This is a genomic window from Streptomyces spiralis, from assembly GCF_014654675.1.
GTDB lineage: Bacteria > Actinomycetota > Actinomycetes > Streptomycetales > Streptomycetaceae > Streptomyces > Streptomyces spiralis.
The window spans coordinates 55,272-170,614 of sequence record NZ_BNBC01000008.1 but is presented as its reverse complement, the minus strand read 5'-3'; the positions used below and the strand labels follow the sequence as shown (position 1 = coordinate 170,614).

Sequence of the window (115,343 nt, the reverse complement as noted above, 5' to 3'; positions counted from 1 at the left end):
CGAAAGGTGCGGTTGCGAGCCTGTACGGAGAAGCGGCGGAAAGCTGCGGCGACGTCGTCTGCGGTCTCGTTGTACGAAGGCTCCGCGAACGCCTCGGCGTAAATCCGTTTGAACGCGTCCTCGGCCTGCACTGCGGCCGACCCATCCATGCGCGCTATCTCGATGATTCCTTGCTTCGTCATGTAGTTCCGCCTCGAACGGTCACGCAAATACGTTCGCCGCGCACTCGCGGCCGTGAAGCTCCCGGAGCTCACCCACCAAGGGCAGTGAGACGGAGCTGGGCCAGTATGGGCAGACGGTTGAGGAAGGTACAGACGTCGGTCACTCGGCTGATCGTGGGCAAGACGCAGCCGGCGCCCGGACGGCCTCGCTCAGCTCCACACACCAGGCGTCGTCCGGCAAGGCGTAGTGGCACTGGACGGCGTAGTGACGGCCTCCATGAAAGCGCAGCTCTGGCATGTCCGCAGGCTGCCACAGCTGCCACGTCGGAGTCTCGCGCGTATCCGCTATTGGCCCTGCACCGAAGTCGCACCCCGCCCGCCGACCCCGGTTCAGGAGACCGCCATCACGCCGCTCCGGCGCCCGGTCCACCGCGCCGCACCACCAGTCCGCGCCACACGGCTCCTCGGTGCTCTCCTGGCCACAGCCCGGACCGGGTGCAGGTGCGGGCGAGTGGCCGGAGCTGCGGGGACGGCGGCCGTCGAAGACCGTGTCGGACCGGACCGCGGTGCGACTGCGGGTCGAGCTCAGCGCGGCCTTGCCCGGCCCACGGGAAGCTCTCGCGCTCCGTGTCCACCGAACGGTGGACACGGAGTTCAACCCGTTGCCTCTGTCTGCCAACCGCCCTGCCCAGCAAGGCTGTCGGGCATGAAACCACTCACTGTACGCATGGCGCGTTGGAGCGCCCGGCACCCCTGGCGGGCCATCGTCGGCTGGCTCGTGTTCGTGGTGCTGTGCCTGGGGATCGGCAGTGCCGTCGGTACCCACAGCGCGACGACAGCCGACTACCGGGTCGGCGAGGCCGGGCGGGCGGAGACGATGGCCGCCGAGGGGCACCTGGAGCGCAGGTCCACCGAGCAGGTGCTGATCTCCTCCCGGTCGGGCCCGCTCGACCACAGCGCGGCCGAGGCCGCCGCGAGAGACCTCACGGCCCGGATGCGGGGGCTGCCCGAGGTGGCGGGCGTGGCCGACCCGCTGCTGTCCGGGGACCGCCGGATCCTCATGGTCGAGGTGGCCCTGAGGGGCGAGGAGCGGGACGCCAAGGACAAGGTCGGCGCGCTGGTCGAGCAGACCCGGGCCGTCGGGACGGCGTATCCGGAGCTGCTGCTGGAGGAGACCGGCAGTCCCTCCATCAGCAAGGGCGTCGACCAGCAGCGCGGCGACGACCTGGCGCTCTCGGAGGAGATCACGCTTCCCATCACCCTGATCACCCTGTTGGTCGTGTTCGGGTCCGTGACCATGGCGGGAGTGCCCCTGCTGCTCGCGCTGTCGTCGATCGCGGCGGCCGTCGGACTGTCGATGGTGGCGTCCCACCTCTCCCCTGACGCCGGGGTCGGTACGAACGTCATCCTCATGATCGGCCTCGCGGTCGGCGTCGACTACACGCTCTTCTACCTCAAGCGGGAGCGGGAGGAGCGGGCCCGCTCGGGCGGCCGGCTGAGTCCCGAGGCGCTGGTGGAGCTCGCCGCGGCGACCTCGGGCCGGGCGGTCGTGGTGTCCGGACTCGCGGTTGTGGCCTCCACCGCCACGCTGTACCTGGCCGCCGATGTCATCTTCTCCTCGCTTGCCACCGGCACGATCGTGGTCGTCCTGGTCGCGGTGGCAAGTTCCCTGACGGCGCTGCCCGCGCTTCTGGTCAAGCTCGGCCAGAGGCAGGAGCGCAGGGTGCGGCGCCGCGCCGAGCGCGGGAAGCCGGCGCGGCGGGTGCGGAACGACGGTGGTGGCCGCGTGTGGGCCGCTCTGCTGCGACCCGCGAGTCGGCATCCTCTGACCACTCTGTGCGTCTCCGTGCTCGCCCTGCTCGCGCTCGTCACCCCTCTGGCCGGGCTGAAGATCACGGAGATGAGCCGGGACACGCACTCCCGCGACATCCCCGCCATGCGCGTGTACGACCGGCTCAACGCGGCGTTCCCGGACCACAGGGTCACGCACCAGGTCGTCGTACGGGCCGACGCCGCGCGCGCCGGTGAGGTCACCAGCGCCCTCCACGAGCTGGCCCGGCGTGCCGGCGACGACCCGCTGTTCGCCGGCGCCTCGCGCATCCGGACCTCCGCCGACCGGCGGATCAGCACGCTCGAACTGAAGGTGCCGTACCTGGGCAACTCCGACCAGGCGTACGACTCCCTCGACCACCTGCGGAAGGACTACCTGCCCGCGACCGTGGGCCGGGTCCCCGGGACGGAGTTCGGAGTGAGCGGGGACGTCGCCCGGTACGCCGACTATCCCGCCCACCAGAACAGCAAACTCCCCTGGGTGCTGGGGGCGTTGCTGCTGGTCACCTTCGCGATGACCACGTACGCGTTCCGCTCGGTGGTGCTGGGGCTGATCGGTGTCGGGTTGAACCTGCTGTCCGCGGCGGCGGCGCTCGGGCTGCTCGTCCTGGTCTTCCAAGGGTCCTGGGCGGAGGGGTTGTTGGACTTCCACTCCACGGGGTCGATCGGATCGCGCGTGCCGCTGTTCCTCTTCGTGATCCTCTTCGGGCTCTCCATGGACTACCAGGTGTTCGTGGTGAGCCGGATCCGTGAGGCCGTGCTCGCGGGGGTGCCGACGCGGCAGGCCGTACTCGACGGAATCCGACGGTCGGCGAGCGTGGTGACGAGCGCGGCGGTGGTGATGACCACCGTCTTCGTGAGCTTCGTCTTCCTGCACATCATCGAGATGAAGCAGATCGGCTTCGTCCTCGCCGCGGCCGTGCTGCTCGACGCGTTCATCGTCCGCATCATGATCCTGCCGTCGGCGATGCTGCTGCTCGGGGATGCGAGCTGGTGGCCCGGGCGAGCAGCGGTGCGCGCGGCAGCGGCCTCGGCCGAAACGTCCGACGGGCGGCCGATGATCGACGTACGTTGATGGTCATGACTGCTCTGACCGCTGCCTCGGCCGACGCCTTCTGGGCCACTTCACTGCGCCGGTGGAACACAGTGTGCTGGGTGTTGTTCGGTGCGATGGCCGTCGGGCTGGTGACGACGGCTCCGCCCGGCGGGAGCAAGTACAAGGCGCTCGCGCTGCTCAGCTGCGTGGTGCTGTGCTACGCCGTGCTCGACCGCTTCCCTCGGAATCCCGTCGTACGTCCACAGGTGTACCTGTCCGTGCTCGTCCTCGCGCTCGGTGGGCTGGCGTATCTGGGCAGCAGCTATGCGGCGCTGTTCATGGTGACGCTGCCGCACTACTGGATGTTCGGGCACACTCCCAGGGCCTCGATGGGGTTTCTCGGGCTCGCAACCGGCGCCACGGTGGCCGGCAGCCTGGTTCGGCAGGGGTGGTCGGCGGAGTTCTTCGGCGAGACGCTGGTGTCCACGCTGATCGTGGTCGCGGTGGGCGTACTGATCGGCCTGTGGGCGCACTCGGTCGTTGCGCAGAGCAGCGAACGGGCCCGGCTCATCGAGGAGTTGGAGCGCACACAGGCGCGTCTTTCCGAGGCGCACCAGCGCCAGGGCGCGGCGGACGAACGGGAACGCATCGCGCGGGACATCCATGACACGCTCGCGCAGGGCTTCGCGTCGATCATCGTCCTCGCGGAGGCGGCCCGGGCGGGGATGTCCGAGGATCCGGCACGCAGTGTCCAGCAGCTGCGGTCGATCGAATCCACCGCCCGGGAGAACCTCGCCGAGGCCCGTGAGCTGGTCGCCTCGGCCGGGCAGCCGGGCCCGGGCCGCGAGGAGTCCGGTTCGGTGGCCCAGACGCTGCGCCGCACGCTGGACCGCTTCGCGGAGGACACCGAGCTCACCGTGGACGCCGACCTGTCAGACCTCGACTGCGACCAGCACACCCGGATCGCGCTGCTGCGCTGCACCCAGGAGTCCCTGGCCAACGTGCGCAAGCACGCGCGAGCGTCCACGGTCGGCGTGGTGCTGGTCCGGCGGCCGTACGGGGTAGAGCTGGAGATCACCGACGACGGAGCCGGATTCGTTGTGGATGAGTCGACGGGTTTCGGGCTCGACGGCATGCGCAAACGGCTGGCGGAACTGGGCGGGAGGCTAACGGTGACGAGTTCGGTGGGCGACGGGACGCGCGTCCTCGCGGTGATCCCCATGGCGGATGAGGTGGAGGCATGAGCGAGGGGGCTGTGCGCATCGTCGTGGTGGACGATCACACCGTGATGCGCGCCGGGGTCGTCGCTCTGCTCGCCGACGAGGACAGTATCGAGATCATCGGTGAGGCGGAGGACGGGCGTGCGGCGCTGGACCTCGTGGAGCGGTACGACCCCGACGTGGCCCTTGTCGATCTGCGGATGCCCGTGCTGGACGGGGTGGCGACGACGACCGAGATCGTCGCCAGGCATCCACGCACCCGTGTCCTGATCCTGACGACGTACGACACGGATGCGGAGATCGAACGCGGGGTGGAAGCCGGTGCCATCGGCTACCTGCTCAAGGACACCACCCGAGAACAGCTCGTCGACGCCGTCCACGCGGCGGCACGCGGTGAGACGGTGCTCGCTCCCCGGGTCGCCGCGAAGCTGGTGGCGCGGATGCGCCGGCCGGCCCAGGAACCGCTGACCGACCGCGAGACCGACGTCCTCAACGCGGTGGCCGACGGTCTCACCAACGCCGAGATCGGCAGACGCCTCGTCATCGGCGAAGCGACGGTGAAGACACACCTGCTACGTCTGTTCGCCAAGCTCGATGTGAACGACCGGACGAGGGCGGTGGTGGTGGCCATGGAGAGGGGGCTCCTGCGGCGACCCTAGGGGGTGTCTCGTCGATCAGGCCGGATCAGGGAGCGGCGGCTGGTGGTGGGGGTACCTCCCACGCCGTTCAGGCAGTGGGGGAGCATCGCAAGGCGGAGGAGGGAGTCGGTGCGGAGCATCGGCGACCGACGACAATCAGCGTTCGTCACCATTGCCCCCGTCCCCCCACGGACGGGCATATCCGAAGCGTGCCCGGGACTCGTCGAGGCGGTTGCCGTCGAGGGCGGCTTCGCGGATGCGGGACTCGGCGCCCGCAGACACAAGCGCACAGAGGTTAAAAGACAAGCTGAGTGCCTGTTCCTGAGCCGGTGATGACAGCGCAGTGACTGCAACTCCTCATCATCGATGTTCACGTACAGTGCTTGGGCAGCTGGTGGACACTCGTGTATATGACGGAAACGAGGTCGCATTCCGATGCACGTGGCGGTCGAGGGTCCCGGTATGTCGGAAGACGCGCGTTTGGCCGGCTACAGCGCTGTCTCCACGTCCCTCGCCCTGCGCAGTGATCGCCAGCTGGGCGAGCTTGTGGACGCCGCCGTGCCGCTTGGCTCCGGTATCGGCGGGAGGTCCGCGCTCCTGGAGGTCGGTGGGAAGCCGGTCTTCGTGAAGCGGGTGCCGCTCACGGACATGGAGCTTCTTCCTGAGCATCTACGGTCCACGGCCAACCTGTTCGAGCTTCCCACCTTCTGCCAGTACGGCGTTGGTGGGCCAGGCCCGGTCGGGCCCAGTTTCGGGGCGTGGCGGGAGCTCGCCGTCCACACCATGACGACGAACTGGGTTCTCGGAAGGCAGTACCAGGGGTTTCCGTTGATGTACCACTGGCGGGTGCTGCCGGAGACGTCCGGGCTTTCCGGGGAACTCCCGGACGTGGAGCGGGCCGTGGACTATTGGGGAGGAGGTCCGGAGGTACGCCGTCGTATCGAGGCCCTTCAGCAGTCCTCTGCGAGCCTGGCGCTTTTCCTGGAGTACATTCCCCAGACGCTCCACGAGTGGCTCACCGAGCAGGTACAGGCTGGCGATGGGTCCGCCGACCGGGCCTGTTCCCTGGTGGAAGGCGAGCTGGAGGCCGGCACGTCCTTCATGAACGCTCGCGGGCTGCTGCACTTCGACGCCCATTTTCAGAACATCCTGACCGACGGCCGACGCCTGTACTTCGCCGACTACGGGCTCTCCCTCTCCTCCCGATTCGATCTGTCACCGTCCGAGACCAGCTTCTTCGAGCTGCACAGGACCTACGATCGCTGCTACACGCGCAGCTGGTTGGTGAACTGGCTGATCACGCATCTCTACGGCTACAAGTACGAGCGGGAAGAACGCTGCGCACTCATTCGGGCATGCGCGGACGGGAAGGACCCGCTGGGCGGACCGCAAGAGGCCAGGGCGATCCTCTCCCGCCATGCACCGCTCGCCGCAGTGATGACGGACTTCTACGGCAAGGTCCAGGATGAGAGCAGGCAGACCCCGTACCCGTCGGAGGCGCTCCGCCGCGCCCTCGATGAGGACAGGGTGCATCGCAGCTGAGCAGGAACTCAGCGGTGTGGCTCCCGGCGGCTGTCCTTGCTTCGTACGGTGGCTGCATGGGCAGGGACGGGGCACCCCGGCTGAAGCTGACCGTGATCACGGATGACGCTTCCGGGTCGCGGTTGTGCCGGGGGTACGGCGATCCGCTGATGCCGCCGGCGAAGTCGACGGCGGTGTTCTGCGAGGACGCCTGCCGCTCGCGGCACTGGCGGCGGATCCGGCGGGCAAGGGCTCGTACCGAGGCGGTGAAGGCCGGCGTGTCCGCGGCAACCCGGTATGACAAGCTCGCCTGCCGTTACGAGGCCACCGTCCTGGTCTCGATGCTCGACGACTGGCTGCGCTCGGTTCTCGGTTGACGACTTCTGGTGTCCTCAGGTGGGGTTTCCGCACGGACGACGACAGGTCCTGCAATAGGCGCATGAGGAGCGGTTACGGGGCCGAGACCGAGGACGGCCGTCGTCTGGTGGGCCCGGACGAGCAGGCGCTGACGGGCCTCATCGACGGCCTCGGGCAGGGCCCGTTCGTCGTGCTCGGTCCGGACGATCCGGGCCAGAGGTGGTGGGTCTCGGTCACCCGAACCTGGGACGGTTTCCTGTTCGAGCGCGGCGCCCTGAACACCGGCCTGGTCGAGAAGACGCCCAGCCGACCATGGCCGGCCGGGATCGCTGCGGGCCTGCCGGCCTGGGTCAGCAATCGGTAGTCACTCGCCGGTCGGGGAGGACAGATCGACGCCGCGGGCCGTTGCCAGGGCCTGGAGCTTTTCGGCCGCGTCGGTCTCGATGCACACGCACGCTCACAGCCGGTCTGCTTCCTGGCGCAGGAGGTAGTAGCTGGTGCTGTCGGTCAGCTCCTGGCCGTCGCTGTCCAGGAAGATCCACCGCAGGCCGACCAGCACGAGGGCCTGGGACAGGTGCTTCTCTTCGAGGACCTCGTAGTCGACTGCTCCGAGCCCCAGCTTCTGGTAGAGCGGGTACGACTGCTCCAGGCCCTGGACCATGTCCTCGCGCGAGTCCAGCACGCCGGAGAATCGGTCGTCCACCATGGTCCCGGGGAGTGACCGCAGTTCAGCGGCGCTCTGTGCGTCGAAGTTGGTGAGCGAGGCTGCGTACTGGGTGAGGTAGTCGCTGATCTGTTCGGAGGAGACGGTCATGCTTCGAGGCTAGGACACCGTCTGCGCGTTGCTCGTTGGCGCGCAACCGGTATTCGATGTTCGACGAAACCGAGAGCTTGACCTTGCTGCCTTCGGAGTCTCCGATGTCGTTCGCGCCGTCGCCGCTCTGGTCGTTGCGGCCGGGCGTGTGTGGATCGTCCCGCTGTGACCTCTGCGACCGTTGCGCTGGTCGCTCGATGCGCGGCACGTCCGCCGGTGCTGCTGGACCACGGCATGCAGCGCGCCGGGCAGATCGACCACCTCGACGTACGTCGCGGCGCTGGGCGCGGCAGGGATGTTCCAGCCCGAGGACGGCGGCTTGGGGGTGTCGGGCCACAACTCAAACCAGACCGTCTTGCGGTCCTCGCCGACCAGGACACCATGGCTGGACGTCAGCTGCTTTGTCGGCTCCGGTGATCTCCAGGATGCGCTGCAACCGGTTCTCCTCGAGCCGTTGCTGCCGGTGCCGGCCCGCCGGACCCCGAGCGGCGGCCGCCCGGAGGCACATCCCGACGCGAGATCGTCGACGTCCCGCGCTTCATCGTCGACGCCGGCGTCCGGTTGGCGGCCCTGGCGTCGTGCCGTCGCGACAGGTGGCCAGCGTGGTGTGCCCGACGATCGCCACGGCGGGCAGCCGGTACTGGTGCACGCGCTGCACGAGCCGGGTGCGGACGGCGAACTCGGTGTGCGTGGCGTTCCCTGGCAAGTCTTTGTGTTCGGTGCCGCCGTGTCAGTTTCAGGGTGTTCGGGCCGCGGCGGTGTCGCGCAGGAGTCCGGCGAAGGTCAGGGCGGCGGGGGTGAGCGGGTGGTCGGCCATGCGAACCAGGAGGATGCGCCGGATGGGGGCCGGCGGCTGGAGGGGCAGGACGTGGACGCCGGGTCGGATGCCCTCCAGGGCCAGGGTGGGGGCGAGCGCGACGCCGATGCCGGCGGCAACCATGGCCTGGGCTTCCTGGTAGTCGTGGGCCTCGTAGGCGATGTGGGGCTCGAAGCCGACGGCGTGGCAGCCGCGGACGAGGGCTTCGGCCACCGGGTGATGGTCGGCGCGGGTGATCCAGGGGTCGTGTGCGCAGTCGGCGAGCGAGGCGGCGTCGCGGCCGGCGAGTGGATGGTGGTCGCTGACGAGCAGGGCCGGGGGGTCGTCGAGGAGTGGGGTGACGACGATGTCCTCCCGGTCGATTCGGCTCCAGTCGTAGTCCCACATCAGCGACATCTCGATCTCCCGGTTCTCCAGCATCGTCCAGAGTCCGGCGATGCGGGCGCTGCGGACGGTCAGCCGTACGTCGGGGTGGGCGTCCCGGAAGGCGATCACGGCCTGCGGGAGGAGCGAGGCGCCGACCGTGGGGAAGGTGCCGATGCGCAGTGTGCCGGCGCGCAGGCCGGCGTAGTCGGAGAGTTCGTTTTCCGCGGCCCGCAGTTCGCGTTCGATCCGTTGCCCTCGTTCGGCCAGCGCCCGTCCGGCGTCGGTGAGGGTGACGCCCCGGGCGTGGCGTTCCAGCAGGGGCTGGCCTGCCTCCGTTTCCAGGCGGCTGATCTGCTGCGATACCGCTGACGGGGTGTAGTTGAGGGCGCGGGCTGTCGCGGTGACCGAGCCGCGCCGGGCGACCTCCGTGAACAGCAGGATGCGCCGGACGTCGAGCATGCCGCCACCTCCAGCGTTCACTTCATCTTAATAGCCATACAGATTTGCGAGATTGTACTTCACGCTGCCGTAACCCACCGTGGAGGACACCACGCACGGCGAGACCGTCGGTGGGCTTCCCCTTCCATGGCTGTGAGGAGTCGGTTGTGCTGCGTCTGCAGGGCGAGATGATCCGCGGAGGAACCAGCAAGTGCTGGATCTTCGACCACCGCGACGTGGCCGCCACGGGCGTGGACGTCGATGCCCTCCTGCTCGCCGCCTTCAACGCCGCCGACCCCCGTCAGATCGACGGCGTGGGCGGCGCCTCCTCCACCACCTCCAAGGCCGCCGTCGTACAGGCGTCGACCCAACCCGGTGTGGATGTCGAGTACGCCTTCGCACAGATCGGGATCGGCGACGAGCGCGTGGAGTGGACCAGCAACTGCGGCAACTGCGCCACCGCCGTGGCCCTGTACGCCGTCCACCACCATCTCGTGCCGATCGCGTCGGACACAACCACCGTCCGCATGCTCAACGTCAACACCGGGGCCCGCCTCACCGGCACCATCCCCACCCCCGCGGGCGTGGCCCCGGAGGAGGGCACGGCCGTGGTGCCGGGTACCTCGGCGCCGGGCGTGCCGGTCCTGCTCGGGTTTCAGGACCCGGCGGGCTCGACGACCGGCCGCGCACTGCCGACCGGCCGGGCACTGGACGAGCTGACCGGCCCGGACGGCCTGGTCGAGGCATCCCTGGTGGACGCCGGCGCGCCGGCCGCGCTGTTCGAGGCCAAGGCGTTCGGCCTCGACGGCACGGAATCCCTCACCGGGTTCGCCACCGCAGTGCCCGCGCTGACACTCCTGCGCCGCCAGGCAGCGCTGGCCATGGGCCTGGTCCGCGAGGGCGATCCGGTCAGCCACGCGGTACCGAAAGTGGGCATCGTCGCCCGACCCGCGCTCTATCGCACCACACAGGGCGTACTCGTCAGCCAGGACGAGTACGACCTGGCCGTGCGCATGGTCTCCATGCACGCCCCGCACCCGGCGATCGGCCTGACCTCCGCCGTGGCCCTGGCCACGGCCGCCGCCACCCCCGGCACCCTCGCCCACCGCGTCGCCCGGCAGACCACCGACGGCACGCTGCGCCTGGGCACCCCCGCCGGCGTGGTCACCACCCAAGCCGTCCCCGCACCGGACGGCGCGTCCCCCACGGTGCTGCTGCACCGCGCCGCCCGGCGTATCGCCCGAGCCGAACTCCTCGTTCCCGTCCTGGAAGGACGCCCCGCATGAGCCGCAACGACGCCGCCCCGGGAACCGTCACCGCACCACCGGGCCGCATCCGCCGGATGCTGTCCCACCTGTACGTCCAGTGCCTGATCGCCGTCCTCCTCGGCGCCGCCGTGGGCGGGCTGTGGCCGTCCGTCGGCGCTGATCTGAAGCCGCTCGGCGACGGCTTCATCGCGCTGGTGAAGATGTTCATCGCGCCGATCATCTTCTGCACGGTCGTCCACGGCATCGCCTCCATGGGCAACGCCCGCGCGGTCGGCCGCGTGAGCCTGAAGGCTCTGGTCTACTTCGAGGTGCTGACCACCGTGGCCATGGTGGTCGGCCTGGTCGTCGTCAACGTCGTCAGGCCGGGCAGCGGTCTGCACATCGACCTCTCGACCCTGTCCGCCAAGGGCCTGCCGCCGGAGGCGACCACGGCCCACGAGGGTTTCGCCGAGTTCTTCCTCGCCATCATCCCGGCCACCCTGGTCAGCGCCCTGACCGGCAACGAGATCCTGCCGGTGCTGCTGGTGTCGGTGCTGTTCGGCTTCGGCCTGCACGCCAGCGGAGAGGCCGGCCTGGGCATCGCCCGGAGCGTCGAGAAGTTCTCCACGGTTCTGTTCACGCTCATCCGCTGGATCATGCGGCTGGCCCCCATCGGCGCGTTCGGCTCGATGGCCTTCACCATCGGCCACTACGGCCTGGGCACGCTGCGCCACCTGGCCCTGCTGGTCGGTTCGTTCTGGCTGACCGCCCTCTTCTTCGTCCTGGTCGTCCTCGGGACCGTGATGCGCCTGAACGGACTGCGGATGCTGCCCTTCTTGCGCTACATCAAGGAAGAGCTGCTGATCGTCCTGGGCACCTCCTCCACCGAGCCCGTCCTGCCGCGCATGATGGCCAAGCTTCAGCACGCGGGCGCCTCGAAACCGGTCGTCGGCATCACGCTGCCCGCCGGGTACTCCTTCAACCTCGACGGCACCGCCATCTACCTGACCATGGGCTCGGTCTTCATCGCCCAGGCCCTCGGTGTCGACCTCAGCCTCACCCAGCAGCTGGCCATGCTCGCCGTCATGCTGCTCACCTCCAAGGGTGCCGCAGGCGTCACCGGCTCCGGTTTCATCGCTCTGGCCGCCACTCTCAGCGCCGTCCCGCACGTCCCGGTCGCCGCCCTCGCGCTGATCTTCGGCGTCGACCGGTTCATGTCCGAAGCCCGCGCCCTGACCAGCCTGGTCGGCAACGGCGTCGCCACCCTGGCCGTCGCCCGCTGGGAGGGCGAGCTCGACGAGGACCGCGCCAAGGCCGTCCTGCGCGGAGAGATCCCCTACACCCCTGCCCCCGCTCCTGCCGCAGCGCCGGCCGGGTCCGGTCCGAAGGAGACGCCCGCACCAACCCGCGACCCCGTTCCCGCCGCTAGCTGACGTCGCAGGGGCGGGCCGGCCCGGAGCAGACGCTCCGGGCCGGCCCGCCCCTGTCTCAACAGGACGTCGTACTCGCCGCCCGGCCTGATCAGGAACGTCTGGCCCTCCGGTACGCCCAGTCTTCCAAGAGCCGGGGTGGTGCCCCCTCGGGTGGGACATCGCCTGGCAGCGCTGCTTCCGGCTAGCCCAGGCGCATGTGAGGGTCGGCGGGACGCTGCCAGCGACCGCGGGCGACCGCACCGGCAACCCCCGCGGGCCCCAGCGCTACAGCCGCCACCTGCGCCGAGTGCTCTACCTCTCCGCGCAGACCAGCATCATTCGCGACGGCCCCAACCGGGCTACTACCTCACGAAACGGGCCCAGGGCCACAAGCACATCCCCGCCGTCATCGCCCTCGCCCGCCGCCGCGTCGACGTTCTCCGGGCCCAGTCCCGCGACAACCGCCCCTGGCGTCCCATACCCCGAGCACCGCCCCGCGGCCAGATCCATGGCAACCACTGGCCACGGCTTACGTGTAGAGGGCCTCCAAATCAGGTTCTCAGCTCCTGGGGGTCGAACGGGACATGCGGATCGCCGAGACGAGGAAGAAGATGCCGCCGAGCGTGGCGTAGCCGGCGAGGGCGGTCAGCGAGGGGTCGTCCCGTGTGGCGCTTCGGATGAAGGTCGCGCCGGCGAGGACGGAGATGCCGCCGCTGAGGATCATGGCCCACTGGCCGCCCATCGGCCGACGCGCTACGCCTACGAGGAGCTGGATGAGGCCGGAGACGATCGCCCACGCGCCCCAGACGCGCAGCACGTCGGCGATTCCCGAGGTGCCGGCAACCGCGATGCCGACGGCGGCGAGCACGCTGGCGGCCATGTTGGCGTACAGGCCCTTGACCGGCCCGGCGGCGCGCGCCGACCTGGCGTCGACGACGGCCGCGGCCACGTCGAAGGCGGGATAGAGGAACAGCAGCAGTTTGGCCCCGGCGGTGAGCTCAGAGCCGGACACCAGCAGGAGCGCGGCCCACACGGCGGCGAAGACGAAGCGGATGACGTACAGCCGGCGCAGGGCGGGCTTGGCGCCGATGGGCTCGGCGGAGGCAGTGGATGCCATGGGCTTCTCCAGTGACTGTGGGATAGAGAGAACGCTCTCTCTTGTTTGCAGCCTGGCACACCTTTTTCGCGAAAACAAGAGAGATCGTTCTACCTGCTACAATGGGTGATATGGCAAAGACGGAAGCCGGCACAGGCACCGGCAGGCGGGTCTCCGAAGCCCGGGAACGGCTCCTGAGAACCGCGGGGCAGCTCTTCTACGCGGAGGGCATCCACACGGTGGGCGTCGACCGTCTGGTCGCCGAGTCGAAGGTCACCAACGCCACCTTCTACCGCCACTTCCGCAGCAAGGAAGACCTTGCCGTCGCCTACATCGGAAGCGTCGACCAGGCGATCCGCACCCAGATCGGCTCCCTGATGGCCGCGGACGTGCCGACCGATGGCATCCTGCGGGGCATCGGTGCGTCCCTGGTCGAGCAGATCCGCTCGCCCGGTTACCGCGGATGCGCCTTCCTCAACGCGGCGGCGGAATTCCCCGATCCCGATCACCCGGTCCACCGTGCCGTCGTGCAGCACCGCGAATGGTTCCTGCAGACGATCACCGGACTGTTCGCCGAGATCGCGGCCGCACAGGCCGAGCACGCCGGGCGGCACTTCGTCATGCTCCGCGACGGCGCGATGAGCGCCGGCTACCTCGGCGACCCCGTCCTGGCCGGCGAGACCTTGCTGCGCGGCATCGAAGGACTGCTGCGGATCCACACCGCCCGTGGTCTCGACGAGCGCGCCGCCTCCGCACCCGGCCAGGGCTCCTCGTCGGCCACGACGGTCTCCGGCATCGAGTGCTCGCCGCCCAGCGCGTAACCGCGGTCGGGGCGTGGTCTACTGCCGGAGTGAAGGCGCGCAGGAATCCCAGGGCTGCGGTGCGGACCGCAGGGGCCAGTTGCGCGGGCTCAACACGAAGCGGACCCCCGGTCGCGCCTTTCGTCACTTCCGGAGCCCCGTTTCGTCGGCACCGGGATCAGATGCTCTCCGAGCATGGACCCGCGAGCCTGGAGGTGAGCAGTCCGTCGGCCAAGGGTGTCGCCATCATGCGGGTACTACGGGCTGAACTCGATGTCGACCTGACGAGCGCCGCGGCCGTGGCGCGTCGCATGGTGAACGGTGACTACTCAGGAACGCTTCCGGAGATGGAGCACCTGGCTCGCAAGCTGAGAGAGTCTGGCATCACTGCTGTAGAAGGGCAGCGAGCAACTCGTCACGCGTCGTGCTCTGAGCCGAGTCCAGGACTCGGCCGTGACACCGAATCGGGCCGGCTCCCGCGCTGTTGCAAACGACCAGCCATCATTCGGGGCACCGCTCACGCGGACGAGCATGCCACAGCCGTCCCTCGCTTGCTTGGCCACCGACATCGTGAGTTCAACCTGAGTAGGCGCACAGACGCCGACGCCTGGTAGATCAAGCGGCCGCGGCGGGAACAGCCGGTCCGGCCGCCACTGTTGCATCGACCGAGGGACCGGCGCCGCACGGGCGGGGAACACGGAGACCACGAGGTCGTCCGCTCCGACAGGATCCGGACCCCCGGGATCGCGGTACGCCCGCCGCGCACTCGAACCAAGACGTATTTCTGCAGGAGGACTGCTTCATGGCCGACCGGCCCTTGACGCTCATGGCAGTGCACGCTCACCCCGACGACGAGGCCACCGGTACCGGAGGGATCCTCGCGCGGTACGCGGCGGAAGGCATCCGCACGGTTCTCGTGACGTGTACCGACGGCGGTTGCGGTGACGGACCGGGGGGTGTCAAGCCGGGCGATCCCGGGCACGATCCGGCGGCCGTCGCCTTGATGCGCCGTCAAGAACTCAAGGCGAGCTGTGACGTCCTGAAGGTCAGCGATCTGGAGATGCTCGACTATGCCGACTCCGGGATGATGGGCTGGCCGAGCAACGACGCCCCCGAATCCTTCTGGCAGACCCCCGTGGAGGAAGGCGCCACCCGACTCGCGGAACTCATGCGGCAGTACCGGCCCGATGTGGTCGTCACTTACGACGCGAATGGTTTCTACGGCCACCCCGACCACATCCAGGCCCACCGCATCACGATGGCGGCGCTGGAGATGACCGCACTGACACCGAAGGTGTACTGGACGACGATGCCCCGCTCGATGATGCAGCGGTTCGGTGAGATCATGCGCGAGTTTCATGAGGACATGCCGGAGCCGGATCCTGCCGAAACCGCCGCGATGGCCGAGATCGGCCTCCCCGACGATGAAATCACCACGTGGGTGGACACCACCGCATTCAGCGGTCAGAAGTTCGACGCGCTGGCCGCGCACGCCAGTCAGGGCGAGAACATCTTCTTCCTCAAGATGGGCAAGAAGAGGTTCGGCGAGTTGATGGGCATGGAGACCTTCGTACGTGTTCAGGACGCCACCGGCGCCGCCGTACCCGAGAACGATCTCTTCGCCGGACTGCGCTGATCCGCCCGTCCGGCTGGGGCCCGGGAAAGCCCATCGGCGGCACGGCGCGATAGGGCAGGTCACACACCCGGAGTCTTGTCCACCAGCGGCCGGTCCGTAGAACCGGCCGCTCAGGATCCGTGCACGCGGGCACACTTTCGAAGAACTCGTGGAGACGCGGCGCGTCGAGCCCTCGCTCGGCCCGTCGTCAACACGCTGCCCCACCCCTCGTCGGTGAGGATGATGCGGGCGCCGGGCATACTGCCGTACTCCCCCACCGTCGGTGGCGCGTTGCGGCATCCACTTGAAGTGTGGGGTTCTGGTCGCGAAGGGGGCCTCGTCATCGACCCCGGCCGGGCGGCAGCGGACGCGGTCATCCGTCCATTTCGGCCCGGTGCGAAACAGCGGCCACATCGGCTGAGGGCGGGCGGTGTCAGCAGCCGTCGACGAACGTGACCGTCTCGTCGAGCAGCGCCCGGCCCGTACGGACGTGATCGACCGTGACGTCCTCGAACCCGATCGACATGCCGCAGAAGAGCATGAGCTCGGCCGGGGGTGACAGTACCTCCGCGACGCTCCTGTGAAACTTCGCCCATGCCATCTGCGGGCAACTGTGCAGCCCTTCGGCGCGCAGCAGCAGCATGACGGTCTGCAGATACATGCCGACATCCGCCCACTGGGGCGCGCCCAGGTCGCGGTCGATGTAGCAGAACAGGGCGGCGGGCGCGCCGAAGCAGTCCCAGTTCGCGGACGCGGCCCGCTGGCGTGCCTCCAGGTCCTCACGCGCGATGCCGAGTGCGCCGTAACGCTGCGCGCCGAAGGCAGCTCGGCGCTCGCGGTAGGGCGACTTCAGCGTGGTCGGGTACTGCTCGTACTCCGGCTCGTCCCACGGGTCGCCCGCGGCCAGGCGCTCGCCGGCGCGCTTCTTGATCTCGGCCAGCGGCCGGCCGGTCAGCACGTAGGCGCGCCACGGCTGGATGTTCGATCCGGACGGCGACCAGGCCGCGGCGGACAGGACACGCTCCAGCGTCTCCCTCGGGACCTGCCGGTCGGTGAACCTGCGTACCGCCCGTCGGCTCCTGACCGCCTCGTAGACGTCCATGATCGCTTGCCTTCCCAGCTGCTCGACGCACTCACTTCCACTACAAGCGAGATAGTATCACTCGATACTATTTCATGTAAGACTACTGCCGAACACGAATCCCCAGCCCCTCGGCGCCCACGCCTGGGGCAATGCAACCTTGGAGAAAGCCCATGGCGACGCTGCTGCACATCGACTCGTCCCTGTTCCCCGGCGAGGCGTCCTCGTCCCGTTCGGTCACGGCCGCCTTCCGCAAGAGCTGGGAGGAGCAGCACCCTGAGGGCACGGTGATCTACCGCGACCTCGCCGCCGCCCCTGTCCCGCACATCACCGCCGACGCCTGGTCCGCCGGTTACGCCGCCCCGTCCGAGCGCACCCCGGAGCAGTCAGCCGCGTTCGCCGCGCGCGTGAAGCTCATCGAGGAGCTGGAGCAGGCGAACGCCGTCCTGATCGGCGCCCCCATGTACAACTTCTCGATCCCGTCGACGCTGAAGGCGTGGCTGGACAGCGTGCTTCTGCTCGGCCGCACCGCGGGCGAGACCCCCTCCGCCAAGGGCAACGCCTGACTCCAGGACGTCACACGCCACCCTCGCCGAGCGTGCCCTCCGTGGGCGATGACGATTGCTCCGCGCCTGCGGCCGGCAGCCCGGCCCCGGGAGCGGTGGTGCGTGTGACCTGCCGGCGAGCCGCGCATCGACACGACCGCGATGCGTACGAGGGCGAAGAACACGCCGTCGGCCAGGAATGCGGCGCGGTAGCCGTGCGGACTACTCGGTCCGCATCGGCGACGCAGCCCTGACCGTCGCCCGCAGGCAGGGTCGGCGTGTGGCGAGGATGGCCCAACGCTCAAGGCCAGATTGCCGCGACAGCCGCGTGCGACCAAGCCCGCCCAGCCGGCAGGCAGGCGGGCAACCGGCGGGCTTATTCCTTGTCGTCCGCTCGATAGGCGAACCGGGTCAGCAGATCCTTCAGCTTCTCGGGCTCGCCGGGCCCCAGTTCGGCAATGAGACGCTCGGCCAGCGGCTCCGCCGCCACATGGGCCGCATCGAAAAGCTCGAGCCCCTGAGTCCGCCGTGATCACGCCGGCCATCCGGAGATCATTTCAGTTGCCGACATCCCTGCCCACGACGATCCTGGGCTACGAGCAAGCAAGGGGGTCAAGGTGGGACTGATGCTCTTTCCAGGCGACAACGACGTGGGGAGCCCGGACATCTCCTGGTCCTACACCGGTTTCAGCATGTTCAGGAAGTGGTTGGCCCAGGCCGAGGGGTTCACGCTCGCCGAGATGGACGGCTTCGGCGGAGACCGCCAATGGTGCAGCGTCTCCACTACGCTGGCGCCACTGCTCAACCATCCGGACGACGACGGCCCCGACCTCGCACCCGCTCAATGCGCGGCCATGTTGCCCCGGCTGACAGCGATTCTCGACCGACGTCAGCCTGACGACAGCGACCCCGTCCTGCGACGGCGCATCGAAGACGTCAGTCAGTTGATCACCGTCCTGCGGTTCTGCGTGGACAAGGACGTTGAGCTCATCTTCGGCTGACCACGGGAGCGCGGAGCGACCCGCCGTTGAGGGATGGCCCGTGGTTACGAGACAGTCTTCAGTGGGGACCTCGACCTCCTCATCGCGTCGTTGCGTAAGGATGTTTCCTGACGTCGGGTTTCGCGAGGTGAGCTGTCCGAGGCATGACCGCAAAGACGCATCCGACGGTGCGCAGGCGCCGCGTCAGGCGGTGGCAGACTCTGGGGCGATGCGCGCCGCTGCGGCCGCCGCGTGGCGCTTGACCTCCATATGCCCACCTGCCGAAGCGCCGGACGGCTCGCCTTCGGACGACTGCAGGGGCGGTCGCTGCGGCGCGGCGCCGATGCGACCCGGCTCGCCCAGCGATCAACGGCCCCTTCGTCGCCGTCGACCTGCTGCGCCTGGCCGGCACCGACAGCCCGGCAGTTCCACGCCGTGAGGGCATCGTGGTGCCACTCCAGCACCTTGAGGACGTCGGACACCGCACCGTTCACATCCAGCGGGGCCGGTCGTGCACGCACACGCCGGCCGGCCCTCCCCCGGCCGGTGGTCTGCCGGGCGGCCCCTGCCCAGGGCGCAGAGTGCGGGGGCCGCCCGGGCCTCACGGTCCTGTCACAGCGCAAGGCACTACGACGCTAAAATCCCCGCGCCCGATCGCGCCCGCCGAGCGCCCCGCCCGGGTGAAGAAGACCACCCCGTTCGCCCCGATCCTGCGACTCCCAGCAGCGTGCCGGCGATCGGTCCCTCTCTACTCCGCCGAGTCCTCCCAGTGGAAGGAAGCGAGGGCTGAGTCCTGCCCGAGCGCTCGCTGCCTCCCCGATTCGGGGGCGTCATCCTCCTGCCGGCGGCGGGTCAGGTGTCCGAGGGCGACGAGCGCACCGAGCAGCAGGCCGACCAGGCAGACCGTGCCGACCGCGAGCAGGGCGAGGCCGAGCAGACCGTATCCGGTCAGGGTCGCCACGAGGCCCACCGGGTTCATGCATCCACATGCCAGCATGACGACACGGTCCCGGCCGGCGGCACGGCCATGTCGGCATGTGGCCGATCGGTGTTCCGGATGTGCTCATGTCGCAACACGGTTCGCCCGGACGCGTATTCAGGAGGGCCCGGTGCGGACGGCCGTCGCGGACAGAGTGGTGTAGGTCATCGTGAAGCGTCCGCCCAGGGAGTCGATGGCGCTCCCGACCGCGCCCAGTATCTCGGCCAGCTGATCGGGGCGGAGCCGGGTGAGGCCACCGGTGGTGGGCAGCAGGTCCAGCCACTGATCGCGCGTGTAGGACCGCTCCCAGTCGAATCGCCACTGCTCGACATCACTGAACTGTCCGGTCTCCCGGATCTTGTCCGCGCACTTCGCGTAGACCGTCTGATAGGCGTCGAGCGGCCGACGGGCCGGCCCGCCGTTGAACGGGGAGTCCGGTACCACCCTCCGGAAGGCGGCGGCGAACGGGTCAGCCACTTCGGCAGGCGGCTCGTACACGTGCCCGAAGATCGCCAGCCGCCCGCCCGGACGCAGCACCTGTGCCGCCTTCACGGCTCCCGCGACCGGATCCACCCAGTGCCACGACTGCGCGGCGACGACCGTGTCGAACGTCCGGCCCTCCGGCTGCCAGGTTTCGAAGGTCGCCGTCTCGACCCGCAGGCCACGGGCTCTGGCGAAGTCGGCCATGCGCGCGTCGGGCTCGACGCCGAGCACGGCGCAGCCCGCGGCCTGGAACTGGCGGGCCGCGATGCCGGTGCCGCAGCCGACGTCGAGGACGTCGGACCCGGGGCTCCCGGCGACGATCCGCGTCACCAGAGCATCGGGGTAGCCGGGCCGGGCCCGGTCGTAGCGGTGGGCGTCCACTCCGAACGACTCGGCCATCCGGCGGGCTTCGTGCGGCTGCGCAGGGGACGCTTCTCGCGGTGATGTGGGCATGCGCCCACCTTAGTGGGCAAGCGCCCACTGGACAATGGATACGATGCCGGGGCGACGCACGAGAGGATCTGCGAGTGCCGACTGGGGTGCACCTGCGCGATGCGCGACAGCAGCTGTTCGACGCCGCCGAGCGCGTGCTTCTGCGCGCCGGGCCGAGCGGGCTGACCAGCCGGGCCGTCACCGACGAGGCAGGCTGCGCCAAGGGCGTCCTGCACCGGCACTTCAGCGACTTCGACGCCTTCCTCGCGGAGCTCGTGCTCGACCGGGCCGCGCGGCTCGAGGCGCAGGCGAGCGCGTTGCGCGGGTCCGTCGGCACCGGCACGGTGGCCGGCAACCTCACCAGCGCGCTGACCACCCTGTTCGGCCCGGTTCCCGTGGCGATCATTCCGCTGATCACCTTCAGGGACGAGCTGCGCGCACGGCTGCGGCAGGCCCGGCCCGGCGGCGGCATCGCGATCCTCGCCGAGGCCACCACCGCGATCTCCGCCTATCTGGCCGACGAGCGTGCACGGGGCCGCATCGCGGCCGACGCCGACATCGACGCGCTCACCCTCTCCCTCGTCGGTGGCGGGCATCTCCTGTTCGCGGACCGCGACCCCGGCCCGCCGACCACGGCAGTCGTCGACAGGTTCGTGACATCGGTCGTCGCCGACGCCGTGCACCGACGACCCGACCAGGACGCGGGACGGCCGGCCGGCGGCCGCGTCTGAGCCCGAGTGCCGCCGGAGCACCGCCGGGGCCATTCGGATGCGTTGCGGTCGCGCCTGCCGGACGCCGCCCACACGCTGGAGCCGGATGTGAACGGTCCGTCGCGCCCGGTGTGCGGCGGCAGGCTCATGGAGGACTGTGTGACTGCCCCGTCGCCCGCCACCGACGCGCCGCCGGCCCGGTACGACGACCTGCGCGCACTGGTGTTCAACTGCACCTTGAAGCGCTCACCGGAGACGAGCAACACCCAGGGGCTGATCCACCGCTGCACCACCATCATGGAGGCCCAAGGAGTGCAGGTCGACGTGGTGCGGGCGGTGGACCACGACATCGCCACCGGTGTGTGGCCCGACATGACGGAGCACGGCTGGGCGTCGGACGCCTGGCCCGAGTTGTACCGGCAGGTCCTGGCGGCGGACATCCTCGTGCTGGCCGGCCCGATCTGGCTGGGCGACAACAGCTCCGTGATGAAGCGGGTGATCGAACGCCTCTACGCCTGTTCCAGCCTGCTCAACGAAGCCGGGCAGTACGCCTATTACGGCCGCGTCGGCGGCTGTCTGATCACCGGCAACGAGGACGGGGTCAAGCACTGTGCCATGAACGTCCTCTACAGCCTTCAGCACCTGGGATACACCATCCCTCCCCAGGCGGACGCCGGATGGATCGGCGAGGCGGGCCCCGGTCCGTCGTATCTCGACCCCGGCTCGGGCGGGCCGGAGAACGACTTCACCAACCGCAACACCACCTTCATGACCTGGAACCTGCTCCACGTGGCCCGGGCGCTGAAGGACCTCGGCGGCATCCCCGCCCACGGCAACCAGCGAACGGCCTGGGACGCCGGCTGCCGCCACGACTACGAGAACCCCGAGCACCGCTAGATCTCAGGCCTCGGCCACCGCCACAGGCACGGGCACACTCAGGACCCGGCCACGGGCACCGACCTCAGACCCCGGCCACGGGCACGACCTCAGGCCTCGGCCACGGGGACGACCTCGCGCCGCGGACCTCCGAGGGCGACCTTCAGCGCGCCCGTCTCGGCGGCGTGGGCGAAGACGTCGTACGCCTCCTCGATGCGCTCCAAGGGGAAGGTGTGGGTGATCAGTTGGGAGGCGGGCAGCCGGCCGGCGGCGGCCATCTTCAGCAGCGTGGGCGTGGTGCGGGTGTCGACCAGGCCGGTGGTGATGGTCACGTTCTTGATCCACAGCTCTTCCAGGTGCAGGGTCGCGGGACTGCCGTGCACCCCGGCGTTGGCCACATGACCGCCGGGCCGCACCATGCGCGTGCACAGCTCGAAGGTCTCCGGCACACCCACCGCCTCCACGACGACGTCCGCACCGAACCCTCCGGTGAGGTCGGCGACCAGTTGCTCGGGCTCTTCGCGGGCGTCGGCCACGGCCTCGGCGCCCAGCTTCCGCGCGGCCTCCAGACGCGCCGGGGCCAGGTCCACGGCGATGACGCGCTCGGGTGAGAACAGCCGTGCGGTGGCGATGACCGCGAGACCGACGGGGCCGGCCCCGACCACGACGACCGTGTCCCCGGGCCGTACCCGTCCGTTGAGCACGCCGACCTCGTAGGCGGTGGGGAAGATGTCGGCCAGCAGCACCGCGTCCTCGTTGGTGACCGCGGCGGGCAGCACGTGCACCGACAGGTCGGCGAACGGCACCCGGACGAACTCCGCCTGTGTGCCGTCGACGCGATGGCCGAGGATCCAGCCCCCGCCGCCCAGGCACTGGCTGTACATGCCCTCCCGGCAGAAGCGGCACCGGCCGCAGGTGCTGATGCAGGACACCAGCACCCGGTCCCCCGGCTGTACGGTGCGCACGTCGGCGCCCACCTCGACGATCTCGCCGACGGCCTCGTGCCCCAGCACCGTGCCGGGACGCACCTCCGGCACGTCGCCCTTGAGGATGTGCAGGTCCGTGCCGCAGATCGTGACGGTGTCGACGCGCACGACGGCATCGGTCGGGTCCTGGACGTCCGGGTCGGGAACCTCCTCCCAGGCGGCCTGCCCCGGTCCGTGGAAGACGTAGCCCTTCATACCGATCACCAGCCTTCTGTCATCGGGCCTTGTCGCCGGGTTCCCCCGCCGGGCGGGTTGCCGACGCGGGTCCGTGTCATCGGTGTGCGGTCCGTCGGCGCGGGCATCCGGTCGGGGTTCAGCGCCCGGGCCATCCGGAACCTCCGGAACCCTGCCGTAGGACGTCCAGCCGGCGCCGGTACTCGTCCTCGTCGATCTCCCCGCGGGCGAAGCGTTCGGCCAGCAGTTGTTCGGGGACGGGGCGTCCGGTGCCGCCTTGCGCCCGCGACTGTCCGGTGCCGCGGTTCAGTGCGCGGAAGAGCAGCACCACGACGACGATCAGCAGCACCCAGAAGAGCAGCATCCCCAGGCTCATGGCGAACCAGCCCCAACCGGGCGCGCCGTGCGGAAACCAGAACATCCTCACCACCCACTTTCCGGCGCACTCCCACCGCACCGGCGCCCAGTTGCCACCTCGTGCGGCAGGAGACCGCACTGCCACGGTCGCACCGCCCACGGGGCCGCGCGAGTGGCCACCGCGGATCGAACGGAGGGACGCTGGAAGGAGGCGACCGAGGTGGTCCGGCAGCTGGTCCCGATCGCCGAGAGGGCCGTGAGCAAACCGGCTGACCAGCGCAAGGGAGGCAACTCATGAAGGTCGGAGTGCTGACCGGCGGCGGTGACTGTCCCGGCCTCAACGCCGTGATCCGCAGTGTCGTCCGCAAAGGCGTCCAGGAATACGCCTTCGACTTCGCCGGGGTGCGGGACGGCTGGCTGGGCCTGGTCCAGAACGCCGTCGTGCCGCTGGACATCCCCAGTGTGCGCGGGATCCTCCCCCGCGGCGGGACCATCCTCGGCTCCTCCCGCACCAACCCGTTCAAACACGAGGACGGGATGCGACGCGTACGGGACACCCTGGCCGCGCACGACGTCGACGCGCTGGTGGTGATCGGCGGTGAGGACACGCTCGGCGTGGCGACGGAGCTGAACGCGCAGGGAGTCCCTCTGGTCGGCGTACCGAAGACCATCGACAACGACGTCTCCGGCACGGACTACACCTTCGGCTTCGACACCGCCGTGGGTATCGCGACCGAGGCCATCGACCGTCTGCACACCACCGCCGAATCGCACATGCGCACCCTGGTGGTGGAGGTGATGGGGCGGCACTCGGGGTGGATCGCCCTGCACGCCGGCATCGCGGGCGGCGCCAACGTGATCCTCATCCCGGAGCGGCCGTTCGACCTGGACCAGGTCTGTGAACAGGTCAGGAGCCGATTCAAGATCAACTACGCGCCGATCGTCGTGGTCGCCGAGGGTGCCGTCCCCAAGGAGGGGCAGATGGTCCTCAAGGACCAGTCGCTGGACGAGTTCGGGCATGTGCGGCTGTCCGGCATCGGCGAGTGGCTGGCCCGGCAGATCTCGGACCGCACCGGGAAGGAGGCCAGGACCACGGTTCTGGGCCACATCCAGCGCGGCGGCACACCGAGCGCCTTCGACCGATGGCTGGCCACGCGTTACGGGTTGCACGCCATCGAGGCGGTCAAGGACGGTGACTTCGGCGTCATGGTCGCCCTGCGAGGCACCCGGATCGTCCGCATCCCCCTGGCCGAGGCCACCGCGAAGGCCAAAGTGGTCGATCCGTCGCTGTACGACGAGTTCGAGGTGTTCTTCGGCTGACGCGGCCCACGCGCGGCCCCCGCGCGGCACCCGTCCGCGAGGTGCACCGCTCGGCCGTCATCCGGCATGCGGTACGACCGCCACCGGGCAGCGGGCGTGGTCCAGCACGGCGTGCGTGATCGGGCCCAGCCGGCCCTCGGCCGCCCGCGCCCGCGGGTCGGTGCGACGGCCGACGACGAGCAGGGCCGCGCCCTGGGACGCGTTGAGGAGCGCTTCCGCCGGATGGAGCAGCAGGACATCGGTGTGGACCGCGACGTGCGGGTACTTCTCGCGCCAGGGGCGCAGCGCGTCGGAGAGCCGCAGGACCTCCTGGTCCTCCCAGGTGGCGCGGTCCTCCTCGGTCACCACCAGGGTCTGCGCGGAGACGGCCTCGGCGGGAAGCGCCCATGCCTGGACCACCCGCAGGCCCGCTCCGCGCGCCCCGGCGGCCGAGAACGCGAAGTCCGCCACCTCGCCGACCGGGTGGTGCGCGTCGAACCCCGTCACGACCTGGTCCGCGCCCTGTGCCGCCGGTGGCCTTTCCTCTTCCCCGAAGGCTCCGGGCTGTTCGGGCACCAGCACGACAGGGCAGGGGGCCGCCGCCGCCACCCGCAGCGCGACCCGGCCGACCGCCAGACCGTCGAACCCGCCCGTCCCGCGCGTCCCGACGACGAGGAGCCCGGCATCGCGGGCCGCGGCGAGGAGGGCCACGGCCGGGTCGTCATCGGTCTGCTCGCACAGCACCTCCACGTCCGGACAGCGATCGCCGAGGTCGGCGGCCGCCCGCTGGAGCGTCCGCTCACCCAGCTGATGCAGCCGGTCCGCGGCCGGGGCGGGCACGGCAGGGCCGGGAAGCGGCGGGGAAGCATGCAGCAGGCGGAGCGGAACACCGCGCGACGCGGCCTCCCGCGCCGCCCAGCCGGCGGCCGCCAGACTGTGTTCGGACCCGTCGACACCCGCCAGCACGGGGTGACTCATCACGTCCTCCTTCGCCCTGCCGGAACCTCGGCCTCCTCCCGGCCGGGACCTGGCCGGCCACACGCCCGCTCCCCTTCTGTCCCCACTGTCCGGCCGTCGCCCTGTCCGCGCTGTCCGGCCGTCGTCCTCGGCCTCACCGGTCGGCGGCTGTGATGCGGCGCCCTGTCAGACGGGTGAGAGGCACTTTCACCCAGAGCAGGCGCGAGCCGCCCGCCCATGGTTCGGAGTAGGCCCGTTCGTCCAGCCGGCGGACCATGTCAGGGTCGTCGACGACCTCGGCACGGCCCACCGCGAGCACGCTCCAGCCCTGGCTCATCTCCTCGTCGAGATGGTCGACCTCGAAGGCGACGTCGGAGCCGACGGCTTTGGCGGGGGCGGAGCCGGGCGTGCTGCGGAAGTAGAGGGCCTCGCCCAGCACGTCGTAGTTGACGGGGAACGCGACGGGCCCGACCGGGCCGGTGAACGCGATACGCCCCACTCCGTGCGTGGACAGCAGCGCCCGGCACTCGTCCCGGCTCAGATCCGTCAGCCGGGGGTGCCGCAGCGCGCGTCCCTGTCCCGGCGGGAACTCCTGGTCGCCGCCCCGCAGCGCGAGGAGCGTGGTGCCGAGCGCGTCGGCCAGGCGCAGGATGGTCGTGATGCCCGGCTCCGACGGGTGCTGTTCGAGATAGGCGAGGTAGTGCGGAGACATCCGGGCTCGGCCGGCCGTCTCCTCCAGGCTGAGCCCCTGACGCCGGCGGGCCGCCGCCAGACGTCGTCCGAAGTCCCCCGGCTTCCCCGCCATGCCGACGGCGGGGTCCGCGGGGATGGGCCCACGGGTCGTGGCCCCTTCCCGGCCCGGGCGCCGGACGTCGCCTTCGTGGCCCATGTCCCGGACGCCTGCTTCGTGGCCGGCGTGCTGGACGTGCGCGTCCGGTCCGGGAAAGACCAGCGAGATCTCGCCCGTGTCCGACCAGCGCACGTCGTACGGCGGTGTGCCGTCGTCGTGGTGCAGGCCGACGATCTCGCCGTCGCGCCGGGTGACCCCGGTGACCGGGCTTTCCACGACCAGTCGATCGCCTAGGTGAGCGTGCATGGTCATGCCTTCCCTCAGGAGTCCGTCTCCCAGGATCACCCGCGCCCGTCGCCCGCACCAACGGACCCGAATCACCAGGCCCCGGACCACCGGGGTACTGCCGTGGCCGTCAGCGGCCGATGGCGGCGAGGGCGGCGGCGTACTGCTCGTCGGTGACCGGCTCCAGCCAGGTGGTGCCGTCGCCGTCGCCGGCACCGACGACCATGGCGATGTGGGCCATGAGGTTGGTGTCGGTGGCGCCGTGCCAGTGCTCCTCGCCGGCCGGGCACCTGACGGTCTCGCCGGCGCTCACGCGCACGACGTTGCCGTCGCGGGTGCCGACCAGGCCGACACCGTCGGTGATGTGCAGGACCTGGCCGAGGGCGTGGGAGTGCCAGTGGGTGCGGGCGCCGGGGGTGAAGCGCACCAGAGCCGCGGCCAGGCGGGCCGGCTCGGTGGGAACCGAGATCAGGTTGAGGTGGACGTCGCCGGTGAAGCGTTCCGCCGGGGCCTTGAGGGTGGGGGTGTCGGTGAGGTGTTCCACGTCTGAGATTCCTTGATCGAACTTGTGCGGCGGGTGCGGTACAGGGGTGGCGGTAGGGCTCGGGGGGGATTGCCGGGGTGGCGGTAGGGCTCGGGGGGCGGTGGTGCCGGGGTGGCGGTCGTGCCCGTCAGGCGCCGCTCTCGTCGGCGATCTGCTTCAGCCGGGTGATCGCGGTCATCGCGTTGGGCCAGCCCGCGTAGAAGGCCAGGTGCGTGATCGCCTCGGACAGCTCCTCGACGGTCAGCCCGTTGTCCAGGGCCACCCCGAGGTGGTAGCCGAGCTGCTCGCCGCGGTACAGGGCGGCCAGCGCGCTCACGGTCACCAGACTCCGGTCGCGAGGTGACAGCCCGGGCCGCTGCCAGACATCACCGAAGAGAACCTCGTCGGTGACCTCGACGAGCTTGGGCGCGATCCCGGCCAGCTCCCGGGGTGCGGACTGCTTGGGCATACGAACGACTCCTTGGTCACAGGTCACATCGGGGTGGGCCGCCACGACCACTGTGCGGCGGGGGCGGTCTTCCGGCAGCCGTCGCAGCGCGTGTCCCGGTCGCCCCGGGGGCATCGGCGGCTGCCGGTATCGAGGTAATCGCAGGTCGATGTGGTGGAGAAGGGTCTGCCGTGCCAGGTACCGACAGGACCCCCCAGAGGTGGACCGTCCGGCCTAGCCTGGAAGCCGTGACCACGCAGAGCGACATTCGCGCATTCCTGGCCTCACGGCGTGCCAAGATCACCCCGCGGCAGGCGGGTCTGCCCGCCTACGGCGGCAACCGGCGCGTACCGGGCCTGCGCCGTGAGGAAGTCGCCCTGCTCGCCGGTGTGAGCATCGACTACTACGTCCGCCTGGAACGCGGCCATCTCGCCGGCGCCTCCGAGGAGGTCCTCGACGCGGTCGCGAAAGCCCTCCAGCTCGACGACGCCGAACGCGCCCACCTTCACGACCTGGCCCGCGCCGCCGCCAAGCGCCCGGTCCGCCGTACCGGACGCGTCCGCGGACCGCTCCCGGACAGCGTGCTGCGCGTTCTGGGTTCCATGACCGACTCCCCGGCCTTCATCCGCAACGGCCGCCTGGACATCCTGGCCACCAACACCCTCGGCCGCGCGCTGTACGACCCCCTGTTCCCCGACGGCACCGCTCAGACGGTCAACATCGCCCGCTCGCAGTTCCTCATGCCGGACGGCCGCGACTTCTTCCCCGACTGGGAGGAGTCCGTGAACACCACGGTCTCCCTGCTGCGCACCGAGGCCGGCCGGGCCCCGCACGACACCGAACTGACCGGACTGATCGGCGAACTCGTCACCCGCAGCGAGGAGTTCCGCATCGCCTGGGCCCGGCACAACGTGCGTCTGCACCACACCGGCCGCAAGTCCTTCCGGCACCCCGCCGTCGGTGTCCTCACCCTCGACTTCGACGCCATGGAGCTGCCCGCCCGGCCCGGCCTGACCCTGACCGCCTACAGCGCCGCCCCCGGCACACCCGACCACGACGCCCTGCGGCTCCTCGCCGCCTGGGCCGCGACCGAGGGCACCCGGCCCACCGGCAGTCCCACCGCGGCCGGCCGCGGCAAGTGACACCCGTAAGGACACCCCTCATGCGGGGGTTTCCACGCGATATTGGCCCCCGCGTGGTCCGCCGTCCCGGGACCGGCGGACCAACGCCTCGGTGGGCGCTGCCGCGGGGTAAACGGAACCTAACCCTCCGCCCGCCGGAACGGAAGCCCCGTAGATGTGTGGCGCAGGTCATATCGGTCGGCCGGGTCGGCGATGAGGAGGTTCCTCGATCTTTCGCCTTTAGGTCAAGATCTGACCCCTTTCGCGGCTAACGTCTTCCTCACCAGAGGAACCCACTCTCGGAAGGCGACGACGATGACCGAGACCACGCCCGTCCACGAGCCCGCCACCCACGACCTCGGCGAGGCAGAGCCCCTCACCGGCGAGCGGGCCGACCTGCTGGAGACGCTGGCCAAGCACCGGCACTTCCTGCGTCTGACCACCCGCGATCTCGACGACGAGCAGGCCGGGCGCCGGACCACCGCCAGTGAGCTGTGTCTGGGCGGCCTGATCAAGCATGTCGCCGCGGTCGAACGGAACTGGGCACGATTCATCGTGGAGGGCCCCTCGGCGATGGGCGACTTCACCACCATGACCGAGGCCGACTGGGCCCGGCGGGTCGACGAGTTCCGGATGCTGCCCGGCGAGACGCTGGCCGGCGTGCTCGAGGACTACGCCGAGGTGGCCGGCCGGACCGATGAACTGGTCCGCACCCTGCCCGACCTGAACGCCGCGCAGCCGCTGCCCAAGGCCCCGTGGTTCGAGCCGGACGCGCAGTGGTCGGCCCGCCGGGTGCTGATGCACATCATCGCGGAGACCGCGCAGCACGCCGGCCACGCCGACATCATCCGCGAGTCCCTGGACGGCGCCAAGAGCATGGGGTGACGTCCACTCCCCGCCCGAAGCGCGGCCCGGACGGGCGCTGGGTGCCGAGGCCGCCGGCCCGTCACCCCGGCGTGAAGCGTACGGGCGTCCCGGCGCAGGCCTGCGCGGCCCGGGCGAGGGCGGTTTCCACGACCACTCCGATCACCGGGTAGCCGCCTGTCGTCGGGTGGTCGTGGAGGAACACCACGGGGCGCCCGTCCGGGGGCACCTGAACCGCGCCGAGGACCATGCCCTCGCTGGGCAGTTCGCCCGCCGACCGGCGTTCCAGCGCCGGGCCTTCGGTGCGCAGACCGATGCGGTTGCTGTGCGGGGACACACGGTAGGTCGCCGACGTGAGGGTGCGCAGCGCCGCCGGGGTGAACCAGTCGGCACGGGGGCCGGGCCGGAGCGGCAGGACCAGTGCGGCGGGCGGCGCGGGCCAGGGGGCGGCGAAGGGGAGCGCCGGCTGCCGGGCGGGGGCGCCCAGCGGGAGTACGTCCCCGTCGCGCACGGGCGCCGGACCGAGTCCGGAGAGCAGGTCCGTCGAACGGCTGCCGAGGACCGGCTCGGTGGCGATGCCCCCGGCGACCGCCACGTACGAGCGCACCCCGGCGGTCGCCGTACCCACGTTCAGCACCGCGTCCGCGGGCACCCGTACCGGCGCGCCCCAGGCCACCGGACGGCCGTCGACGGTCACCGGGCAGGGCGCACCGCCGACCACGACGGTGACGCCCCGGTCGGGCCGCAGGGCGCAGCCGGTCAGGGTGGTTTCCAGGACGGCGGCGCCGGGGTCGTTGCCGAGCAGCCGGTTGGCGAGGGTCATCGCGGGCGCGTCCAGGGAGCCGGAGCGGGGGACGCCCAGGTGGGCGTGCCCGTGGCGGCCGGAGTCCTGGACCGTGGTGAGGGCGCCGGAGCGTACGACGGTGAGTTTGGCGCTCATGTCGCACCGCCCTCGGGGACGAACCGCACGCGTGTTCCCGGTGTGAGAAGGGCCGGTTCGTCGCGGGTGAGGTCCCACAGCGGTGCAGGGTCCGGCATGGTGCCGATGAGCTGCCAGCCGCCGGGGGTCGCGCGGGGGTACACCGCGCTGTAGGGACCCGCGAGCGCCACCGCTCCGGCCGGGACCCGGGTCCGGGGTGTGTCGCGGCGCGGGACGTGCAGGTGCGGGGGCAGTCCGGTGAGGTAGCCGAAGCCGGGTGCGAAACCGCAGAAGGCGACCCGGTAGGTGTACGAGGAGTGCGTGGCGGCGACCTCATCGGGGCCGATCCCCCACAGGGCGGCCACTCCGGCCAGGTCCGGGCCGTCGTAGCGCACGTGTATCTCCACCACTCCCCCGTCGTCGGCGGCGCGCGGCGGCACGTCCCAGTCGGCGAGTCGGCGGGCCAGTTCCCCGGGGTCGGGCACGCCGTCCAGCAGGACGGTGCGCGCCCCCGGCACGATCTCGGCGACCGGCGGCAGGGTCCCCGCGGCGCGGCGCCGCAGCAGTTCGGCGTGGAAGGCCGCGGTGCGCTCGGCGTCGGGGAGTTGGACGAGCAGCGCGTGCCGCCCGGCGGGCCGCACCTGAAGCAACCGACCTTCCGTCATGCGAAGGCCCCCACGCCGACCCCGGCCGTCCGGAGCGCCTCGCGCACGCGGGCCGCGATCCGGGCCGCGCCGGGGGTGTCGCCGTGCAGGCACAGCGAGCGGGCGGCGACCTCGACGGTCGTACCGTCCACGGCCTCGACCGAGCCCTTCACCGCGACCTCCAGCGCGCGCCGGACGACCGTGTCGCCGTCGCTGATCACGGAGTTCGCCTCACGGCGTGGCACGAGGGTGCCGTGCGGGGTGTAGGCGCGGTCGGCGAAGGCCTCCGGCACGCCGGTGAGTCCCGCCTCCTCGGCGGCGGCGAGCAGGTGCGATCCGGGCAGGCCGAGCACGGGCAGCCGTCCGCCCGCCAGTTGGACGCCTGCCACCACGGCGGCGGCCTGCTCGGCGTCGTGGACGGTGCGGTTGTAGAGCGCGCCGTGCGGTTTGACGTAGGCGACCTCGGCACCGGCGGCCTCGGCGAAGACCCGCAACGCCCCGATCTGGTACGCGGTCTCGGCCGCCAGTTCGTCGCCGGGTACGTCCATGGCGCGTCGCCCGAAGCCGGCCAGGTCACGGTAGGACACCTGTGCTCCGATCCGTACGCCCCGCTCGGCGGCCAGGTCGCAGACGCGGCGCATCACGGAGGGGTCGCCCGCGTGGAAGCCGCAGGCGACGTTGGCGCTGGTGACCACGGAGAGCAGGGCGTCGTCGTCGGTGAGGCTCCAGCGGCCGAAGCCCTCTCCGAGGTCTGCGTTGAGGTCGATCACGACCAGAACGTAGACGATTGTTGAACGATCCGACAAGGGGTCGATTCCGTGTTCCGTGCCACCGTCGCGAACTCACCCCTTGTTCGATCATTCGACGATCCCCGCGGCGGCCCTCGACCCGCGAGAGGAATCACCCACGGCCGCACAGGATCTTCGTGGCTTCTGACGAGATCGGCGAGGCGTTCGAGGGCTTCAAGTCCCTGCCGTTGGCGCGCTACTCCGAAGTACCCGGCCCGGCTTCCTGGCCATGGTCGGGGACGTACGCGGCAAGGCGGTGCTCGACCTGGCCTCCGGCACCGGGTTCTACAGCAGGGAGTCCAAGCGGCGCGTAGCCGCGGACGTGCTCGGCGCCGACATCTCCGGCGAGATGGTCGCCGTCGCACGGGAGTTGGAGGAGCGCGAGCCGCCGGGGGTGCGGTACGAGGTGGGCGATGTGGCGGAACTGCGGCCTCTCGAAAGGCGCTTCGACATCGCCACGGCCGTCCAGCTGCTCAACTACGCGGAGGACGCCGCCGCAATGGAGCGGATGTGCCGCAACGTGCACCGGAGCCTGGTGCCCGGCGCCGAGTTCTTCGTGCTCACCCAGACGCCCGACCACCGCTTCGACGGACCGTCACTGGACAAGTACGGATTTCGCTGCGAGCCGATCGGCGAGGAGGCCGGGACCGGACCGCGGGTCCGGGTCACGGCGCTGCTCGACCCGCCGATCGAGTTCGTCACCACCTGCCCGCGCCGCGAGGTCTACGAACGGTGTCTGCGGGCGGCCGGATTCGGCGAGGTGACCTGGATCCCCCTCCCGGTGTTCGACGCCGGCGTGCGTGCGTTCGGCGCGGAGTTCTGGGCTGGCCTCCTCGCCGACCCTCCGCTGGAGATGCTGCGCTGCCGCGCCTGACGCCCGCCCGGGCGCCCCGGTGGCCACACAGCACGCCGGGACGAGGGCGCCGGGGCCGCCGGGGCGTCCGCGCGCTGATCGTGGGGCAGCGCGCTGATCGTGGGGCCGCGCAGGCCCATGGTGCCGGCCATGCTGCGCCCGGCCGGAACGCCCGCTGACCGCATGTCAAGCAGCGACTCGCCGTCAGTTGCCGATGCCCCGACCGTCGCGAAGGGTGAGAGGGCGTCAGAAGATCACCTCTAAGGGCTAATTGTCATTCAATCTGCCAGGTCAGCCACGAGTTTGATCGGCAGTCAGTTCTTCCGCAGGGCCCTTCGGGTACCCCGATCGGCCCTCGTAGCCAGGGCTCCGGATGCGCCCGATATGACAGGTATGGGTGGCGTTAGTACGTTCAGTCTCGCGTCGGCTGCACAGCCGATCCCTCTCTCTGAGTTGAGACAGGAGAAGCGACATGATCATGACCCGCTCCCACGCCATCACCGCGGCCGTCGCCGCTGCGGCGGCCCTGGCCGCGACCGGCATCACCTACGCCGCGGCCGCCCCCGCGCCCCAGGCCGCCCCCGCCGCCGTCCAGCAGATCCCCGTCCAGGCCCCCATGGGCGGCGAGGGCGGAAACAACAACAACAGCAAGGGCAACGAGGGCAACAACAACCACGAGGAGCACGGCGAGCGCGGCGGCAACCACCACCGCGACTACGGGTGGATCCACATCAACGAGCGGTCCTACTCCGCCCACCCGGACGGCTGCATCACCGTGGTCAGCGGCCTGGGCTCCAACAGCCTCAACATCCGCAACGACAGCCGCAGGACCGTCGAGGTCTTCCGCGGGGTCACCTGCGACAACGGCGCCCCCATCGCCACCGTCGGCCCGCACAGCGAGAGCAACGGCGTGCACCCCGACTGCGTCAAGGACGGCCTGAAGGTCAAGGACGGCATCGTGGCCAGCTTCCGGGTCGTGCAGCGCCACAAGGGCGACCGGGGCGACTACTGAGGCCCGCCCCGCCACGTCCGTCCCGCGGAACCCCGGCCCGCCGTAATCGGGCCGGGGCCCCGCGACAGGGCACATGGCACAGAACCCCGGCCTGCCGTAATCGGGCCGGGGTTCTCGTCTGCGCCTCGGCCCGGAAGGCAACCCTGCTCGGGAATGCCCGGACCCGGCCGACGCCCGACGTTCTCGCGCCCGCAACGCCATCCTAGGGCCGGACAGCGGGCCCGGCGCGCCCGCTTCGGCCGTTTTCCCCACTCGTCGGCTCACCCACCCGGCGACTTCTGCTGGAACACGCCCCGTTGGTGCTTGACACCGGCGATCGCCACCGTCCCCCCACCGGCCACGGACCACGCCCGAACGGGTGAGGTGAGCGACGGCCCGGTCACCGGCGGCTGAGGACGCCGCTGCCCAGGGCGACGGCGGCGCGGACGCGCATCGGCCCGTCTCCCCTTCGGGAGAGCAGCACCACCTCGGTGACCTCGGCGGACAGCGTGCCCAGCCGGGCGGTGCACTCGGCGGCGAGCTGCCTGGGCTGCGGGGTCCGGCCCAGGGACAGGTGCGGGGTGAACTCGGCGAAGCGGCCCGCGCAGCGCGGGAACCGCTCGACCAGGCTCTGGTAGAGGTGGGCCCACGGCGCCATGCCCGCCGCGGCCGGGTCGAGCCAGACGGTGGCGTACGCCCGGTGGCGGAACCAGCGCACCCCGGCCAGCCGCGCGGCGAACGGCGAGATCTCCGCAACGGCGGCGGACAGCAGCGGGGCCGCCCGCCCGAACTCCTCCTCGGGCACGAATCCGAACAGCACGTTGACGTGGGGCGGCCACCGTCGCACCTGCGGGTCGTGCTCCCAGCGGATGTCCTGGATGGGCGGCCACAGCTCCGGCGGCGGGAGCCATGCCACCGCCGTCCGCGGCGTCGGCGCGACGTCCAGGGTGGCCGCACCGGTCTGCGTTCCCATGCCGTCGTCCCTCGCCGCCGACATCCCTCAGGACCGCCTAGAGGAGGACCAGGTCCGCGACGTCGCGGTAGCGCAGCACGACGCCCACCCCGTCGGCCAGGGGCGTGTCGTCGTCGGGCGGCAGCACGACCAGTTCGGCTCCGGTGCGCAGGGCGGCGTGCAGCAGTGCCGTGTCGGCCGGCTCCTCTCGCAACCCGATCGCCCCGAACACCTCCAGCTCCGCTGCCGACAAGGCGATCTGGTTCGGCTCCGTGGCCGTCCAGAGCCGCTCGGGCAGTGCCGTGGGCGGGCGGACCAGCACGGCTTGGGCCTGGCCTCGCTGCAAGGCGCTGACGACGGCTCCGGTGCCCTCCGACCTCGTGGGATGCCGGGCCCGCTGGGTGTGGAAGACGTCCATGTGACGCCGGTCGGCCTTGCTCAGACGCCCGTGCAGCACATCGGCCACGTGTTCTTCGACGAGAGCGCGGCCGTCGTCGCCCCGGATCCCGGTGTCCGGATCGTCCTCGACCACCGTCAGGCTGTTCTGGAGGTCGATGGGCAGCCGGTTGACGAGGACGCCGGACAGCCATGCGTCACCGGTGTCCCGGCGCAGCACGACGGTCTCGGCCTGGTTCCGGTCGGCCAGGTCCGCCAGCTCGGCGGCGTAGCGGCGGGCCGCGTGCTGCCACTCCTCCAGCGGCACCAGATGCGTCGTGCGCTGTCCAGGGGTGGTCCTGCTCGTGGGCCACCGGCCGGTCTCGTAGGCGATCAGGGCCTGGTCCACCGGGCCCTGCCCGTTCTCCTGGCTGGTGCTGCGGGGCTGGACGGTGCGGGTGAGGGCGACGGCGAGGTACGCGATGTCCGGCGCGTGCTGGAGGGCGAGGGGCATGGCGTCGGGCAGGCCGCCGTACCGGGCGGTGTCCCGTGCGGGCGGTTCGGGCAGTTCGTCGGTGAGGGCGATGTGCCCGCGGGTGGCGAAGAGGGCCTGTCCGTGCGGGCCGGGAAGATCGCGGTCCGTTCCGACCACGGCCTCCAGCGCGGCGACGGTGGCCGGGTCGGCGCCCTGGGCGCGCAGGGCGTCGCGCTGGTGCCGCCAGCGCAGGCCGATGGCCCGGTCGGGGTCGTCGATGTCCCGGGAGGTGTCCAGATAGGCGCTGGCCCAGGGACCGGGTTCATTGGCCAGTGGATGCAGGAACGACAGTTTCATGTCGCACCACCGTCGGTCGACTCTCCGTCCGTCGCCGTATGACACCCGTGCGGGTACCCGGCGCGCAACCGCCCACCCACCCCGCAGCCGGGCGAAACGGCTGCTCGGGGACCGTTTCGGGTGCGGTGCGGCGGGAACCCGGCGGGGACTTAGCGGAAGGGGAGACGCCGTGCCCGACATCCACCCGGCCCGCATCAGAGAACAGGCGCTGCCCCTGACGGACGAGGCGTCCCTGGACCCGCTGATGGAGCGCATCGGCGACGCCCGCTACGTGCTGCTGGGCGAGGCGTCCCACGGCACCGCCGACTACTACCAGGTGCGTGACGTGCTGACGCGCCGGCTCATCGAGGAGAAGGACTTCTCCTTCGTCGCGGTCGAGGGCGACTGGCCGGACTGCCAGGCGGTGCACCGCTCCGTGGTCGCCGCGCCGGGCGCGCCCGAGGATCCCGTCGAGGTGCTGGAGGGCTTCGGGCGCTGGCCGACATGGATGTGGGGCAACACCGACGTGGCCGCCTTCACCCGGTGGCTGCGCCGCCACAACGAACAACGGCCGCCGGGACGGCGCGTCGGCTTCTTCGGGCTGGATGTGTACAGCCTGTGGGAGTCCCTGGACGCCGTGCTCACGCATCTGCGCGAGCACGACCCCGACCGGGTGGAACACGCCCTGGAGGCCTACCGCTGCTTCGAGCCGTACACCGAGGATCCGCAGTCCTACGCGCTGGCCACCCGCTATGTGCCCGAGGGGTGTGAGCCGCAGGTCGTCTCCCTGCTGACGGAGCTGCGGCAGCGGGCCGCGCGGGCGGTCACCGCGGACAGCTCGCTCACGGAGTTCGCCGCCCGGCAGAACGCCGAGGTGCTGGCCGGTGCCGAGCGCTACTACCGGGCCATGCTCGACAGTGGGCCGGAGTCCTGGAACATCCGCGACCACCACATGGCCGACACCCTGGACCGGCTCATGGAGCACCACGGCCCCGACGCCAAGGCGGTGGTGTGGGCGCACAACACCCACATCGGCGACGCCCGCGCCACGGACATGGCCGACACCGGCCTGGTCAACGTCGGTCAGCTGATGCGCGAACGCCATATGGGCAGGGGCGTGGTGCTGGTCGGCTTCGGCTCGCACTCCGGGACCGTGATCGCCGCGGACACGTGGGGTGGTGTGCCCAGGATCATGGAGGTGCCCCCGGCGCACGCCGGAAGCCTGGAGGATCTGCTGCACCGGGCGCTGCCCGGCGGGCGGATGCTGTTCGTCTTCCCGCATGTGCAGTTCCAGCGGCCGCCGGACGGCGGCCGGCGCGAGTGGTTCCATCAAGAGCACGGGCACCGCGCGATCGGCGTGGTCTACCGGCCGCAGTTCGAGCAGGTGGGCAACTACGTCCCCACCGTGCTGGCCCAGCGCTACGACGCCTTCTGCTACCTCGACCGCACCCACGCGCTCACGCCGCTGCACCCGGTGGCCGCCGAGAGCCGGGAGGAGCAGACCTGGCCCGTGGGCGTGTGAAGCCGGATCCCGGGAGGCCCGGGCATCCGGCGGAGCACCCGATTCCACAGTCCGCAGCTCGCAGTCCGTATTCCTCATTCCATTCCACATTCCGCATTCCGCAGGCAGACCGGAAGGGAAGATCCATGCCCCCCTCTACCCGCCCACCCGACTTCGAGCACGCCATCCACAGCGCGAACATCTGGCTCAAAGCGGTGTCGGAGGCCCTGGGAACGGAGGACCGCCACCTCGCCCACCGGGTCCTGCGCGCCTGGCTGCACACATTCCGCGACCGGCTCACCGTCGACGTGGCCGCCCACTTCGCCGCCCAGCTCCCCGAGTTGCTGCGAGGCGGCTACTACGACGGCTGGGATCCCAGCGTCGTACCGGTCAAGTACGGCCGCGAGGGCTACGTGGAACGCTTCGCGCAGGAGGCCAAGATCTCCGCCGAGGACGTCGCCCGGTTCGCTCCCGCGATCACCACGGTCGTACGCAATCATGCCTCGCCCGGTCACCTGGAATCGGCGCTGGAGCAAGTCCCGCATGACATCCGCGCGTTGCTGCTCCAGCCGGCCTGATCCAAACGAAAAGCCCTGGCCGCAGCGGCTCGGTCTCAGCGCGCGCAGCCGACGTCCAGCACCTCGATCACGTCGCCCTGGATCGTGTAGACCAGCCAGCACCACTCGCCGAACGCCGCGGCCAGCTCCGGTGCCTGGGTCTCGGTGTCCTGGGCGACGGCGTCGATGAGCGTGATGATCTCCTCGTGCGCCACGTCCGGCACGTCGAAGATCACGTCGGCGGCCCGTTGGATCAGTTCCACTTGCATGACGGCCCCCGCGAGCAGGAACAGCGTGGTCGGCGAAGAGCGGACCCGCCACCCGGCCCGATGACCGGACGGCTTCCTTTCACGACCACCATAAATCCGCCGTCCGCCCCTGAGGAGACCCCGGCGTGCGGGCGTGGGATCGAGCCGGTTCCCCGGCAGAGGCGAGGCCGGCGGGCAGCGAGGTGCGGGACCAGAACTCAGGTTGGACACTGACGTCAGAGCAGTGGCTGTTGGTGCACGAGACCAGGGCGCGATGACCATGAACCACGGCACGACACACTCCTCCTCCGACGGTGCGGACGTCGTCTACACGGATTCCGTGTTCGGCGCGCCGTGCTGGGTGAGCCTGACCAGTCGCGACCTCACCGCCACGCAGGACTTCTACAGTGCCGTCCTGGGCTGGCAGTGGCGCGGCGCCAGACTGGGCGACCGTTTCCGGACCGCGCTGGTGGACGGGGTGCCCGTCGCGGGAATCGCCGGGGTGGCCAGCATGTGGCAGATGGCCGTGGCCTGGACGCCGTACTTCGCCGTGAGCGACGCGGACGTGGCCGTGGCCCGCGTCCGGGAGCGCGGCGCGACCGCGGCCGTGGGGCCCATCTCCCTCCCTCCGGGAAGGGCGGCGCTGCTCGCGGACCGCGACGGGGCGGCGTTCGGGGTCTGGCAGGGAAAACTCGTCACCGAGTGGGAGGCATGGCGGCAGGCGGCGTTGACGTTCATCAGCCTGCACACCCGTGACGCCTTCGAAGCCGCCATCTTCTACGGCGAGATCCTCGACTGGGCATCGGGCCTGCCCGGCTGCTGCGAGGTCGAGTACGCGCGGGACCAGGTGCTGCTGCGCAGCCAGGGCGACGTCGTGGCGCGCATCGAGTCGGGGGCGGTGGACATGCCGCCCGACCCCTCGGTCCGGCCGCACTGGCAGGTCCACTTCACGGTGGCCGACGTGGAACCGTGCATCCGGGCCGCGGAGAAGCACGGCGGCAGCATCCTGGAGGAGGGCGAGCAGGAGGCCGTGCTGCGCGATCCGGACGGCGCCCAGTTCACGGTGGCCTCGCGTCGGCAACGCTGAGCGCCCCGGCACGGCGGGCCGTTACCAAGGGGACGGCCGACGGCCTCCGGTCGGGTTCGGGGGCGTGCGCCGGGTACCCGTGCACGGGCGACGAAGGAGGTGTCGGCCGTGGGCGCGACCTTCTGGCTCGGCCGGGTGGCGGGCATCCGCGTCGGCGTGCACTGGAGTGTCCTGGTCATCTTCACGCTGATCGCCTTCGGGCTGGCCGAGGGGCGCTTGCCCCGTGCCCACCCGGGCGGTGCGCTCTGGGCCTACTGGCTGACGGGGCTGGTCACGGCCGCGGTGTTCCTGCTGTCCCTGCTGGCCCACGAGATCAGTCATGTGTTGGTGGCCCGCCGCAACGGGGTCGGCGGCGACGAGATCACGCTGTGGCTGCTCGGCGGGGTGGCACGGCTGCGCAGCGAGGCGCCCACCCCGGCGGCGGAGCTGCGGATCGCGGGCGTCGGACCGCTGGTGAGCCTCGTGCTGGGCGGGGTCTTCGCCCTGTTCACCTGGTGGGCCCATGTGCAGCACGGCCCGGTGCTGGTGGTGGAGGCACTGGCCTGGCTCGCGGGCATCAACATCCTGCTGGCGGTGTTCAACGCGCTGCCCGCCGCGCCCCTGGACGGTGGGCGGCTGCTGCGCGCCCTGGTGTGGTGGCGTACCGGCAGCCGGCTGCGCGCCACCGAGGTCGCCGGCGGGGCCGGACGCGTACTGGGCTGGATCATGGTGGCGGTCGGCCTGTACGAGGTCCTGGCCGGTGGGTTCTCGGGCGGCCTGTGGCTGGTGCTCATCGGCTGGTTCATGGTGGCCATGGCGACCTTGGAGGGCAGCCAGGCCAGGCTCCGGGAGCTGCTGCGCTCGGTACCGGTCCGGCAGGCGATGACCCCGGATCCGGTGACCGCCGCCGTCGGCACGACCGTCGAGGAGTTCCTCGGCAGTCCGCCGTGGCGCTATCGGCACTCGGCCTTCCCCGTCACGGACGACGCGGGGTCCCCGGTGGGGCTGGTGACCGTACGGCGGGCAGGGCAGGTGCCGGTCGAGGACCGGGGCTCGACCTCGCTCGAGGCCGTGATGGTGCCCCTGGCTGAGATCCCGACCGCCGGCCCCGACGACCCCCTGGACCAGCTGCTGCCGACCCTGGACGCCAGCCCCGCCCGCCGGGCCCTGGTGCTCGCGGAGGGCCGCGTCGTCGGCATCGTCACCAGCGCCGACGTCAGCCGCGTCGTCACCTGGCTCTCCTCGACCAGGCCACCGGGCGCGGGCCTCAGGACCGTGCCCTGACGCCCGGAGGAGTGCGCCGGAACGGCTGAGCGCGGGTTCGGAGCGGGACGGCGAGGTCCCGGCCGCACACCGGGGGCTGCTGCCCCAGGGGCGTACGGCCGGGACCCGTCGGGTGTCAGTCCGTGCCGGACTCCATCGCGGCGCGGTCCAGCATCGTCTCCTCGTCCGCGGCCTCGCCGCGCGAGGCGATCACTTCGGCGCCGCCCTCGGGCATGGCGCCGATCAGGCCGGTCGAGGCCGCCTGCGCGGCGCCGATCGGGGTGGGATGGCCGGTGCCGACCATGCCCAGGCCCGCGTACTGCTCCAGCCGCGCGCGGGAGTCGGCGATGTCCAGATTCCGCATGGTGAGCTGGCCGATCCGGTCCACCGGACCGAAGGCCGAGTCCTCGGTGCGCTCCATGGAGAGCTTGTCCGGGTGGTAGCTGAGCGCCGGGCCCCGGGTGTCGAGGACCGAGTAGTCCTCGCCGCGCCGCAGCCGCAGGGTCACCTCGCCGGTGATCGCCGCGCCGACCCAGCGCTGCAGCGACTCGCGCACCATCAGCGCCTGCGGGTCCAGCCAGCGGCCCTCGTAGAGGAGGCGGCCGAGGCGGCGGCCCTCGGTGTGGTAGGCGGCCACCGTGTCCTCGTTGTGGATGGCGTTGACCAGGCGCTCGTAGGCGATGTGCAGCAGGGCCATGCCGGGCGCCTCGTAGATGCCGCGGCTCTTGGCCTCGATGATCCGGTTCTCGATCTGGTCGGACATGCCGAGCCCGTGCCGGCCGCCGATGGCGTTGGCCTCCAGAACGAGGTCGACCGGGGTGGCGAACTCCTTGCCGTTGACGGAGACCGGGCGCCCCTGGTCGAAGCCGATCGTCACGTCCTCGGTGGCGATCTCCACCGCCGGGTCCCAGAACCGCACGCCCATGATCGGGTCGACCGTCTCGATACCGGTGTCCAGGTGCTCCAGGGTCTTGGCCTCGTGGGTGGCGCCCCAGATGTTGGCGTCCGTGGAGTACGCCTTCTCGGTGGGGTCCCGGTACGGCAGCCCGTGCTCGAGCAGCCACTCCGACATCTCCTTGCGGCCGCCCAGCTCGGACACGAAGTCGGCGTCCAGCCAGGGCTTGTAGATCCGCAGGTGCGGGTTGGCGAGCAGGCCGTACCGGTAGAACCGCTCGATGTCGTTGCCCTTGAACGTGGAGCCGTCGCCCCAGATCTGCACCCCGTCCTCGAGCATCGCCCGGACCAGCAGCGTGCCGGTCACGGCGCGCCCCAGCGGGGTGGTGTTGAAGTACGGCCGCCCGCCGGACTTGATGTGGAACGCGCCGCAGGCGAGCGCCGCCAGCCCTTCCTCGACCAGCGCGGCCCTGCAGTCGACGAGCCGGGCGATCTCGGCACCGTACGTCGTGGCACGCCCGGGCACGGAGGCGATGTCGGGCTCGTCGTACTGGCCGATGTCGGCGGTGTACGTGCAGGGGACGGCGCCCTTGTCACGCATCCAGGCGACGGCGACCGAGGTGTCGAGACCACCGGAGAAGGCGATGCCGACGCGCTCGCCGACGGGGAGGGAAGTGAGGACCTTGGACATAGCAAGACTATGCACCAGTTCGCATTTTCATGCAACACCGTCCGGAGGGCGTCCGGGGGACGGCGTCACTCGTTCGACCGCACCGGAGTGCGGCGCCCGACGGCGAGCGGTCGACTGAAGGCAGTCCTCCGCACCGTGAAGGCAGCCCCATGCTCGAAGGTCCCGCTCCGTCCCGGCGCGCGTTCCTGCGCGACGCGGCCACCGCCGGACTGATCGTTGCCGTGCCCGGCCTCATGGTCGCGGCGTGCACACCTCCCACCCGGACGGAGGCCGCGCCGGATTCGACCGGGCCGGGCAGGCCCCGCGCCGCAGGCGATCTCACCTCCAACGCCTACGGCCACAGCAACGCCGACCACGCCCGGGTGAACATGAGGCGCGACGTCGTCGAGGCCTGGGAGGACGGTTTCCGCACCGCAGCCGGCAACGGCGATCCGAACGTCTTCGAGGGGTGGCACTCCGCCTTCACCGGGGACGACGGCACCACCGTGACCTTCGCCCTGAGCACCCGGCTCGACGACGGCTTCGTCCCCGATCCGGGCGAGGCCGGCCGCAGGCCCAAGGCCACCGTCACCGTCACCGACCCCGACGGCACCACTCACGGGGGCGTGCACACCTGTGCCTGGAACGAGTTCGCGGCCGCCAAGGACCGCTGCGACATACGGCTCGGCCCCTTCACCTGCGCCGGCGACCTGAAGACGTACCGCATGAAGGGCCGGTCGGGCGACGTCGGAGTCGACCTGACGCTGACCGGCCTGGTGCCGCCGTTCCGGCCGGGCACCGGCATCGTCTACCTCGGCGACACGGAGGACCACTTCGGCTGGCTGTGCGCGGTGCCGTCCGGAAGCGCCGCCGGGACGGTCACCGTCGGCGGACGGAAGCGGCCCTTCACTGGCCGCGGCTACCACGACCACACCTGGGGCAACCGGCCCTTCCCGTACTCCGTGGAGCACTGGCGCTGGGCACGCGGCAGCGTCGGGCAGTACTCGGTGATCGGTTCCGACCTCCGTCTGCGCACGGAGTACGACTCCGCCGTCGTCCCGGTCTTCCTCGTCGACGACACCAGGTCCCGCCGGCGTCTGGTCGGGGCGTTCGACCCCAGGACGGTGACGGCCACGGAGTCCGAGCCCCGGCCGCATCCCGACGACGGCTACCCCAAGGACTACTACGGCAAGGTCCACTGGATGTACCGGGACGGCGACGACCGGGCCGACTTCACGTTCACCGACACCGACCATCTGATCTTCGCCAGGCAGTACGTCACCGATCCCGCCCGGGCCCAGAAGTCGGCCCTGGACAGGCTCGGCATCGACGAGACCTGGTACACCCGCTACTCCACCACGAACGACCTCCACCTCTCCGTGGCCTCCACCCGTGTCTCGGGCACCGGCACGGGCGCCCTCGAGGCGGCGCAGTTCGGCCTGGCCACCGCGCCGCCGAAGAGCGGGCGCACACCCACCGGCCCCTCCCCCGCGACCCCCACGCCGGGCCGTCAGGGGCCGTCGGCGCCGGCCGGGCGCCGCGGTTGACCGGACCGGGTCCTCAGCCCGACGTCACGATCCTCAGCCCGACGTCACGGCGCACTTGCCCCGGTCGGCGGTCTTCGGGCCGTCCGCCGTGGGGCGGACGTCGAAGTCGAAGATCCCCGTGGGGACGTAGAGGGTGCAGCAGGCGTTGGGGATGTCGACGATGCCGCTGATGCGTCCCTCCACGGGGGCGGAACCGAGGATCAGATAGGCCTGCTCGCCGGAGTAGCCGAACCGCTTGAAGTACTCGATGGCGTTGAGACAGGCCCGGCGATAGGCCAGCGTCGCGTCCATGTAGTAGTTGGTGTCGGTGTCGTGGTCCACGGAGACGCCGACGAAGCTCATGAACTCCGAGTACCGGGGCTCGACGTTGCCCGGCATGAACACCGGGTTGGTGGAGATGCCGTACTTCTCCATGCCGCCCTTGATCAGGTCGACGTGGAGGTCGATGAAGCCGCCCATCTCGATGGCGCCGCAGAAGGTGATCTCCCCGTCGCCCTGGCTGAAGTGGAGGTCGCCGGCCGAGAGCTTGGCGTCCTTGGCGTAGACAGGGAAGAAGACCCTGCCCCCTCGGGTGAAGTTCTTGATGTCCTGGTTGCCGCCGTTCTCGCGTCCGGGCACGGTACGGGCGCCTTCCGCGCAGATGCGCTGGGCCTCCTGTCCGGTTGCTTGGCCGGCGAGCGCGTGGTCGGCGGTCGGTGGCAGGCCGAGCGGGGGGACGCGGTCGGGGTCGGTGTCGATCAGTGCCTGCTCGCGGCGGTTCCACCGGGCGAGCATGTCCGCGGAAGGAGCGGTGCCGATGAGCCCGGGGTGGGTGATGCCGGTGTAGCGGACACCGGGCAGATGACGGGACGTCACCTGCTGGCCGTGCATGTCCCAGATCGCCTTGTAGGCGTCCGGGTAGTAGTCGGTGAGGAAGCCGCCGGCGTTGTTCTTGGCGAAGATGCCGGTGTAGCCCCACCCCTGTCCCGGGGCCTCGCCGACCTGCTGCGGGACGGGGCCGATGTCGAGGATGTCCACGACGAGGAGGTCGCCGGGTTCGGCTCCTTCGACGCCTATGGGCCCGCTGAGCATATGGGCGTGGGTGAGGTCCACATCCCGCACGTCGTTGGCGGAGTCGTTGTTGCCGATCTGGGCGTCGGTCCAGTCCCGGGTCTCCAGACGGAACTCGGCGCCCGGCCGGACCATGGCGACGGCCGGCACGTCCGGATGCCACCTGTTGTGCCCGGGAACCCTCTGCTCGCGCATGGACTTGGACTGGTCGACGCTGAAGATGACTTCTGGCATGACAGCTACCTTTCGTGACGGCTCGCGGCTCGGCTGTGCTGACGGCCCGCGGCTCGGCTGTCGGACATGGCGGCAGTGACTCGGACATGCGGCAGTGACACGGCCTCGGCCGCGTTCAGCCGCCGTACGCGTCTGCGGTGTTCTCGGCGTCCGGAGGCCGGCTCGCGGGGCCGCGCCGGCCGGTGAGCGGCCACAGTCCCCCGAAGACGAGCACGGCGAAGACCCCCAGCGCGATGGCGATCTCGGTGGTGTGCTTCCAGTAACCGGCCAGCAGCAGGAACCCCGGGATGGCGCCGGTGACCCAGCCCTCGATGGTGGTCACCCATCCCGTGTACGCGGTCAGGGCCTCCCGTTTGAGCCCGAGCAGCAGGAAGAACAGGAACCAGAGGAAGGCCCAGTAGAGCCAGATGACGCCGAAGGAAGGGTCCCGGACGAGATGGAAGTTCGCGAAGGAGTAGCCGAGCGCGGCGATGGCGACGAAGAGGGAGAAGTAGCCGACGCCGTTGGTGTCGAGCCCGGCGAGCAGGCCGATCCCCACGTACAGGTAGGTGAATCCGAACAGGTAGAGGCCCGAGGCCGTCAGGATCTGACGGGTGTCGCCCTGAGCGGTCATGACCAGATACGTCGGAGTGACCACTTGTAAGACACCGACGAAGAGGTTGAACACTCCCCCGGACTTCGCGTCGACCTTGCCGAGGAGGATCAACCCGTTCAGATAGAGGACGGAACCCACATACAGCAGTCCGACGTTGCCCATGCTGACGCACACCTCCTAGCGGGTGTGATGTGTGCCGGGCCGATCCCGCGGCGTTCGGGGCGACTCAGGGCCGCGGCAGGTGTGCGAGGGCGGGATGAGGGGGCTGCGACGCGCGTGGTGCCGGCGCCCCACCGCGGACGACCACCTCCGGCGCCTCGCGGCTCCGCTCCTCCCGCTCACGCGACGCGACGACGGAGGCCGGCGTGAAGGCCAGGCCGGGCGGCGAGTAGACGCGCTTGGCGTCGCCGCCGCAGGTCGGACAGTCGCGTGTGCCGGGGGCGCTTCCCATGGCCAGCCGTTCCTCGAACCGGCCGCAACAGGCGCAGGAGTATTCGTACACCGCCATCAGCCACCTCCGGTCCCCCGACGCGCTCGGGCACCGAGAACTCCCCTACTTCGACGGAACGCCTCAACAGAGACTTCCGCAACCCGAGCCCCACGGACACCGGGTGAGGACCTGTTCTCCCGCGGCCGTCACCTGCGCCTTCGGTGCTCCGGCGGCCTCACCGCCCCCTCTAGGCCGCGGGTTCCCCGGCGATGGCGCACGCCCGGCACGGCGGCCGGCCGCAGATGCACTGCGTGATGGCGTCCAGCACCTCGTGGTCGTGGTAGAGGCAGGTGTCCCGGCAGGTGTGCCGGGGAACGAAGCCCGCCTGGATCTCGTCGGGCCACGGTTCCTCGCCCTCGCGGCTGCGCACGAAGCGCTCGGGGTCGGAGGAGTGCAGTTCCTGCAGGTTCGTCCGCGCCTCGTTCTCGAGGCCGCGCGCCTGGGAGAGCAGCTCGATCATCTGAGCGCGCAGGGCGGAGTACCGCTCGTCGCCCGTCCGCACGAAGGCGGCCCGCATGGCCATCGCCGCATTGCTCAGGAAGCGACCCGCGTCCTGAAGGTCCGTGACGTGGTGCAGTTGGATTCCCGTGACACCGCGGACGTATACGGCATCCATGCTCATTGGTTCCACCTTCCGTGGCCCGTGGCCGGACCCGTCCGAAGACTGGGCCGTCGTGCTCGATAAGCGGACATGTCCGATGTCCGGAGAATACGACATCGCCAGGTCAGCGCCTATGTAAGATTCCCCACCCCGGAGCCCGCGAGGACCTGCGAAGGACTCACGCCAGTTCGTCGAGCCGTGCCGTCAGGAACTCTCGCTCGGCGGGTGGCGGGTCGAGGGCGAGGGCCGTTCGGTAGGCGTCGGCGGCCTCGTCACGGCGGCCGAGGCGACGCAGCAGGTCGGCCCGGGCGGCGTGCAGCAGGTGCCATCCGCGGACGCGCCGGTCGGCGGTCAGCCGGTCGAGCACGGCGAGTCCGGCGGCGGGTCCCTGGCTCTTGGCCACGGCGACCGCGCGGTTGGCGTGGATCACGGGGGACGGATCGTGCTGGGCGAGTGTCTCGTACAGCTCCGCGATCCGGGTCCAGTCGGTGTCCGCCGCGGTCGGGGCCGTCGTGTGGCAGGCGGCGATGGCGGCCTGCAACTGGTACGGGCCCGGCCGCCGCCGCGCCACCGCCGCGCCCAGCACGCGGACGCCTTCGTCGGTCCGCTGCCTGTCCCACAGCGCGCGGTCCTGCTCCGCCAGCGGCACGACGCGACCGTCCGCGGTGGTCCTGGCCGCGCGGCGCGCGTCGGTGAGCAGGAGCAGCGCGAGCAGGCCCAGCGCCTCCGGGTCGTCGGGGCTCAGTCGGGTCAGCAGCCGGGCGAGCCGGATCGCCTCGTCGCACAGTTCGTCGCGGACGACGCGTTCGCCGACCCCGGCCCGGTGCCCCTCGGTGAACACGAGGTAGACCACGCGCAGCACCGCGGGCATCCGGTCGGGCAGTTCGTGGTCCTCGGGCACCCGGTACGGGATCGCGGCGTCACGGATCTTGCGTTTGGCCCGCACCAGCCGCTGGGCCATGGCCGGCTCGCTCACCAGGAACATGGCGGCGATCTCGGCGGTGGTCAGCCCGCACAGGGTGCGCAGCGTCAACGCGATGCGCACCCCGGGCTCCAGTGCGGGGTGGCAGCAGGTGAAGACGAGACGGAGCCGGTCGTCGGCGACCATGCCGGTCGGCTGCGGAGGTCCGGACTCGCCGAGCAGCCGCACGGCCTCGCCCTCCTTCTCGTTGCGCCGGGCCTCCCGGCGCAGCTGGTCGAGTGCGCGGTTCCTGGCCACGGTGATCAGCCAGGCCCGGGGCTCGTCGGGCGGCGGCCCCGCCGACCAGCGCTCCAGCGCCTCGGTGAACGCCTCCTGCACGGCGTCCTCCGCCGCACCGAGGTCCCCGGTGACACGGGTGACCACGGCGACGGCGCGCCCCCACTCCCGCCGGAAGACGAGCTCGAGTTCGCTCGTCATCGCGGTGTCATCGCGGCCCGGCCTGCGCCATCAGCGGACGCACCTCCACCGCTCCACCGGCGCGGACCAGCGGAATGGTCGCCGCCCACCGCAGCGCCTCGTCCAGATCCGCGCACTCGAGCAGGTAGAAACCGCAGACCTCCTCCTTGAGCTCCGCGAACGGCCCGTCCGTCAGGACGGTCTCCTCGCCCGATGCCCGGACCGTGGTCGCCGACGACTCGGACTGGAGCCGGCCGAGCTCGATCAGCACCCCGGCATCGGCCATGGCCCGGTTCGCGGTCTCGAACGCGTCCAGCGTCGCCGTGAACTCCGGCGTGCCGGGCTCCGGCACCACCGCGTCCGCGCCCTTGGTCAGCAGACACAGGTAACGCATCACGTGCCCCTTTCTTTCGTGCCGGCGCCCTTCGCCGGCCTTCATCCCTGGACGAACGGGGCCGGCCCGGATCGACAAGCTCCGGCCATTCGCAGGGTATGACTCACGTCACAGTGGTGTCCCCCGGCGGGACAGGAGGACGGGGCACGGCGTCGTCGACGACGCGGCGGACGGTGGGTGGTGGATGGCAGCCGAACGGCCACGGTGCACGCAGGGACGCACCGTGGCCGTACGCCGCATGCCGCGGCCGGTCGCCGCCTACGCGGCGAGGCGCTCGGCGAGGGCCTTCGCCTTGGTCGCCGCGTCCTGGAGGGCACGCTCGCGAGAGGCCTCGAAGAGCGGCACCAGCTCCGACATCGCCGGGTTCTGCGGGGCCATGGTCAGCTCCGGGACGATGAAGTCGACATCGAGCGCGAGGGCGTCGGCGAGGACGGCCGTCAGATAGTTCTGGACGTACTCGTACGACTCGCGCGGGGTGCCCGGGGCGTAGGAGCCGCCGCGGCTGGCCACGACGGTGACCGGGGTGCCCTTGGCGGAGGGGGTCTCGCCCGCGGTGCGGCCGAACAGAATCACGTTGTCCAGCCACGCCTTGAGGGTCGAGGGGATCGTGTAGTTGTACATCGGCGCCCCGATGAGCACCGCGTCCGCCTGCTCCAGTTCCTCTATCAGCCGCACACGCTCGGCGAAGGCCGCGGCCTGCCCCGGCGTGTGCGAGGCCGGATCGGCGAAGCCGGCGGTGTGGGCGTCGGCGGTGATGTGCGGAACGGGGTCCACCGCCAGGTCCCGGTAGATCACCGCACCGCCGGGGTGCTGCTCCTGCCACGTCCGGCGAAAGGCGTCCGTCACGGCGCGGGAGGAGGACGCCTCACCGGGGAAGAGGGAGGAGTCGATGTGGAGGAGGGTGGCCATGGCTGTCTCCAGACAGAACGAGCCCGCAGGCGACGGGCTAAGGATTCGTACATCGCTATTTCTAGCACAGGGACTTACTTTTTTTCACCCCCCTACAGCCGGGTAGTACCATGTGCGCATGGCGGCGGAGCAGACCCATGACCTGGCGGCGTGCAAACGCGTGGACGACGGCATCACGCGCGTCTTCCAACTGCTCGGAAAGCGCTGGAACGGCCCGATCCTGTCGGTGCTGCAGGCGCAGTCCGCCTACTTCACCGACCTGCGCCGGGCCATCCCCGGCATCAGTGAGCGCATGCTCTCCGACCGGCTCGCCGAACTCGGCGCCGCGGGACTGGTGCTGCGCGAGGTCGACGAGGGACCGCCGCTGCGGGTCTCCTACCGGCTGACCGGGGCGGGAGCCGCCCTGGAGCCCGCCCTGAGGGAACTGGGCGACTGGGCCAAGCACCACCTGCCGGACGACCCGGGCTGCCCGTAGAACGGATAGCGGCGACGCCTCGACCCGGACCGCCGAGGTCGGGGCACGCCCACGTCCGCGACCTCCCGCGACCCGCCCCTCTCACCAGGCGCTCTTCGCGCCCGGCGGACTCAACTGCCGTGCGGGATCGCCGACTTCGCCATGCCTGGAGACCGGGCCGTCCGGCCGGGTTCGCGTCGACAGCGGCCGTCCCACCCTCTTGACGGGATGCCAGTAGCGGATAAGGTCTAGACCAACGAATCCAGCCCTCGGGTGCCCCTCGGCTCGACCTTGTCCCCACCGAGGAGGCCGTGCGAGCAGCACCGGCACGGGTTGCGTGTGGGCCGACCGCAACCGCCCTGCTCGGCGACGTCCTCCAGCGAAGGAGTTGACATGCACACGAAACGAAGACTGGCCGCCGTGATCGGGGCAGGGCTCGCTCCCTTCCTCGCGGTGAGCCTCCCGGCCGCCACGGCCAGCGCGCACGGCTACGTTTCCGCACCCATGAGCCGCCAGGCCCAGTGCGCCGCGGGAATCGTCGACTGCGGCCCCATCAAGTACGAGCCCCAGAGCGTCGAGGGGCCGAAGGGCCTGCACAGCTGCAGCGGCGGCAACGCGGACTTCGCCGAACTCGACGACGACAGCAAGCCCTGGCGCGCCACCGATGTCGGCAGCTCGACCACCTTCACCTGGAACTTCACGGCCCGTCACGCCACCAGCAACTGGCAGTACTTCATCGGCGGCACCAAGGTGGCGCAGTTCGACGGCGGCGGCGCCCAGCCCCCCTCGACCGTCAGTCACCAGGTGAACTTCGGCGGCTTCACCGGCCGGCAGAAGGTGCTCGCGGTCTGGAACATCGCCGACACCGCCAACGCGTTCTACGCCTGCATCGACGTGAACATCGGCGGCTCGGGCAACCCCGGTGACCCGGGCAACCCGGGTGACCCGGACCAGTGCGCCTCGCCGACCTGGGACTCGGCCGCCATCTACACGGGCGGCGAGAAGGTCACCTGGAAGGGCCACACCTGGCGGGCGAAGTGGTGGGTGCAGGCCCAGGAGCCCGGGACCGCCGACCAGTGGGGCCCCTGGGACGATCTCGGCGCCTGCACGACGGCGTAACGCGGCCGAGACCGCCCGCGTTCAGCGCGCGCCCCGCCCGGTCGGCACCTGTGGTGGCGGGGCGCTCACCCGGGGTCCTGGCCCGCGTCCGCGAGCTGGGCGGAACGACTGTCGCGAGCCGAGTGGACCGACCGTCGCGAGCTGGACGGAGCGGACTCGATCATGATCCCTGCACGAATTCGCGACGCTCAGTGCAATCAACGGCGGGGGGATCAAGAGCCATGATGGGAGGCGCACCCATACGCTCGACCGGCTGCTCGCACATTCACCGGTTGCCGCAGCCGTACTCGACACAGATCTGCACTATGTCTGGGTCAATGACCTCCTGCTCCTCCTGGGCGGCGGCACCCGCGAGGAGCGGCTCGGCCGACGTGTGACCGACGTGCAGCCCAGGCTCGACGGCGAGACCCTCGAGGCCGCGATGCGGCAGGTGCTCAGAACCGGTCGGCCTGTGCTCGACCTGCACCTGCGGGGCCGCCCGAAGTCCGATCCCAGCCGGGAGCGCGTCTGCTCCAACCCCGCCTTCCGGCTGTGTGACGCATCGGACCGGCCGGTCGGCGTCTGCTGTCTGTTCCTGAACATCACCGAGCGCGTCCCCAGCCGGTTGGGGATCAGGTCGCGCAGCCGTGCCCCACCTGTCACAGACCCGGCACGAACCCGCGGCATGTCCTCGATGACGGGCCCGGCCGTTCCGGGCTCGGCCCTGCGCCCGGCTCAGTAGCGGTCGAGTATCAGCTGTGTCTTGAGGATGTCGCCGTGGTACAGCCAGCCGTGCGCCTCGGCGACCGCGACGGCGTCGCTGTGGAGTTCGGCGGCGTCCGCGTAGTCGTCGGTCTTGAACGACAACTCGACGACGTACTCGGTGCCGGTCCCGTCCGCGCCCACGACGGGAAGGACCTCGATGCTCGCGTCGTCGGAGGACTCCCACGCACCCGACCAGACCTGCGAGGTCACGGGACCGTGCACGCGCGCGGCCTTGAGCGTGTCCGAACCCCAGTTGTCGTAGAGCCAGTCGTCGAGCTTGCCGGGGATGTCGTCGACCAGCCAGGTGCGGGCGGTGCTGCCGGACGGCATCGACGTCCCGGAGTAGCCGCTCGCGCTGTGGCTCTTCTCGTCGGTGAAGCTGAGGGTCTGCTTGGCGTAGCCCCAGTCCACCTCGGCGTCGTAGTTGGTGTCGCCGCTGTCGAAGCCCGCGGCGTTCGCCTCGTCCAGGGCGGCGTCGATGTCGCCGTCGGCCACGGGAAAGCGCTTCTTGTAGCTCTCCTCGAAGGACGACCCGGTCTTGTGGCGCAGGCGCACGTCCCAGCCCTCGGCGTCGAGGTCGAGCGCGCCGGTGTCCAGGTACTCGTAGGACCGCGCCTTGGCCGAGCCGGTGATGCCGAAGGCCGACCTCACGGCCGAGGTCGGGGTGTGCGACGCGTCGAGCGCGGCGGTGGTCAGGTCGATCTTCACTTCGTACGTCGGCACCGCGTCGGAGTCGGCGAACGCGGCCGGTGCGGGGGCGAGCGCGGAGACCGTGGCGGTGAGGACGGCGGCCATGGCGATCGCCGGCGGCGTCAGCAGGCGACGAGCCCGCGATGTAGTTGTGGTCATGCCAAAAGCGTCCGTCCGGTGTGTGATCACCAAGTGGTTGCCGGGCGTGGGCCGTCTGAACTCGGGGCGTCGGAAGCGCGACACGGCGCCGGCCCTCGGCGCTCGGGGCGCTGCGGGCGCGGCGAGGGCCGTACCCGTCGGTCACCTCCGCGTCACCCGATCAAGGGTTCCCCGCAACTCCCCCGTGCCGCACCGGACATGTGCGCTCACGAGACTCGCCGGTCGTGCGGTGCGCCAGCAGACGCACGGACCGGGAGGGAACCGATGTCTCATCCGAGAAGGGCGATCGCCGCAGCCACCGCTGTGGTGACCACCGCCGCGGTGCTGTCGCTGACCGGCAGCAGCGGCTCGGCGGGTGCCGCCGAGACGGCTCGTCACGGCGGGAGGCCGGCGCTCACGGCGCGCCCCGACGCCTACGCCGCCCACGCGGGCCGGACCCTGACCGTGCGGGGGCACGGTTTCCTGAGCAACGACAGCGGACGCCCGGTCACCCTCGTCTCGCACACCAGGACGGCCCACGGATCCCTGACGGTGCGTCAGGACGGTTCGTTCGGCTACACCCCGGACGCGGGCTTCCGGGGCACCGACCGCTTCACCTACAAGGTCAGCGACGCCGTCCGCCTGTACCGGACCCACCTGCCCCCGCTCGCCACCATCGGCGGAGTGAAGCTCTCCGCGGGGGCCTTCGGTTCCTCGCTGTACCCGGTACCGGGCTCGAAGGACGAGTTCTACGGCATCACCGATCGCGGCCCCAACGTGGACACCCCGGACGGCAGGAAGGCCCTGCCGCTGCCGGACTTCGTCCCGGCCATCGCCAGGATCCGACTCGTCGGCACCACGGCCGAGATCCTCAAAACGATCCCGCTGCGCGCCGCCGACGGCACCCCCTACAACGGGCATGTCAGCACCCAGGCGGACACCGGCGAGTCCCTGGTCGACCTGGCCGGCGACGCGCTGCCCGCCTCGCCCTACGGCTACGACCCCGAGGGCCTGGTCGCTCTGCCGGACGGCACCTTCTGGGTGTCCGACGAGTACGGGCCGTACATCACGCACTTCTCCCGCGACGGCCGGGCGATCGAGCGCCTGTCGCCCTTCGACGGCTCGCTCCCGGCCGAGCTGTCCGCCCGGGTGCCGAACAAGGGCATGGAGGGCCTGACGATCACGCCCGACGGCAGCACGCTCGTCGGCATGATGCAGTCCGCGCTCCAGGAGCCCGACCTGCCCGCCGGCGTCAAGGCCAAGAACGTCACCGCGCTGCGCATCGTGACGTACCACCTGCGCACGCACGCCACGCACGAGTACGTCTACCTGCTCGACGACCCGAAGAAGAACAGCGGCGCGGTCAGCGAGATCACCGCGCTGAGCGACACCACCTTCCTCGTCGACGAGCGGGACGGCGCCATGGAGCCCGGCGCGTACAAGAAGCTGTTCCGGATCGACATCAAGGACGCGACCGACGTGGGCCCCTCGGCCCGGGTGCCGGGAAGCGTGTACGACGGGGCCAGGGGCGGGCTGCTCATCGGCGCGGACCGGCGGACCGTCGACGCGTACGTCGGCCAGGACGACACCGCGACGGCAGCGGCCGCCCTGAAGGCGGTCGGCGTCACCCCGGTCGCCAAGAGCACGTATCTGGACCTGGGCGCCCTGGTGACCGGCCTCGACCCGGCGGGCGGCTTCTTCGGCCACGACAAGATCGAGGGCGTCGCCACCACCGACGGCGGCCGCACGATCGTGGTCAGCAACGACAGCGACTTCGGCGTCGACGGCGTCTCCAACGACGCGGCACCGTACGGCCTGCACGCCAAGATCCTGCCCGACGGTCTGCAGGACGACGGCGAGTACCTGGCCGTGGACACCACCAAGCTGCCCGCCGCGACCAGCACGGCCACCGTCACCATCACCGTGCGCTGAACCGGACCGTGTCGTCCGGCAGTCACCACGTTAGCCCGTGGGAATGATTCACCGGCGCCACAGGGTGAACCGTGCGTAGTGGCTCCGTGCCGACGAAAGCGGTCGGCGCGGGGCCGTTAGCGTCGGCTCCCGTGCCCCTGAGCTATGCATTCGTGAACCTCAAGCCCGGAGTGGGGAAAACGACCAGCGCCGTCTGGTTGGCCCACGCACTGCACGCGTCGGGCCGTGCGCCGTTGCTCGTGGACAGCGATCCCGCGTCCTCGGCGCTGCGCTGGAGCGAACTGGCGGGCGGTTTCCCGTTTCCCGTGCTCGCCCTTCCGGTGGGCGACGTGCATCGGCGGGTGAACGACTTCCTCGACAACCGGCAGGCAGTGGTGTTCGACGCCCCGCAGCTGGAGGACCACGCCCCCATCGCCCGGAGCATCATGAGGTACGCGAACGAGTGGATCGTGCCCGTGACGCCGGCCCCCATCGAGCTCGACCGCATGGCACCCATCGACCGCGAGATGGACGACATGCAGTCCCTGCGTGCCCACCAGGCCCGCGCCGCCGTCCTGCTGAACCGCACGAACCGTCCCGACGCCACGCGCACCGGCCCCGACGCCGACGCCCGCGAGGCCCTCACCGAGCGGGGCTTCGACGTGCTGTCGACCCACATTCCGCGGCTCGACCTGTACGCCCAGTCGTTCGGCAGCCCCGTCGACGCGAAGGGCACGGCGTACATGGACCTCGCTGAGGAGCTCATCAACCGTCAGGACATCGTGTGAACCAGCGCAAGAACACCTACCGGGCTGCACTCCAGCGCCGACCGGACACCACTGCCTCCGCCCCGGCCGGGGCCTCCGCCCCCGCCCCGGCTCCCACGACTCTCACGCCACTGGCCACCCGCTGCGTCAAGGTGGTGGTCGAACTGGACCCCGCCCTGCCACGTGACCTCGCCCAATGGATCGGCCAACCCCTGAACGCACTCGTGCGCGCAGGGGCCGCCGTACTGCGGCCCCTGAGACAGAACCACTGAAGCCGGAATCACTGACGTTCCTCGCAGCCCGTCCGTCGTGTCGTCAGCTTCGCGGTGCCGGTGTCGCTTCCAGGAAGACGGGGTTGGTCAGGGCGGCCATCGGACCGAACATCAGCGCCTGACCCATGGTGTTGCCCTGCCCCGGGCTGCCGTCCGGCATCGGGTGACGCACCTCGGCGCGCACGTACGCCGCCAGCGAGGCGGTCGTCCGCCACACCACCGTGCCGGAACCGGAGGAGCCCACCGACTCCTGGTGCATCTGGCCCTCGTCGGTGATGAAGCGGACCGTGCCGTTGGGCACGCCCCGGACGTCGAGGCGGACATCCACCGGCGCCTCGGCGGGGACGTTCAGCTTCTCGCCGATGCCGGCCTGTCTGCCGTGGCCGGTGGCGGTGAAGGCCAGCTCGACGGTGGACGACTCCGCGATCCAGTTGCGGCCCGCGCGGATCCCCTCCATGAGGGAGTCGGTGGCCAGGTCGTCCGCGTGGACGACGTTGTGCGGCAGACCGATGACCTGCGGATCGCTGTGCGCGTCGCTGTTGCCCATGGCCGGCAGCCAGCGCCCGCCGGTACGGACTGCCTCACCGAGCTTCTGGTCCCAGGTGCTGACCGCGTGCTCGTCGTCGTAGGTCCACGGTCCGGTCCACACCTCGGTGGCATCGGCGTCCTCGAAGCCGAACTTCCACTGGCAGGCCACGTACGCGCAGTACATGTGCGCGGGAACCACCAGTCCGCCACCGCGGTGGACCTGGCGCGCGAAGCGACCGAACGCGTCGTCGCGCGAGCGGTAGCGCCAGTCGATCCACTCGCCGGGCGGCAGGCCGAGGGCCAGCCAGTGCCCGTTGCGGGTGGTGACCTCCTCACCGGGAATGATCAGCAGGTCGGGTCCGGCGTACTCGCCCCACACCGCGTGCGAGGCGGGCGTGTTGTGGTCGGTGGACACGATGAAGTCCAGTCCGGCGGCGCGCGCGCCGGACGCGACCTCGCTCGGCAGGCGCTTGCCGTCGGAGTGGACGGTGTGCAGGTGGCAGTCGCCCCGGTACCAGTCCCGGCCGCGGCCCTTGGCACGCCGCGGCGGGTACTTGTTCACACGGGCGGGCCCGGGTTCGCCGTAGGTCAGCGTCACCTGGACCTGGTAGTGCATGCCCTGCGGCGCCACCTGATAGGGGCCGAGCACGATGTGCCAGGTTCCGGCGTTGACCGGGCCGGGCAGGTAGCCGGGTGTCGCGTCACTATTGCCGATCTCGAACGAGGTACGGAAACCACCGGACCAGCCGCGGAAGCCGCGCCCGCCCAGCGCGGTCCCCCGCTCGTCGAACACGCCGATGTCGCAGGAGTTGCCAGGGGTCCCGGCGGGAACGGCCGGCTTGTCGTACGCGTACGAGACCGCGATCTTCCGCACGCCCTCGGGGACTTCGACAGGAAGGTAGACGAAGTCCGCGACCCCGGTCTCCAGAAACCCGGTGATGATCCGGGTCTCGTCGCCACCGGTCGGGGCGGTGCCGCCGGCGGAGCCGTCGGCCGCCTGCGCGAACGAGACCGGGGAAAGGGTGAGAGCGGCCGCGCCGGCCATCCCCGCGGTGAGCAGTCGCCGACGTCCCGGTCCGGCTCCCACCTCGCCGCTGCGCTCGGCGTCGGTGCTCGTGGCGTCGGGCGCGAGAAGCTCGGCGTTGTGCTCGCAATGTCCGTCAAGACACATGTGGTCCTCAGCAAGGTCGATGAGTGCGCGTTGGCACCTGAAGCCTTCAGACTCTGATCCGGCCGTGTGGACGGCGGATGATCCCGGAATGACGGCCTCGCGGCATGCGGGCATCGACCTGCCTCGACGTGCGCCACTTGGCGGTGATGTGCAACGCGTGGACACACGGCGGCGCCCGGCAGGCGCACGGGCGCCGGTGCGCGCGTGGTCGCGTGGGCGCGTGGTCGCGCGGAGCGGCTTCAGCCGATGCGGGCGCAGAGATCGTCCGTGGTGCCGCGTACCAGGTTCACGGCCTTGTACCCGTCGGCGCCGATGCTCATCGTGTACACACCGTCGACGACATACAGGCCACGGGGCAGGTTCCCCTTGCCCTCGCCGACGCCGACCAGCACCGGGCCGTGCGCGGCCCAGAACTGAGAGCCGTCGGTCCGGTACTCGACGAGGGCCGAGCCGCTCGCGTCGGCGTCGTAGAAGGCCCCGGTCCCGGTATTGGTGACCCTTATGACCAAGTCGCCCTTGTACAACACCCGCTTGACGGAACCGTCCGGATAGGTGTCCAGCACATGCTGCACAACCCGGTCGACGACGGGCTCGCCGTGAACGGGGAAGTCGCACCGCAGCCCGGCGCCGAAGTCGAACGGCGCGGAGGGTGCCGGATCCCATCCGGTACCTGTACCGACTTCCGCATGGGTGCCGTTGCCGGGGCCGGCGGACGCGGGCGCGGCCGTCGCGGGCTGTACTCCCAGGAGCACGGCGGCCAGCGCCAGCGGAGCGAGAACGGTTCGTCGCATGACTCTCCCTGGTCGAAGGGTTGAACGAGGGTGCGCCGAGAAGGCGTAGGCGAGTGTCTCCCCTGCCGCTGACCAAACCCTCACCACCACGGGCGTGGTCCGCGGACTCTCTGTCCCGCTAGGGTGGCGGGCAGCCATGGAGTTCCAGTTGCTCGGTCCGTTCGCCGCCCACCACGAGGGACGGCGGGTGTCCGTGGGCAGCCGCCGCCAGGAACGGTGCCTGCTGTCGGTACTGCTGCTGGACGCGGGCCGCGCCGTGACGACCGAACACCTCATCGACCTGTTGTGGAACGGCGATCCGCCCGCGTCGGCGCGCGCCACCGTCCACACCTACATCGGCCGGCTGCGCGGCGCTCTCTCACCGTACGGGGTGCTGGTCGAGACCCGGCACGACGGTTATGCCGTCGTACCGGGTCCCCACACGATCGACGCACAGGAGTTCTCCCGCCTGGTCCGGCAGGCCGCCGACACCCATGACCCAGCGGAGCGCATCCGCCTCCAGGACCGGGCACTCGGCCTGTGGCGGGGCCCGCTGCTCGCCGACGTGGCCGACGACCGGCTCCGCGGCCGCCTGGGCGGCACCCTCGACGAGCTGCGCCTGTCCGCCGCGGAGCAGCGAGCGGAGACGCAGCTCACCATGGGTCTGCACGACCGGGTCGTGGCGGATCTGACGCCGCTGGTGGCAGAGCACCCCGGGCGGGAACGGCTCGTCGCCGCGCAGATGACCGCGCTGTACCGCGGCGGCCGGCAGGCCGAGGCCCTGGAGCTGTACCGCGCCACGCGCACGGCACTGGTGACGGAGTTCGGCATCGAACCCGGCGCACCGCTGCGGACGCTGCACGAACGTATGCTGCGGGCCGACCACCGGCTGGACCGGCCACCCGGCCCCGTCTACGCGGTGCGGGTCGGCGACGAGTGGCTGCCGTGGAGCACGAGCGGACACCCCGCGCTGGAGTTCTGCAACACCTACGCGGGCTGGGGCGGGATCCGGCTGCCCGGATCGGAGTGGCTGCGCGGATACGCCACGCTCGCCGTCTGGGCCGGCCACATGGACCTGGCCGACGACCGGATGGTCGGCCGACTGCGCGAGCAGGCGCGGCGGCAGCCGGACGAGGCCGCCGCCGCGCTCGCCGAGGCCCGGGAGTTCCGTGCGAACCTGTACGCCTGCCTGACCGATCCGGCGGACGCCCGGGCCTTCACGGCGGTGGCGGGTGTGGTGGAGGACGCCGCCAAACTCTCGGTCTTCACGCGCGGCGAGGACGGCCTCGGGCGCTGGCAGCCCTCCCCCGCCGCCGGTTTGCGGCTGCCCTTGTGCGCGGTGGCCCGCAGCGCCGGCGAACTCCTCGCGGACCCGCGCCGCTTCACGATCCGCAGCTGCCCCAGCGAGGCCTGCGGCTGGTTGTTCCTGGACGCGAGCGGGCGGCGCAGATGGTGCAGCCTGGCGACCTGCGGCGCCGAGCGGGGCGCCGGCCGGCGCGACGGCCGCGCTACAAGCCCAGGTCGCTCAGTCCCGGGTGGTCGTCGGGACGGCGCCCGAGGGGCCAGTGGTACTTGCGTTCCTCTTCCTTGATGGGGAGGTCGTTGATGGATGCCAGGCGGACCCGCATCAGGCCCTCGTCGTCGAACTCCCAGTTCTCGTTGCCGTAGGAGCGGAACCAGTTGCCCGAGTCGTCGTGGCACTCGTAGGCGAAGCGCACGGCGATGCGGTTCCCTTCGAAGGTCCACAGCTCCTTGATGAGCCGGTAGTCCAGCTCTCTGGCCCATTTCCGGGTGAGGAAGGAGACGATCTCCTCGCGTCCGTCGACGAATTCGGCGCGGTTGCGCCAGCGGCTGTCGACCGTGTAGGCGAGGGCCACGCGCTCGGGGTCCCGAGTGTTCCACGCGTCCTCGGCGAGGCGGACCTTCTCGATCGCGCTCTCCCGGGTGAAGGGGGGAACGGGGGGCTTCGAGGCCATGAATTCTCCCTGAGCGTCGCAGTGTCCAGAGCCGGTATCCGCCTCAAGCTATACATCGCACGCGCAGGCCGTGCGGGCAGGCTCGAGCGAGCGGACACGATGAGCCCGGGCGCGTGGTACGAGACATGGCGAGAGTCCTTGCGGCCCCGAGGTGCAGAGCTCCGCGGTCCTCCAGCGCCTTTCACCTATGCTGCGCTGCATGGTTTCTCAACGGGTCCATGAAGTGCTTCCCGAGTGGGAGGCATTCGTTCGTGCCATGCAGGCTCGGCGGCCCGACTCGGGTGCGTGGTGCGAGGCCTGGACCGCCCGGGACATTCTGATTCACCAGGCTGGAAACGCCGAGGAACTCGCGCGGGTTCTCGCGGCCCGGCTGGCCGGGAATCCCGTCGGGACTCGTGGTTTCGAACGCGAGGATCCGTACAGGCGGCTGTCCGACGCGGAACTGTGGGCGGCGTTCGCGGCTCGATGCGAGGAGCTCACGGAGGTCACGCAGACGGCTGCCACCGACCTGCCCGCCGACACCGAGGTCGAGTGGACGGGCAGGACCGTGAAGGTCCCCTTCTTCGCGGAACACATGCGGGAGGAGCTCATCCTCCACCGCTGGGATCTCACGGGGGACGACTCGACGGCTCGTGAGGCTCTTTCCCACTCCTGGATGACGGAGCACAGTGTCCGCGAGGTGGGCAAGCCCCTCCTGCGACTCGGCGCCTCCCTTCTGGGCCTCGGGCCGGACGAGCGGATCGAAGGGCGGCTCCGCTCACCCGGAACCGACGACATCGTCGTCGCGGCCGACCGGAGCGGCGTCCACATCGGATTTGACGCGCCGACAGGCCCGGCCACGATCGAGAGCGATCCGGCCACCCGAAATCTGCTGCTGTGGGGCCGGCGCCCTGCCGACCCGTCACGTTGGCACAGCGAGGCGGGTCCCGAAGAGCTGAACCGGGTGCGGAACCTGCTCGTCGGTTACCGACCCGAGGTGCTGGTCTCCCCGAAGTAGGGCTTCGGGGAGCCGGGCCGTGCCCGCCGGGGCACGCCGTGGTGCCTGATCACCTGCGTGGACCGGCCGTGCCCGCGCCGCCGGAACCACCGGCCTGCCGCGCTCCACCGAGGGCTGTTTTCCGCATGTCAAGCAGCGACTCGCCGACAATCTCCGGTGCTCGACTGCCGCGAAGAGTGAGCGGGCGTCAGAAGATCACCTTTAAGGACTAATTGCCATTCAATCCGACTGGAGGACCAGGGAATTTGACGGGCGATCGGCCCGTCGGGCATCCCGTCTGAGGGCTCGCCAGGTACCCCGATCGGCCCCGGAAACCGGCCCGCCCGATACGCCCGATATGACAGCCATGTGAGGTGTCAGTACGTTCGATCATGCGTCGGCTGCACAGCCGATCCCTCTCTCCGAGTTGAGACAGGAGAAGCGACATGATCATGACTCGCTCCCACGCAATCACCGCGGCCGTCGCCGCCGCGGCGGCCCTGACCGCCACCGGCATCACCTACGCCACCGCAGCCCCCGCGCCCCAGGCCGCCCCGGCCGCCGCAGTCCAGCAGGCCCCCGCCCAGGTCCCCATGGACGGTGGCACCCAGAGCGGCAACGGGGGCAAGGGCAACGAGGGCAACGACCACGGCGGCAACGACCGCGGAGGCAACGACCACGACCGCGGCGGCCGGGACTTCGACAAGGGCTGGATCCACATCAACGAGCGGTCCTTCTCGGCCCACACCCGGGGCTGCGCCGTCATCGTCAGCGGCCTGGGCTCCACGAGCCTGAACATCCGCAACGACAGCCGCAAGACCATCGAGGTCTTCCGCGGGGTCACCTGCGACAACGGCGCCCCCATCGCCACCGTCGGCCCCCACAGCACCAGCTTCGGCGTGACGCCCAAGGACGTCAGGGGCGTGCACGTCAAGAACGGTGTGGTCGGCAGCTTCCGGGTCATCGACCGCCACGACGACGACTACGGCGGCGACCGCGGTGGCGACCACGGCGACGACGAGGGCGGCTACTGAACGAACCGCACCTCGCCGACGACGCAGAACCCCGGCCCGCCGTAATCGGGCCGGGGCCCTGCAGCCAGGCACATGACACGGAATCCCGGCCTGCCGTAATCGGGCCGGGATTCCCGTCCGGGCCTCGGCCCACGAGCACCCGTTCACCATGCCCGCGGTCGGCGGCGGCCCGACAGCTCACGCGCCCGCGAACGCCATCCTAGAACCGGACCGCGGGCACGGCGCACCAGCCCGACGGCCGTCCTCCCGCCGCACCGGCTCACCGGCCGGCCGACTCCTGTTGGAAAACGCCCCGTTGGCCCTTGACCCGAGCGACGGCAGCCGTCCCTCACCGGCCGGCGACCACACCCGGACGAGTGACGAGACGGGGTGCCGCATGCGGCACCGTCGCCGCCACCCCGGAGGCCCGGAAGCCGGCTCACCTGCGCTGCGTCATGATCCCGTCGGCCGCTGCTCGTGGCTGCCGTAGGGCCGTGTGATGATCTCCATCCCGTGCCCGGCCGGATCCATGAAGTACAGACCGCGCCCGCCGTGGTGGTGGTTGATCTCCCCGGGCTGCTTCAGAAGCGGATCGGCGTAGTACGTGATCCCGGCCTCCCGCAGCCGCGCGAAGGCCGCGTCGAACTCCTCGTCGGAGACGAGGAACGCGTAGTGCTGCATGACGATCGACTCCGCCGGGACGGCGGCGAAGTCCAGGGTGACCCCGTTGCCGGTGGCCACGGGAATGAACGGGCCCCACTCGGTCCCGACCTCGAGCCCCAGGATGTGCGCCAGGAACTCGGCCGACTCCCGGTTGTCCCGGGCATGGACGATGGTGTGATTCAACTCGACTGACATATGTGGAATGCCTCCGCAAGGCAATCTCACGGGCACCTCCATGCCTCACCCAGCCGGTGACCGACACGCAATGCCGTGCCCGTGATCCTACGCGGCTTTGTACAACTGTCCCGCGTCGGGCCGTGGAGCCGGCCGGTGGTGGGCGGCGGGGCCCTCGGCGAAGGCGCGCAGCAGGTTCTCGGTGGTGCGGGTGACGAAGGCACGGGTACGGCTGTCCATGCCGTGGTCGCGGCCCCCGTCGGGGGTTCCGGCCTTGAGCGCCTCCACCCACCGCATCGTGCCCGTCGCGAAGACCCCGGCCCCGCCGGGTGCCGTGTAGTAGGCCGAGTCGCTGTGGCTGCGGGTGCCGGAGCACACCAGCGGCGAGTGCGCGGTGATCTCCAGGGGTCCGGGGCCGGGGGCGGGCGCGCCGGGGGTGACCCGGTCGTACTCCACCCCGACCAGGTGGTCGAAGCTCTCGCCGGGGCGGACTCCCGTGCCCTCGTGCAGCCAGTGGTCCGCGGCGTGCACCACGTAGGGGGCGTCCACCGGGTAGCCCTCGTACAGCACTCCGGTCAGCGACGACTCCGGGTCGGCGCCCGGGGCCTGCCGGAAGTCGGTGGTGACCAGGGCCGGGCGGGACGGGTAGCAGGGGTCGGTGCGGTAGGAGGACTTGTAGCAGACCACCGTGCGGTCCGGCCCCGCCTCACCGGTCTCCAGGCGGATCCGGCGGAAGCAGGTGTTGGCGCCGAGGAACGCCACGTTGGTGCCCGCATCCCGGGCCGCGGTGACGTACCGGCGCTGCTCGGGCGTCCAGTACTCGTCGTGCCCCAGGCAGACCACCGCGGTGGCGCCGTGCAGCACCCCCGGGTCGCGGTGCACGTCGGTCCCGGTGGAGTACGCCAGGGGTATGCCCAGTCGTTCGGCCAGGACCACGCCGGCCCATTCGTACACCAGGAACTTCTCGGCGCCGTTCGCGTCGTAGGGCCGGTCGAAGCTGACGGCGAGGGAGCGGGTCTCGTACGCGCCGGAGGCACCGGCGTAGAGGCTGTAGCCGCCCCACCTGTTGTACGCCTGCCAGGTGGCCGGCGCGTGCAGCAGCACGGTACGGCCGGCACCCTGCGTGGAGCGCACGATCAGCGGAACGTACCGCTGGTGGCCGCTGTCGGCGTCGAGTCGGATCAGGTAGGCGCCCTCGGGCCAGCCCTCCGTGGCCAGGGTGAGCGTGCGCGGCCAGTCCGCGCGGACCGTGCGTGTGGCGGACACCGGCCGGCCGCCGGGCCGGGCGTGTCCCGCGACGGGTCCGGAGCGCCACACGAGCCGGGCGAGCGCCCCGCCGTACCAGCCGACGCGGAACGCCGACACGCGGAAGGCCGACGCGGTCGTGGACACGTGCAGGCCGCACTCCTGACCGGGCGTGACACTGACCCGGTCGGTGTAGCCGGCCACCGCGTCCGGTGGGCCGAGTGAGCCGATCCGCCAGTCACCGGTACCCGGCCGGTCCCGCTCCGCCTCCGGGCGCCGGCTCTGCGGCGCGGAGCGCCTGTGGCTCGCGGTCGGGCCGTCGCAGGCGGCCGCGGCGGCCAGCCCGGCCCCGGCGCACAGACCGAGGAATTGCCTGCGCGCCGGCCCGTGTGCGTTTCCCGGCGCGGTGTGCTCCTGTGTCTCCCGTGGGCTCACATCGCCTCCCTGGGGGTGGCCTGCCCTCCCCTTGGTGTCGACGCGCCTTCGACGAAGGTAGCCGTCTCGGCGGTGGGCCGCACGGCGACGGGTCGCAGAGCCCGTCACCACCTGACGCGCACGGCGGTCCCGGAGGGAGCCGGCGCGCGACCGATGTGTCAGCGCCCCGTCGCCAGGGTCACCCCGCCCGTCGCCTCCAAGACCACCCCGGTCACGAAGCCGTTGGCGGCGAACATGTGGATCGCGCGGGCGACGTCCTCGGGGCGGCCGACACGGCCCACGGGGGTGACGGCCGCGAAGCCGTCGAAGAGGGCCTGGCGCTGCTCGGCCGGCACGGAGTCCCACCAGGGCGTGTCGATGACGCCCGGGGAGACCGCGTTGACCCGCAGGGGCGCCAGCTCGACCGCGAGCGGCCGGACCATCGCCTCCAGGGCGCCGTTGATCGCCGCGAGGCCGGCCGTACCGGGCAGGGCGGCGCGGGCGGAGCCGGCGGTGACGAGTGTGACCGAGCCGTCGCGGCGCAGGGCCGGCAGGGCCGCCTGGAGGGCGTGCGCGTGCGGCCAGAACTTGCCGTCGAAGCCCTCCGCCAGCTCCGCGAGGTCCAGCTCGGCGAAGGGGCCGCCGCCCTTGGCGCCGCTGAGCGCGATCACCAGGTGGTCGATGCGGCCGGACTCGGCGAAGAAGGCGTCCGTCGCCGGGCGGTCGGACGCGTCCAGGCGGTACGTCGTCACCTTGCCGCCGATGCGGGACGCGGCCGCGTCGAGCCGGTCCTGGCGGCGGCCCGTGATGATCACCTCCGCGTCGTCCGCCGCGAAGAAGGCGGCGGACGCCTCGCCGATGCCCGAGCTGCCGCCCATGACGACGACGCGCTGTCCGGCCAGGGCGTTCAAAGGGGTGTTCGGGGTGCTCATGAGTGGCTTCTCTCCTGATGCGTCACCGGGTTCCGACCTCTTGTCGAGAACGTCGGTCTCGTCAAATCATTGCCGAGACCGATAGTCTCGTCAAGCGACTCCCGTGAGGGACCGCCGACGACGGACGGAATTCGGCCGGGGAACCTGGGTTCGAAGCTGAGAGAGGATGTGCCTGTGGACACCAAGGAACCGCGCCCGCACACCGGCCGGCGGCGCAACGAGGCCGCCCGCCGGGCGATCCTCGACGCCGCCCTGGACCTGCTCGCCGACGCCGACGGCGCCCCGGTGAGCGTGGAGACCATCGCGCGCGCCGCCGGGGTCGGGAAGCAGACGCTGTACCGGTGGTGGCCGTCCAAGGGCGCCGTCCTGCTGGAGGCGCTCACCGACCGCGCCGCGCAGGACGTGCCCGCGCCGGACACCGGCAGCCTGCGCGGCGACCTGCGGGCGCTGGCCACGGCCACGTTCGACGCGGCCCAGCGCCCGCCGTCCGCGCCCGCCCTGCGCACCCTCGTCCGGGAGGCGGCCCGCGACCCTCATCTCGCCGATCTGATGCGGACGTTCACGGAGTCCCGCCGGGCCGCCGTGCGCCAGATCCTCGCACGCGGCCGGGACCGCCGCGAACTCCCGGCCGACCGGGACATCGACCTCCTCGTCGACCAGTTCTACGGCTTCTTCTGGTACCGCTTCCTGCTGGGCCACGCACCGTTGGACGCGACCACCGCGGAGAAGATCACGGACTCACTGCTCCGCTAGGACCTGTCCGGGCCGCAGGAGCACCGAGGACGACCGGTCCACGAGGTCGCGCAGGACGGGCAGGTATCTCTCGTGGCCGCCGAGTTCGTCCAGGATGCGATGGGCCCGGTCGCGGAACTCGTCGATGTCCTTCTCGAAGCGCCGCAGGACCGCGGGCGTCCGCAGCAGATCGGAGAGCTCCGCGCGGGCGTGCGCGGAGGTCCTCGCCGCGCGGTGCAGGGCCATGACATGCTCCGTGGAATCGGGAGCCGCCTCTTCGAGGGCACAGGCGAACAGGTGCGTCACGGTGCCGTTGAGGAGGTCCTCGTCGCGGCCGGAGAGGATGTCCTCCTGGTCGTTGAAGAGCTGCCACAGCACGCCGAACACGTCGCCGAACTCCCGCCACAGCTCCACGCGCGGCTCGTCCGCGCCCGCCAGTCGCGCCGCCATGACGGTGATCATGCTGAACGGGGCGCCCGACTTGCCGAGGTACGTCTCGATCACCGAGGCGCGGGTGGCGGTGGCCGCCGGTTCGTGGAGGTCCTTCAGCTGGCCCTCCGCCGCGCTGACGCAGCACTTCAGGATCTCGGCCGACAGGCTGGGGCGAATCGCCGGCGGAATCCCCTCCGACTGCACGACGAGAAGGGGCAGGGAGCCTCCCGCGACGAAGGTGGCGAGCAGCGCCGCGCTCTCGTCGAGGTCGCCGGCGGCGCAGGTGCCCTGCGAGTCGGCCCGGTCGTCCAGGCAGCAGGCCGCGGTCCACCACAGCTCGTGCACGACGGCCAGCGGGACGGCCGGACGGACGGTGCCCGTCTCGGCCGCGTGCACGATCAACGGCAGAACGGACAGCGGGTACTTGAAGGTGCGGTGCGCCAGCAGGCGGGCGACCGCGGCGCGAATCGAGGGTGCCGCCGGACCGAGCAGGTCGAGCGCGGCGTTCCTCTCCGCCTCGATCTGCGCGGCCATCCGCCGATGCAGATCCTCGTACGACACCGCGGTCACTCGGGCTCCCCACTGATCGGGTCCAGTCGATGACCGATTCGATCACCCCGGTGGATGAGGAGCTAGGGCGTATTTGCGCCAGGCTGTTCAGCGGGTGGCGATGCTGCGGGTGGTTGCGTCGGCGACGGGCGGCGGCCGGTGATCCTTTCGCGCCCTGCAACCTTTCGGAGCCGCAAACGGTCATGAAAGTCAGCGTTCAGACGTCGGCCACAGTGCCGTCACCTTCTGAAGGGGGCTTGTGAAAGCACGAACGGTCCGAACGGGTGCACCGGCAGTGCGGAACCCCGAAGCATCCCGATTGATCAGTACCTACCGTCGGGTGGTACCGGTCGGCGCGCGGCGACTGATCGCCGCGCACGTGGACACCGTTCTGCGGGAGCAGTTCAAGTCGGGGATCGCCGCCATGACCGAGATGAGGGGGCAGTTGCAGCGCGGCCGAGTGGCCCGCCGCCACAGGCAACTGCTGGCGACGCGGGACAGCATGGTCGTCAGTGTGAACGGCAAGGTGCGCATCGCCCATGTCCTGCCGGACGCCACCCCGCTCCGGGCCCGCAGATCCAATCTCGACGAGGTGGCGGCCGCGCTGCGCGCCGCGGGCGTCGACTACTTCTGCGTGCGCTCGCCGTACGAGACCTCGGCCGCGGTCGCGGTCCGCGAGAAGGACCGGCAGGCCGTGTTCCGCGCACTGCGTGAGGCCTTGAGGGTCAGACCGGGATACGTGGTGCCGGTGCGGGGGAACGCGGACCCGAAGGAGTCCGCGGTGACCGGCCACGGTCCCCGAAGGCAGTGGAAGCGCGTCTCCGCCTCGGACGTCTTCCGGTACGCCTGGTACCGCACCGACCGCTCGGGCCGTCTGGTCCTGGGCGTGCGCTACGGCTGCGACATCGAGTTCTGGCGGCAGGAGGACGACCGGCTGGTCTCCCCGCGGCGCAACGGGGTCGCGGAGTCCGTCCCGGCGGACGAGGCGGCGGTGGAGGCCGACGAGAGCCTGTTCACCGATCTCGCTCCCCTGCCCGAGGAACAGGGTCCGACACCGGTGCGGACCCGCCGGGCCTTCGCCGTGGGGGCGGTGGGACGCCGCTCCTTCCCCGTCGACGCGGTCTACACATGGGTCGACGGCTCCGATCCGCACTGGCTGCGTCAGCGAGCCCGTTTCTCCGACCTGCCGTACCACGACGAGGCGGCCAACGCCGCCCGATATCTCAGCAGGGACGAACTGCGCTACTCCCTGCGCTCACTCCATCTGTACGCGCCCTGGATACGCACGATATACCTGGTGACGGCCGACCAGACGCCGCAGTGGCTGAACACGGACCACCCACGTATCAAGGTGGTCAGCCACAGGGACATTTTCCGTGATCCCGAAGTCCTGCCGACGTTCAACTCGCATGCCATCGAGAGCCAGCTCCACCGCATCGAGGGGCTGTCGGAGCACTTCCTCTATTTCAACGACGACGTGATCCTCGGGCAGGAGATCCTGCCGCAGCACTTCTTCCTGCCCAATGGCCTGGGCAAGTTCTATCTCTCCCCCGCACTGGTTCCCTTCGGCGACCTGTCCGCCGAGGACCCGCCCGTGGCGGCGGCCGCCAAGAACAACCGCAGACTCATCGCCGAGCGTTTCGGCGACCACATCGTCCGGAAGATGAAGCACGTGCCCCACGCGCTGCATCGCAGCATCCTGCGGGAGATCGAGACGGAGTTCCCCGAGGAGCACCGGCGCACCGCGGCGAGCCGGTTCCGCGGCGTCGACGACATCTCCGTCGCCTCGTCCCTGCATCACTACTACGCGTTCCACGCCGGGCGTTCCTTCCCCGGCGAGGGACTGGTCTACCGGTACTGCGACGTCGGCAGACCAGGCGTGCAGCGGATGCTCGGCAGGCTGCTGGCCGACCGGGACGTGCACGTCTTCTGCCTGAACGACACCACCTCCACGCAGGACGAACAGGGCCGCCGGCAGAGCGTGATGTCCCGCTTCCTGGACGAGTACTTCCCGGTGCCCAGCCCGTTCGAACGCTGAACAGGGGGATCGGTTCTCCGCGCGGACCGGACGGGCGGCCTCCGTCGCCGGGGCCGCCCGTCCGTCCGTCCGGGTGGGGAATGGCTCAGCTCAGGCTGTACGCGGTGTACGAAGCCGCCGACCAGTCGGGTGCGCCCGCCGGCGGTGTCAGGGTGATCGTGAGGGCCTTCCTGCCGTGGGTGACGGCGGACGGGATCAGGTAGGTGTCGTCCAGCCAGCGGCGCTCGCCGTTGCCGAGAGGCTGGTACCAGTCCGGGAGCCGCCGGCCGTTCACCCTGACCTCGACCTGTTGGTGTGCGGCCTTCTGGTCGGAGGTGCGGCGCAGCTCGACCCCCCTGTTGCCGAGGTCGACGGCGAGGACGAAGGTGACGGGGGCGTGGGTGGCGCGGGTCGCCGCCGTCAGGCGGGCGGGGTCGCGCTGGTCTCCTTCGAAGACGGAGTCGAGGGTCGTGGCCGGCCCGGGGTCGGCCGAGGTGTAGTGGTGGGCCTGCTCGTCGCCGGGGTCGCCGACGCGCAGGCTGTCCGTGCGGTGGACGCTCGGTTCGGCGGTGCCGTACCAGTAGGCGGTCGACGAGTAGTCGGCCTGCTTGTCGTTCACGGGGCCGTGCTCGATGGAGTACGCGATGGAGCGGGTGAACGGCACGGCGTCATGGATCTGCAGCCGGTAGGCGCCGGTGCAGTCGCGGTCGGCGGCGCATCCGGTGGAGGCGCCGAGGTGGGTGGGGTTGCCGTTGAACGGCTGGGTGTAGGTCTCGCGGTTGAAGTACCAGCCGCTCTGGTAGAAGTCCTCGGTTCCGGTGCCGTGGAGCTGCGGCGTGCGGGAGCCGTCGACGTGGACGCGCTCGTCGCCCTCCAGGTAGTTGCGATTGGTCTCCCCGGTCATGGTGTGGCTGACGCCGACGAACTTGCCCCGGCCGTCGGCCACCAGGAACGGCCAGCTCTGCCCGTCGGTGGTGGGCCCGGCGTGGGACTGGGTCCGGAAGTAGCCCTCGGTCCCGTCCTGTACCGCCCGGGCGTGGGCGGTGGAGGGCGCCGAGGTGACCGCCGCGGTGCCCGTGGTGACGGCGGTGCCGGAGCCGTTGTACAGCTGGACCTCGGCGCTCCGGGCGAACGGCATCGGCCACCAGGCCCTGAAGGCGCGTGTGGCGGGGTCGATGCCGAACATCAGGGACCGGACCGGCGCCAGGGCGTGTCCGGACCCGAAGAACTCGCCCAGGGGTGAGTCGACGGTGCGGTGACCGTCGAAGGAGATGCGCAGGCGCAGACCCTGCAGGAGTTTCTGCGTCTCGGCGAGTCGGGCGCGCTGGTCGTCGTCGAGCGGATAGCCGAAGGTGCGTTCACCCTGCCAGGTGGGCGCGGTGATGCGGTACGCGTGGTCCTGTTCGGAGGCGGGTGTGCCGACGTCGACGGTGTCGGTGCGGTGGGTCTGGCCCCCGGTCTCGCTGTCGGCCCAGTAGGTGAACTCGTTGTAGTCGAGGTCCGAGGACACGAAGACGTTCTTGACGGTGATGCGGGACTTTCCGGCGGTCAGGGACGCGGGCAGGCGTACGCTCTGCTCGGCCCACAGCCCGCCGCCGACGGGCTCGTTCGGGCTCCAGCGGCCGGCGAGGTGGCCGTCCACGTACACGTCGGCGACCTGGTGGCCGATCCCGGGGTCCAGCCGGCGGGTGAGGGTGACGCCTTCGTTGGCGGGGTCCACGGCGACGGTGAACTCGCTGGAACCTCCCGCGCCGAAGGCCCGGCCGTTGTCGGTCTCGGTGCGCGGGGTGACGTAGGAGGCCTGTGGCAGACGGATGTCGAGTGCGGTGAGCAGCCCCGGGTCGGTCACCTTCGCGAGGGTCCGGGTCTGTCCGGGGGCGAGGTCGAGGGTGCGTGCGGTGGTGCGGGCGCCGGGCAGCGCGGGCTTCGGATCGCGGGTTCCGGCCGCCTTGAGACGGTCGACGACGTCCTGCGCCGGGTCGGAGGGGTCGAAGGTGGTGACGCCGACGGCGTCCGCGAAGGTGCGGTAGGAGACGTGGTAGAAGAGCGGGTTGTGCTCGGTGGTGATCCGCATGGACCGGCGGAACGTCATGGGCACTTCGATGAGCACGCCGCCCGAGGAGGCGTCGGCGTCGGCCACGAGCGGCGCCGTGAACGGCGCCCCCAGCTTTCCGTCGACGACGTCCTGCAGGGATGCGTGCAGCACCGTCTTGCCGTCGAGTTCGATGGTGATGGTGCCGGTCCGGGACACGTCGCCGCCGTCGCGGGTGAACCAGATCGCCCCGATCTCGCCCGGCCCGCTGTGCTCGGCGATGACGCAGCCCTCGGTCGTCGTCCGCAGACAGGAGTACGTTCCGTCGAAGCCGTCGTCGTTGCCGCCGGCGCGGTCGAAGCTGGAGAACTGCTGGGTGCGGACACCGCTCGGCAGCTCGCCCAGCCGGTCGAGGTGCCGGTAGGTGTCCCAGCCGACGGGGCCGTGGGTGCCCGGTGCGGTGTGCCGGGCAACGGGGGCGTCGGCCGCGGTGGCCGTCGCGGCGCCGGGTGTGAGCGCGGCCGCGACGGCGACGGCCACCGCGGCCGCCCGGCGTGCCCATGTCTCAGCCTTCATGGCGTCCTCTCATGGCGTCCTTTCCTGGCGTGCGCCCGGTGGGCGCGGTGGCGTGCGCTGCGACGGGTCGGTCAGCCGGTCTTGGAGCTCATGTCGAACTCGTCGTAGACCTGGGCGGCGTTCGCCTGGGTGATCTCCACGGTGCCCAGGGTCTGCTTCTTGGTGACCTTCTGGTGCTGCGAGAGGGCGTACGCGGCCTCGGCGGCCTCCTTGGCGCCGGTCGGGTAGACGAACGTGGTCAGCAGGTGGCCCTGCTGCACGGCGCGGATGCCGCCGTCGGGGATCGCCAGGCCGTCGATGCCGATGAACTTCATGCTGTCGGCCTTGCCCGCGCCCGCCGCCGCGCCGTAGGCGCCGATCGCCATGTCGTCGTTGTGGGCGTAGACGAGGTCGATCTTCGTGCCCCGGGCCAGCCACTGGTTCATGACCTGGATGGCGTTGGGCCGCGTCCACTTCGCCTCGCGCGACTCGACGATCTTGATGCCGTGTCCGGCGATAGCGTCGCGGAAGCCCTTGTCGCGGTCGATCTGCGGCTGGGCGGAGAGCACACCGCGCAGTTCGGCGACGTTGCCGCCGTCGGGGAGCGCCTTCACCGCGGCCTCGCCCGCCTTCTTGCCGATCTGGTAGTTGTCGCCGCCGATGAAGGCGGTGTAGCAGTCGGTGTTGACGGTGCGGTCCAGGATGATCACGGGGATGCCGGCCTTGCAGGCCTGCTCGACGGGCGGGGTGAGCGGGGCGGGCTCGTTGGGCGAGACGATCAGCAGGTCGACCTTCTGCTGGATGAAGCTCTGCACCTGGCTGACCTGCGTCGCGTTGTCCTGCTTGGCGTCGGTGATGGGCAGGAGCTTCAGGTTCTTGTGCTGCTTGACGTAGTACTGGAGCTGCTTGTTGAGCTGCTGGCGGTACGGCTCGGCGTTGTTGGACTGCGAGTAGCCGATGACGAACTGGCCGCTGTCACCCTTGTCGCCGCCGGTGCTGCTCGCGGTGTCCGTCTTGGAGGCGCAGCCGGAGGCGAGTACCGCGACGCACAGGGCGGCGACGGCGGTGAGTGCTTTTCTGGTCATGCCTTACTTCTCCTCGGTGGAACGGTCGGTGCGGGTGCGGTGGGTGAGGCGGCGGCGCAGTCCGCCCAGCAGGTCGGGGCGTTGCAGGACGACCGCGAAGACGACGATCGAGCCCTTGATGACGAGCTGCCAGTTGTCGCTGACGGCGTTGAGGCCGAGCACGTTGTCGAGCAGGGTGAGGATCAGGGAGCCGACGAACGTGCCGGCGATGGTGCCCTTGCCGCCGGCGAGGCTCGCCCCGCCGATGACGGCCGCGGCGATGGCGTCGAGTTCGTAGCCGTTGCCCGCCATCGGGTCGGCTGAGGCGCTGTACGCGGCGTCGATGGGCCCGGCGAACCCGGCGAGCATGCCGGACAGGGTGAACACGGCGATGACGACGAAGGTGACGTTGATGCCGGACAGGCGGGCGGCGGTGGGGTTGCCGCCGACGGCGTAGATGTGCCGTCCGAACCGGCTTCTGGAGAGCACCAGATGGAAGACGACGCACACGACGAAGAAGGCGAGCACGGGGAAGTAGATGCCGTCCGGTCCGAGGATGCCGACGAGGACGTTGTGCCCCGGGGTTCCCAGGCTCTGGAACGCCTCGGAGTTCGGGGTGAGTTTGCCGTCGGACCCGGCGACGGTGGTGCCCACGGAGGCGTTGTCGGAGAGCTGGCGGTCCAGGCCGCGGGCGATGGACAGCATGGCGAGCGTCATCACGAACGACTGGATGCGCAGCCAGGTGGTGCCCACACCGTTGACGACCCCGAAGGCCGCGCCGATGAGCATGCACAACGGGACGATCTGCCAGACCGGCATGTCGTGGTGGAAGAGCATCATCGCCGCGGCCATGGACGCGAACCCCATGAGGGAGCCGACGGACAGGTCGATCCCGGCGGTGATGATGACCAGGGTGACGCCGACGGCGAGGATGCCGCGCGAGGCGAAGTTGCCGATGGCGTTGGTGAGGTTGGTCTGGTCGAGGAAGATGTCGCCCTTGGTGGCGACGCCGACCGCGAAGATGAGGACCAGGCCGATGTAGCTCTGCAGCGACCCGAAGAGCGGCAGGAGCCGTCGCAACCGCCCGGGTGCGGCGGCGCCCGAGGTGTCCGGGGCGGCCTTGAGAACGCTCGTCATGAGCGGGGCTCCTTGGGGTGGAGTTCGTGGGAGTCGGTGTCGGGTGCGGCATCGGACGCGGTGCCGGAGGTGGCATCGGACGCGGTGTCGGAAGCGGCATCGGATGCGGTGCCGGACGGGGGACGGGGCGCGGCACCGGTTCCTGCGCCGTGGGCCCGCGGTGCGCCGGCGGGTCCGGCCGCCGGAGCGGCGGCGACCGCGTGCCGGGCCATCGCCGCCGTGAGGATCGCCTCCTGGTCGGCGACCGGGCCGCGCGCCGGGTCCCGGTGGAACTCGCCGGTGAGGCGCCCCTCGCAGAGCACGAGGATCCGGTCGCACATGCCGATGAGTTCGGGCAGTTCCGAGGAGACGGCGAGGATGGCGGTGCCCTGGGCGGCGAGGCGGTCCATCAGGGCGTGGATCTGGGCCTTGGCGCCGATGTCGATGCCGCGGGTCGGCTCGTCCACGAGCAGCACACCGGGCCGGGTCAGCAGGCACTTGGCGAGCACGACCTTCTGCTGGTTGCCGCCGGACAGCAGCCCGACGGAGTTTTCCAGGCCGGGCGTGCGGACCGCGAGCGCGGTCATCTGCTCGCGTACGGCCGTGGTCTCGCGCCGGCGTCGTACCGTGCGCCACGGTGTGGCGAACCGGCGGAGCGCGGCGAGCGAGCTGTTGAAGCGGACCGTGTTGCCGAGCACCAGGCTCTGCGCCTTGCGGTCCTCCGCGACGAGGGCGAGGCCGCTGCGGATGGCGTGCCCGGGACTGCGGGGCACGTAGCGGCGGCCGTCGAGCGTGAACTCGCCCCGGGCCGCGGTCCCGTACTGCCCGAAGACGGCCTGCAGCACCTCGCTGCGGCCGGCCCCCATGAGGCCGGCGATGCCGACGATCTCCCCAGGGGCCACGGTCAGGTCGACACCGTGCACGGCGGGGCTCCCGTCCGGCGGCGTGACGGTCAGGCCGCGCACCGTCAGCCGCGGCGGCGTGCTCGGGGCCTGCTCCGGGCGCCGTGGATAGAGCTCGTCCAGCGGCCGTCCGACCATGAGGCGGACGAGTTCGGCGCGGCTGGTGCGTGCCATGGCGCGGCGGCCCGTGCACGTGCCGTCGCGCAGCACGGTCACCGAGTCGGCGATCTCCTCCAGTTCCTCCAGGCGGTGCGAGATGTACACGATGCCCACGCCGCGGGCGGTCAGACCGCGGATCACCGCGTGCAGGCGGCGTACCTCCGCGTCCGCGAGCGCCGATGTCGGCTCGTCCATCACCAGCAGCCGCACATCGAGACTGAGGGCCTTGGCGACCTCGATGAGCTGCTGCTCGGCGATCCGGCAGTGTTTGACGGCGCGCCGCGGCGGCACGTCGAGGCCGAGTCCGGCGAGCAGCTCGGCGGTGCGGGCCTCCATCTCCTTGCGGCGTACGGTGCCGCGGGCCGTGGTCGGTTCCCGGCCGAGGAACACGTTCTCGGCGACGGACAGTTCCGGCACCAGGTTGAGCTCCTGGTGGATCATGGCGATGCCGTGCCGGGCCGCGTCCCGGGGCGAGTGGATGGCGACCGGTTCGCCCTGGCACTCGATGGTGCCCTCGTAGTCGCCGTGCACGCCGGCGAGGATGTTCATCAGGGTCGACTTCCCGGCGCCGTTCTCGCCGAGCAGCGCGACGACCTCTCCGGCGTGCACCGTGAGATCGACGCCGTTCAGTGCCCTGACGCCCGGGAACGACTTGCCGATGCCCCGCATGGCGAGCAGGGGCGGCGACACCCTTCCGACCGTGGTCACAGGCACTCCTGAGCGATGTGAGGCGAAACCGATTTCAGACGTATTTGAAGAGGAATGTCGAGCATTGAAAGCCAAATGAAGGGCGGCCCGGACCAGCGTCCGCGCCTGACCCTGAAATCCATTTCACGCGAAGGTAGGTTCTTGCCAGGAACGTGTCAAGACCGCGGGAGGCGACTTCCCGGAGGCGTCGGGGGCGGCCGGTGACACGCCGACTGGCGGTGCGTTCACAGGTGCAACACGATGAAACGTGAATGTGGAGGTGGTACGTCCGTGTCTGCTACGCGACACCCCTCGCGGGTGGCCGAGGCTCCCGTTCTGCCGGAACGCGGCCCCGGCCCCGTGAAGGTCACCCTGACGGTCAACGGCACCGAGCACGCGCTGGAGCTCGAACCGCGGGTCAGCCTCCTGGACGCGCTGCGCGAACGCCTGCATCTGACGGGCGCGAAGAAGGGGTGCGACCAGGGCACCTGCGGCGCGTGCACGGTGTGGGTCGACCAGCGCCGTACCCTGTCCTGCCTCACGCTGGCCATCACCTGCGAGGGGCGCGAGGTGACGACCGTCGAAGGCCTGGCCGAGGACGGCGAACTGCACGCCATGCAGCGGGCGTTCATCGAGCAGGACGCCTTCCAGTGCGGCTACTGCACACCCGGCCAGATCATGTCCGCGGTGGCGCTGCTCGAGGAGGGCCACGCCTCGGACGACGCCGAGATCCGGGAGTGGATGAGCGGCAACATCTGCCGCTGCGCCGCGTACCCGAACATCCGGGCCGCCGTCCGCGCGGTCCGCGACCAGGCGTAAGGAGACATGTGGTGCGGCCCATCAGCTACTCCCGCGCCGGTGACGTCGCCGGCGCCATCGCCACCGTCGCCTCCGACCCGACCAGTGACTTCCTGGCCGGCGGTACGACCGAGGTCGATCTGCTGCGCCAGAACGTCATGCTGCCGCGCCGGCTGGTGGACATCAACGACCTGCCGCTCACCCAGATCGAGGACCGGCCCGACGGCGGCCTGTACATCGGTGCCCTGGCCCGCATGAGCGACGTGGCCGAGGCGCCGACGGTGCGGGAGAGGTTCCCGCTGATCCGCGAAGCCCTCGTGCTCGGCGCCTCCGCGCAGCTGCGCAACATGGCGAGCATGGGCGGCAACATGATGCAGCGCACCCGCTGCGCCTATTTCCGCGACGCCGCCTCGCCGTGCAACAAGCGTGAACCGGGCAGCGGTTGCAGCGCCCTGGACGGCTTCAACCGCGGTCACGCCGTCCTCGGGGTCAGCGACCACTGCATCGCCACCCATCCCTCGGACGTCGCCGTACCGCTGATGGCCCTGGATGCCCGGATCCACACCGAGGGGCCGCGCGGCCGGCGCGTGTACGCCCTCGACGACTTCTTCCCCGAGCCCGGCGACACCCCGCATCTGGAGCATCCCGTCGAACACGGCGAGCTGGTCGTCGGCATCGAGGTGCCCGGCATGCCGGCGGCCCGTACGTCGCTGTACCTCAAGGTGCGCGACCGCGAGTCCTACGAGTTCGCCCTGGCCTCCGTCGCGGCCGTGGTGCCCATGACCGACGGTGTCATCGGCGACATACGGCTGGCCCTGGGCGGCGTGGCCACCAAGCCCTGGCGGGCCCGCCGCGCGGAGCGGATCCTGCGAGGAGCGCCCGCCGGGCGCGAGGTCTTCGAGCGGGCCGCCTTCGAGGAACTCCTGCCCGCCCGCGCCACGCCGCTCAACGCGTTCAAGGTCGAGCTGGCCCGGCGGATCATGGTCCGCGCCCTGGAGACCCTCACCGGAACACGGAGCCCGTCATGACCACCGCCTTCGCGATCGGACAGCCCACCGACCGGGTCGACGGCCGCCACAAGGTCACCGGAGACGCGCACTACTCGGCGGACATCCACCTGGACGCCATGGCCTACGCCGTACTGGCCGGCGCGCGGGTGCCCAGCGGACGGGTGACGGCCATCGACACCACCGAAGCGATGGACGCCCGGGGAGTCCTCGCGGTCCTCACCCACGAGAACCTGCCCAGGATCGCCACGCAGCCGCCGCTGATCCCCTCGCTCGCGGGGATGCCCGCTCCCGGCCAGACGTTCTTCCCCCTGCAGAACGAGGTCGTGCACTACACGGGCCAGCCCGTCGCCGTGGTCGTCGCCGACACCCTCGAGCGGGCCCAGCACGCCGCCGCCCTGGTCCGCGTCACCTACGAGGAGACCCCCTCGGTCACCACCCTGGACCAGGGACGCGACCGGGCCTACGAGCCCGAGGCGATCTTCGCGGGCTTCGTTCCGGGCCGGAACGAGCGCGGCGACGTGGAGGCGGGCCTGGCCCAGGCGGACGTACGCATCGACGCGACGTACACCTACGCCGCCAACAACCACAACCCCATCGAGCCCTCGGCCACCACCGCCACCTGGGACGGCGACCAGCTCACCCTGTACGACGCCACCCAGGGCGTGGCGGCCACCCAGCTCACCGTCGCCGCGCTGCTCGGCCTGACCCCGTCGAAGGTCCGGGTCGTCTCCCACTTCGTCGGCGGCAGCTTCGGCTGCAAGGCCATGATCTGGGCGCATCCTGCACTGGCCGCGCTCGCCTCCCGCCACACCGGGCGCCCGGTCAGGCTCACCCTTACCCGCGAGCAGATGTTCACCTCGGTCGGGCACCGGGAGGAACAGGAGCAGCGCATCACCCTGGGGGCGACCCGGGAGGGGCGGCTGACCGCGCTGCGGCACCACAAGCTCTCCCCCACCTCGCACTTCGACGACTGGGCCGAACCCTCCCTCGGAGTGGCCGGGCAGATCTACGCCTGCCCGAACTACGAAGGCGTCTACCGGCTCTTCCGCGCCAACACCATGACGCCCACCTTCATGCGGGCGCCGGGTGAGGCCTCGGGCATGTTCGCCCTGGAGTGCGCGATGGACGAGCTCGCCCACCAGCTGGGCATCGACCCCGTCGAGCTGCGCCTGCGCAACTACACCGACACCGATCCGAACACCGGAAACCCCTGGTCGAGCTGCGGTCTGAGGGAGTGTTACCAGCGCGGCGCCGAGCGGTTCGGCTGGCAGCGACGCAATCCCGAACCCGGCTCGCACCGGGACGGCGACTGGCTGATCGGGTACGGCATGGCCACCGCCGGCTATCCGGTGTACGGGCCGAACAATCCGCAGCGCGCCCGTGCCCGGCTGTACGCCGACGGCTCCGCCGTGATCCAGGCCGCCACTCCCGACTTCGGCACCGGGGTGGCCACGGCAATGACCCAGGTCGCCGCCGACGCCCTCGGGCTGCCGGTCGAGCGGTGCCGCTTCGAGGGCGGTGACACCACGCTGCCCACCATCGCTGCCGCCGTCGGCTCCGCGGGAGCCGGCATGATCAGCGCCGCCGTGCACACCGCGGCCACCAACCTCCGCGACGAGCTCGTCGCGCAGGCCGTCGGCGACGCCGAGTCACCGCTGCACGGCGCCGACCCCGGCACCGTCGTCGTGCGGGACGGCCGTATGACGCTGCGCGACCTCCCCGAGACCGGGGAGAGCTATCAGGACCTGCTGCACCGCCACTTCCTGCCCGACGTCGAGGCGGCGGGCGCCTGGTCTCCGTCGCCGCGGAGCGCCGGCGAGTACGGGATGATGACGTTCGGCGCCCAGTTCGCGGAGGTCGCCGTCGATCCCTGGCTCGGCCTCGCACGGGTGAGGCGCATGGTCGGCGCCTTCGCCCCCGGCAGGGTGCTCAACGCCAAGACCGCCCGCAGCCAGCTGATGGGCGGCATGCTGTGGGGTCTCGGCCAGGCGCTCCTGGAGGCCAACTACATGGATCCGCGGCGCGGCCGCTGGGTCGCCTCCAGCCTGGGTGACTACCTCGTGGCCGTGAACGCCGACGCACCCGAGGTCGACGTCGAACTCATCGAGGTGGAGGACAAGGTCGTCAATCCGCTCGGGGTCAAGGGCGTCGGGGAGGTCGGTCAGGTCGGCGCGGCCGCGGCCGTCGCCAACGCCGTCCACCACGCGACCGGGCGCCGTGTCCGCAAGGCGCCCATCACCATCGAGGACCTGCTCTGACACGCCGGTTCACGCCGGGTTGAGGGTTCACCCCGGTCGAGACGGAAGGGACGACCGCACCGGACCTCGAGAACGGTGGGACGATCATGAGCGAGTCGACAGGCGCCACCCACCGGACAGGTGGATCCGCGCAGGGCACGACGGGCACGGCGTCGGTCCTGGTCGATGACCAGGGCATGGTCGTCGAGTGGAGTCCGGCCGCCGAACGCCTGCTGGGCTATCCCGCGCGGCGGATCGTAGGCCGGCCGGCCAGGGAACTGCTGGTCACCGGCGCACCGGGGGAGGCAGGGGCCGCCGATGTGGTGCTCCGCCACCACGACGGGCACCACGTCGGCTGCCGGGTGCGGGTGCGTGCCGGACAGCGGGGTCGGGCCACGGCCTGCTGGAGGGTCGACGTGATCCCGGGCGAGGCGTACGACGCGCCCGCTTCCGCTGTCGACCGGGCACTGCTGGAGGCGTTGTTCACCCGTTCTCCGATCGGCCTGTTCGTTCTCGACCCTCAGCTGCGTCTGATGCGGTACAACGGCGCGGCGGAAGGCATGCAGGGCGTCCGGGTGACCGAGGGGCTGGGGCTGCGGCCCACCGAGGTGTGGCCCGACTTCAACGCCGAGCTGGCCGAGCGGGTGATGACCGGCGTCCTGGAGAGCGGAGAGCCGGTCCTGTCCTTCGAGAAGCGCGGTCGTCCGCCCGGTGACCCCGGCCGTGAGCACGTCTACGCGGCGTCCGTGTTCCGTCTGGAGGACCCGGACGGCCGCATCCTGGGGGTGGCCGACGTGGTGGTCGACATCACCGAGCGGCACCGGGCCCGGGAGCGCCTCGCTCTGGTCGCCGAGGCCGGCTCCCGGATCGGGACCACCCTCGGTGTGCTGGACACCGCGGGGGAACTGGCCGATGTGACGGTGCCGCGGCTGGCCGACGGTACGACAGTGGATCTCCTCGAGTCGGTGCTGACCGGCGAGGACGTGCCCGAGGGGCCGGGCACCGCGGACTGGGTCCTGCGGCGCGCCGCGTCGCGGTCCGTGCGCAGCCACGGTGATTCCGGTGCGTACGGGATCGGTGAGGTCAGCACCACGCCCGCCGACGCGCCCGCCGCCCAGGTCCTGGCCGATCACGAACCGCGTCTGGTGCATGTGGTCGGGGAGGACAGCGCGTGGTTGCGGAGCGACCCGGTCCGTGGCCGGCGGATGCGCGAGGAGGGGGTCCACTCGATGTTGGCGCTCCCGCTGCTGGTCCGCGACCGCGCGCTGGGTCTCGTCACCTTCTACCGGTGGACCGCACGCGGCGCGTTCGAGGACGACGACCTCACCCTGGCCCAGGACCTCGCCGCCCGCGCCGCCGTCGCCCTGGACAACGCCCGCCGCTATGTGCGCGAACGCAACACCGTGCTGTCGCTGCAGCGCGGCCTGCTGCCCCGTAACCTCCCCACCGCGGACGCGGTGCGGGCGGCACACCACTGGGTGCACTCGGGCGCGGGCGGCGACTGGACCGATGTCATCACCCTTCCGGGGGCCCGGGTGGCCCTCGTGGCGGGCAGCACCCCTGGCCGCGGTGTGCGCACCGCGGCGACGATGGGGCGGCTGCGCACGGCCGTGCACACGCTGGCCGCCCTCGATCTGGCGCCCGACGAGCTCATGGCCCGCCTGGAGGACCTGGTCCGGCAGATGGACACCGAGACCGCCGATCCGCACGGCGGCGGCCCCGTCGGCGCCACCTGCCTCTACCTGGTCTACGACCCCGTGACCTGCCGCTGCACCGGCTGTGCGGCCGGTCCCGCGGGCCTGGCCGTGGTGGACCCGGACGGCGCCGTGACCTTCCCCGACGTCCCCGCCGGACCACCGCTCGGCCGGCCCGGACCGCCGCTGACAAAGACCACCCTGACGCCGGCCGAAGGAAGCCGGCTGATCCTGTTCACCCCGGGGCTGCTGCAGGCGTTCCCCGGCGACACCGGGCGTGCCGAGCTCGCGCGCCTGCTGTCCACGTCGCCCATGTCCCCGCAGGACCTGTGCCTGAAGGTCACGGAGGAGCTGGTTCCCGCCGATCCCCCCGACGACGCGGCGGTCCTGGTCGCCTGCACCCGGCCCCTCGATCCGGCGCGCGTCGCCACCTGGGTGCTGCCCGCCGACCCGGCGGCCGTCGCCACCGCCCGCTCGCTCACCGCCCGCCAGTTGCGCACCTGGGCCATGGACGACGAGCTGTTCTCCACGGAGCTGATCGTCAGCGAACTCGTCACCAACGCCATCCGCTACGCCGCGCCGCCCGTGCGGCTGCGTCTGATCTGCGACCGGACGCTGAGCGTCGAGGTCTCCGACAGCAGCAGCGCCGCGCCGTACCTGCGGCACGCCCGCACGACCGACGAGGGCGGCCGCGGTCTGCTGCTGGTCTCGCAGTTCGCACAGCGCTGGGGAAGCCGCTTCGAGGAGCACGGCAAGACGATCTGGGCCGAGGAGCCCCTCACCTCGGCGGCATGACCGCACATGCCGGTGCTGTGAAGCTCCCGTCTCAGCTCTGGACAATCTCCCTGAATAGCCGTAAATCGTGTATCAGGGGATTTACACGCCGCGGGAGGACGTCACATGATCACCGAACTCGCCGTGGAACGCGTCGAATTCGCGTGCGGTCACTGCTGGCACAAGTGGAGCGTCGACTACGACGTGCAGTACGACCGCGATGAGCAGGGCGACGAGTGGGAGTACTTCATCCGCGACGGGCAGGCCGTGCCGTCGCCCTACGACCCGCGGGGTGCTCCCCCGTGCCCGCTGTGCGGCCGGCACTGGGTGGGCCGCCTGGTCGCCCGTCGGCCGGTGCCCCTCGCCCCGGAGACCACCGGCGCCCCGCGCTACAAGATCGGCCCGCTCGCGGAGCACCGCCCCGAGCGGCACACCGCGCCGCCCTTGCAGGCGCACGCCCACGAACGGCCGCGGGAGAACCTGGGCCGTTCCGTGTGAGGGGCCCCGCAGGACGAGCGAGACCGGACCGGCGAGAGGACAATCGACGGTGTCGGCGACACGGCCAGCAGGAGACGGAGAGACGATCATGGCTCTGTTCCTGGCGTCGCACTGGGAGAACGGCTGGGCCGTGATGGAGATCAGGGGGGTACTGGACACCACCACCGCCGAGGAGCTCCGCGACTTCGTGGCCGCCGTGACCGCGAAGCACAAGCACCTGCTCAATCTGATCGCGGACCTGTCCGAGCTGACGTACACGGACGCGGAGGCACTGAGCCCCCTCGTGACCGCCCACACGATGCTGGAACGGGACGGCGGGGAACTGCGCCTGATCTGTCCCGAGGGGCGCGTGGAGCGGATCCTCGAAGCCAGCGGGCTCGCCCGGGTGCTGCCCGTCTTCCCCTCCCTCGACGCGGCCCTGGCGGCCGGGCGACCGACCGGGGGCGACCGCAAACGGCGCCCCGCGCAGTGATCGCCCGCCGCGCGCCGACAGGTGGCGGGCGACGGTGTCAGCGTCCGGAGTACCGGCGTCGGCGTACCGCCGTCGGGGTACCGCCGTCGGGGTACCGGTGTCCGGCGCGCGATGCCGGACACCGACACCCCTCAGGTCATGCCGGTGACGGGGCGGTGCGCCCCAGGTGCCGGGCGAAGAACCGGACCGCGCTGTCGCTCTCGAACCTGGGCAGCTCCTTGTGCCTGCCCGCGTTGGCGTGCAACGTCTTCTCCCGGGAGGCGAAGGCGTCGAACAGCGCCAGACCGGACGCGCGCGGGATGTGCTCGTCGTCCCACTGCAGCATGAACTCGATCGGTACGGTGATCCGCTTCGCCGTCTCGGCCAGGGCATCGGGCCAGTGGAGACCGAAGACCGCGGCGGTGATCCTGGGATCGCCCGCCACGAACGGCACGCCGATCGCCGTGGCCATGTTCAGACCGAAGTAGCCGACCGGCCCCTCCGCGCCGATCTCCGGCAGTTCCTGGAGGGCATCCAGGGTCGCCCGCCACTCGGGTACGGCGCGCTCGGCCAGGTGGGCGTTGTAGCGGACGACGATCGGGCCCTCCGGCTCGCCCGCCTCCCTCGCCCGGTACAGCGCGGCGATCTCCTGCTCATCGTACGGCGTGCGCGGCCGGTCGCCGTGACCGGGCGCGTCGATGACGGCGACGTGGAAACCGCAGCCGGTGACCAGGCTGCGGGCTCGGCCCGTCATGGCCGGCCACCTCTTGTGGGTGCCGCCTCCGTGGCCCATCAGCACCAGAGGCGCGCGATCGGGTCGGGACGCGGGCGACCAGAGCACGCCGGGGATCTCGCCCACGGCGAAGTCGCGTTCGAGGACGCCGTTCGCCGACGTCTCCGCGGTGAAGTGCACAGAATGCATGGGTTGTTGCCTTTCGGGAGTGCCTTCTCGAGGCGCTCCCGGCGGACACCTGTGTCAATCGCCCGACCGTGAGGAAGGAGGGAGCACCCACATCGTTACAGCGTTCACGGGTCTCACCTCCTCGGCGGTGTCACGGTAGCCCGGAGGCTATCGCCCGAGCGTCGTCCCGCCCAACTCCTTTTTTCGCGCCCGCGCAGCTTGCGCGCCCTGATGGTTCAGGCGTGGTCACCCGGCCCGGGGAGCCCGCTCGGCGCCCCGGTCCGCGGGGCGGCCCGGAAGATCTCGGCCACCGCGGTGTTGGCGACCGTCACCACCGCCACGGCACCCGCCGCGACGGGGTGACCCGCTCCGTACAAGGCGGCGGCGCCGGCGCCGAACACCAGCGCCTTCACCACCAGGACGAGCGGAAGGCGGGGCCGCAGCCGCGCCCGGGGTGCGGCGAACAACGCCCAGACCACCGCGGCCAGCAGGGGTGTTCCCACGCCGAGCAGGATCCGGAGGGCGCCCTGATGGCCGGCGCCGAATCCCCACCAGCTCAGGAAGCCCAGGGCCGCGAGCTCGAGCAGGAACGCCAGGGCTTCGTTGGCGGCGTACCAGGGCCGCGCATCGAGTCCGGGCGCATCAGTCATGTCCCCCGCCATCCGGTCTCCCCCCTCGTCCGGCGGGCCCAGCATGACACGCCAGTCGCAGTGTGCACGCCGGATCGGCGGAGTGCGGTCGTATCGCGTGAGCGGGGACCGCCTCCCTCGTCCCCCGGTCAGGCCGGTTCACGCACCATGAACACGTCCACCGGATCCTCGGTCTCGACGGTGAACCCGTGCCGCTCGTACAGCCGTCTCGCGGGACTGCCCTGGAGCACGTTCAACCGGACGAGGATGCCGCCGCTGTCACACCGCTGGAGCAGCTCGCGCAGCACACCCGTGCCGATACCGCTGCCCTGAAGGCGCGCTGCCAGGTAGAAGTGCTCCAGCCAGTGGGCGTCCCGGGCCGGCCGCAGCGCCACGCAGCCGGCGAACGAGCCGCCCACCTCGATCGCCCAGGTGTGGGCGGGGTCGAATCCGTCCCGCAGCCGCTGACGTACGCGCCGCGCGTCGTACCGGCCGAGGCGTTCAAGGTCCGCCCGCAGCACCACGGCACGCAACTCGGCCACCGCCTCGACGTCCGACACCGATGCCTGCCGAAGGCCCCAGTCCACCATGATCGCCAGGCTACCGCGCCGGATTCACGCCCGGCAGCCGGTCAGGAGGTGGTGGCAGTGGTGTGGAAGTAGTGGCCCTTGTCCAGGTCGTCGAGGAGGCCGGGATGGGTCGGCCGCCAGTCCAGCAGCTCGCGGGTGAGAGTGCTCGACGCCGGGCAGTCGACTCCGAGGAAGCCGCCCAGCCAGGCGAAGTGCTCGCCCGCGGCTTCGGGCGCCACCGAGGTCACCGGCACCCCGAGCTGACGGCCGATCACCTCGGCGACGTCGCGGAGCGCGACGCCCTCCTCGGCGGCGCCGTGCAGCACCGAGCCCGCCGGGGCCTTCTCGACCGCCAGGCGGAACAGCCGTGCGGCGTCGAGGCGGTGGACGGCCGGCCAGCGGTTCGCGCCGTCGCCGACGTAGCCGGAGACCCCCTTGGCCCGGGCGACGGCGACCAGCATCGACATGAACCCGTTGTCCCCCTCGCCGTGGCAGGTCGGAGAGAGCCGTACCACGGAGGAGCGCACGCCCCGCGAGGCGAGTGCGATCACCGCCGCGGCGGTGGTCGCGCGGATGGAGACCGGTGAGCCGTCGGCCGTGGCCGTGTCCCGCTCGGTCGCCACCTGCCCCGGCTTGAGGCCGGCGAGCCCGGAGGCGAGGACGAAGGGGCGGTCGGTGCCGGCCAGCGCGTCGCCGAGGGTGTCGACGGCGCGGCGGTCCGCGTCGGCGGCGCCCGCGAAGTCGCCGCCGAAGGCGATGTCGTGCTTGAAGGCGAGGTGGACCACACCGTCCGACGCGGCGGCGGCGTCCCCCAGGACGTCGAGGTCGTCGATGGTGCCGCGGACCACTTCCGCCCCGGCGGCGGTGAGGGCGGCGGCGGAGGCCTCGGAGCGGGCGAGCCCGGTGACCTGGTGGCCCGCGTCGATGAGCTCGGGAACGAGGGCGGAGCCGATCCAGCCGGACGCCCCGGTCACGAAGATGCGCATGGGAGTATCCCCAGACTGTTGATGTCAGTGACTGTCATCGACAGTAGCACCCGATGTCAGTGACTGCCATCGCGTAGGATCTGCCCATGAGCAGATGGGAGCCGAACGCACGCGGACGCCTGGCGGAGGCGGCGTTGGAGCTCTACAGCGAGCGCGGCTACGAGCAGACCACGGTGGCGGAGATCGCCAGGCGGGCCGGCCTCACCGAGCGGACCTTCTTCCGGCACTACACGGACAAGCGTGAGGTGCTGTTCGGCGGCTCGGGGGCGCTGCAGGAGCTGTTCGTGGGCGCGGTCGCCGAGGCGCCCGAGTCCGCCGCGCCGATCGACGCGATCGCGGCGGGGCTCGAGGCGGTCTCCGCGATGTTCGTCGGGCGGCGCGAGCAGTCCCGTCGGCGGCAGACCGTCATCGCCGGCAACGCGGAACTCCAGGAGCGCGAGCTGATCAAGCTCGCCTCGCTGGCGGCGGCGCTCGGCGGCGCCCTGCGCGGGCGCGGTGTCACGGAACCGGCCGCGAGCCTGACCGCCGAGGCGGGTGTCGCCGTCTTCAAGGTCGGCTTCGAGCGCTGGATCGCGCCGGCCGAGGAACGCGAGATGGCGTCTTTGATGCGGGAGTCGCTGGACGAGCTCAGGGCCGTGACCGCGGGCGGACGCGCATAGTCGGCACGTCCGCGCACGCCGGTCGGCCACGCGGTCACTCGTCGCGGATGCGGTGCGTGCGCAGACGCGGCGCTCGCACGGTGTGCCGCGCGTGACGGCGAGGGCAGCGACGGCGGCGCCGAGGGCGAACCGTCCGAGGGACGAGCGTCTGGCCAAGGAGCCGACGGGGAGGTCCAGGTCCGAACACGCACCTCAAGAGATGAACGAGTCGGCCGTGCCGTCGGGTTGAGGCTTCGCAGAAGTTGAAGGCCGGTCAGGCGACGGCTCCCCGCGGGTCACACCCAGCAACGCCGCCCAGGCATGAGCGGGCGGGTCTCGATGCTCTCGCGTTCAGTTGTTGACGGTGGACAGCAGTGAGAGTACAAACCGGTGAGAGCGCTCTCAGGCACTGCCGCCCCTCCTCCCCCACAGGCCCTCGGCTCTGGAGACCTCATGCCGACATCGTCCTGCGCGCCGACACCGAGACCGCCGGCCGGCACCGCGCGTTCCCGAACGGCCCTCTGCCTGGTTCTTGCCCTGTTCGCCGCCTGCTTCCTCGCGCTGACACAGTCGTCCGCCCGGGCCGCGGATCTCCTGCTCTCCCGCGGCCGTCCCGTGACCGCGTCCTCGACGGAGAGCGCGGCCTTCCCGGCCGCCGCGGCGGTCGACGGCGATCCGGGCACGCGCTGGTCCTCCGCCTTCGCCGATCCCCAGTGGCTCCAGGTGGACCTCGGCTCCGTCCAGCAGCTCACCCACGTCACCTTGACGTGGGAAGCCGCATACGCCACGGCCTACCAGATCCAGACCTCCACCGACGCGCGGAACTGGACGACGGTGTACTCCACCACGTCCGCCACCGGCGGCACCCAGACCCTGAACGTCAGCGGAAGCGGCCGGTACGTCCGCGTCTACGGCACCGCACGGGCCACTCCCTACGGCTACTCACTGTGGGAGTTCGAGGTGTACGGGCCCGGCGGCAGCACCCCGCCGACGGACGACTTCTGGGGCAGCACCGGTGACATCCCGCCCGCACACAACGTCGTCGAGGTGAAGATCCTCAACCGCACGAACGGCAAGTACCCGGACAGCCAGGTGTACTGGAGCTTCAACGGGCAGGTCCACTCCATCGCGGAGCAGCCCTACCTCGACATGCCGGCGAACTCCGCGGGGCGGATGTACTTCCACCTCGGCTCGCCCGACAGCCCCTACTACGACTTCATCGAGTTCACCGTCGGCGACAACGTCTTCAACGGCAACACCACACGTGTCGACGCCTTCGGCCTCAAGCTCGCCATGCGCCTGCACACCAAGGACGGCTACGACGTGGAGGTCGGGGAGAACCGGCAGACCTTCGCCGAGGACCGCGCCACCACCTTCCAGCGTTTCACGGACGCGGTGCCGGCCCCGTTCAAGGTCCTGGCCCAGACGCAGGCGCCCTACCGCATCATCGCTCCCGGCAGCGACCCGAGCTTCCGCTCCGGCGGCGCCAACGCGAACTACTTCACCGCCTACGCCCAGTCCGTCGGTGTCGACGCGGCCACCTCCGACATCTTCGGCTGTGCCGCCTCCCTGGCGGGCAACCCCACCATGTGCGCCGCCCTCAACCGCCACGTGGCCACGCTGCCGGCCTCCCAGCAGAGTGACCCCGGCCAGTACTACAAGGCGGCCCCGGCGAACTACTACGCCAAGTTCTGGCACGACAACGCCATCAACCGCCTGGCCTACGGCTTCCCGTACGACGATGTGGCGGGCCAGTCCTCCTTCATCTCCCACAGCGCCCCCCAGTGGCTGCTGGTGGCAGTCGGCTGGTAGAGCTTCCCTGTACCCACCTGGCTGCGCAGCCTGTCCGTCCTGGCTGCGCAGCCAGGTGGCGGACCGGGTGCCGGCGGGAGTGCCGGGCCGTTCGGCCGGCCGTTACGCGCCCCGGCCGGCTTCCCGGGCCACACGCTCCAGTCGGCTCCGGTGGCTCTCCCACCACGCCGCATCGCCCCGCGCCATGCCGTGGCTGTTCTCGTTCATCCCCACGGCGCCGTCCGTCAGTTCGCGGACGATGTCCGCGTGCCCCGCGTGCCGGTGCGTGTCGGCGATGACGCGCACCACGGCATGATGCAGCGTCACCTGGTCCCTTCCACTCGGCCACCACGGCACGGTGCCGATCGTGTCCAGCGCCAGTGCTTCGATCGTCGCGTCCGCGTGCGCCCACGCCCGACGGTAGAACTCCACCACGTCCGTGCGCGACTCGTCGGCGGTGGCCCACATGTCGGCGTTGGGCTCGGCACCCTCCTCGAGCCACGGCATCGGCTCCCCGGACGGCCGTCCGAACGTGTCGCCGAGGTAACCCAGTTCCACGCCGGCCGCGTGTTTCACCAGGCCCAGGAGGTTGGTTCCGGTCGGCGTCACAGGGCGGCGGATGTCGTACTCCGGGAGCCCCTCGAGTTTCCAGAGCAGGGCATCGCGGGCGGACTGCAGGTAGAAGCGGAGGTCCGCCTTGGCATCCGTTGCGGTCATGCGGCCATTCTGTCGCTCGCCGCCCCCTGCCGGGCGACTCCACCGCCCGCCCCCTACCGGGTATCGGTCCCGCGGCGTGCGAAGTGGATTCTGCCGGAGACGGGCATGGACGTTCATCGGGCCGCCCGGTCGCCCGGAGCACTGCCCGTCGCGGGATCGACGTCAGGGAATTGAACGTTTCAAAACCTCGGGCCGGCTCTGCGTTCCAGCGCCGCCTCGCACGTCAGAGCGTCCGGGCGTCGCGAGGTAACCGCCCTGCGTGCGCTGCCCCGTTGACGCACGACAGGCCGAACACAGCGGCTACCGATCAGTTCTTGTGAGAAGCCTTGACGCCCCAAGTGCCCGCACCTACCGTCTCCCCGCAGCGACTTTAACGATTCAAAAGCTTCAGGCGATTCAGGCATTGCTGCCCGCCGAAGGGAGCCCAGCACCTTGCCCGCACAGCGCGTCCCCGCGACTCCGTCCCGCCGTCAGATCGTGTTCGCGGCGTCGGCCGCCGCGGCCGTCACCGCCCTGCCCTCCCCCACGGATGCGACCGCCCACGCGGCCCCCGCCGAGGTCTCCGCCGCGGCCACCGCCCCGGCGGCCCCGGAGGAGAGACCGGGGTCGGAGCCGGTCCTCACGCCCTTCCCGCTGTCCGAGGTGCGTCTGCTCGACAGCCCCTTCCTGGCGAACATGCGCCGCACCTGCGCCTACCTGCTCTTCGTCGACATCGACCGGCTTCTGCACACCTTCCGCACCAACGTCGGCCTGCCCTCCACGGCGGAGCCGTGCGGCGGTTGGGAGGCACCGAACGTGCAGTTGCGCGGGCACACCACCGGCCATCTGCTCAGCGCCCTGGCCCAGGCGCACGCCAACACCGGTGACGGCGCCTACGCCGACAAGGGCCGCGCCTTGGTCTCCGCGCTGGCGGAGTGTCAGCAGGCCGCACTCTCGGCAGGATTCCACCGCGGCTACCTGTCCGCCTTCCCGGAGTCGGTCTTCGACCAGCTGGAGGCGGGCGGCAAGCCCTGGGCGCCGTACTACACCCTGCACAAGATCATGGCCGGGCTGCTGGACCAGTACCGCCTGAGCGGCAACCGTGAGGCGCTGGATGTCCTGCTGGAGATGGCGGCCTGGGTGGACACGCGGACCGCGCCGCTCTCCCACGAGCGGATGCAGACCGTGCTGAAGGTCGAGTTCGGCGGCATGAACGACGTACTCACCCGGCTCTATCAGGTCACCGGCGACAGCGCCCATCTGCGCACCGCCCAGCGCTTCGACCACGAGGACCTGTACGCGCCGCTGGCCGCCGGCCGCGACGAACTCGCCGGCCGGCACGCCAACACCGAGATCGCCAAGGTGGTCGGCGCCGTACCGGGCTACGAGGCCACCGGGGACCCGAAGTACCTGGTCATCGCCGACACCTTCTGGACGACGGTCGTCCGGCACCACTCGTACGCCATCGGCGGCAACTCCGACAAGGAGCTCTTCGGCCCGCCCGACGAGATCGTCAGCCGGCTCTCCGAGGTGACCTGCGAGAACTGCAACAGCTACAACATGCTCAAGCTGGGGCGGCAGCTCTTCCTGCACCGACCGCAGCGCGCCGAGTACATGGACCACTACGAGTGGACCCTCTACAACCAGATGCTCGGCGAGCAGGACCCCGACTCCGCGCACGGATTCGTCACGTACTACACCGGACTGTGGGCGGGATCCGAGCGGCAGCCCAAGGGCGGCCTCGGCGCGGCACCCGGCAGCTACAGCGGCGACTACGACAACTTCTCCTGCGACCACGGCACGGGGCTGGAGACGCACACGAAGTTCGCCGACAGCATCTACTTCCGCTCCAGCGCGCCGCAGTCACCGCCGGCCCTGTACGTGAACCTGTTCATTCCCTCGGAAGTCCACTGGGAGAGCGTAGGAGTGACGGTCCGTCAGGAAACGGGGTATCCGACCGACGACCGGACGCGCCTGACCGTCATCGAGGGCAGCGGGCGCTTCGCGCTGAAGATCCGGATCCCGTCCTGGGTGGCCGAGACCGGCCGTCCCGCCGGTCTCGAGATCGACGGCCGCCGGACCGCCACGCCCCTGAAGCCCGGCACCTACGCCACCGTGGCGCGGCTGTGGCGCACCGGCGACACCGCCGAACTGGTCCTGCCCCGCAGGCCCGTATGGCGTCCGGCGCCCGACAATCCGCAGGTGGCGTCGGTGTCCCTGGGACCCCTGGTCCTGGCCGGCCAGTACGGTGACACCGCTCCGGCCACGATCCCCACGATCCAGCCCCACACCCTGCGGGCGGCCGACGGCAGGCCCACCGAGTTCACCGCCGTCGCCGACGGCCGCGAGGTCGCCCTGCGTCCGTTCCACGAGGTCCACCACCAACGTTACAACGTGTACTGGGCGCTCACCCCGCCGCCCAGCCGCGAACGGGACGTCGCCCGCTACCCCTTGCAGGAGGGCAGCGGCACGACGACCGCCGACGCCACCGGCGACTTCGCCGACGCCACGCTCGCCGGCGGCGCGGTCTGGACCCGCGACGGCGAGGACACCGCGGTGTCGTTCGACGGCGGCGGCGGCCACCTCGTGCTGCCGTCCGGGCTGCTGAGCGGCCTGGACGAGCTGACCGTCAGTGTCCGGGTGCGGATCGACGGCCTCGCCGCGTCCGCCCGGGTCTTCGACCTCGGCTACCACAAGGAGACCTACCTCTTCCTCGCCGCGACCACCGGGGCCGGGCACGCCCGTGCCGCGCTGAGGATCGCCGGCATGGAGGCGGAGGACGTCGTGGACGCCGCCGCGCCGCTGCCCGTGGGCCGGTGGATCCATGTGGCGCTCACCCTGGGCGGCGGCACCGGCGTGCTGTACGTGGACGGTGCGGAGGCCGGCCGCAACGCCGCCATGGTCAGCGGCCCGCTGCTGCTCGGCGCGACCACCCGGAACTACCTGGGCCGGTCGCAGAACACGACCCATCCCTACCTGCACGGAGCCGTGCGCGACTTCCGGCTGCACAACCGCGCGCTGAGCGCCACGGAGGTGGCGCAACGCGCCTCCGGCTGAGCCACGCCCACCGCCCGCCCCCGGCTCCACCTTCGCTCCCGAACTCCCCGACTGCCCCGCTCCCGACGGCCCGGCGGGCCGTCCGTCATGCGCCCGCTGCGCCCTGCCACAGTCACAGAAAGGCGCCTCCATGCCCGCACCACAGTCCGACCACCCGCTGCCCAGACGCACCTTCGTCGTCGCGGCCGGCCTCGCCGGGGGCGCGCTCGCGACGGGTCTGCCCGCGGCCGCCTGGGCGGCGGACGCTCCCGCCTCCGCGTCAGCGGCCCCGCGCGCCCGGGGCGGATACTCCGCGTCCGGATTCGCCGACCCGGCCAAGGACAGCCGGCCCACCGTCTACTGGTACTGGAACGGTCCCGTCACCCCCGACCTGGTGGACCGCCAGATGGCCGATCTGCGCGCCAAGGGCATGTACGAGGTCGTCCTGTTCTCCTTCGACAACGCCGAGATGCAGCCGGCCTTCTTCACCGAGGAGTGGTTCGACATCGTGGGCCATGTCCTGCGCACCGCCGAGCGCACGGGCATGCGGGTGTGGCTGTTCAACGACGACCACTTCCCGAGCGGCCGGGCCGGCGAGTACATCGTCAAGGGTGGCACGGTCGGCTCCCGCACCTACCGGCCCCGGCCCGAGCTGCGGCTGAAGGCCCTGTGGCGGTCGACCACCGTGGTCGAGGGGCCGGCCACCATCGACCTGCGGCGCAGCACCGGAGTGGGCGTGGAGGCGGGCCGGCTCGTCGCGGACGCCGGAGTGCTGGGCGGCGCGGCCGTGCTGCGCGCCGGCGCGGACTGGACCGACGTGACCGTCAGCGGCAGCGCGAAGGCCGACCACACCGCCGCCGGACTCGTCGTCCGCGCCGCCGCCGACGGTCTGGAGGGGTACGCGGTCGGTTTCGACCAGACCGGTGTGGTCACCGTGCTCCGTCTGGCCCGGGACTCCGGGCCGGTGGAGCTGCTGCGCAGCACCCGCACCGACGGTTTCAACAAGACGAAGTTCCACACACTCGCCGTCACGGTGCGCGGCAGCAGCCTCTCCGTCACGCTGGACGGGCGGGACAAGGGCACCGTGACGGACGACGGGTACGCCTCGGGGAGCGTCGGTGTGCGGGCGGTCGGGGACGAGCGGGGTCTGTGGGACAGCCTGTCCGTCACGGCGGCCGACGGCAGCACCCTGTACACGTCGTCCTTCGACACCCCGGACGCCGCCGGGGACTTCCCCGAGCGTGGCGCGCTCGCCGCCGAGGCGGCTGCCGCCGCGGCCCGGCCCGCGGGGTCCGCCGACGCCGCCGACGTCGTCGACCTGACGGGCCGGCTCACGGGGGACGCCGCCTGGCAGGTCCCCGCGGGGCGCTGGCAGGTCGACCTGTTCGGCGGGGTCCCGCTCGTCGACGACAGCCAGGGCTACAGCCGCAGCTACGTGGATCTGCTCGACGACGAACCCGTCGAGCTGTTCCTCGACATCGTGCCCGGCGAGTACCATCGCCGCTTCGGCCGGTACTTCGGCACCGTCATACCCGGGTTCTGGGACGACGAGCCGTTCTTCGCCTCCGCCGAGGCCCACTTCAAGCGGCTGCCGTGGTCCCCCACGCTGGACCGTGCGCTGCGTGACGTGGGGGTCACGCCCGGAGTGGCGTACGCGAGTGCCTTCGACGACCTCGGGCGGCCGGGCCGGATCGCCCGCGGCCACTACTGGCAGGCCGTGTCCAACCGGTTCGCCCGGTACTTCGAGCGGCAGGCCTGCTGGTGCGAGCAGCGCGGGGTCGCCCTGATCACCAACCCCCTGTACGACGAGACAGCGCCTGCCAAGCGGATCCCGTCGACCGGGGACCTGCACAAGGTCAACCAGTGGGCGCAGGTGCCCGGCGGCGACATCATCACCGCCGAGTACGTGGCCGGCGAGCAGACCATGCTGCCCCGGAACCCGGTGTCCGTCGCCCACCAGATGGGCCGCGACCGGACGCTGATGGAGATGTTCGGGAACATGGGCTGGCAGGTCACGCCCTCGTTCGTGCACGCGACGGTCGGCGCGCAGGCCGCCCGCGGGGTCAACCTGACGGTGCTGCACGCCTTGTGGACCGACGAGACGCGGGTGTACTTCCCGCCGCCGTTCGGCCCCCGGGCCCCCTGGTGGTGGGCGATGCGGCCGCTGGCGGAGTGGATCGGCCGGGTGATGGAGGCCGGCCGTGGCACCTCCGCCGCGCGGACCGCGCTGCTCCAGCCGCAGCGCGCCGCCGAGCAGTGGACCGGGACCGACCGGCAGGGCGAGGTGGACGGCGCGCTCGCGGACGCCGCGTACGCGCTGGAGCGTGCCCAGGTCGACTTCGACCTCCTCCACGAGGGCGCGCTCGCCGGAGACGAGCAGCTGCTGTGCCGGGCGCGGGTGCGCGACGGGGGCCTCGCTGTGGGCGCGGCCCGCTACGACCTGGTGGTGGTGCCGGCCACGTACACGCTGGACGCGGCCTGCGTCCGTACACTCGGCGACTTCGTCCGCGCGGGCGGCACCGTCGTCGCGGTCGGTGATCTGCCCGCCGACGACGCCGATGGCAACGATCGCTCCCTGGCCCGCGCGCTGTCCGACCTGTTCGGCGACGCGGTGCCCGGCAGTCGCCGGTACGGCGCGGGACGTGCCGTGCGGGTGGCGGACGTCTCCGGTCTGGGGACCGCCGCGCACGAGGCGGGGGTCGCCGCGGCCGTCCTGGAACCGGCCCGCGACGCCGTACGGGTGCTGCGGGTCACCCGGGGCACGGACACGGCGTTCCTGTTCAACAACGAGAGCGGCACCGCCGTGGAGACCACCGCGACCCTGCCCGTGGACGGCGTCCCCGAGCTGTGGAACCCGCTAACCGGCGACACCGGCCCCGCTCCGCTGTACCGCACCTCCCGGCGGGGCATCCACCTGCCAGTCTCGCTCGACCCGTACGAGACCCGCATCGTCGTGGTCCGGCGCGGCGGGATGGCCGCGCCCCACCTGACCTCCTCGCCGCTGCCCGTCGTGGCCGTGGCCGAGGCGGGCCGCTCCCTGCGGGTGACCGTCGAGGCCTCGGCACCGGGCGAGCACCGGCTCACCGGCACCTCCGGCGGACGCGCCCACGAGGGCACGGTCCGCGTGGACGACCCGCTCACCCCGGTCGCCGTCACGGGCGACTGGACCCTCACCCTGGAACGCGACGGCGCCACCCCCGTCACGGGTCCCCTGGGCAGCTGGACCGACCACGACCGGCTGTTCTCCGGCAGCGGCACCTACACGACCACCGTCCCTGTCGAGAGGTCCCTGCTCGACGGACGGCGCGTCCTGCTCGACCTCGGTGACGTGCGCGACGTGGCGGCGGTGACCGTCAACGGCACCGCGCTCCACCCGCTGCTGTGGGCGCCGTTCGTCACCGACGTCACCGACCTGCTGGTGGCCGGCGACAACCGGCTGGAGGTCCGCGTCGCCAACACCTTGTCCAACGAGCGCAACAAGCCACTGCCCTCGGGGCTGCTCGGCCCGGTGACGCTGCGCTTCCGCCGCCGTGTCACCACCGACCTCACGCGCGTCTGAACCGCCGCGCCCCGACCGGTCCCCGTAACTCCCGAAGGATCACCATGCCCAGACCCAGCAGACGCGGCCGCACCCGCCGCGCCCTCGTCCTGCCCGCCGCCGCCACCGCGTTCGTCACCGTGCTGACGGGAGCCGTCACGGCCTCCGGCGCACCGGAGACCACCATCACCCCGGCCGGCCTGCGGACCCAGCATCTGAGCCAGGCGCTCGGCATCGACGACACCACACCCGACCTCAGCTGGCAGGCCACCGCGGGCGCCGCGAACGTCCTGCAGGGCGCCTACCGCGTGCAGGCGGCCACCTCGCTCCAGCGGCTGCTCGCCGGACGGCCCGACCTGTGGGACTCCGGCAAGGTCGCGTCGGCCGCGCCGGAGACCACGTACGACGGCCGTGCGCTCGCCTCCCGCACCCGCGTGTACTGGCGCGTGATGCTCTGGTCGCAGGACGGCGAGCGCTCCTCGGGCTGGAGCGCCCCTGCCGTGTTCGAGACCGGCCTGACCAAGCCCTCGGACTGGGGCGCGGACTGGATCACCCATCCGGACTGGCAGCTGAGCCGGCGCAGTGTCGAGCCGGTGGTCGTCAAGGTGCCGCGCACCACGGCCCGTTACGTCCGCCTGGACGTCACCCGCCTCGGCCTGCCCCTCGCGGAGAACTTCCCCGGTCGCGCCTGGCGGCTGCAACTGGGCGAGATCGACGTCCGCGACTCTGTCACCTCGGCATCCGGCCTGGCCAAGGGCGCCGCGGTCACCGCGTCGGAGAGCAACACGGTGCGCAAGACCTGGGAGCCCGCCCTGGCCGTCGACGGCCTGCCCAACAGCGCCCTGCAGACCGCGGCCGGCTACTCCAGCGCCGCCCACGACTCCGCGGACGTCTCCGACCACCCGGTGATCCTCACCCTCGACCTGAAGACCACCAAGACCTTCGACGAGGTGGCCCTCTACCCCCGGGCGGACGTCCTCACCGACGACGGCCGGGTCCCCGGCTTCCCCACTGACTACGCGCTCGCCGCGGGCGACGCGGCCGACGGGCCGTTCACCACCCTGGCCGGGGTGACCGGCCAGCAGCCCCCGAAGCCGTATCTGCCGGCCGGACTGCCCCTGCTCGCCAAGGACTTCACCCTCCCGCGCGCCGTGCGCAGCGCCCGTCTCTACATCGCCGGGCTCGGCGTCTACGACGCCACGCTCAACGGCGAGCCGGTGGGCGACGCCGTCCTGGAACCCGCCAACACCACCTACACCCGGCGTGTGCAGTACGCCACGTACGACGTCACCGACCGGCTGCGCACCGGCGCCAACACCCTCGGCGTCGCCCTCGGCAACGGCATGGCCAACGTCGTCAGCACCGCCGACCGGTACCGCAAGCTCTACGGCAACATCAGCGACCCCAAGCTCATCGCCCGGCTGGAGGTGACCCTCGCCGACGGCAGCGTCCGCACGCTCACCAGCGGCGACGACTGGCGTGCCACGCTCGGCCCGACGACCTCCTCGAACTGGTACGGCGGCGAGGACTTCGACGCCCGCCGTGCGATCCCGCACTGGGACGAGCCGAACGGCGACCGCTCCTCCTGGGACCGGGCCGTCGCGGTCTCCGGTCCCGGCACGGAGCAGGAGCCGGCCGTGCTCAGCGCACGCGAGACGGAACCGATCCGGAACGTGGAGACGCTCGCCGGCAAGGAGGTCGACGGCGCCGCCGGCAGCCGCGTCTTCGACCTGGGGCGCAACATCGCCGGCTGGCCGGAGATCACGGTGAGCGGCGCCCGCGCCGGGACCGAGATCCGCATCTACCCGGCCGAGAGCCTGAAGGACGGTCACGCGTTCCAGTCCATCAGCAACGTCGGCGCCCCGCTGTGGGACAGCTACACCACCGGATCCACCCGCACCGCCACCTGGCACCCCGACTTCAGCTACCACGGGTTCCGGTACCTGGAGCTCAAGGGCGTGCCCGAGGGTGCGACGGTCACGGTGCAGGGCAGGGTGCTGCGCACCGACAACGCCTCCGCCGGTGACCTCACCACCTCCGATCCGCTGATCAACGGCATCCACTCGCTGATCCGCCGCGCCATCGAGGGCAACATGATGAGCGTCCTGACCGACTGCCCCAGCCGGGAGAAGCTGGGGTGGCTGGAACAGGACCAGCTGGTGTTCCCCGCGCTCGCCGCCAACTTCGACATGGAGTCCCAGCTCCGCAAGGTCGTCCGGGACATGGCCGACGCGCAGACCGCCGACGGGCTGGTCCCGAGCACCGTGCCGGAGTACACCAGCCTGCCGGGCGCCTACCGCAACGACTCCAACTGGGGCGGCGCCTTCGTCCTGGTCCCCTGGCAGCTGTACACCACGTACGGCGACCTCGACACCCTGCGCACCTACTACCCGCGGATGCGGCAGTACGCGGCCTTCCTGGAGAAGCAGGTCTCCGGCGGCATCCTGGACTACGGCCTGGGCGACTGGTTCACCCCGGACCGCACCTTCCCGCGTGCCGTGGCGGGCACCTACGGCTACTGGCGCGTGGTGGACACCCTGGCGCGGATCGCCACGGTGCTCGGCGACGGGACGGCGGCCGACGGCTACCGGGCGAAGGCCGACGCCAGTGCCCGTGCCCTGTCGGACAGGTACTACTCCACGGAGACCGGCACGTTCGGCGGCGGCGGCCAGGGCGCCGAGGCGCTCGCGATCGACATGGGTGCCTACCCGGCGGGCGAACGGGACCGTCTGCTCGGTCACTTCGTCTCCTCCGTCGAGGGCGCGGGCCATCACCTGGTGCTGGGTGAGATCTCCCTGCCGTCCGCCTTCCGCGTCCTGTCCGCCGCCGGACGCGACGACGTCGTCGAGAAGGTCGCCGCACAGACGACCAGCCCGAGCTACGGCTACCAGGTGCTTGTCGGCAACACCACGCTGGGCGAGTCCTGGGACGGTGGTCCGGGGCAGTCGCAGAACCACTTCATGCTCGGCGCGATCGACTCCTGGTTCACCACCCGCGTGGCGGGCATCGACCAGACCGCCGACTCGGTGGGCTATCGCGAGCTGCTGATCGAACCGGCGGTGGTGGGCGGTCTGACGTCGGCCTCCGGCTCCTACCGCACTCCGTACGGCCTGGCGCGTACGGAGTGGGAGCGGACCGGTGACCGGTTCCGGCTGAGCGTCGACGTCCCGGCCGGCAGCACGGCCGAGATCCACGTCCCGGCGGCCGGGGGCCGGGCACAGGCCCCGCAGGGTGCACGCCTGCTGCGGTCCGGCGACACCGAAGCGGTGTACCAGGTGGGCTCCGGGCACTGGCGGTTCGAGTCGGTCATGCCGTCGTCCTAGGGGGTGGCGCGCCGGGGCGGACCGGTCCGCCGGCCCGCCCCGGCGCCGTCCCCTGCAGCCCCGACCGTCCGGCCGTGCGTCCGCGCTTCACGCGCGGAGCCGTACGACCGATTGTTCGATCGACATCCGATATACCGAACAAGAGGAGAATCGCACATGACACAGCATCAGGTGCCCAGACGCCACTTCCTCGGTGCCGTCGGTGCGGCCGGCCTCGGCGGCGCCATGACCGGTCTGATGACGGGTGCCACCGCCACGGAGGCGGCCGCGTCGCCTGCGGAGCAGGCGTCCGCCGGGCAGGAGGCCGCCCTGCCGTACCCCACGCTGCGGCGGCCCTTCGCCATGCCCGGCGTCAGGGAACAGGACTGGACCGGCGCGCTGTTCGTCGGCACCGGCGAGTCCCGGTTCGCGCTGCGCGTCGGCCTGCTCACCGCGCAGGGCAAGCTGCTCCGCGAGAAGATGACCAACTACCTCTGGCGGATCGGTCCCATGACGCCGGACGGCGCTTACAAGGAGGTGCAGGTCACCACCGACGACCGCACGATCATGCCGGAGCACCTCCAGGCGCTGCGCGAGGTGATCGCGCACCCCGACCAGTGGTCGCAGAGCGAGGTCGCCGACGCCACGGCGAAGCTGCCGCAGCTCCAGCAGAAGTACGACCGTACGCAGAGCGAGAAGCGCACCATACGGGTGCGGTACACGCGCACCGGCGACGGAAGCGGCCTGGTCGGCGCCGTCACCGCGCTCGACGACGACACGACCGTCGTACTCGAACTGTCCTCGCCCTGGGGCGAGCAGGCAGCCTTCGCCCTGGACGGCCAGAACCTGACGGGCAGTGCCCCGGGCCTGCTGGAGCAGAACCGCACCGGTCACATACGGCTGTCCCCCACCGACCCGGCCGACAGCGGCGGCTGCTACGCCTCGGTGGCCGACATGACGGCGGCCGTGACCGGCGGCAGCGGCGCGCCGGGCACCGCCGTCGCCGCGCTCGTCTACCGGCTCGGCAAGGGGCGGACCATCACGTTCGCCGCCCGCGTCGACGATCGGCCGCCGGAAGCCCGGACGCCGGAGGCACACGAGGTGGAGCACGCCCTCGGCACCGCCGGGGCGCGGGTCCGCGGCGCCAACCTCACCGGTTCGGGACCGGTGGGGCGGGCGGCGGACGCGGTGCGCGACGCGCTGTCGCTCAACACCAACTACGACAAGGAGCGCCACCGCAACTTCGTGATGTGGGGATGGGGCGGTGGCGGCGGTCTGTTCACGGGATGGGACTCGGCCTTCGACGCCGTGGACGCCGCTCTTGTCAGCCGCCCGCTCGCCGTCCAGCACGAGACGGACGTCTTCGAGGCACCGGCGCCGCCCAACCAGGTCCCGCTGCTGGGGCCGCGCTACGACCAGCAGAACTCGGGGCCCATGCACGCGTACGCAGTGTGGCGGCTGTACACCAAGTTCGGTGACCGCTCGCTGCTGGAGAAGACCTACCCCCAGCTCGTCACCTTCCACGACCTCCTGCCGGAGTGGGACACCGACAAGGACGGCCTGCTGGAGACCCCCTACTTCGGGGACCGGATCGGCGGCCGGGGCAACCACCTCGGCCTGGACGACAGTCCCGTGTACGCCTCCTACCACCGGATCGCCAAGCAGGGCGGCAGCGGCGACAAGCGCGACAACACCGACCTCACCGATGTGGCGCTCAACTCCTACTACGCGCTGCTCGCCGAGACCCTGGCGAAGATGGCCGGCGTGCTCGGCAGACCAGAGGACGCCACCCGGTTCGCCGCGCAGTACGAGACGATCCGCCGGCTGCTCAACGACCGGCTGTGGCACCCCGACAAGGGCCTGTACCTGAGCCGCTACCTCGACGGCACCTGGAACGAGGTGGTCACGCCGACCGTCTTCTACCCGATGTTCGCGGGCCTCGCCACGCCGGAGCGCGCCCGGATCCTGGTCGAGCAACACCTGCTGGACCCACAGGAGTTCTGGGGCGACTACGTCGTCCCGAGCGTCGCCCGCAACGACCCGGCCTACTGTTCCGGCGGCCCGGTGCACCCCTCCTCCGAGCACTTCCGCTTCTTCGACCGGTACGGCGAGGGCACCGCCCCCGAGCAGTGGAAGGGCGCCGTGTGGCCGCCGATGAACGCCACCGTGTACGACGGCGTCAAGCGGTACGGCTTCGACGACGTGGCCGGCCGGTTCGCCGCCCGGAGCACCGCGATGTACCTGGACGCCTGGGACAAGGAGAACTGGTTCCCGGAGTCCTTCGATCCCGAGCCCGGCCAGTCCATCATGGACTCCGCGGTCGACACCGCCTGGCGCACCTACTCCTGGTCCAACGCGATGGCCGTGCAGGGTCTGCACGAGCTCATCTCCGACAACCCCTGGGACGGCGACCCGGCCGCCCTGATGTTCGGCACGCTCTCGCTGCCGGGCACCAACACCGTCGCCAACGTGCGGCTGCGCGGCCACATCTACACCGTCTCCGCGGGACCGGACAGGACCACGCTCGTCCGGGACGGCCGCACCGTCTTCCGGGCCACCGGCGCCCGCGTGGCGGTCCGCGGCTTCGTGCTCGGCGGCTCCGGAGCCTCCTTCGACATCAACGCCGACGGACCCGCCCGCGTCGAGGTGTTCCCCGAGGACGGCCGTGCCCGCGGGCGGAAGGTGCCGCGCGGCCGCACCCACGTCGTGCTCTGAACGCCCTGCCCAGCAAATCACGGAGGACCCATGCCCAGCACAAGAAGACGGGCCGGCGGACTGCGCCGGCTCCCCGAGCGCACCGCGCGCGCCGTATGCGCCCTGCTCGTGTCCTGCCTGGCGCTCGTCGCACCGGCCACCGCGCACGCCGAGACCGACGCGCTCCCCGTACAGCAGATCACCGTGGACGGCGACGGCACCGGGCGTGTCTTCGACGGTGTCGGCGCCATCAGCGGGGGCGGCGGCACCTCACGGCTGCTCGTCGACTACCCGGAGCCGGAGCGCAGCCGCATCCTGGACTACCTGTTCAAGCCCGGGTACGGCGCCTCGCTCCAGATCCTCAAGGTGGAGATCGGAGCGGACACCAACTCCAGCAACGGAGCCGAGCCCAGCCACATGCGCACCCGCACGCAGGTCGACTGCGACCGCGGCTACGAGTGGTGGCTCATGGAGCAGGCCAGGAAGCGCAATCCGGACATCCGGTTCTACGGCCTGGAGTGGGGCGCGCCCGGCTGGTTCGACGGCGGCTTCTGGTCCCAGGACAACATCGACTATCTGATGCAGTGGCTCGGCTGCGCCGAACGGCACGACCTGCACGTCGACTACCTCGGCGGCTGGAACGAGAAGGGCTGGGACGCGGCCTGGTACGGGAAGCTGAAGGCCGCCCTGGTACGCCACGGCCACGGTGACGTCAAGGTGGTGGCCGCCGACAACGCCGGCTGGCAGGTCGCCACCGACATGAAGAACGACCCCGCCTTCGACGCGGCCACGGACGTCGTCGGCATCCACTACCCGTGCTCCGCCGTCCACTGCTCCAGTTCGGCGGACGCCCTCGGTCTCGACAAGCCGCTGTTCGCCAGCGAGTCGGGCTGGAACAACTACCTCACCGGGGCGACCAGGCTCGCCGCGGAGATGAACCACGAGTACGTCGACTCCCGCATCACCGCGTTCATCAACTGGCCTGCGGCGTACGCCTGGTACCCGACCGTCCAGATGCAGGGCAGCGGTCTGCTCCGTGCCAACGAGCCGTGGAGCGGCCACTACGAACTCGGCCCGACGCTGTGGACCATCGCCCAGACGGCGCAGTTCACCCGGCCGGGCTGGAGCTATGTCGACTCCGCCAGCGGCTACCTCGACGGCGGCGGCACCTACGTGACCCTGCGTTCGCCGGGGCCGCGCCCCGCCTACACGACGGTGTTCGAGACGACCGCGGCGACGGCACCGCAGAACGTCAGCGTCACGCCGACGGGGAAGCTGCCGCGCGGTGCGCTGCACCGCTGGACGACGACCCTGGAGTCCACCGACCCCAGTGACTGGTTCGTCCGGGGCGCCGATGTGTCCCCGGACGCCACGGGCGGCCACGGCATCACCCTGCAGCCGGGCACCGTCACGACATTGACCACCATGCCCGGCGGGAAGGGCAGTGCGGCCGCGCGAGCGCCCCGTGCGGAAGTCATGGCCCTCCCCTACCGCGACGGCTTCGACAGCTACCCGACCGCGGCCACACCGCGCTACGTCTCCGACATGGAGGGCGCCTTCCAGGTCGCGCCCTGCTCCACCGCGCCGCAGGCCGCCTCCGGCAGCGGAGGAACCGGCGGATGTCTGCGCCAGGCCATCACGACGCAGCCCACCAAGTGGTCCAGGGTGGCCAGTCCGCTCACCCTGTCCGGCGACAGTCAGTGGACCGACTACACCGTCTCCGCCAAGGTCATGATCGACCACTCCGGCACGGGCTCCCTGCTCGGCCGTGTGGTGAACCAGCTCAACAACGCCGGGCCCGCACGCGTCAACGTGTGGGAGGGCTACTACCTGAAGCTGTCGGACTCCGGCACCTGGGCGCTCGAGGTCATCGCCCCGGACAAGACCACCCGCGTCCTGGCGAACGGCACCCTGCCCTCCGCCGCGGCGGACACCTGGCACCGGCTCACGCTGGGCTTCTCCGGCGACACGATCACGGCCCGCGTCGACGGGACCGAGGTCGCCCACGTCACCGACTCCACCTACGGCCACGGCCAGGTCGGCCTGGGACTCGACTCCTACACGACCTCCCGGTTCGACGACCTGGAGGTGCTGCCGGCCCGCAACGCGTCGACGGTCACGCCGTAGACCGTCGCCCGGGCGGCCCTCTCGCGAGCGCGCGTGGGCCGTCCGGGCGAAGCGGTCGTCACGGCGGCCGCACGGCATGCGAGCGGCGGGCGATCCGCTCTAACGTGCGGGCATGACGTGGACGGCTCGACTGCAGCGTCTGCTGACGACCGTCGAGCAGCGCTTCCCCGTCGTGACCGAACTGGCGAACCGTCTGCTGTCCACGAACCTGCTGGACGCCGGCACGCGACTGGCCGCCCAGGCGTTCCTTGCCGCGGTGCCCGTCCTGTTCGCCGTCGCCGCGTTCGCCCCACAGAGCATGCGCGACCAGCTCCGGGATTCGCTGCGCGCCATGTTCGGCCTGACCGGAGCGTGCGACGAGGAACTGCAGCGGGTCCTGACCGACCCCGCCGGCAAGAGCCTGCGCGAGACCACCGGGGTCGTCGGCCTGCTGATCACACTGCTCTCCGCGACCAGCTTCAGCCGTGCCATGGCCCGGGTCTGCGAGCGCGCCTGGCGACTGCCCAGGACCGGCGCCCGTGCCGCGGCCTGGCGCTGGGTGGTCTGGCTGCTGGCACTGGTCCTGGTGGTCTTTCTGCAAGGTCCGATCCGCGACGGCTTCGGCGCCGGACTGTGGCTCGGTACGCCCCTGCTCTTCGTGGTGGCGACGGGCGTGTGGCTCTGGACGCAGCACCTGCTGCTGGCCGCCCGCGTCCCGTGGACACGGCTGTTGCCGGGCGCGCTCCTCGCCGCGGCGGCCACGAGCGCGCTCGGCCTGACCGCCCGGCTCTACATGCCCACGGCGCTCAACCGTGCCCTGTCCGAGTACGGCGCTCTCGGCATGGTCCTGGTCATGCTGTCCTGGCTGATCGTCCTGTGCGCCGCCATCACCTTCGCGCTGACCATCGGTGCCGTCCTGGCGGACGAGCCGCCCTTGAACCGCTACCTGCGGCACGGCTGACGGCACGACACCGTCGGCCTGCCGGCCGGCTCTCAGTGGACGCCGAAGACTCGCAGCCGACGGCAAAAAGAAAGGCAAGGAGGTCACCTACTCCTTACCACTCTCAACTTATAACACACAGGGGGCCTTGCGGCAAGGCCCCCTGTGTGCCGCAGAATCTCCGGCCGAGCGCACTGCCACGCACGACGGCCGCGAGCGGCCACAGATCGGAGCCATCACGTGAACCCGCTGACGTCCAGCGTGTTTGACCTTGCCGACACCCTCTCCCCCAAGGCCGACCCGGCGCTGATCGCCCGCGACGAGCAGCAGTTCGCGGCCGTCGCCGAGACTCTGGAGCTGACGGTCGCCGAACTGTCCGACCGGCTCGACGCCGAGCTGAAGGCGCCCGGCGGGGTGGGCCAGGAGGCGATGGACCGGGACATCGAGGTGCACCGGCTCAGCGCCCGGCTGCGTACCCTGCGCCGCTTCGGCCTGGACCTGTGCCTCGGGCACATGGTCCCCGACGACGGCGCCGAGCCCGTCTACATCGGTCGGCTGGGCCTCACCGACAACGAGGGCCGCCGGCTGCTGATCGACTGGCGTTCCCCGGCCGCCGAGCCGTTCTTCGCGGCCACCCATGCCAACCCGATGGGTCTGGTGAGCCGCCGCAGGTACCGGTGGACCCGCGGCCGGATCAGCGACTACTGGGACGAGGTGTTCACCGCCGACGGTCTCGAGGGGCGCGCGGCCCTCGACGACCAGTCCGCGTTCATCGCCAGTCTGGGCACCAACCGGTCGTCGCGGATGCGGGACGTGCTCGCCACCATCCAGGCCGACCAGGACGCCATCATCCGGGCCGGGTCCCGTGGCGCCCTCGTGGTCGACGGCGGGCCGGGCACGGGAAAGACCGTCGTCGCCCTGCACCGCACCGCCCACCTCCTCTACTCCGACCCTCGCCTCGGCCACCGGCGCGGCGGGGTGCTGTTCGTCGGCCCGCACCGGCCCTACCTGTCCTATGTCTCCGATGTCCTGCCCAGCCTCGGCGAGGAGGGGGTGCAGACCTGCATCCTGCGGGACCTCGTCGCCGAGGGCGCCTCGGCGACGGTGGAGACCGACCCGGAGGTGGCCCGTCTGAAGTCGTCCGCGGACATGGTGAAGGCCATCGAAAAGGCCGTCAGGTTCTACGAGGAGCCGCCCACCGAGGCACTGACGGTCACGGTCGACTGGTCCGACCTCCGGCTGACCGCCGGCGACTGGGCCGAGGCCTTCGAGGCGCCGGAACCCGGCACCCCGCACAACGAGGCGCGGGAGCAGATCTGGGAGAAGCTGGCCGAGATCCTGATGGACAAGTACGAGGGCGACGTCCCGCCCGACCTGTTCCGCAGGGCGCTGCGGCAGGACGAGGAGCTGAACGCGGCCCTCGGCCGCGCATGGCCGCTGATCGAGGCGGCCGACCTCGTCGGAGACCTGTGGTCGGTTCCGGCCTACCTGCGGATGTGCGCTCCCTGGCTCGGTCCGGAGGAGGTCCGCAGGCTGCAGCGCGCCGACCCCCGGGCCTGGACGGTGTCCGATCTGCCGCTCCTGGACGCGGCACGGCAGAGGCTCGGCGACCCGGAGGCGTCCCGGCGCAAGCGTCGGCGGGAGGCCTCCGTCGCCGCCGAACGCGAGTACCGGGCCCAGGTCACCGAGAACCTGCTCAGGACCGACGACGACTGGCAGGGCATGCTGATGACGATGCTGAAGGGCCAGGACCTGCAGAACTCCCTGGTCGACGAGGACGCGCTGCCCCACGCCGAACCCGACCTGCTGGCCGGTCCGTTCGCGCACGTCGTGGTGGACGAGGCGCAGGAACTGACCGACGCGGAGTGGCAGATGCTGCTGCTGCGCTGCCCGTCCCGCAGCTTCACCATCGTCGGGGACCGCGCCCAGGCCCGGCACGGGTTCACGGAGTCGTGGCAGGAACGGCTGGCGCGGGTCGGGCTCGACCGGATCGACGTGGCCTCCCTGAGCATCAACTACCGGACGCCGGAAGAGGTCATGGCGGAGGCCGAGCCGGTCATCCGGGCGGTGCTCCCGGACGCCAACGTGCCGACCTCCATCCGCAGCGGCGGCGTCCCCGTCGTCCACGGACCGGTCGGCGACCTCGACTCGGTCCTGGACACCTGGCTCGCCGCACATGCCGAGGGGATCGCCTGCGTCATCGGCCGTCCCACGTTCCGCGGCACGTCCTCCCGTGTCCGGTCGCTGACGCCGGAGCTGTCGAAGGGGCTGGAGTTCGACCTGGTCGTCCTCGTCGACCCGGAGGAGTTCGGCGAGGGCGTCGAAGGAGCCGTCGACCGCTATGTCGCGATGACCAGGGCGACCCAGCGACTCGTGGTCCTCACGAGCCGCTGACGGCGGCGGGGGGCGTGCTGCCGGTGCCGGCGGCCTGCGTGCGGTCCCGGACAATGATCTTGCCGGTGTTCTCGCCGCGCAGCATGCCCAGGAACGCGTCCACGATGTGCTCGAACCCGTCGACCACGGTCTCGTCGGCGGCGAGCCGGCCGCTGCGCAGATGCGGTACGGCGAAGTCGTACAACTCCTCCTGCACGTCGCGGTGGTTGCGCACCAGGAAGCCCTCCATGCGGATGCTCTTCTCCACGATGTCCGCGTGGTCGAAGCGCGGCTGCGGCGCGCCGGGGGTGTTGTACTGGCTGATCGTGCCGACGCGGACGATCCGCCCGAATTCGCGCAGCGCCCCCACCGCCGCGGCCAGTTGCTCGCCGCCGACGTTGTCGACGAACACGTCGATGCCGTCCGGTGCGGCCTTGCCGAGCAGGTCGGCGGCGGGCCCGTCGTGGTAGTCGAAGACGGCGTCGTAGCCCACCTCGCGCTCCAGGTGGCGGGCCTTGGCCGCCGAGCCCGCGCTGCCCACGAGCCGTCCGGCGCCGAGCAGCCGGGCGAACCGCCCGGCCGCCGTGCCGACCCCGCCCGCGGCACCCGACACGAACAGGTCCTCGCCCTCCTTCAGCCGGGCGATCCGGGTCAGGGCCACATAGGCGGTCAGGCCGGTGCCGCCGAGGATGCTCAGGTGCGCGGTCACGGGCACGCCCTCGAGGCGGGGCAGCCGCCGGACCTCCTCGGGTGTGACCACGGCGTGCGTGCGCCAGCCCTGCCGGTGGAACACCAGCTCGCCCTCGGCCAGCCGAGGAGTGCACGAGGCGATCACCCGCCCGATGGTGCGGCCCTCCAGCGGGGCGCCGAGCGCGAAGCCGCCGGGCACGTCGTCCATCATCTCGCGGTGGTAGGGGTCGACGGACCAGTAGAGGTTGTCCGCGAGAGCGCTGCCGGCGGCGGGCTCCGGCAGCGCGGACTCGACGAAGGCGAAGTGACCGGGGGTGGGAAAGCCGTGGGGGCGGGCGGTCTGGTGCACGGTGAGCGCGGTCTCGTTCATGCCCGGACCGTAGGACGGGAATGCCCCTCCCCGGCAGCCGGTTGCGCTCATGCGACAGACCGTTCCATGAGCAGTTCTCATACGTTGAGGTGAGCGCCCCGTGGCCCGCACGACCGACCCCGATCTCGCCCCGCACGAGCTGCGCATCCTGGTGGCGGTCGCGGACACCGGCGGCTTCTCTGCCGCGGCGGACGCGCTCGGTGTGACCCAGTCCGCGGTGTCCCATTCCGTGCGCGGCAGCGAGCGCAAGATAGGTGCGGTCCTCTTCGACCGTGCGCGCACCGGCGCCCGCCCCACCCCCGCCGGGGAGAAGGCCGTCGCACACGCGCGCCGCATCCTGCGCCTGCTTCAGGTCCTGACCGCCGAGGCACGCGAGGCGGCCCGGCCCGACGCGGCCCGGGGGCCGCTGCGGATCGCGGCGTTCCGCAGCGCGGCCCTGCACCTGCTGCCACCCGTCCTGGAGCGGCTGCGCGCCCGGCACCCCGGGATCGAGCCGCGGGTACGGATCGTGCGCGAGGTGGGGCGCGGCACCGCGGGCGAAGTGGCCGACGGGAAGGCCGACATAGCGATCGCCACACTGGGCGGCTCGGTGCCGCCACCGCCGGGTCTGGTCGCGAGCGGGCTCTTCGACGAGCCGTACGCCCTGGTGCACCCGGAGGGCCACACCGACCCGCGCTCGCTGCCGCTGGTCGACTGGGCGGAGAACTGCGGCTCGTACACCCGTCGCTGGTGGGCCGCGCAGGACTGGATCCCGGCGGCGACCGTCGAGGCCGAGGACGACGGAACCGTGCTGTCCCTGGTGAGCGCGGGACACGGCATGGCGATCATGCCCGCGCTCTCCCTGACCGGCGCACCGGAGGCGGTGTCCGTCACCGATCTCGGGTCGGACCGCCCGACACGGCAGGTCGGTTACGTCACCACCTCCGAACTGGCCCGGTCCGCCGTCGTGCGCGCCTTCGTGAGGGAACTGCGGGCCACGGTCCCCCAGGGCTGCTAGTCGGCTGCGGCGGTCAGGGGTGTGGGCTACAGGCGGACGACGATCAAGGCGATGTCGTCGTGTCCGCCGCCGCTGACGCCGAGGCGGGACAACAGGGTGTCGGCGAGGTGGTCCGGGTTGAGACGCGGATGGTCGGTGAGGACGTCGGTCAGCCGGCCCAGGCCGGCGTCGATGTCCTCGCCGCGGCGTTCGACGAGGCCGTCGGTGTAGAGGACGAGGGTGTCACCGGGGCTGTAGGGCACGGCGGCCTGAGGGCGCGGGACATGCTCCGGGCGCGTTCCCAGGGGCGGGTCGGTGGCCTGGTCGAGCAGGACGAAGGTGCCGTCGGGATGGGCCAGGACCGGTGGCGGGTGCCCGGCGCTGCTGTAGGTGATGTGCCGCCGTCGGGTGTCGACGACGGCTTTGACGGCGGTGGTGGCCAGCGCTCCGTCCACCGAGCGGGCGTACAGGCCCAGCACCTCCATGGCCCGGTCGGGCTCGCGCAGGGCGCGGATGGCGGCGGACAGGGCGCTGCGGAGCATGCCCATGACGGCGGCGGCCTCCAGGCCGTGTCCGACGACGTCGCCGACGGCGACGGTGAAGCTGTCGTCGGGAAGGTCCACCACGTCGTACCAGTCGCCGCACACGTTCAGCCCCTTGGCGGCGGGAAGGTAGCGCACGGCGATGTTGCGGTGCCCGGCCAGGTCGGGGGCCTGCAGCATGGCCTCCTGGAGGGTGACGGCGACCTGCCGTTCCCTGGCGTGGGCCTGCCGCAGCTGCTCGTTGAGCAGCTGCAGTTCCCGCGCCCGGGCGTAGAGTTCGGCCTCCATGGCCTGCCGCTCGGTGAGCGCCTGCCCCTCCTGTGGCTGCTCGGTGTGGGAGAGCACGAACGCGGTGACGTCCTCCACCCGGTGGATGATCCAGGCCACCTGTCCGTCCGGGCCCAGCACGGGTGTGTTGATCGGGGACCACCAGCGTTCCTCGAACACCCCGGGGTGTTCGGAGACGGGGATGTCGTACTTCTGCACCGCCATGGTGTCCGGCTCCTTCGAGCGCAGCACCCGGTGCAGGGAGGCGCTCAGGTTCCGCACGCCGTCGGCGTCGGGGTCGGCCGGGTTGTCGGGGAACGCGTCGAAGAGATACCGCCCGACCAGGTCCTCGCTGGGGCGCCGGCTGGCGAGGCAGAAGGCGGCGTTGACGTCGAGGATCACCAGATCGGGGCCGAGCACCACGTACGGACTGGGTGTGGCGGCGAACAACGCCTGGTAGTCGATCGGCGGTGTCGTCACAGGCGCTCTCCCTTCCCGTCCGGCGGCCCCGTCCCCTCCCACTATGCGCGTAGGCGGCCACTCGAGCGCGGCCGGTCTCGCCCTGTCGCGGAGCCGCTGACCAGGGCGATGCGGGGGCAACCGTCCCCGCGCCGCGACGAGCGAGCCCCCAGGCGGCACGCGGCCCCCGTCGAAGATCACCCGATCGGACGGCTCCGGGAGCGGTGCCGGCCCTGGGGAGAAACCGTGTCAAGAATCGGCTTCTGTCGAGAACTTCAAGGAACCGATTTCTGGACGACCTCACCGTTGGGGACGCGCGCCTGCCGGCGTGCCAGGCCGGGTGGCCGGCCCCGGCCGGAATCGGACGCGAGTCGGCTCCGGCCCGAAGCAGGCGCAAGATTGAAGTATGTCCGGATGCCGCATCCGATCCAGCTCTTCCCCGGCTGAGTGGTTCATGGACAGTGCCGCCGGTGGCCGGCGGCGAGGGCGCCCTTCGGTGCTGAGCGTCCGCAGTGTCGTCGGCCAGATGTTCCTGCTGCAGGTGGCGGTCGTGCTCCTCCTCGCCGTCGCAGGGGTCGTCCTGCTGGTCCTGACGACCCAGCGGGAGAGCGTCCGCGAGGCCGGCAGTCGTTCGCTGGCCGTCGCGCAGGGCTTCGCCAGTTCTCCCGGAGTCGCGGAAGCCCTCGGGTCCCAGCATCCCACCGCGGCGCTGCAGCCGCGGGTCCAGCAGGCCCAGAAGCGCACCGCCGTCGACTTCATGGGCGTCCTGAACCGGCGCGGAGTCTACGTGGCCCTCTCCTCCATGGCGGGCCGCCCCGGTGTGCGCACCACGACGGACATGGCCGACCTGTTGGCCGGGCGGACCGTGACGGAGGAGGGTGTCGGCTCTCTCGGGCCTCAGATCCGGGCCTTCGTCCCGGTCAGGGATCCTGGCGGCCCGGTGGTCGGCGCGGTCGGCGCCGGGGTCACCCTCGAACACGTCAGCGAGAGGGTCACGGGGCAGCTGCCGATGGTGCTGGGCGCCACCGCCGGCGCGGTCGCCGTCACCACGGGCGGGGCGGCGGTGCTCAGCCGACGCCTGTGGCGCCAGACCCGTGGCCTCGGCCCGGCCGAGATCACCCGGATGTACGACCACCACAACGCGGTGCTGCACTCGGTGCGGGAGGGGGTGCTGATCATCGGAGGTGACGGGCGGCTGCTGCTGGCCAACGACGAGGCCCGGCGGCTGCTGGGCCTGCCCGCGGACGCCCAGCGGCGCCCGGTCTCGGATCTCGGTCTGGACACGCACATGGCCGAGTTGCTGACCTCGGAGCAGGTGGTGACCGACGAGGTGCACCTGGCGGGTGATCGCCTGCTGGCGGTGAACGTACGGCCGACCGCCGCCCACGGCGGACCCGCCGGGACCGCGGTGACGCTGCGCGACACCACGGAGCTGCGGGTGCTGGCGGGCACGGCCGAGGCGGCCCGGGACCGTCTGAAGCTGCTGTACGACGCCGGGACACGCATCGGTTCCACGCTGGATGTAGTGCGTACGACCGAGGAACTCACGGAGGTGGCGGTGCCGCGCTTCGCCGACGTCGCCACCGTCGAGCTGCTGGAGCCCGTCCTCAGGGGCGACGAGCCCCCGGAGGGGCACACCGGGATGCGCCGGACAGCGGTCAGCGGCCTCCCCAAGGACTCACCGCTGTACCCGCTGGGCGAGCTGGTCGGCTTCGCGCCCACCACACCCGTGGCGGCGGGCGCGGCGGGCGGGCACGCGCTCCTGGAGGCCGATCTGAGGACCGCGGTCGGCTGGCGCGCTCAGGATCCCGAGCGGGCCCGAAGACTCCTGGGCCACGGCATCCGCTCGCTGATCACCGTGCCGTTGCGGGCTCGGGGCATGGTGCTGGGGTTGGCCGACTTCTGGCGGCTGCGGAGCACCGAGCCGTTCGTGGAGGAGGATCTGTCGTTCGCCGAGGAGCTGGCGGCACGGGCGGCGGTGGCGATCGACAACGCCCGCCGCTACACCCGCGAGCACACCATGGCGGTGACGTTGCAGCGCAGCCTGCTGCCGCGGGGCGTGCCGGAGCAGTCCGCCCTGGAGGTGGCCCACCGATACCTGCCCTCGCAGAGCGGGGTGTGCGGCGACTGGTTCGACGTCATTCCGCTGCCCGGCACACGTGTCGCGCTGGTGGTCGGTGACGTCGTGGGCCACGGCCTGCACGCGTCGGCGACCATGGGCCGGCTGCGCACCGCCGTGCACAACTTCTCCGCACTGGACCTCTCCCCCGACGAGCTCCTGGCCCACCTGGACGAGCTGGTCGCCCACCTGGACCAGCCGGCCGCCGACGCGGACGGCGGCGAGGCCGACGGCATCACCGGCGCCACCTGCCTGTACGCCGTCTACGACCCGGTCTCCGGTGTGTGCACCATCGCCAGCGCAGGGCACCCGGGCCCCGCCCTGGTCCGCCCCGACGGCACGGTCGCCTTCCCGGACACACCCCCCTCACCACCGCTCGGCCTGGGCAGCGGTCACCCGTTCGAAACCGCCGTGCTGGAGCTGCCGGAGGGCAGTCGGCTGGCCCTGTTCACGGACGGACTGCTCGTGAACCGCCGGCGCGACCTCGACACCGGCCTGGCGCTGCTGCGAGACGCCCTGGCCCGCCCCGGCCTCGGCCCGGAACAGACCTGCCAGGCGGTCCTGGACGCCCTGCTCCCGGAACGCCGCAGCGACGACATCGTCCTGCTCGTCGCCCGCACCAGGCTGACGGACCCCTCCCGGGTCGCCGAGTGGGACGTGCCCCCGGACCCGGCGGCCGTCTCCCGCGTCCGCTCCGAGACCGCCCGTCAGCTGGAGGCCTGGGATCTGCACCTGACCGCCTTCAGCACCGAGCTGATCGTCAGCGAGCTGGTCACCAACGCCATCCGGTACGGCGCCCCGCCCATCCGGTTGCGTCTGCTGCTCGACCGAAGCCTGATCTGCGAGGTCGCCGACGGCTCCAGCACGTCCCCGCACCTGCGCCGCGCCCGGCTCACCGACGAGGGCGGCCGCGGCCTGTTCCTCGTCGCCCGGTTCGCCCAGCGCTGGGGCACCCGGTACACCTCCCGGGGCAAGGTCATCTGGACCGAGCAGGCGCTCCACGGCGCGGCCGCGGAACCCGCCACGGACCTCGCCGACGTCCTCCTCGACCACTGGGACGCTTGACGGAAACCGCCACACGGCCGGGGGCCCGACGGCGGGTACCCCCCGGCACGCGCGCGTCGCACAGCCGGCCGGCGGGTGCTGCCCGCCGCGGTGCGCTGTCGCTCGGCACGAGCAGGTGACACTGTCAGGCGAACACGGACACCAGGAGAGCCATGCCGAGTCCGAACACGCTCACCAGTGTCTGGACCACGGTCTGGGTCTTGGCGGCCTGGGCGAGGTCCATTCCGAACGACTCCTTCACCAGCCAGAAGCCCGCGTGGTTGACGTAGTTGAGGCCGATGGAGCCCGCGCCGATCGCGACCACGAGGAGGGATGCCTCCAGTCCTCCGCCGTGACCGATGAGCGGGGCCACGATGCCCGTCGCCGAGACGATACCGACCGTGGCCGAGCCCGTGGTCAGCGACAGGAGCAGGGCGATGAGCCAGCCCAGCACGATCACGTTGAGGTGGGCGCCCCTGGCGGCCGAGGCGATGGCGTCGCCGATGCCGGAGTCCTGCAGGACCTGCTTGAACGCTCCCCCGCCACCGATGATGAGGAGGATCGCGGCGATGGACTTCAGGCTGTCGGTCAGGGATGCGCGGGTGTCCTCACCGGAGCGGCCGCTGCCGACGACCGTCACGGCCAGGGCGAAGAGCAGTCCGGCGAGCATCGCCACGAGCGGCTCCCCGACGAATCCCAGGGCGGCCCGCAGACCGTCGCCCTCGTCGAGCAGGGTCTCGGCCAAGGTGCGCAGCAGCATGAGGACGACGGGAACGAGAACTGCGGCCACGGCAAGGCCGGTGGGCACACCGGTGCGGGGCGGCGCGGCCGTACGGAGCTGAGCGCCGGGACCCGACGAGGCCGGAGCCGCGACCCGCTCGGGTCCGGTGAACTGCGCCACCAGTTCGGCGTCGGGCCGGACGTCGGGGAGCCGGGGCGCGATCCAGCGGGCGTAGACCGGGCCGGCCAGGACGACGGTGGGCAGGGCGCAGATGATGCCGACGGCGAGCGTGAGACCCAGATCGGCGTGCAGGCCCGTCATGGCGGTCAGCGGGCCGGGGTGAGGCGGGAGCATACCGTGCAGGGTGGACAGGGAAGCGATGGCGGGCACGCCGAGGAGGACGTACGGGCTGCCTTTCGTGCCGCCGTGATCCTCCAGCCTGCGGGCCACGCTGAAGATCAACGGCAGCAGGACGATCAGGCCCACCTCGAAGAACATGGGGATGCCGATGACGAACGCCGCGGCTCCGACCAGCCAGGGCAGCCTGCGGGTGTCGGACCGGTCGACGAGGGCGCGCGCGATGACGTCGGTGGCTCCGGAGTCGGACAGCAGGCGGCCGAGCATGGCGCCCAGGGCGAGGGTGACGCCGACGTCGCCGAGGGTGCCGCCCGCGCCGTCCTCGATCGACCCGACGAGGTCGGCGACGGGCTCTCCCGCCGCGAGTCCTGTGCCGACCGTGACCACCACCAGCGCGACGAACGGATGGATGCGCAGCCGTGAGTTGATGAGGTAGATCAGCGCGGCGATCGCCACGGCGAGGATGAGCAGCAGCCACCAGCTGTGCGCGGTCATACGGGTACCTTTCCAAGGACATGCCAAGGCAGGTGAGTCAGCAGGGCATGCGTGAGTCACGGGCCTGTGCGGGTCGTCAGGGTGTGAGAAGGAAGCGCCGGTCGCCGTGTCCGCCGGTCGGACGGGACGGCGGGACGGGGTCAGGCCAGTCCGAGACGGGTGATCAGATCGGCCACAGCCCGGTCCTCCCGGGTCAGGTATGTGGTGAAGGCGGAGCCACTGAGGAAGGCGTCGGTCCAGCCGTGGCGGGTGAGTTCGGCCTTCCACTGCCGGGACGCATGCAGTGCCCTCAGCGCTTCGATCCACTGGGCGCGGTCCGCGGCCCCGATACCGGGTGGGGCGACGATGCCCCGCCAGTTGTCGAAGACCAGGTCGATACGGGCGGCCTTGAGCGTCGGTACGCCGGGCAGCGCCGCGACCGGCCGGTCGCTCGTGACTGCGAGCACCCGCAG

General features: G+C 71.4%; 97 protein-coding genes and 3 pseudogenes (1 of these 100 only partly in view). 53 read left to right on the top strand and 47 right to left on the bottom strand.

Going from position 1 to position 115,343, the window contains the following annotated elements:
- Positions 1-867 precede the first annotated feature (867 nt).
- The 6 genes from IE318_RS11545 to IE318_RS11520 all read left to right on the top strand — a co-directional run bounded on the left by IE318_RS11545 (position 868) and on the right by IE318_RS11520 (position 7,127).
- The gene (locus tag IE318_RS11545) at positions 868-3,066 is read left to right on the top strand and encodes an MMPL family transporter (protein WP_189899310.1); all 2,199 of its coding nucleotides are present in this window, start codon (positions 868-870) and stop codon (positions 3,064-3,066) included.
- A 5-nt stretch (positions 3,067-3,071) separates the two neighbouring features.
- Positions 3,072-4,271 carry a sensor histidine kinase gene (locus IE318_RS11540; RefSeq protein WP_189899308.1) on the top strand — a complete coding sequence of 400 codons (1,200 nt, stop codon included), beginning with the start codon at positions 3,072-3,074 and terminating at the stop codon, positions 4,269-4,271.
- The gene (locus tag IE318_RS11535; protein ID WP_189899305.1) at positions 4,268-4,906 is read left to right on the top strand and encodes a response regulator; all 639 of its coding nucleotides are present in this window, start codon (positions 4,268-4,270) and stop codon (positions 4,904-4,906) included. The genes IE318_RS11540 and IE318_RS11535 overlap by 4 nt, the downstream gene beginning before the upstream one ends.
- Before the next feature lie 441 nt (positions 4,907-5,347).
- Positions 5,348-6,427: a serine/threonine protein kinase gene (locus IE318_RS11530; protein ID WP_189899303.1), complete on the top strand. Its 1,080-nt coding sequence runs from the start codon at positions 5,348-5,350 to the stop codon at positions 6,425-6,427.
- A 56-nt stretch (positions 6,428-6,483) separates the two neighbouring features.
- On the top strand, positions 6,484-6,783 hold the full coding sequence (locus IE318_RS11525) for a hypothetical protein (protein ID WP_189899301.1): 300 nt from the start codon (positions 6,484-6,486) through the stop codon (positions 6,781-6,783).
- A 62-nt stretch (positions 6,784-6,845) separates the two neighbouring features.
- Entirely contained in the window at positions 6,846-7,127 is a 282-nt protein-coding gene (locus IE318_RS11520; RefSeq protein ID WP_189899299.1) for a hypothetical protein, read from the top strand.
- A 93-nt stretch (positions 7,128-7,220) separates the two neighbouring features.
- On the opposite strand, the gene IE318_RS11515 is transcribed toward IE318_RS11520, so the two are convergent.
- Together IE318_RS11515 and IE318_RS11510 are read right to left on the bottom strand one after the other, a co-directional pair.
- The gene (locus IE318_RS11515; protein ID WP_229903461.1) at positions 7,221-7,577 is read right to left on the bottom strand and encodes a DUF6841 family protein; all 357 of its coding nucleotides are present in this window, start codon (positions 7,575-7,577) and stop codon (positions 7,221-7,223) included.
- 736 nt (positions 7,578-8,313) lie between these two features.
- Positions 8,314-9,219 carry a LysR family transcriptional regulator gene (locus tag IE318_RS11510; RefSeq protein WP_189899297.1) on the bottom strand — a complete coding sequence of 302 codons (906 nt, stop codon included), beginning with the start codon at positions 9,217-9,219 and terminating at the stop codon, positions 8,314-8,316.
- 146 nt (positions 9,220-9,365) lie between these two features.
- On the opposite strand from IE318_RS11510, the gene IE318_RS11505 reads away from it, so the two are divergent.
- The 3 genes and pseudogenes from IE318_RS11505 to IE318_RS44820 all read left to right on the top strand — a co-directional run.
- Positions 9,366-10,484, top strand: coding sequence for a PrpF domain-containing protein (locus tag IE318_RS11505; RefSeq protein ID WP_189899294.1), 1,119 nt, complete (start codon positions 9,366-9,368; stop codon positions 10,482-10,484).
- On the top strand, positions 10,481-11,878 hold the full coding sequence (dctA, locus tag IE318_RS11500; protein WP_189899292.1) for a C4-dicarboxylate transporter DctA: 1,398 nt from the start codon (positions 10,481-10,483) through the stop codon (positions 11,876-11,878). The genes IE318_RS11505 and dctA overlap by 4 nt, the downstream gene beginning before the upstream one ends.
- Before the next feature lie 226 nt (positions 11,879-12,104).
- Positions 12,105-12,322, top strand: a pseudogene (locus tag IE318_RS44820) (IS110 family transposase); the annotation flags it as partial.
- A gap of 94 nt (positions 12,323-12,416) precedes the next feature.
- On the opposite strand, the gene IE318_RS11495 reads toward IE318_RS44820, so the two are convergent.
- Positions 12,417-12,974: a hypothetical protein gene (locus IE318_RS11495; protein ID WP_189899289.1), complete on the bottom strand. Its 558-nt coding sequence runs from the start codon at positions 12,972-12,974 to the stop codon at positions 12,417-12,419.
- Between the two features lie 101 nt (positions 12,975-13,075).
- Here IE318_RS11495 and IE318_RS11490 point away from each other — a divergent pair, with 101 nt between their 5' ends.
- Both IE318_RS11490 and IE318_RS11485 read left to right on the top strand, forming a co-directional pair.
- The gene (locus IE318_RS11490) at positions 13,076-13,774 is read left to right on the top strand and encodes a TetR/AcrR family transcriptional regulator (protein ID WP_189899287.1); all 699 of its coding nucleotides are present in this window, start codon (positions 13,076-13,078) and stop codon (positions 13,772-13,774) included.
- A 781-nt stretch (positions 13,775-14,555) separates the two neighbouring features.
- Entirely contained in the window at positions 14,556-15,389 is an 834-nt protein-coding gene (locus tag IE318_RS11485; protein WP_189899285.1) for a PIG-L family deacetylase, read from the top strand.
- 412 nt (positions 15,390-15,801) lie between these two features.
- On the opposite strand, the gene IE318_RS11480 is transcribed toward IE318_RS11485, so the two are convergent.
- Positions 15,802-16,470, bottom strand: coding sequence for a nitroreductase (locus IE318_RS11480; RefSeq protein ID WP_189899283.1), 669 nt, complete (start codon positions 16,468-16,470; stop codon positions 15,802-15,804).
- A 152-nt stretch (positions 16,471-16,622) separates the two neighbouring features.
- Here IE318_RS11480 and IE318_RS11475 point away from each other — a divergent pair.
- Both IE318_RS11475 and IE318_RS11465 read left to right on the top strand, forming a co-directional pair.
- A pseudogene (locus tag IE318_RS11475) lies at positions 16,623-17,006 on the top strand (FMN-dependent NADH-azoreductase); the annotation flags it as partial.
- 614 nt (positions 17,007-17,620) lie between these two features.
- Positions 17,621-17,995 carry a hypothetical protein gene (locus tag IE318_RS11465; protein ID WP_373311150.1) on the top strand — a complete coding sequence of 125 codons (375 nt, stop codon included), beginning with the start codon at positions 17,621-17,623 and terminating at the stop codon, positions 17,993-17,995.
- A 727-nt stretch (positions 17,996-18,722) separates the two neighbouring features.
- Here the strand turns inward: IE318_RS11465 and IE318_RS11460 are convergent.
- Both IE318_RS11460 and IE318_RS11455 read right to left on the bottom strand, forming a co-directional pair.
- Positions 18,723-18,953 (bottom strand): hypothetical protein, encoded by a 231-nt coding sequence (locus IE318_RS11460; RefSeq protein WP_189899279.1) that lies wholly within the window; start codon positions 18,951-18,953, stop codon positions 18,723-18,725.
- Positions 18,954-19,070: 117 nt separating this feature from the next.
- Positions 19,071-19,889, bottom strand: a complete 819-nt coding sequence (locus IE318_RS11455; RefSeq protein ID WP_189899277.1) for a class I SAM-dependent methyltransferase — start codon at positions 19,887-19,889, stop codon at positions 19,071-19,073.
- A 74-nt stretch (positions 19,890-19,963) separates the two neighbouring features.
- Here IE318_RS11455 and IE318_RS11450 point away from each other — a divergent pair, with 74 nt between their 5' ends.
- Both IE318_RS11450 and IE318_RS11445 read left to right on the top strand, forming a co-directional pair.
- Positions 19,964-20,599: a TetR/AcrR family transcriptional regulator gene (locus IE318_RS11450; RefSeq protein WP_189899275.1), complete on the top strand. Its 636-nt coding sequence runs from the start codon at positions 19,964-19,966 to the stop codon at positions 20,597-20,599.
- 138 nt (positions 20,600-20,737) lie between these two features.
- Positions 20,738-21,475: a flavodoxin family protein gene (locus IE318_RS11445; protein ID WP_229903460.1), complete on the top strand. Its 738-nt coding sequence runs from the start codon at positions 20,738-20,740 to the stop codon at positions 21,473-21,475.
- An 89-nt stretch (positions 21,476-21,564) separates the two neighbouring features.
- Here the strand turns inward: IE318_RS11445 and IE318_RS11440 are convergent, their stop codons facing one another.
- Both IE318_RS11440 and IE318_RS11435 read right to left on the bottom strand, forming a co-directional pair.
- The gene (locus tag IE318_RS11440) at positions 21,565-22,635 is read right to left on the bottom strand and encodes a zinc-dependent alcohol dehydrogenase family protein (protein ID WP_189899463.1); all 1,071 of its coding nucleotides are present in this window, start codon (positions 22,633-22,635) and stop codon (positions 21,565-21,567) included.
- Positions 22,636-22,753: 118 nt separating this feature from the next.
- Positions 22,754-23,035, bottom strand: coding sequence for an SHOCT domain-containing protein (locus IE318_RS11435; protein ID WP_189899273.1), 282 nt, complete (start codon positions 23,033-23,035; stop codon positions 22,754-22,756).
- Positions 23,036-23,265: 230 nt separating this feature from the next.
- On the opposite strand from IE318_RS11435, the gene IE318_RS11430 reads away from it, so the two are divergent.
- Complete coding sequence (locus IE318_RS11430) at positions 23,266-24,291, top strand: 6-phosphofructokinase (RefSeq protein WP_189899271.1); 1,026 nt, start codon at positions 23,266-23,268, stop codon at positions 24,289-24,291.
- A 57-nt stretch (positions 24,292-24,348) separates the two neighbouring features.
- Here the strand turns inward: IE318_RS11430 and IE318_RS11425 are convergent, their stop codons facing one another.
- From IE318_RS11425 to IE318_RS11410, 4 genes are all read right to left on the bottom strand, one after another.
- Positions 24,349-25,248 carry a universal stress protein gene (locus IE318_RS11425; protein ID WP_189899269.1) on the bottom strand — a complete coding sequence of 300 codons (900 nt, stop codon included), beginning with the start codon at positions 25,246-25,248 and terminating at the stop codon, positions 24,349-24,351.
- 133 nt (positions 25,249-25,381) lie between these two features.
- Complete coding sequence (locus IE318_RS11420; protein WP_189899461.1) at positions 25,382-26,323, bottom strand: pyridoxamine 5'-phosphate oxidase family protein; 942 nt, start codon at positions 26,321-26,323, stop codon at positions 25,382-25,384.
- A 109-nt stretch (positions 26,324-26,432) separates the two neighbouring features.
- Complete coding sequence (locus IE318_RS11415; protein WP_189899267.1) at positions 26,433-26,846, bottom strand: (R)-mandelonitrile lyase; 414 nt, start codon at positions 26,844-26,846, stop codon at positions 26,433-26,435.
- A gap of 127 nt (positions 26,847-26,973) precedes the next feature.
- A complete protein-coding gene (locus IE318_RS11410) occupies positions 26,974-27,294 on the bottom strand; it encodes a carboxymuconolactone decarboxylase family protein (protein WP_189899264.1) in 321 nt (106 codons plus the stop codon).
- Positions 27,295-27,521: 227 nt separating this feature from the next.
- Between IE318_RS11410 and IE318_RS11405 the strand changes: the two genes are divergently transcribed.
- Entirely contained in the window at positions 27,522-28,415 is an 894-nt protein-coding gene (locus IE318_RS11405; RefSeq protein WP_189899262.1) for a helix-turn-helix transcriptional regulator, read from the top strand.
- Between the two features lie 294 nt (positions 28,416-28,709).
- A complete protein-coding gene (locus IE318_RS11400; protein WP_189899260.1) occupies positions 28,710-29,279 on the top strand; it encodes a DinB family protein in 570 nt (189 codons plus the stop codon).
- A 61-nt stretch (positions 29,280-29,340) separates the two neighbouring features.
- Here IE318_RS11400 and IE318_RS11395 read toward each other — a convergent pair whose 3' ends face one another.
- From IE318_RS11395 to IE318_RS11385, 3 genes are read right to left on the bottom strand one after another with little or no spacing between them, the layout of a single operon-like run.
- Positions 29,341-30,198, bottom strand: coding sequence for a 5-oxoprolinase subunit C family protein (locus tag IE318_RS11395; protein ID WP_189899258.1), 858 nt, complete (start codon positions 30,196-30,198; stop codon positions 29,341-29,343).
- On the bottom strand, positions 30,195-30,842 hold the full coding sequence (locus tag IE318_RS11390; RefSeq protein WP_030177061.1) for a 5-oxoprolinase subunit B family protein: 648 nt from the start codon (positions 30,840-30,842) through the stop codon (positions 30,195-30,197). The genes IE318_RS11395 and IE318_RS11390 overlap by 4 nt, the downstream gene beginning before the upstream one ends.
- Positions 30,839-31,591, bottom strand: a complete 753-nt coding sequence (locus IE318_RS11385) for a LamB/YcsF family protein (protein WP_189899256.1) — start codon at positions 31,589-31,591, stop codon at positions 30,839-30,841. The genes IE318_RS11390 and IE318_RS11385 overlap by 4 nt, the downstream gene beginning before the upstream one ends.
- Positions 31,592-31,740: 149 nt before the next feature.
- Here IE318_RS11385 and IE318_RS11380 point away from each other — a divergent pair.
- Positions 31,741-32,483, top strand: a pseudogene (locus tag IE318_RS11380) (class I SAM-dependent methyltransferase).
- Between the two features lie 451 nt (positions 32,484-32,934).
- On the top strand, positions 32,935-33,474 hold the full coding sequence (locus IE318_RS11375; protein ID WP_229903459.1) for a hypothetical protein: 540 nt from the start codon (positions 32,935-32,937) through the stop codon (positions 33,472-33,474).
- A 379-nt stretch (positions 33,475-33,853) separates the two neighbouring features.
- Here the strand turns inward: IE318_RS11375 and IE318_RS11370 are convergent, their stop codons facing one another.
- Positions 33,854-34,426, bottom strand: coding sequence for a 2'-5' RNA ligase family protein (locus tag IE318_RS11370; RefSeq protein ID WP_229903458.1), 573 nt, complete (start codon positions 34,424-34,426; stop codon positions 33,854-33,856).
- Between the two features lie 37 nt (positions 34,427-34,463).
- A complete protein-coding gene (locus IE318_RS11365; RefSeq protein WP_189899250.1) occupies positions 34,464-35,612 on the bottom strand; it encodes a baeRF2 domain-containing protein in 1,149 nt (382 codons plus the stop codon).
- 169 nt (positions 35,613-35,781) lie between these two features.
- On the opposite strand from IE318_RS11365, the gene IE318_RS11360 reads away from it, so the two are divergent.
- Both IE318_RS11360 and IE318_RS11355 read left to right on the top strand, forming a co-directional pair.
- A complete protein-coding gene (locus IE318_RS11360; RefSeq protein ID WP_229903457.1) occupies positions 35,782-37,113 on the top strand; it encodes an erythromycin esterase family protein in 1,332 nt (443 codons plus the stop codon).
- A gap of 125 nt (positions 37,114-37,238) precedes the next feature.
- A complete protein-coding gene (locus tag IE318_RS11355) occupies positions 37,239-37,670 on the top strand; it encodes a DUF2267 domain-containing protein (protein WP_030177049.1) in 432 nt (143 codons plus the stop codon).
- 35 nt (positions 37,671-37,705) lie between these two features.
- Here IE318_RS11355 and IE318_RS11350 read toward each other — a convergent pair whose 3' ends face one another.
- On the bottom strand, positions 37,706-37,918 hold the full coding sequence (locus IE318_RS11350) for a hypothetical protein (RefSeq protein WP_189899245.1): 213 nt from the start codon (positions 37,916-37,918) through the stop codon (positions 37,706-37,708).
- Positions 37,919-38,177: 259 nt separating this feature from the next.
- Between IE318_RS11350 and IE318_RS11345 the strand changes: the two genes are divergently transcribed.
- Both IE318_RS11345 and IE318_RS11340 read left to right on the top strand, forming a co-directional pair.
- Entirely contained in the window at positions 38,178-38,984 is an 807-nt protein-coding gene (locus tag IE318_RS11345; RefSeq protein ID WP_189899457.1) for a VOC family protein, read from the top strand.
- A 108-nt stretch (positions 38,985-39,092) separates the two neighbouring features.
- The gene (locus IE318_RS11340) at positions 39,093-40,247 is read left to right on the top strand and encodes a site-2 protease family protein (RefSeq protein ID WP_189899243.1); all 1,155 of its coding nucleotides are present in this window, start codon (positions 39,093-39,095) and stop codon (positions 40,245-40,247) included.
- A 115-nt stretch (positions 40,248-40,362) separates the two neighbouring features.
- Here IE318_RS11340 and argG read toward each other — a convergent pair whose 3' ends face one another.
- Positions 40,363-41,811 (bottom strand): argininosuccinate synthase, encoded by a 1,449-nt coding sequence (argG, locus tag IE318_RS11335; protein ID WP_189899241.1) that lies wholly within the window; start codon positions 41,809-41,811, stop codon positions 40,363-40,365.
- A 149-nt stretch (positions 41,812-41,960) separates the two neighbouring features.
- On the opposite strand from argG, the gene IE318_RS11330 reads away from it, so the two are divergent.
- Positions 41,961-43,337: a lipocalin-like domain-containing protein gene (locus IE318_RS11330; RefSeq protein WP_189899238.1), complete on the top strand. Its 1,377-nt coding sequence runs from the start codon at positions 41,961-41,963 to the stop codon at positions 43,335-43,337.
- 33 nt (positions 43,338-43,370) lie between these two features.
- Here IE318_RS11330 and fmdA read toward each other — a convergent pair whose 3' ends face one another.
- From fmdA to IE318_RS11295, 7 genes are all read right to left on the bottom strand, one after another.
- Positions 43,371-44,621 carry a formamidase gene (gene fmdA, locus IE318_RS11325; protein ID WP_189899236.1) on the bottom strand — a complete coding sequence of 417 codons (1,251 nt, stop codon included), beginning with the start codon at positions 44,619-44,621 and terminating at the stop codon, positions 43,371-43,373.
- Positions 44,622-44,736: 115 nt separating this feature from the next.
- Complete coding sequence (locus IE318_RS11320; RefSeq protein ID WP_189899234.1) at positions 44,737-45,378, bottom strand: AmiS/UreI family transporter; 642 nt, start codon at positions 45,376-45,378, stop codon at positions 44,737-44,739.
- A 64-nt stretch (positions 45,379-45,442) separates the two neighbouring features.
- Complete coding sequence (locus tag IE318_RS11315; RefSeq protein WP_189899232.1) at positions 45,443-45,724, bottom strand: FmdB family zinc ribbon protein; 282 nt, start codon at positions 45,722-45,724, stop codon at positions 45,443-45,445.
- A gap of 169 nt (positions 45,725-45,893) precedes the next feature.
- A complete protein-coding gene (locus tag IE318_RS11310; protein ID WP_229903455.1) occupies positions 45,894-46,328 on the bottom strand; it encodes a hypothetical protein in 435 nt (144 codons plus the stop codon).
- A gap of 157 nt (positions 46,329-46,485) precedes the next feature.
- The gene (locus tag IE318_RS11305) at positions 46,486-47,706 is read right to left on the bottom strand and encodes an RNA polymerase sigma factor (RefSeq protein ID WP_189899230.1); all 1,221 of its coding nucleotides are present in this window, start codon (positions 47,704-47,706) and stop codon (positions 46,486-46,488) included.
- Positions 47,707-47,713: 7 nt separating this feature from the next.
- A complete protein-coding gene (locus IE318_RS11300) occupies positions 47,714-48,079 on the bottom strand; it encodes a YciI family protein (RefSeq protein ID WP_030177030.1) in 366 nt (121 codons plus the stop codon).
- Positions 48,080-48,337: 258 nt separating this feature from the next.
- Positions 48,338-48,988 carry an FMN-dependent NADH-azoreductase gene (locus IE318_RS11295; RefSeq protein WP_030177029.1) on the bottom strand — a complete coding sequence of 217 codons (651 nt, stop codon included), beginning with the start codon at positions 48,986-48,988 and terminating at the stop codon, positions 48,338-48,340.
- Between the two features lie 118 nt (positions 48,989-49,106).
- On the opposite strand from IE318_RS11295, the gene IE318_RS11290 reads away from it, so the two are divergent.
- From IE318_RS11290 to IE318_RS46495, 3 genes are all read left to right on the top strand, one after another.
- Positions 49,107-49,463, top strand: coding sequence for a winged helix-turn-helix transcriptional regulator (locus IE318_RS11290; RefSeq protein WP_030177027.1), 357 nt, complete (start codon positions 49,107-49,109; stop codon positions 49,461-49,463).
- Between the two features lie 372 nt (positions 49,464-49,835).
- Positions 49,836-50,561, top strand: a complete 726-nt coding sequence (locus IE318_RS11285) for a lytic polysaccharide monooxygenase (protein ID WP_189899228.1) — start codon at positions 49,836-49,838, stop codon at positions 50,559-50,561.
- 169 nt (positions 50,562-50,730) lie between these two features.
- Positions 50,731-51,282, top strand: coding sequence for a PAS domain-containing protein (locus tag IE318_RS46495; protein WP_189899453.1), 552 nt, complete (start codon positions 50,731-50,733; stop codon positions 51,280-51,282).
- Here IE318_RS46495 and IE318_RS11275 read toward each other — a convergent pair.
- A complete protein-coding gene (locus IE318_RS11275; protein ID WP_229903454.1) occupies positions 51,276-52,154 on the bottom strand; it encodes a hypothetical protein in 879 nt (292 codons plus the stop codon). The two genes, IE318_RS46495 and IE318_RS11275, sit on opposite strands and share 7 nt — an antisense overlap.
- A 264-nt stretch (positions 52,155-52,418) precedes the next feature.
- Here IE318_RS11275 and IE318_RS11270 point away from each other — a divergent pair, with 264 nt between their 5' ends.
- From IE318_RS11270 to IE318_RS11260, 3 genes are all read left to right on the top strand, one after another.
- The gene (locus IE318_RS11270) at positions 52,419-54,065 is read left to right on the top strand and encodes an esterase-like activity of phytase family protein (protein WP_189899226.1); all 1,647 of its coding nucleotides are present in this window, start codon (positions 52,419-52,421) and stop codon (positions 54,063-54,065) included.
- 131 nt (positions 54,066-54,196) lie between these two features.
- Entirely contained in the window at positions 54,197-54,832 is a 636-nt protein-coding gene (locus tag IE318_RS11265; protein WP_229903453.1) for a nucleotide-binding protein, read from the top strand.
- Positions 54,829-55,083 (top strand): hypothetical protein, encoded by a 255-nt coding sequence (locus tag IE318_RS11260; RefSeq protein ID WP_189899224.1) that lies wholly within the window; start codon positions 54,829-54,831, stop codon positions 55,081-55,083. The genes IE318_RS11265 and IE318_RS11260 overlap by 4 nt, the downstream gene beginning before the upstream one ends.
- Positions 55,084-55,126: 43 nt before the next feature.
- On the opposite strand, the gene IE318_RS11255 is transcribed toward IE318_RS11260, so the two are convergent.
- The gene (locus IE318_RS11255) at positions 55,127-56,656 is read right to left on the bottom strand and encodes a CehA/McbA family metallohydrolase (protein WP_229903476.1); all 1,530 of its coding nucleotides are present in this window, start codon (positions 56,654-56,656) and stop codon (positions 55,127-55,129) included.
- A 365-nt stretch (positions 56,657-57,021) separates the two neighbouring features.
- Positions 57,022-57,573 carry a hypothetical protein gene (locus tag IE318_RS11250; RefSeq protein WP_189899219.1) on the bottom strand — a complete coding sequence of 184 codons (552 nt, stop codon included), beginning with the start codon at positions 57,571-57,573 and terminating at the stop codon, positions 57,022-57,024.
- Between the two features lie 136 nt (positions 57,574-57,709).
- Between IE318_RS11250 and IE318_RS11245 the strand changes: the two genes are divergently transcribed.
- Complete coding sequence (locus tag IE318_RS11245; protein WP_189899216.1) at positions 57,710-59,143, top strand: BTAD domain-containing putative transcriptional regulator; 1,434 nt, start codon at positions 57,710-57,712, stop codon at positions 59,141-59,143.
- Here the strand turns inward: IE318_RS11245 and IE318_RS11240 are convergent.
- Positions 59,061-59,528 carry a nuclear transport factor 2 family protein gene (locus tag IE318_RS11240; protein ID WP_030177009.1) on the bottom strand — a complete coding sequence of 156 codons (468 nt, stop codon included), beginning with the start codon at positions 59,526-59,528 and terminating at the stop codon, positions 59,061-59,063. The genes IE318_RS11245 and IE318_RS11240 overlap by 83 nt on opposite strands.
- A gap of 151 nt (positions 59,529-59,679) precedes the next feature.
- On the opposite strand from IE318_RS11240, the gene IE318_RS11235 reads away from it, so the two are divergent.
- Positions 59,680-60,525, top strand: a complete 846-nt coding sequence (locus IE318_RS11235; protein ID WP_229903452.1) for a maleylpyruvate isomerase N-terminal domain-containing protein — start codon at positions 59,680-59,682, stop codon at positions 60,523-60,525.
- 425 nt (positions 60,526-60,950) lie between these two features.
- Complete coding sequence (locus IE318_RS11230) at positions 60,951-61,538, top strand: hypothetical protein (protein ID WP_229903451.1); 588 nt, start codon at positions 60,951-60,953, stop codon at positions 61,536-61,538.
- Between the two features lie 432 nt (positions 61,539-61,970).
- Here IE318_RS11230 and IE318_RS11225 read toward each other — a convergent pair whose 3' ends face one another.
- From IE318_RS11225 to IE318_RS11215, 3 genes are all read right to left on the bottom strand, one after another.
- Positions 61,971-62,375, bottom strand: coding sequence for a VOC family protein (locus tag IE318_RS11225; RefSeq protein ID WP_030177005.1), 405 nt, complete (start codon positions 62,373-62,375; stop codon positions 61,971-61,973).
- Positions 62,376-62,462: 87 nt separating this feature from the next.
- Positions 62,463-64,034, bottom strand: coding sequence for a N,N-dimethylformamidase beta subunit family domain-containing protein (locus IE318_RS11220; protein WP_229903450.1), 1,572 nt, complete (start codon positions 64,032-64,034; stop codon positions 62,463-62,465).
- Positions 64,035-64,192: 158 nt separating this feature from the next.
- The gene (locus IE318_RS11215) at positions 64,193-64,945 is read right to left on the bottom strand and encodes an SDR family oxidoreductase (RefSeq protein WP_051844552.1); all 753 of its coding nucleotides are present in this window, start codon (positions 64,943-64,945) and stop codon (positions 64,193-64,195) included.
- A 174-nt stretch (positions 64,946-65,119) separates the two neighbouring features.
- On the opposite strand from IE318_RS11215, the gene IE318_RS11210 reads away from it, so the two are divergent.
- Positions 65,120-65,698 (top strand): TetR/AcrR family transcriptional regulator, encoded by a 579-nt coding sequence (locus tag IE318_RS11210; RefSeq protein WP_189899207.1) that lies wholly within the window; start codon positions 65,120-65,122, stop codon positions 65,696-65,698.
- Here IE318_RS11210 and IE318_RS11205 read toward each other — a convergent pair.
- Entirely contained in the window at positions 65,684-66,679 is a 996-nt protein-coding gene (locus IE318_RS11205) for a polyprenyl synthetase family protein (RefSeq protein WP_229903449.1), read from the bottom strand. The genes IE318_RS11210 and IE318_RS11205 overlap by 15 nt on opposite strands.
- A gap of 274 nt (positions 66,680-66,953) precedes the next feature.
- Here IE318_RS11205 and IE318_RS11200 point away from each other — a divergent pair, with 274 nt between their 5' ends.
- Positions 66,954-68,696: a stealth family protein gene (locus IE318_RS11200; protein WP_189899205.1), complete on the top strand. Its 1,743-nt coding sequence runs from the start codon at positions 66,954-66,956 to the stop codon at positions 68,694-68,696.
- Positions 68,697-68,781: 85 nt separating this feature from the next.
- On the opposite strand, the gene IE318_RS11195 is transcribed toward IE318_RS11200, so the two are convergent.
- The 4 genes from IE318_RS11195 to IE318_RS11180 form a co-directional block, all read right to left on the bottom strand.
- On the bottom strand, positions 68,782-71,283 hold the full coding sequence (locus tag IE318_RS11195) for a glycoside hydrolase family 172 protein (protein ID WP_229903448.1): 2,502 nt from the start codon (positions 71,281-71,283) through the stop codon (positions 68,782-68,784).
- 71 nt (positions 71,284-71,354) lie between these two features.
- Positions 71,355-72,347 (bottom strand): substrate-binding domain-containing protein, encoded by a 993-nt coding sequence (locus IE318_RS11190; RefSeq protein ID WP_189899203.1) that lies wholly within the window; start codon positions 72,345-72,347, stop codon positions 71,355-71,357.
- Between the two features lie 3 nt (positions 72,348-72,350).
- Positions 72,351-73,463, bottom strand: coding sequence for an ABC transporter permease (locus IE318_RS11185; RefSeq protein WP_189899201.1), 1,113 nt, complete (start codon positions 73,461-73,463; stop codon positions 72,351-72,353).
- Positions 73,460-75,172 (bottom strand): sugar ABC transporter ATP-binding protein, encoded by a 1,713-nt coding sequence (locus IE318_RS11180; protein ID WP_189899431.1) that lies wholly within the window; start codon positions 75,170-75,172, stop codon positions 73,460-73,462. Before IE318_RS11180 ends, IE318_RS11185 begins: the two co-directional genes overlap by 4 nt.
- 309 nt (positions 75,173-75,481) lie before the next feature.
- On the opposite strand from IE318_RS11180, the gene IE318_RS11175 reads away from it, so the two are divergent.
- The 6 genes from IE318_RS11175 to IE318_RS11150 all read left to right on the top strand — a co-directional run bounded on the left by IE318_RS11175 (position 75,482) and on the right by IE318_RS11150 (position 82,673).
- Positions 75,482-76,009 carry a (2Fe-2S)-binding protein gene (locus IE318_RS11175; RefSeq protein ID WP_373311140.1) on the top strand — a complete coding sequence of 176 codons (528 nt, stop codon included), beginning with the start codon at positions 75,482-75,484 and terminating at the stop codon, positions 76,007-76,009.
- Positions 76,010-76,020: 11 nt separating this feature from the next.
- Positions 76,021-77,016 (top strand): FAD binding domain-containing protein, encoded by a 996-nt coding sequence (locus IE318_RS11170; RefSeq protein ID WP_189899197.1) that lies wholly within the window; start codon positions 76,021-76,023, stop codon positions 77,014-77,016.
- A complete protein-coding gene (locus IE318_RS11165; RefSeq protein WP_189899195.1) occupies positions 77,013-79,256 on the top strand; it encodes a xanthine dehydrogenase family protein molybdopterin-binding subunit in 2,244 nt (747 codons plus the stop codon). Before IE318_RS11170 ends, IE318_RS11165 begins: the two co-directional genes overlap by 4 nt.
- An 86-nt stretch (positions 79,257-79,342) precedes the next feature.
- On the top strand, positions 79,343-81,724 hold the full coding sequence (locus IE318_RS11160; protein WP_189899193.1) for a SpoIIE family protein phosphatase: 2,382 nt from the start codon (positions 79,343-79,345) through the stop codon (positions 81,722-81,724).
- 105 nt (positions 81,725-81,829) lie between these two features.
- Positions 81,830-82,201: a hypothetical protein gene (locus tag IE318_RS11155; RefSeq protein ID WP_189899191.1), complete on the top strand. Its 372-nt coding sequence runs from the start codon at positions 81,830-81,832 to the stop codon at positions 82,199-82,201.
- Between the two features lie 88 nt (positions 82,202-82,289).
- On the top strand, positions 82,290-82,673 hold the full coding sequence (locus IE318_RS11150; RefSeq protein WP_051844548.1) for an STAS domain-containing protein: 384 nt from the start codon (positions 82,290-82,292) through the stop codon (positions 82,671-82,673).
- Positions 82,674-82,809: 136 nt separating this feature from the next.
- On the opposite strand, the gene IE318_RS11145 is transcribed toward IE318_RS11150, so the two are convergent.
- From IE318_RS11145 to IE318_RS11130, 4 genes are all read right to left on the bottom strand, one after another.
- Positions 82,810-83,574, bottom strand: coding sequence for an alpha/beta fold hydrolase (locus IE318_RS11145; RefSeq protein WP_189899188.1), 765 nt, complete (start codon positions 83,572-83,574; stop codon positions 82,810-82,812).
- 215 nt (positions 83,575-83,789) lie between these two features.
- On the bottom strand, positions 83,790-84,203 hold the full coding sequence (locus IE318_RS11140; protein WP_189899186.1) for a YrdB family protein: 414 nt from the start codon (positions 84,201-84,203) through the stop codon (positions 83,790-83,792).
- Between the two features lie 128 nt (positions 84,204-84,331).
- The gene (locus tag IE318_RS11135; RefSeq protein WP_189899184.1) at positions 84,332-84,772 is read right to left on the bottom strand and encodes a GNAT family N-acetyltransferase; all 441 of its coding nucleotides are present in this window, start codon (positions 84,770-84,772) and stop codon (positions 84,332-84,334) included.
- A gap of 41 nt (positions 84,773-84,813) precedes the next feature.
- On the bottom strand, positions 84,814-85,737 hold the full coding sequence (locus IE318_RS11130) for an SDR family oxidoreductase (RefSeq protein WP_189899182.1): 924 nt from the start codon (positions 85,735-85,737) through the stop codon (positions 84,814-84,816).
- An 86-nt stretch (positions 85,738-85,823) separates the two neighbouring features.
- Here IE318_RS11130 and IE318_RS11125 point away from each other — a divergent pair, with 86 nt between their 5' ends.
- Together IE318_RS11125 and IE318_RS11120 are read left to right on the top strand one after the other, a co-directional pair.
- Positions 85,824-86,396, top strand: a complete 573-nt coding sequence (locus tag IE318_RS11125; protein WP_189899179.1) for a TetR/AcrR family transcriptional regulator — start codon at positions 85,824-85,826, stop codon at positions 86,394-86,396.
- 432 nt (positions 86,397-86,828) lie between these two features.
- A complete protein-coding gene (locus IE318_RS11120) occupies positions 86,829-88,187 on the top strand; it encodes a beta-1,3-glucanase family protein (protein ID WP_189899177.1) in 1,359 nt (452 codons plus the stop codon).
- A 102-nt stretch (positions 88,188-88,289) separates the two neighbouring features.
- Here IE318_RS11120 and IE318_RS11115 read toward each other — a convergent pair whose 3' ends face one another.
- Entirely contained in the window at positions 88,290-88,883 is a 594-nt protein-coding gene (locus tag IE318_RS11115; RefSeq protein ID WP_189899174.1) for a DinB family protein, read from the bottom strand.
- Between the two features lie 432 nt (positions 88,884-89,315).
- Here IE318_RS11115 and IE318_RS11110 point away from each other — a divergent pair, with 432 nt between their 5' ends.
- The 7 genes from IE318_RS11110 (at position 89,316) to helR (ending at position 106,872) form a co-directional block, all read left to right on the top strand.
- Positions 89,316-91,919, top strand: a complete 2,604-nt coding sequence (locus tag IE318_RS11110; RefSeq protein WP_189899172.1) for a glycoside hydrolase family 127 protein — start codon at positions 89,316-89,318, stop codon at positions 91,917-91,919.
- A gap of 130 nt (positions 91,920-92,049) precedes the next feature.
- Positions 92,050-95,457: a glycosyl hydrolase gene (locus IE318_RS11105; RefSeq protein ID WP_189899170.1), complete on the top strand. Its 3,408-nt coding sequence runs from the start codon at positions 92,050-92,052 to the stop codon at positions 95,455-95,457.
- Between the two features lie 44 nt (positions 95,458-95,501).
- Entirely contained in the window at positions 95,502-98,759 is a 3,258-nt protein-coding gene (locus IE318_RS11100; protein WP_189899168.1) for a family 78 glycoside hydrolase catalytic domain, read from the top strand.
- Between the two features lie 156 nt (positions 98,760-98,915).
- A complete protein-coding gene (locus IE318_RS11095) occupies positions 98,916-101,453 on the top strand; it encodes an MGH1-like glycoside hydrolase domain-containing protein (protein WP_189899166.1) in 2,538 nt (845 codons plus the stop codon).
- 30 nt (positions 101,454-101,483) lie between these two features.
- Complete coding sequence (locus IE318_RS11090) at positions 101,484-103,559, top strand: galactosylceramidase (protein WP_189899164.1); 2,076 nt, start codon at positions 101,484-101,486, stop codon at positions 103,557-103,559.
- A gap of 112 nt (positions 103,560-103,671) precedes the next feature.
- Positions 103,672-104,499 (top strand): YhjD/YihY/BrkB family envelope integrity protein, encoded by an 828-nt coding sequence (locus IE318_RS11085; RefSeq protein ID WP_189899162.1) that lies wholly within the window; start codon positions 103,672-103,674, stop codon positions 104,497-104,499.
- A gap of 219 nt (positions 104,500-104,718) precedes the next feature.
- Positions 104,719-106,872 (top strand): RNA polymerase recycling motor ATPase HelR, encoded by a 2,154-nt coding sequence (gene helR / locus IE318_RS11080; protein WP_189899160.1) that lies wholly within the window; start codon positions 104,719-104,721, stop codon positions 106,870-106,872.
- Here helR and IE318_RS11075 read toward each other — a convergent pair.
- Positions 106,859-107,911, bottom strand: a complete 1,053-nt coding sequence (locus tag IE318_RS11075; protein WP_189899158.1) for an MDR family NADP-dependent oxidoreductase — start codon at positions 107,909-107,911, stop codon at positions 106,859-106,861. The genes helR and IE318_RS11075 overlap by 14 nt on opposite strands.
- Before the next feature lie 100 nt (positions 107,912-108,011).
- Here IE318_RS11075 and IE318_RS11070 point away from each other — a divergent pair, with 100 nt between their 5' ends.
- Positions 108,012-108,908, top strand: coding sequence for a LysR family transcriptional regulator (locus IE318_RS11070; RefSeq protein ID WP_189899156.1), 897 nt, complete (start codon positions 108,012-108,014; stop codon positions 108,906-108,908).
- 26 nt (positions 108,909-108,934) lie between these two features.
- On the opposite strand, the gene IE318_RS11065 is transcribed toward IE318_RS11070, so the two are convergent.
- Entirely contained in the window at positions 108,935-110,176 is a 1,242-nt protein-coding gene (locus IE318_RS11065) for a SpoIIE family protein phosphatase (protein WP_189899154.1), read from the bottom strand.
- Between the two features lie 433 nt (positions 110,177-110,609).
- Between IE318_RS11065 and IE318_RS11060 the strand changes: the two genes are divergently transcribed.
- Positions 110,610-113,339, top strand: coding sequence for a SpoIIE family protein phosphatase (locus IE318_RS11060; RefSeq protein WP_189899152.1), 2,730 nt, complete (start codon positions 110,610-110,612; stop codon positions 113,337-113,339).
- Positions 113,340-113,463: 124 nt separating this feature from the next.
- Here the strand turns inward: IE318_RS11060 and IE318_RS11055 are convergent, their stop codons facing one another.
- Both IE318_RS11055 and IE318_RS11050 read right to left on the bottom strand, forming a co-directional pair.
- Positions 113,464-114,891, bottom strand: coding sequence for a GntP family permease (locus IE318_RS11055; protein WP_189899150.1), 1,428 nt, complete (start codon positions 114,889-114,891; stop codon positions 113,464-113,466).
- 140 nt (positions 114,892-115,031) lie between these two features.
- Positions 115,032-115,343 carry the end of a Bug family tripartite tricarboxylate transporter substrate binding protein gene (locus IE318_RS11050; RefSeq protein ID WP_189899148.1) on the bottom strand. The gene runs 678 nt beyond the window's last position, so the window shows 312 of its 990 coding nt (coding positions 679-990); its start codon lies beyond the right edge, outside the window; its stop codon occupies positions 115,032-115,034.

Coding starts and splice junctions, on each gene's coding strand:
- IE318_RS11085 (WP_189899162.1), top strand. CDS start 103,672: ATGACGTGGACGGCTCGACTGCAGCGTCTGCTGACGACCGTCGAGCAG.
- IE318_RS11115 (WP_189899174.1), bottom strand. CDS start 88,883: ATGACCGCAACGGATGCCAAGGCGGACCTCCGCTTCTACCTGCAGTCC.
- IE318_RS11095 (WP_189899166.1), top strand. CDS start 98,916: ATGACACAGCATCAGGTGCCCAGACGCCACTTCCTCGGTGCCGTCGGT.
- IE318_RS11480 (WP_189899283.1), bottom strand. CDS start 16,470: ATGGACGTCTACGAGGCGGTCAGGAGCCGACGGGCGGTACGCAGGTTC.
- IE318_RS11510 (WP_189899297.1), bottom strand. CDS start 9,219: ATGCTCGACGTCCGGCGCATCCTGCTGTTCACGGAGGTCGCCCGGCGC.
- IE318_RS11105 (WP_189899170.1), top strand. CDS start 92,050: ATGCCCGCACCACAGTCCGACCACCCGCTGCCCAGACGCACCTTCGTC.
- IE318_RS11495 (WP_189899289.1), bottom strand. CDS start 12,974: ATGGCATCCACTGCCTCCGCCGAGCCCATCGGCGCCAAGCCCGCCCTG.
- IE318_RS11525 (WP_189899301.1), top strand. CDS start 6,484: ATGGGCAGGGACGGGGCACCCCGGCTGAAGCTGACCGTGATCACGGAT.
- IE318_RS11420 (WP_189899461.1), bottom strand. CDS start 26,323: ATGCACGCTCACCTAGGCGATCGACTGGTCGTGGAAAGCCCGGTCACC.
- IE318_RS11300 (WP_030177030.1), bottom strand. CDS start 48,079: ATGCGTTACCTGTGTCTGCTGACCAAGGGCGCGGACGCGGTGGTGCCG.
- IE318_RS11365 (WP_189899250.1), bottom strand. CDS start 35,612: ATGAAACTGTCGTTCCTGCATCCACTGGCCAATGAACCCGGTCCCTGG.
- IE318_RS11290 (WP_030177027.1), top strand. CDS start 49,107: ATGGCGGCGGAGCAGACCCATGACCTGGCGGCGTGCAAACGCGTGGAC.
- IE318_RS11180 (WP_189899431.1), bottom strand. CDS start 75,172: ATGCGGGGCATCGGCAAGTCGTTCCCGGGCGTCAGGGCACTGAACGGC.
- IE318_RS11530 (WP_189899303.1), top strand. CDS start 5,348: ATGTCGGAAGACGCGCGTTTGGCCGGCTACAGCGCTGTCTCCACGTCC.
- IE318_RS11240 (WP_030177009.1), bottom strand. CDS start 59,528: ATGGCCTCGAAGCCCCCCGTTCCCCCCTTCACCCGGGAGAGCGCGATC.
- IE318_RS11320 (WP_189899234.1), bottom strand. CDS start 45,378: ATGGGCAACGTCGGACTGCTGTATGTGGGTTCCGTCCTCTATCTGAAC.
- IE318_RS11150 (WP_051844548.1), top strand. CDS start 82,290: ATGGCTCTGTTCCTGGCGTCGCACTGGGAGAACGGCTGGGCCGTGATG.
- IE318_RS11250 (WP_189899219.1), bottom strand. CDS start 57,573: ATGCGACGAACCGTTCTCGCTCCGCTGGCGCTGGCCGCCGTGCTCCTG.
- IE318_RS11145 (WP_189899188.1), bottom strand. CDS start 83,574: ATGCATTCTGTGCACTTCACCGCGGAGACGTCGGCGAACGGCGTCCTC.
- IE318_RS11390 (WP_030177061.1), bottom strand. CDS start 30,842: ATGACGGAAGGTCGGTTGCTTCAGGTGCGGCCCGCCGGGCGGCACGCG.
- IE318_RS11345 (WP_189899457.1), top strand. CDS start 38,178: ATGAACCACGGCACGACACACTCCTCCTCCGACGGTGCGGACGTCGTC.
- IE318_RS11140 (WP_189899186.1), bottom strand. CDS start 84,203: ATGACTGATGCGCCCGGACTCGATGCGCGGCCCTGGTACGCCGCCAAC.
- IE318_RS11315 (WP_189899232.1), bottom strand. CDS start 45,724: ATGGCGGTGTACGAATACTCCTGCGCCTGTTGCGGCCGGTTCGAGGAA.
- IE318_RS11155 (WP_189899191.1), top strand. CDS start 81,830: ATGATCACCGAACTCGCCGTGGAACGCGTCGAATTCGCGTGCGGTCAC.
- IE318_RS11355 (WP_030177049.1), top strand. CDS start 37,239: ATGCCCCCCTCTACCCGCCCACCCGACTTCGAGCACGCCATCCACAGC.
- IE318_RS11310 (WP_229903455.1), bottom strand. CDS start 46,328: ATGAGCATGGATGCCGTATACGTCCGCGGTGTCACGGGAATCCAACTG.
- IE318_RS11460 (WP_189899279.1), bottom strand. CDS start 18,953: ATGAACCCGGTGGGCCTCGTGGCGACCCTGACCGGATACGGTCTGCTC.
- IE318_RS11060 (WP_189899152.1), top strand. CDS start 110,610: ATGGACAGTGCCGCCGGTGGCCGGCGGCGAGGGCGCCCTTCGGTGCTG.
- IE318_RS11400 (WP_189899260.1), top strand. CDS start 28,710: ATGACCGAGACCACGCCCGTCCACGAGCCCGCCACCCACGACCTCGGC.
- IE318_RS11295 (WP_030177029.1), bottom strand. CDS start 48,988: ATGGCCACCCTCCTCCACATCGACTCCTCCCTCTTCCCCGGTGAGGCG.
- IE318_RS11490 (WP_189899287.1), top strand. CDS start 13,076: ATGGGTGATATGGCAAAGACGGAAGCCGGCACAGGCACCGGCAGGCGG.
- IE318_RS11100 (WP_189899168.1), top strand. CDS start 95,502: ATGCCCAGACCCAGCAGACGCGGCCGCACCCGCCGCGCCCTCGTCCTG.
- IE318_RS11350 (WP_189899245.1), bottom strand. CDS start 37,918: ATGCAAGTGGAACTGATCCAACGGGCCGCCGACGTGATCTTCGACGTG.
- IE318_RS11440 (WP_189899463.1), bottom strand. CDS start 22,635: ATGAAGGGCTACGTCTTCCACGGACCGGGGCAGGCCGCCTGGGAGGAG.
- dctA (WP_189899292.1), top strand. CDS start 10,481: ATGAGCCGCAACGACGCCGCCCCGGGAACCGTCACCGCACCACCGGGC.
- IE318_RS11515 (WP_229903461.1), bottom strand. CDS start 7,577: ATGACCGTCTCCTCCGAACAGATCAGCGACTACCTCACCCAGTACGCA.
- IE318_RS11225 (WP_030177005.1), bottom strand. CDS start 62,375: ATGTCAGTCGAGTTGAATCACACCATCGTCCATGCCCGGGACAACCGG.
- IE318_RS11055 (WP_189899150.1), bottom strand. CDS start 114,891: ATGACCGCGCACAGCTGGTGGCTGCTGCTCATCCTCGCCGTGGCGATC.
- IE318_RS11120 (WP_189899177.1), top strand. CDS start 86,829: ATGCCGACATCGTCCTGCGCGCCGACACCGAGACCGCCGGCCGGCACC.
- IE318_RS11255 (WP_229903476.1), bottom strand. CDS start 56,656: ATGGCCGGCGCGGCCGCTCTCACCCTTTCCCCGGTCTCGTTCGCGCAG.
- IE318_RS11455 (WP_189899277.1), bottom strand. CDS start 19,889: ATGCCCACATCACCGCGAGAAGCGTCCCCTGCGCAGCCGCACGAAGCC.
- IE318_RS11540 (WP_189899308.1), top strand. CDS start 3,072: ATGACTGCTCTGACCGCTGCCTCGGCCGACGCCTTCTGGGCCACTTCA.
- IE318_RS11375 (WP_229903459.1), top strand. CDS start 32,935: ATGATCATGACCCGCTCCCACGCCATCACCGCGGCCGTCGCCGCTGCG.
- IE318_RS11190 (WP_189899203.1), bottom strand. CDS start 72,347: ATGACCAGAAAAGCACTCACCGCCGTCGCCGCCCTGTGCGTCGCGGTA.
- IE318_RS11535 (WP_189899305.1), top strand. CDS start 4,268: ATGAGCGAGGGGGCTGTGCGCATCGTCGTGGTGGACGATCACACCGTG.
- IE318_RS11370 (WP_229903458.1), bottom strand. CDS start 34,426: ATGGGAACGCAGACCGGTGCGGCCACCCTGGACGTCGCGCCGACGCCG.
- IE318_RS11165 (WP_189899195.1), top strand. CDS start 77,013: ATGACCACCGCCTTCGCGATCGGACAGCCCACCGACCGGGTCGACGGC.
- IE318_RS11125 (WP_189899179.1), top strand. CDS start 85,824: ATGAGCAGATGGGAGCCGAACGCACGCGGACGCCTGGCGGAGGCGGCG.
- IE318_RS11435 (WP_189899273.1), bottom strand. CDS start 23,035: ATGTTCTGGTTTCCGCACGGCGCGCCCGGTTGGGGCTGGTTCGCCATG.
- IE318_RS11160 (WP_189899193.1), top strand. CDS start 79,343: ATGAGCGAGTCGACAGGCGCCACCCACCGGACAGGTGGATCCGCGCAG.
- IE318_RS11075 (WP_189899158.1), bottom strand. CDS start 107,911: ATGAACGAGACCGCGCTCACCGTGCACCAGACCGCCCGCCCCCACGGC.
- IE318_RS11520 (WP_189899299.1), top strand. CDS start 6,846: ATGAGGAGCGGTTACGGGGCCGAGACCGAGGACGGCCGTCGTCTGGTG.
- IE318_RS11270 (WP_189899226.1), top strand. CDS start 52,419: ATGTCTCATCCGAGAAGGGCGATCGCCGCAGCCACCGCTGTGGTGACC.
- IE318_RS11285 (WP_189899228.1), top strand. CDS start 49,836: ATGCACACGAAACGAAGACTGGCCGCCGTGATCGGGGCAGGGCTCGCT.
- IE318_RS11545 (WP_189899310.1), top strand. CDS start 868: ATGAAACCACTCACTGTACGCATGGCGCGTTGGAGCGCCCGGCACCCC.
- IE318_RS11485 (WP_189899285.1), top strand. CDS start 14,556: ATGGCCGACCGGCCCTTGACGCTCATGGCAGTGCACGCTCACCCCGAC.
- IE318_RS11425 (WP_189899269.1), bottom strand. CDS start 25,248: ATGAGTCACCCCGTGCTGGCGGGTGTCGACGGGTCCGAACACAGTCTG.
- IE318_RS11230 (WP_229903451.1), top strand. CDS start 60,951: ATGATCATGACTCGCTCCCACGCAATCACCGCGGCCGTCGCCGCCGCG.
- fmdA (WP_189899236.1), bottom strand. CDS start 44,621: ATGCCAGAAGTCATCTTCAGCGTCGACCAGTCCAAGTCCATGCGCGAG.
- IE318_RS11430 (WP_189899271.1), top strand. CDS start 23,266: ATGAAGGTCGGAGTGCTGACCGGCGGCGGTGACTGTCCCGGCCTCAAC.
- IE318_RS11215 (WP_051844552.1), bottom strand. CDS start 64,945: ATGAGCACCCCGAACACCCCTTTGAACGCCCTGGCCGGACAGCGCGTC.
- IE318_RS11410 (WP_189899264.1), bottom strand. CDS start 27,294: ATGCCCAAGCAGTCCGCACCCCGGGAGCTGGCCGGGATCGCGCCCAAG.
- IE318_RS11275 (WP_229903454.1), bottom strand. CDS start 52,154: ATGACCACAACTACATCGCGGGCTCGTCGCCTGCTGACGCCGCCGGCG.
- IE318_RS11465 (WP_373311150.1), top strand. CDS start 17,621: ATGCTCTTTCCAGGCGACAACGACGTGGGGAGCCCGGACATCTCCTGG.
- IE318_RS11195 (WP_229903448.1), bottom strand. CDS start 71,283: ATGAAGGCTGAGACATGGGCACGCCGGGCGGCCGCGGTGGCCGTCGCC.
- IE318_RS11395 (WP_189899258.1), bottom strand. CDS start 30,198: ATGAGCGCCAAACTCACCGTCGTACGCTCCGGCGCCCTCACCACGGTC.
- IE318_RS11090 (WP_189899164.1), top strand. CDS start 101,484: ATGCCCAGCACAAGAAGACGGGCCGGCGGACTGCGCCGGCTCCCCGAG.
- IE318_RS11185 (WP_189899201.1), bottom strand. CDS start 73,463: ATGACGAGCGTTCTCAAGGCCGCCCCGGACACCTCGGGCGCCGCCGCA.
- IE318_RS11330 (WP_189899238.1), top strand. CDS start 41,961: ATGCTCGAAGGTCCCGCTCCGTCCCGGCGCGCGTTCCTGCGCGACGCG.
- IE318_RS11305 (WP_189899230.1), bottom strand. CDS start 47,706: ATGACGAGCGAACTCGAGCTCGTCTTCCGGCGGGAGTGGGGGCGCGCC.
- IE318_RS11245 (WP_189899216.1), top strand. CDS start 57,710: ATGGAGTTCCAGTTGCTCGGTCCGTTCGCCGCCCACCACGAGGGACGG.
- argG (WP_189899241.1), bottom strand. CDS start 41,811: ATGTCCAAGGTCCTCACTTCCCTCCCCGTCGGCGAGCGCGTCGGCATC.
- IE318_RS11135 (WP_189899184.1), bottom strand. CDS start 84,772: ATGGTGGACTGGGGCCTTCGGCAGGCATCGGTGTCGGACGTCGAGGCG.
- IE318_RS11130 (WP_189899182.1), bottom strand. CDS start 85,737: ATGCGCATCTTCGTGACCGGGGCGTCCGGCTGGATCGGCTCCGCCCTC.